The sequence below is a fragment of the Chryseobacterium sp. HNCC26DJ240 genome (assembly GCF_057180485.1).
The window spans coordinates 460,681-576,023 of sequence record NZ_JBXUGK010000001.1 but is presented as its reverse complement, the minus strand read 5'-3'; the positions used below and the strand labels follow the sequence as shown (position 1 = coordinate 576,023).

General features: G+C 35.5%; 99 protein-coding genes and 3 tRNA genes (2 of these 102 only partly in view). 19 read left to right on the top strand and 83 right to left on the bottom strand.

The genetic code is table 11. The annotated features are described in order from the left end of the window. Positions 1 to 44 carry the 5' end (the start) of a zinc-dependent alcohol dehydrogenase family protein gene (locus tag AC2A1G_RS02635; RefSeq protein WP_484045402.1) on the bottom strand. The gene continues 967 nt to the left of window position 1, outside the view, so 44 of the gene's 1,011 nt are visible here — the first part of the coding sequence; the start codon lies at positions 42 to 44; its stop codon lies off the left edge, out of view. A gap of 221 nt (positions 45 to 265) precedes the next feature. Between AC2A1G_RS02635 and AC2A1G_RS02630 the strand changes: the two genes are divergently transcribed. Further along, positions 266 to 1,675: an aminotransferase-like domain-containing protein gene (locus AC2A1G_RS02630; RefSeq protein ID WP_484045401.1), complete on the top strand. Its 1,410-nt coding sequence runs from the start codon at positions 266 to 268 to the stop codon at positions 1,673 to 1,675. A 132-nt stretch (positions 1,676 to 1,807) separates the two neighbouring features. On the opposite strand, the gene AC2A1G_RS02625 is transcribed toward AC2A1G_RS02630, so the two are convergent. Next, positions 1,808 to 2,731: a nucleoside recognition domain-containing protein gene (locus AC2A1G_RS02625; RefSeq protein WP_484045400.1), complete on the bottom strand. Its 924-nt coding sequence runs from the start codon at positions 2,729 to 2,731 to the stop codon at positions 1,808 to 1,810. Position 2,732: 1 nt separating this feature from the next. Beyond that, positions 2,733 to 3,668: an MBL fold metallo-hydrolase gene (locus tag AC2A1G_RS02620; RefSeq protein ID WP_484045399.1), complete on the bottom strand. Its 936-nt coding sequence runs from the start codon at positions 3,666 to 3,668 to the stop codon at positions 2,733 to 2,735. A gap of 294 nt (positions 3,669 to 3,962) precedes the next feature. On the opposite strand from AC2A1G_RS02620, the gene AC2A1G_RS02615 reads away from it, so the two are divergent. The 3 genes from AC2A1G_RS02615 to AC2A1G_RS02605 all read left to right on the top strand — a co-directional run bounded on the left by AC2A1G_RS02615 (position 3,963) and on the right by AC2A1G_RS02605 (position 6,142). Continuing rightward, positions 3,963 to 4,721 (top strand): LLM class flavin-dependent oxidoreductase, encoded by a 759-nt coding sequence (locus tag AC2A1G_RS02615; protein ID WP_484045398.1) that lies wholly within the window; start codon positions 3,963 to 3,965, stop codon positions 4,719 to 4,721. Between the two features lie 28 nt (positions 4,722 to 4,749). After that, positions 4,750 to 4,911, top strand: a complete 162-nt coding sequence (locus tag AC2A1G_RS02610) for a hypothetical protein (RefSeq protein ID WP_484045397.1) — start codon at positions 4,750 to 4,752, stop codon at positions 4,909 to 4,911. Between the two features lie 220 nt (positions 4,912 to 5,131). Further along, on the top strand, positions 5,132 to 6,142 hold the full coding sequence (locus tag AC2A1G_RS02605) for an LLM class flavin-dependent oxidoreductase (RefSeq protein ID WP_484045396.1): 1,011 nt from the start codon (positions 5,132 to 5,134) through the stop codon (positions 6,140 to 6,142). A gap of 160 nt (positions 6,143 to 6,302) precedes the next feature. Here the strand turns inward: AC2A1G_RS02605 and AC2A1G_RS02600 are convergent, their stop codons facing one another. The 39 genes from AC2A1G_RS02600 to AC2A1G_RS02410 form a co-directional block, all read right to left on the bottom strand. Next, complete coding sequence (locus tag AC2A1G_RS02600; protein ID WP_484045395.1) at positions 6,303 to 7,544, bottom strand: site-specific integrase; 1,242 nt, start codon at positions 7,542 to 7,544, stop codon at positions 6,303 to 6,305. 374 nt (positions 7,545 to 7,918) lie between these two features. Next, positions 7,919 to 7,992: transfer RNA gene (locus AC2A1G_RS02595), tRNA-Asp, on the bottom strand. A 37-nt stretch (positions 7,993 to 8,029) separates the two neighbouring features. Continuing rightward, positions 8,030 to 8,103: transfer RNA gene (locus AC2A1G_RS02590), tRNA-Asp, on the bottom strand. 199 nt (positions 8,104 to 8,302) lie between these two features. Next, positions 8,303 to 9,319 carry a bestrophin family protein gene (locus AC2A1G_RS02585; protein ID WP_484045394.1) on the bottom strand — a complete coding sequence of 339 codons (1,017 nt, stop codon included), beginning with the start codon at positions 9,317 to 9,319 and terminating at the stop codon, positions 8,303 to 8,305. A 13-nt stretch (positions 9,320 to 9,332) separates the two neighbouring features. Then, on the bottom strand, positions 9,333 to 10,943 hold the full coding sequence (locus AC2A1G_RS02580) for a Na+/H+ antiporter (protein ID WP_484045393.1): 1,611 nt from the start codon (positions 10,941 to 10,943) through the stop codon (positions 9,333 to 9,335). Positions 10,944 to 11,067: 124 nt separating this feature from the next. Then, entirely contained in the window at positions 11,068 to 12,162 is a 1,095-nt protein-coding gene (locus AC2A1G_RS02575; protein ID WP_484045392.1) for a porin, read from the bottom strand. 16 nt (positions 12,163 to 12,178) lie between these two features. After that, on the bottom strand, positions 12,179 to 12,874 hold the full coding sequence (locus tag AC2A1G_RS02570; protein WP_484045391.1) for a hypothetical protein: 696 nt from the start codon (positions 12,872 to 12,874) through the stop codon (positions 12,179 to 12,181). A gap of 36 nt (positions 12,875 to 12,910) precedes the next feature. Next, positions 12,911 to 13,447, bottom strand: a complete 537-nt coding sequence (locus AC2A1G_RS02565) for a hypothetical protein (protein ID WP_484045390.1) — start codon at positions 13,445 to 13,447, stop codon at positions 12,911 to 12,913. Positions 13,448 to 13,471: 24 nt separating this feature from the next. Beyond that, the gene (locus tag AC2A1G_RS02560) at positions 13,472 to 14,848 is read right to left on the bottom strand and encodes an aldehyde dehydrogenase family protein (RefSeq protein WP_484045389.1); all 1,377 of its coding nucleotides are present in this window, start codon (positions 14,846 to 14,848) and stop codon (positions 13,472 to 13,474) included. Between the two features lie 54 nt (positions 14,849 to 14,902). Then, positions 14,903 to 15,520 (bottom strand): TMEM175 family protein, encoded by a 618-nt coding sequence (locus tag AC2A1G_RS02555; protein WP_484045388.1) that lies wholly within the window; start codon positions 15,518 to 15,520, stop codon positions 14,903 to 14,905. Positions 15,521 to 15,706: 186 nt separating this feature from the next. Continuing rightward, positions 15,707 to 16,171 carry a hypothetical protein gene (locus AC2A1G_RS02550; protein ID WP_484045387.1) on the bottom strand — a complete coding sequence of 155 codons (465 nt, stop codon included), beginning with the start codon at positions 16,169 to 16,171 and terminating at the stop codon, positions 15,707 to 15,709. 21 nt (positions 16,172 to 16,192) lie between these two features. After that, positions 16,193 to 16,543, bottom strand: coding sequence for a DoxX family protein (locus AC2A1G_RS02545; protein ID WP_484045386.1), 351 nt, complete (start codon positions 16,541 to 16,543; stop codon positions 16,193 to 16,195). A 9-nt stretch (positions 16,544 to 16,552) separates the two neighbouring features. Beyond that, on the bottom strand, positions 16,553 to 17,068 hold the full coding sequence (locus AC2A1G_RS02540; protein ID WP_484045385.1) for a class I SAM-dependent methyltransferase: 516 nt from the start codon (positions 17,066 to 17,068) through the stop codon (positions 16,553 to 16,555). 65 nt (positions 17,069 to 17,133) lie between these two features. Next, a complete protein-coding gene (locus tag AC2A1G_RS02535) occupies positions 17,134 to 17,889 on the bottom strand; it encodes an SDR family oxidoreductase (RefSeq protein ID WP_484045384.1) in 756 nt (251 codons plus the stop codon). A 475-nt stretch (positions 17,890 to 18,364) separates the two neighbouring features. Then, positions 18,365 to 18,438 (bottom strand) — tRNA-Asp (locus tag AC2A1G_RS02530). 132 nt (positions 18,439 to 18,570) lie between these two features. Further along, positions 18,571 to 18,885, bottom strand: a complete 315-nt coding sequence (gene trxA / locus AC2A1G_RS02525; protein WP_056077266.1) for a thioredoxin — start codon at positions 18,883 to 18,885, stop codon at positions 18,571 to 18,573. A gap of 70 nt (positions 18,886 to 18,955) precedes the next feature. Next, entirely contained in the window at positions 18,956 to 20,134 is a 1,179-nt protein-coding gene (locus tag AC2A1G_RS02520) for a cysteine desulfurase family protein (RefSeq protein WP_484045383.1), read from the bottom strand. Continuing rightward, on the bottom strand, positions 20,134 to 20,589 hold the full coding sequence (locus AC2A1G_RS02515; RefSeq protein WP_484045382.1) for a hypothetical protein: 456 nt from the start codon (positions 20,587 to 20,589) through the stop codon (positions 20,134 to 20,136). The genes AC2A1G_RS02520 and AC2A1G_RS02515 overlap by 1 nt, the downstream gene beginning before the upstream one ends. A 25-nt stretch (positions 20,590 to 20,614) precedes the next feature. Further along, positions 20,615 to 21,202, bottom strand: a complete 588-nt coding sequence (locus AC2A1G_RS02510) for an HAD-IB family hydrolase (protein ID WP_484045381.1) — start codon at positions 21,200 to 21,202, stop codon at positions 20,615 to 20,617. 102 nt (positions 21,203 to 21,304) lie between these two features. Next, positions 21,305 to 22,030, bottom strand: a complete 726-nt coding sequence (locus tag AC2A1G_RS02505) for an SDR family NAD(P)-dependent oxidoreductase (RefSeq protein WP_484045380.1) — start codon at positions 22,028 to 22,030, stop codon at positions 21,305 to 21,307. Beyond that, on the bottom strand, positions 22,027 to 23,349 hold the full coding sequence (locus AC2A1G_RS02500) for an FAD-binding oxidoreductase (RefSeq protein ID WP_484045379.1): 1,323 nt from the start codon (positions 23,347 to 23,349) through the stop codon (positions 22,027 to 22,029). Before AC2A1G_RS02500 ends, AC2A1G_RS02505 begins: the two co-directional genes overlap by 4 nt. Further along, entirely contained in the window at positions 23,346 to 24,233 is an 888-nt protein-coding gene (locus AC2A1G_RS02495) for a decaprenyl-phosphate phosphoribosyltransferase (protein ID WP_484045378.1), read from the bottom strand. The genes AC2A1G_RS02500 and AC2A1G_RS02495 overlap by 4 nt, the downstream gene beginning before the upstream one ends. 88 nt (positions 24,234 to 24,321) lie before the next feature. After that, a complete protein-coding gene (locus AC2A1G_RS02490; RefSeq protein ID WP_484045377.1) occupies positions 24,322 to 25,011 on the bottom strand; it encodes a YiaD family glycine zipper/OmpA-like lipoprotein in 690 nt (229 codons plus the stop codon). Between the two features lie 24 nt (positions 25,012 to 25,035). Next, positions 25,036 to 25,530: a hypothetical protein gene (locus AC2A1G_RS02485; protein ID WP_484045376.1), complete on the bottom strand. Its 495-nt coding sequence runs from the start codon at positions 25,528 to 25,530 to the stop codon at positions 25,036 to 25,038. A gap of 117 nt (positions 25,531 to 25,647) precedes the next feature. Then, complete coding sequence (locus AC2A1G_RS02480) at positions 25,648 to 27,327, bottom strand: S8 family serine peptidase (RefSeq protein ID WP_484045375.1); 1,680 nt, start codon at positions 27,325 to 27,327, stop codon at positions 25,648 to 25,650. A 93-nt stretch (positions 27,328 to 27,420) separates the two neighbouring features. Next, positions 27,421 to 28,032: a WbqC family protein gene (locus AC2A1G_RS02475; RefSeq protein WP_484045374.1), complete on the bottom strand. Its 612-nt coding sequence runs from the start codon at positions 28,030 to 28,032 to the stop codon at positions 27,421 to 27,423. A gap of 64 nt (positions 28,033 to 28,096) precedes the next feature. Next, positions 28,097 to 29,734 carry a signal peptidase I gene (lepB, locus tag AC2A1G_RS02470; RefSeq protein ID WP_484045373.1) on the bottom strand — a complete coding sequence of 546 codons (1,638 nt, stop codon included), beginning with the start codon at positions 29,732 to 29,734 and terminating at the stop codon, positions 28,097 to 28,099. A 157-nt stretch (positions 29,735 to 29,891) separates the two neighbouring features. Continuing rightward, entirely contained in the window at positions 29,892 to 30,593 is a 702-nt protein-coding gene (dapB, locus tag AC2A1G_RS02465; RefSeq protein WP_484045372.1) for a 4-hydroxy-tetrahydrodipicolinate reductase, read from the bottom strand. Positions 30,594 to 30,676: 83 nt separating this feature from the next. Further along, a complete protein-coding gene (locus tag AC2A1G_RS02460; protein WP_484045371.1) occupies positions 30,677 to 31,321 on the bottom strand; it encodes a DUF5683 domain-containing protein in 645 nt (214 codons plus the stop codon). Then, on the bottom strand, positions 31,322 to 32,212 hold the full coding sequence (locus AC2A1G_RS02455; protein WP_484045370.1) for a ParB/RepB/Spo0J family partition protein: 891 nt from the start codon (positions 32,210 to 32,212) through the stop codon (positions 31,322 to 31,324). Between the two features lie 57 nt (positions 32,213 to 32,269). Further along, a complete protein-coding gene (locus tag AC2A1G_RS02450; RefSeq protein ID WP_484045369.1) occupies positions 32,270 to 33,043 on the bottom strand; it encodes a ParA family protein in 774 nt (257 codons plus the stop codon). A gap of 164 nt (positions 33,044 to 33,207) precedes the next feature. Further along, positions 33,208 to 34,062: an energy transducer TonB gene (locus tag AC2A1G_RS02445; RefSeq protein WP_484045368.1), complete on the bottom strand. Its 855-nt coding sequence runs from the start codon at positions 34,060 to 34,062 to the stop codon at positions 33,208 to 33,210. Between the two features lie 218 nt (positions 34,063 to 34,280). Next, complete coding sequence (locus tag AC2A1G_RS02440; RefSeq protein ID WP_484045367.1) at positions 34,281 to 36,203, bottom strand: M1 family metallopeptidase; 1,923 nt, start codon at positions 36,201 to 36,203, stop codon at positions 34,281 to 34,283. A gap of 87 nt (positions 36,204 to 36,290) precedes the next feature. Further along, positions 36,291 to 37,757 carry a D-alanyl-D-alanine carboxypeptidase/D-alanyl-D-alanine endopeptidase gene (dacB, locus tag AC2A1G_RS02435; protein ID WP_484045366.1) on the bottom strand — a complete coding sequence of 489 codons (1,467 nt, stop codon included), beginning with the start codon at positions 37,755 to 37,757 and terminating at the stop codon, positions 36,291 to 36,293. Positions 37,758 to 37,915: 158 nt separating this feature from the next. Continuing rightward, positions 37,916 to 40,363 carry a replication restart helicase PriA gene (priA, locus tag AC2A1G_RS02430; protein ID WP_484045365.1) on the bottom strand — a complete coding sequence of 816 codons (2,448 nt, stop codon included), beginning with the start codon at positions 40,361 to 40,363 and terminating at the stop codon, positions 37,916 to 37,918. Positions 40,364 to 40,570: 207 nt separating this feature from the next. After that, positions 40,571 to 43,051, bottom strand: a complete 2,481-nt coding sequence (locus AC2A1G_RS02425) for a beta-mannosidase (RefSeq protein WP_484045364.1) — start codon at positions 43,049 to 43,051, stop codon at positions 40,571 to 40,573. A gap of 214 nt (positions 43,052 to 43,265) precedes the next feature. Beyond that, entirely contained in the window at positions 43,266 to 43,928 is a 663-nt protein-coding gene (locus tag AC2A1G_RS02420) for a copper homeostasis protein CutC (RefSeq protein ID WP_484045363.1), read from the bottom strand. Between the two features lie 90 nt (positions 43,929 to 44,018). Continuing rightward, positions 44,019 to 45,014: an isoaspartyl peptidase/L-asparaginase family protein gene (locus AC2A1G_RS02415; RefSeq protein WP_484045362.1), complete on the bottom strand. Its 996-nt coding sequence runs from the start codon at positions 45,012 to 45,014 to the stop codon at positions 44,019 to 44,021. Positions 45,015 to 45,059: 45 nt separating this feature from the next. Continuing rightward, positions 45,060 to 47,330, bottom strand: a complete 2,271-nt coding sequence (locus AC2A1G_RS02410) for a glycoside hydrolase family 20 protein (protein WP_484045361.1) — start codon at positions 47,328 to 47,330, stop codon at positions 45,060 to 45,062. 106 nt (positions 47,331 to 47,436) lie between these two features. On the opposite strand from AC2A1G_RS02410, the gene AC2A1G_RS02405 reads away from it, so the two are divergent. After that, positions 47,437 to 48,243, top strand: coding sequence for a DUF4197 domain-containing protein (locus tag AC2A1G_RS02405; protein ID WP_484045360.1), 807 nt, complete (start codon positions 47,437 to 47,439; stop codon positions 48,241 to 48,243). Positions 48,244 to 48,637: 394 nt separating this feature from the next. On the opposite strand, the gene AC2A1G_RS02400 is transcribed toward AC2A1G_RS02405, so the two are convergent. The 3 genes from AC2A1G_RS02400 to AC2A1G_RS02390 form a co-directional block, all read right to left on the bottom strand. Next, positions 48,638 to 50,632: a S9 family peptidase gene (locus AC2A1G_RS02400; protein WP_484045359.1), complete on the bottom strand. Its 1,995-nt coding sequence runs from the start codon at positions 50,630 to 50,632 to the stop codon at positions 48,638 to 48,640. A gap of 234 nt (positions 50,633 to 50,866) precedes the next feature. Next, positions 50,867 to 51,211 (bottom strand): phage holin family protein, encoded by a 345-nt coding sequence (locus AC2A1G_RS02395; protein WP_484045358.1) that lies wholly within the window; start codon positions 51,209 to 51,211, stop codon positions 50,867 to 50,869. Positions 51,212 to 51,403: 192 nt separating this feature from the next. Beyond that, the gene (locus AC2A1G_RS02390) at positions 51,404 to 51,877 is read right to left on the bottom strand and encodes a PaaI family thioesterase (RefSeq protein WP_484045357.1); all 474 of its coding nucleotides are present in this window, start codon (positions 51,875 to 51,877) and stop codon (positions 51,404 to 51,406) included. A gap of 81 nt (positions 51,878 to 51,958) precedes the next feature. Between AC2A1G_RS02390 and AC2A1G_RS02385 the strand changes: the two genes are divergently transcribed. The 3 genes from AC2A1G_RS02385 to AC2A1G_RS02375 all read left to right on the top strand — a co-directional run bounded on the left by AC2A1G_RS02385 (position 51,959) and on the right by AC2A1G_RS02375 (position 53,965). Beyond that, complete coding sequence (locus AC2A1G_RS02385; RefSeq protein ID WP_484045356.1) at positions 51,959 to 52,207, top strand: hypothetical protein; 249 nt, start codon at positions 51,959 to 51,961, stop codon at positions 52,205 to 52,207. A 16-nt stretch (positions 52,208 to 52,223) separates the two neighbouring features. After that, the gene (locus tag AC2A1G_RS02380) at positions 52,224 to 52,538 is read left to right on the top strand and encodes a hypothetical protein (protein WP_484045355.1); all 315 of its coding nucleotides are present in this window, start codon (positions 52,224 to 52,226) and stop codon (positions 52,536 to 52,538) included. Positions 52,539 to 52,657: 119 nt separating this feature from the next. Continuing rightward, on the top strand, positions 52,658 to 53,965 hold the full coding sequence (locus tag AC2A1G_RS02375; protein WP_484045354.1) for a DEAD/DEAH box helicase: 1,308 nt from the start codon (positions 52,658 to 52,660) through the stop codon (positions 53,963 to 53,965). Positions 53,966 to 54,216: 251 nt separating this feature from the next. On the opposite strand, the gene AC2A1G_RS02370 is transcribed toward AC2A1G_RS02375, so the two are convergent. Continuing rightward, on the bottom strand, positions 54,217 to 55,767 hold the full coding sequence (locus AC2A1G_RS02370; protein ID WP_484045353.1) for a GMC family oxidoreductase: 1,551 nt from the start codon (positions 55,765 to 55,767) through the stop codon (positions 54,217 to 54,219). Between the two features lie 73 nt (positions 55,768 to 55,840). Then, positions 55,841 to 57,238, bottom strand: coding sequence for an aldehyde dehydrogenase family protein (locus AC2A1G_RS02365; RefSeq protein WP_484045352.1), 1,398 nt, complete (start codon positions 57,236 to 57,238; stop codon positions 55,841 to 55,843). Between the two features lie 112 nt (positions 57,239 to 57,350). Here AC2A1G_RS02365 and AC2A1G_RS02360 point away from each other — a divergent pair, with 112 nt between their 5' ends. After that, complete coding sequence (locus AC2A1G_RS02360; RefSeq protein ID WP_484045351.1) at positions 57,351 to 58,220, top strand: helix-turn-helix domain-containing protein; 870 nt, start codon at positions 57,351 to 57,353, stop codon at positions 58,218 to 58,220. Positions 58,221 to 58,311: 91 nt separating this feature from the next. Here the strand turns inward: AC2A1G_RS02360 and AC2A1G_RS02355 are convergent, their stop codons facing one another. Further along, a complete protein-coding gene (locus AC2A1G_RS02355) occupies positions 58,312 to 59,205 on the bottom strand; it encodes an SMP-30/gluconolactonase/LRE family protein (protein WP_484045350.1) in 894 nt (297 codons plus the stop codon). Positions 59,206 to 59,287: 82 nt separating this feature from the next. On the opposite strand from AC2A1G_RS02355, the gene AC2A1G_RS02350 reads away from it, so the two are divergent. Then, entirely contained in the window at positions 59,288 to 59,632 is a 345-nt protein-coding gene (locus AC2A1G_RS02350; protein ID WP_484045349.1) for a MerR family transcriptional regulator, read from the top strand. 249 nt (positions 59,633 to 59,881) lie between these two features. Here AC2A1G_RS02350 and AC2A1G_RS02345 read toward each other — a convergent pair whose 3' ends face one another. Beyond that, positions 59,882 to 60,715, bottom strand: a complete 834-nt coding sequence (locus AC2A1G_RS02345; protein ID WP_484045348.1) for a tyrosine-type recombinase/integrase — start codon at positions 60,713 to 60,715, stop codon at positions 59,882 to 59,884. Positions 60,716 to 60,904: 189 nt separating this feature from the next. Between AC2A1G_RS02345 and AC2A1G_RS02340 the strand changes: the two genes are divergently transcribed. Then, positions 60,905 to 61,201, top strand: a complete 297-nt coding sequence (locus AC2A1G_RS02340) for a hypothetical protein (RefSeq protein ID WP_484045347.1) — start codon at positions 60,905 to 60,907, stop codon at positions 61,199 to 61,201. Beyond that, the gene (locus tag AC2A1G_RS02335) at positions 61,191 to 61,580 is read left to right on the top strand and encodes a hypothetical protein (RefSeq protein ID WP_484045346.1); all 390 of its coding nucleotides are present in this window, start codon (positions 61,191 to 61,193) and stop codon (positions 61,578 to 61,580) included. Before AC2A1G_RS02340 ends, AC2A1G_RS02335 begins: the two co-directional genes overlap by 11 nt. A gap of 249 nt (positions 61,581 to 61,829) precedes the next feature. On the opposite strand, the gene AC2A1G_RS02330 is transcribed toward AC2A1G_RS02335, so the two are convergent. Beyond that, on the bottom strand, positions 61,830 to 62,699 hold the full coding sequence (locus AC2A1G_RS02330; RefSeq protein WP_484045345.1) for a DMT family transporter: 870 nt from the start codon (positions 62,697 to 62,699) through the stop codon (positions 61,830 to 61,832). Positions 62,700 to 62,954: 255 nt separating this feature from the next. Further along, positions 62,955 to 63,932 carry an IS110 family RNA-guided transposase gene (locus AC2A1G_RS02325; RefSeq protein ID WP_484045344.1) on the bottom strand — a complete coding sequence of 326 codons (978 nt, stop codon included), beginning with the start codon at positions 63,930 to 63,932 and terminating at the stop codon, positions 62,955 to 62,957. A 378-nt stretch (positions 63,933 to 64,310) separates the two neighbouring features. Here AC2A1G_RS02325 and AC2A1G_RS02320 point away from each other — a divergent pair, with 378 nt between their 5' ends. The 3 genes from AC2A1G_RS02320 to ade all read left to right on the top strand — a co-directional run bounded on the left by AC2A1G_RS02320 (position 64,311) and on the right by ade (position 68,352). Beyond that, entirely contained in the window at positions 64,311 to 64,934 is a 624-nt protein-coding gene (locus AC2A1G_RS02320) for a hypothetical protein (protein ID WP_484045343.1), read from the top strand. 444 nt (positions 64,935 to 65,378) lie between these two features. Continuing rightward, positions 65,379 to 66,668 carry a helix-hairpin-helix domain-containing protein gene (locus tag AC2A1G_RS02315; protein ID WP_484045342.1) on the top strand — a complete coding sequence of 430 codons (1,290 nt, stop codon included), beginning with the start codon at positions 65,379 to 65,381 and terminating at the stop codon, positions 66,666 to 66,668. A gap of 55 nt (positions 66,669 to 66,723) precedes the next feature. Then, the gene (gene ade / locus AC2A1G_RS02310) at positions 66,724 to 68,352 is read left to right on the top strand and encodes an adenine deaminase (protein ID WP_484045341.1); all 1,629 of its coding nucleotides are present in this window, start codon (positions 66,724 to 66,726) and stop codon (positions 68,350 to 68,352) included. A gap of 227 nt (positions 68,353 to 68,579) precedes the next feature. Here the strand turns inward: ade and AC2A1G_RS02305 are convergent, their stop codons facing one another. The 21 genes from AC2A1G_RS02305 to AC2A1G_RS02205 all read right to left on the bottom strand — a co-directional run bounded on the left by AC2A1G_RS02305 (position 68,580) and on the right by AC2A1G_RS02205 (position 98,853). Then, positions 68,580 to 69,194 carry a PH domain-containing protein gene (locus AC2A1G_RS02305; protein ID WP_484045340.1) on the bottom strand — a complete coding sequence of 205 codons (615 nt, stop codon included), beginning with the start codon at positions 69,192 to 69,194 and terminating at the stop codon, positions 68,580 to 68,582. Positions 69,195 to 69,461: 267 nt separating this feature from the next. Then, positions 69,462 to 70,850 carry a dihydrolipoyl dehydrogenase gene (gene lpdA / locus AC2A1G_RS02300; RefSeq protein WP_484045339.1) on the bottom strand — a complete coding sequence of 463 codons (1,389 nt, stop codon included), beginning with the start codon at positions 70,848 to 70,850 and terminating at the stop codon, positions 69,462 to 69,464. Between the two features lie 158 nt (positions 70,851 to 71,008). Further along, positions 71,009 to 71,281, bottom strand: a complete 273-nt coding sequence (locus AC2A1G_RS02295) for a hypothetical protein (RefSeq protein WP_484045338.1) — start codon at positions 71,279 to 71,281, stop codon at positions 71,009 to 71,011. 131 nt (positions 71,282 to 71,412) lie between these two features. Next, positions 71,413 to 72,723 carry a PQQ-dependent sugar dehydrogenase gene (locus tag AC2A1G_RS02290; RefSeq protein ID WP_484045337.1) on the bottom strand — a complete coding sequence of 437 codons (1,311 nt, stop codon included), beginning with the start codon at positions 72,721 to 72,723 and terminating at the stop codon, positions 71,413 to 71,415. A gap of 245 nt (positions 72,724 to 72,968) precedes the next feature. After that, positions 72,969 to 75,626 carry a glycoside hydrolase family 3 N-terminal domain-containing protein gene (locus tag AC2A1G_RS02285; protein WP_484045336.1) on the bottom strand — a complete coding sequence of 886 codons (2,658 nt, stop codon included), beginning with the start codon at positions 75,624 to 75,626 and terminating at the stop codon, positions 72,969 to 72,971. Next, positions 75,626 to 77,068 (bottom strand): alpha-L-fucosidase, encoded by a 1,443-nt coding sequence (locus AC2A1G_RS02280; RefSeq protein ID WP_484045335.1) that lies wholly within the window; start codon positions 77,066 to 77,068, stop codon positions 75,626 to 75,628. The genes AC2A1G_RS02285 and AC2A1G_RS02280 overlap by 1 nt, the downstream gene beginning before the upstream one ends. 441 nt (positions 77,069 to 77,509) lie before the next feature. Then, positions 77,510 to 78,406, bottom strand: a complete 897-nt coding sequence (locus tag AC2A1G_RS02275; RefSeq protein ID WP_484045334.1) for a TIGR01777 family oxidoreductase — start codon at positions 78,404 to 78,406, stop codon at positions 77,510 to 77,512. A 99-nt stretch (positions 78,407 to 78,505) separates the two neighbouring features. Then, positions 78,506 to 79,225 (bottom strand): YqjF family protein, encoded by a 720-nt coding sequence (locus AC2A1G_RS02270; RefSeq protein ID WP_484045333.1) that lies wholly within the window; start codon positions 79,223 to 79,225, stop codon positions 78,506 to 78,508. 34 nt (positions 79,226 to 79,259) lie between these two features. Then, entirely contained in the window at positions 79,260 to 79,718 is a 459-nt protein-coding gene (locus AC2A1G_RS02265; protein WP_484045332.1) for an SRPBCC family protein, read from the bottom strand. Position 79,719: 1 nt separating this feature from the next. Beyond that, positions 79,720 to 80,502: a fatty acid desaturase family protein gene (locus tag AC2A1G_RS02260; RefSeq protein ID WP_484045331.1), complete on the bottom strand. Its 783-nt coding sequence runs from the start codon at positions 80,500 to 80,502 to the stop codon at positions 79,720 to 79,722. 536 nt (positions 80,503 to 81,038) lie between these two features. Further along, positions 81,039 to 81,443, bottom strand: a complete 405-nt coding sequence (locus AC2A1G_RS02255) for a hypothetical protein (protein WP_267265130.1) — start codon at positions 81,441 to 81,443, stop codon at positions 81,039 to 81,041. A gap of 7 nt (positions 81,444 to 81,450) precedes the next feature. Further along, complete coding sequence (locus tag AC2A1G_RS02250) at positions 81,451 to 81,795, bottom strand: hypothetical protein (protein WP_484045330.1); 345 nt, start codon at positions 81,793 to 81,795, stop codon at positions 81,451 to 81,453. 70 nt (positions 81,796 to 81,865) lie between these two features. Then, entirely contained in the window at positions 81,866 to 82,369 is a 504-nt protein-coding gene (locus tag AC2A1G_RS02245) for a GbsR/MarR family transcriptional regulator (RefSeq protein WP_262152314.1), read from the bottom strand. A 116-nt stretch (positions 82,370 to 82,485) separates the two neighbouring features. After that, positions 82,486 to 84,081: a vWA domain-containing protein gene (locus AC2A1G_RS02240; RefSeq protein ID WP_484045329.1), complete on the bottom strand. Its 1,596-nt coding sequence runs from the start codon at positions 84,079 to 84,081 to the stop codon at positions 82,486 to 82,488. Positions 84,082 to 84,149: 68 nt separating this feature from the next. Beyond that, a complete protein-coding gene (locus AC2A1G_RS02235) occupies positions 84,150 to 88,673 on the bottom strand; it encodes a TonB-dependent receptor plug domain-containing protein (RefSeq protein ID WP_484045328.1) in 4,524 nt (1,507 codons plus the stop codon). Positions 88,674 to 88,676: 3 nt separating this feature from the next. Next, a complete protein-coding gene (locus tag AC2A1G_RS02230) occupies positions 88,677 to 91,442 on the bottom strand; it encodes a TonB-dependent receptor (protein WP_484045327.1) in 2,766 nt (921 codons plus the stop codon). Positions 91,443 to 91,511: 69 nt separating this feature from the next. Beyond that, complete coding sequence (locus tag AC2A1G_RS02225) at positions 91,512 to 94,061, bottom strand: vWA domain-containing protein (RefSeq protein WP_484045326.1); 2,550 nt, start codon at positions 94,059 to 94,061, stop codon at positions 91,512 to 91,514. Positions 94,062 to 94,071: 10 nt separating this feature from the next. Further along, positions 94,072 to 94,590 (bottom strand): RNA polymerase sigma factor, encoded by a 519-nt coding sequence (locus AC2A1G_RS02220; RefSeq protein WP_484045325.1) that lies wholly within the window; start codon positions 94,588 to 94,590, stop codon positions 94,072 to 94,074. Between the two features lie 242 nt (positions 94,591 to 94,832). Further along, positions 94,833 to 95,642 carry a DUF4249 domain-containing protein gene (locus tag AC2A1G_RS02215; protein ID WP_484045324.1) on the bottom strand — a complete coding sequence of 270 codons (810 nt, stop codon included), beginning with the start codon at positions 95,640 to 95,642 and terminating at the stop codon, positions 94,833 to 94,835. Positions 95,643 to 95,645: 3 nt separating this feature from the next. Then, entirely contained in the window at positions 95,646 to 97,979 is a 2,334-nt protein-coding gene (locus AC2A1G_RS02210; protein ID WP_484045323.1) for a TonB-dependent receptor, read from the bottom strand. 220 nt (positions 97,980 to 98,199) lie between these two features. Then, complete coding sequence (locus AC2A1G_RS02205) at positions 98,200 to 98,853, bottom strand: CoA transferase subunit B (RefSeq protein ID WP_484045322.1); 654 nt, start codon at positions 98,851 to 98,853, stop codon at positions 98,200 to 98,202. Between the two features lie 121 nt (positions 98,854 to 98,974). Between AC2A1G_RS02205 and AC2A1G_RS02200 the strand changes: the two genes are divergently transcribed. Beyond that, positions 98,975 to 100,774 (top strand): ABC transporter ATP-binding protein, encoded by a 1,800-nt coding sequence (locus AC2A1G_RS02200; RefSeq protein ID WP_484045321.1) that lies wholly within the window; start codon positions 98,975 to 98,977, stop codon positions 100,772 to 100,774. 275 nt (positions 100,775 to 101,049) lie between these two features. Further along, the gene (locus AC2A1G_RS02195) at positions 101,050 to 101,730 is read left to right on the top strand and encodes a DUF3575 domain-containing protein (protein ID WP_484045320.1); all 681 of its coding nucleotides are present in this window, start codon (positions 101,050 to 101,052) and stop codon (positions 101,728 to 101,730) included. A 139-nt stretch (positions 101,731 to 101,869) separates the two neighbouring features. Here the strand turns inward: AC2A1G_RS02195 and AC2A1G_RS02190 are convergent, their stop codons facing one another. Further along, on the bottom strand, positions 101,870 to 102,571 hold the full coding sequence (locus tag AC2A1G_RS02190) for a CoA transferase subunit A (protein WP_484045319.1): 702 nt from the start codon (positions 102,569 to 102,571) through the stop codon (positions 101,870 to 101,872). 327 nt (positions 102,572 to 102,898) lie between these two features. On the opposite strand from AC2A1G_RS02190, the gene AC2A1G_RS02185 reads away from it, so the two are divergent. Together AC2A1G_RS02185 and rplS are read left to right on the top strand one after the other, a co-directional pair. Further along, positions 102,899 to 103,027, top strand: a complete 129-nt coding sequence (locus AC2A1G_RS02185) for a hypothetical protein (protein WP_484045318.1) — start codon at positions 102,899 to 102,901, stop codon at positions 103,025 to 103,027. Positions 103,028 to 103,254: 227 nt separating this feature from the next. Continuing rightward, positions 103,255 to 103,611 carry a 50S ribosomal protein L19 gene (rplS, locus tag AC2A1G_RS02180; RefSeq protein ID WP_062696960.1) on the top strand — a complete coding sequence of 119 codons (357 nt, stop codon included), beginning with the start codon at positions 103,255 to 103,257 and terminating at the stop codon, positions 103,609 to 103,611. Positions 103,612 to 103,907: 296 nt separating this feature from the next. Here the strand turns inward: rplS and AC2A1G_RS02175 are convergent, their stop codons facing one another. The 10 genes from AC2A1G_RS02175 to truB form a co-directional block, all read right to left on the bottom strand. Then, entirely contained in the window at positions 103,908 to 104,903 is a 996-nt protein-coding gene (locus AC2A1G_RS02175) for an alpha/beta fold hydrolase (RefSeq protein ID WP_484045317.1), read from the bottom strand. A 224-nt stretch (positions 104,904 to 105,127) separates the two neighbouring features. Then, positions 105,128 to 106,111: an EamA family transporter gene (locus AC2A1G_RS02170; RefSeq protein ID WP_484045316.1), complete on the bottom strand. Its 984-nt coding sequence runs from the start codon at positions 106,109 to 106,111 to the stop codon at positions 105,128 to 105,130. 119 nt (positions 106,112 to 106,230) lie between these two features. Further along, positions 106,231 to 108,834 (bottom strand): T9SS-dependent M36 family metallopeptidase, encoded by a 2,604-nt coding sequence (locus AC2A1G_RS02165; protein ID WP_484045494.1) that lies wholly within the window; start codon positions 108,832 to 108,834, stop codon positions 106,231 to 106,233. 199 nt (positions 108,835 to 109,033) lie between these two features. Next, the gene (gene rpsA, locus AC2A1G_RS02160) at positions 109,034 to 110,839 is read right to left on the bottom strand and encodes a 30S ribosomal protein S1 (protein ID WP_484045315.1); all 1,806 of its coding nucleotides are present in this window, start codon (positions 110,837 to 110,839) and stop codon (positions 109,034 to 109,036) included. A 250-nt stretch (positions 110,840 to 111,089) separates the two neighbouring features. Continuing rightward, positions 111,090 to 111,926 carry a hypothetical protein gene (locus AC2A1G_RS02155; RefSeq protein ID WP_484045314.1) on the bottom strand — a complete coding sequence of 279 codons (837 nt, stop codon included), beginning with the start codon at positions 111,924 to 111,926 and terminating at the stop codon, positions 111,090 to 111,092. 9 nt (positions 111,927 to 111,935) lie between these two features. Beyond that, positions 111,936 to 112,766 (bottom strand): hypothetical protein, encoded by an 831-nt coding sequence (locus AC2A1G_RS02150; protein ID WP_484045313.1) that lies wholly within the window; start codon positions 112,764 to 112,766, stop codon positions 111,936 to 111,938. A gap of 10 nt (positions 112,767 to 112,776) precedes the next feature. Then, positions 112,777 to 113,586 carry a hypothetical protein gene (locus tag AC2A1G_RS02145; protein WP_484045312.1) on the bottom strand — a complete coding sequence of 270 codons (810 nt, stop codon included), beginning with the start codon at positions 113,584 to 113,586 and terminating at the stop codon, positions 112,777 to 112,779. Between the two features lie 151 nt (positions 113,587 to 113,737). Continuing rightward, entirely contained in the window at positions 113,738 to 114,460 is a 723-nt protein-coding gene (gene rluF, locus AC2A1G_RS02140) for a 23S rRNA pseudouridine(2604) synthase RluF (RefSeq protein ID WP_484045311.1), read from the bottom strand. Between the two features lie 5 nt (positions 114,461 to 114,465). Beyond that, the gene (locus AC2A1G_RS02135) at positions 114,466 to 115,026 is read right to left on the bottom strand and encodes a hypothetical protein (protein ID WP_484045310.1); all 561 of its coding nucleotides are present in this window, start codon (positions 115,024 to 115,026) and stop codon (positions 114,466 to 114,468) included. Beyond that, positions 115,019 to 115,343: the final stretch of a tRNA pseudouridine(55) synthase TruB gene (gene truB, locus AC2A1G_RS02130; protein WP_484045309.1), read on the bottom strand. Its footprint extends 377 nt past the window's final position; 325 of the gene's 702 nt are visible here — the last part of the coding sequence; its start codon lies beyond the right edge, outside the window — the gene reads right to left on this strand; the stop codon is at positions 115,019 to 115,021. Before truB ends, AC2A1G_RS02135 begins: the two co-directional genes overlap by 8 nt.

The window sequence follows — 115,343 nt, the reverse complement described above, 5'->3', positions numbered from 1 at the left end:
TTTAAATTTTCAAGACCGAAAGCTTCTAACTGCCAAGCCTTCATTGTGTGATTTTCTTGTGACATTTCATTTATTTTATAAAGCAAATGTCCAAAATTATTCTACGCAAAAACAGCATCAGATGTGTATAAAAAAAAGAGATCAGATGATAAACTCGTCAAATTTTCTTTTCTTTGTAATAGGTATAAACAAGAATATTTAATCTTGCAACGGTTATAAGTAGTGATTATTGCATTCTTGTTTTATAAGGATTTAAAATCAAATTATGGCGGGTAAAAGTTTTTTATACGAGCAGGTAGCTGGTAAGATTGAAAATACGATCTCAAAACTCAATTTGAAAGCAGGGGAGAAAATCCCATCGGTACGTACGGTCAGTAAAGAGATGGAAGTCAGCATGAACACTGTTTTTCAGGCATACTCAATTTTGGAAGCGAAAGGATTGATCATCTCAAGACCAAGGTCAGGATATATTATAAATACTGTTTCCGATTCGATCCGAACCTCAAACAAAAACTCTAAATCGACTCCGCCTGCCACTGTTGAAATTACTGCAATGGCGACCGCGATGATGAAAAATGCCAAAGAGAATGGTATTGTTAATTTTTCAATATTGGCCCCGGTCAATGAACATCTTCCACTAACCAAATTAAATAAAGCAGTCAACGCATCATTAACCTTACTTAGCAGTGATAACTTTCAATATCCTTTAGTTGATGGACATCCACGCTTATTAAAACAAATAGCAAGACGAACTATGGAATGGCAAATGCCACTTTCAGTAGATGATATCGTTGTTACAAATGGATGCATGGAGGCAATCAACCTATGTTTAGATGCAGTCACGAAGCCTGGTGACGTTGTTGCCATAGAATCACCAACCTATCATGGAATTCTTCAAAGTCTTGAAAGCAGAGGATTAAAAGCATTGGAAATCACGACCGACCCTGTAACCGGTTTGTCTGTTGAGCATTTAAAGGAATCTTTGTCCCTCCATAAGATTGCCGCATGTGTTTTTATGCCCACATGTCATAATCCAACAGGTGCTTGTATGCCTGATGCCGACAAAATAGAATTGGTCAAAATTTTAGGTGAACAAAATATTCCTTTGATTGAAGACGATTCTTTAGGAGAACTGAACTTTAAAACGCCGAGGTCATTACCTGCCAAAGCTTTTGACACATATAATAATGTGATGTACTGTTCTTCGTTCTCCAAGACTCTTGCTCCTGGTTTTAGAATAGGCTGGGTATCTGCCGGAAATTATCAGTCCCAGCTTGAAAAATTGAAATTCGGATCGAATATTTCTACCAATCCGGTTCTTCAGGATGCAATAGGTCGATATTTGGAGAGTGGGCATTATGATAGCCATATCCGTAAATTGAGAATTGAACTGCAGGGGCAGATGATCAAATATGTCAGTGCTGTTTCAGAACACTTTCCAAAAGATATCCGTTTGTCAGTTCCACAGGGAGGACTTAGCATCTGGATAGAACTTCCTGAAAACAAGGATGCCTTTGCTCTTCAGCAGGATGCGTTGGGCAAGGGGATCGGAATTTGCCCCGGACATATTTTTTCCACATTGGATTTTTATCACCATTACATCAGGATAAACTATTGTCCACTCTGGAATAGCAAAACAGAGAATGCGATAAGTACTATAGGAAAACTGATATAGTAAATATAACTGTATCATACATTACCATAACGACAAAAATAAGAGCCCCAATTAGCTAAAAAGGACCCTTATTTATATTAAAATTAGATTTATCGATTGTAATTCAAAGATCTTGACCTTTGAATGGAACGCTTAATTTAGTAATATCGTCAATATCCCACGAACGATAATTCCCAGCACTGCTCCGCCAATCGCCGGAAGCAACGTACTTGCCAAACGAGAACCGCCTGAACTTAAAATAGCTATACCTGGAAGATCGAGCGGATGGATCAAAAATCCGGCGCCTTTCCACAAAAGCTTTAGGTCAAAGCCAGCTTGTTTTGATGATTCAAAGATCAATCCTACAAAGGCAGTGTTGCCAGCAAAGTATTTTGTAAAAGCAGGCAGGATGAATATCTTATCAAGACCTACGAAATTTAGTGCCGGACCTATTTCATTTGCGAACCAATCGATTGCGCCATATGACTGAAGACTAAATACTACAACAAGGGATAACATCAGCATAGGAATGATACCGACGATCGAATTGATCGCTTCTTTTCCACCAACGTTTATCAATTCCATTAGTGACGGACGTCTTAAATCTGTTATATTTTCCTGATCAGACCTGTAACTCTCGGATGAAAGCCTACGACCAAAAATATAAAAGGTACTTAATGAAGCAATCAGCCCACCAGCAATCGATGAGATTATGGTGAAAAGTAATGGCAGTCCCAGTGTTGCTAAAGGAAATGTTGCATTGGCTGGTGCAATTGCAAGCACACCTGCGAGAGTTGCTCCCAGATATCTTGTGGACACTCCACGCATCTCCATTAACTTCATTGTGGGCAGAGGTGCGATAAAACTGATCAATGTCCCCTGTAATATTGCCAGCGCTCCAAGACCTGGCAATCCAAAAGGTTTAGCCAAAGGAGCCAGCCATTTTACCAGTTTCTGAAGTATGCCATATGCTTCAAGGATACGCATGATGATCATCAATACGACCATTATCGGTAGCAGGCTGTAGAGCGCTACATCTAGCGCACTACGGCCTGCATGGAGAATTATCTTGATCATCTTAGTTTAGACCTACACGACCATACTCTGCGGCCACCCATGCGTAACCGTCACCATCTTCTCTCACCCGTCCGATTCCAGGGAATGGCAAATGTGCTGCCCCAACCACATACTGACCTTTGGCCGTATCTGCAAGAACTCTTCTTCTTGATGCTATTGCCATATCTGGATATATGTCAAGCTCAATAGTTGCACCGGGATGTGGTAATTGGATCGATGGCAAATGTGAAATATCCCCCCAAAATAACATTTGTTCATTTCCTGAAGTGACCATAAAGGCGGTATGTCCCGGAGTATGTCCTGGAGCCTCCACAATTGTTACCAGACCTGAAACAAGCTCATCATCGGGTAGAAATGTCTTAAATCTATCTGTTGCAATGTAAGGTGCTGCTGCTTCTTGAGCAACTGTAACAAATACACGTTGGTCTTCAGGTAGGTTATTGAACGTTTCATCGTCCAGCCAAAAATCTGCATCTGCCTTAGCAGCCCAAATCGTGGCGTTAGGGTACAATGCCTCACCTTTATCGTTTGTAATGCCGCCTATGTGATCTGGATGCATGTGTGTGAGTAAAATAGTATCAATATCATCAGGTGAATATCCTGATGCTTTGATATTGTCAATAAGTTGACCCATTGTAGGACCTGCAAAATGTGCTGAACCAGCATCGACCATGATAAGTCGATCTCCATCGTGGATCAGAAATGCATTAACTGAAGTATCCAAGGCACCACTACTTGCAAGCATCTGTTTGGCAAGGTCGTCTTTTCGTTCAACATCTGTAACACCTGATAGAGATAGTGGATCAAGGCTTACAGTACCATCATAGATCGCTGTTACTACCAATTCACCTAACGCATATCTGAAGAAGCCAGGAGCCTGGTTACGATTGATTGCTAAAGGAGTTCTTTTTTCTGCGGATTTTGTTTTTAATTCCATTTTGAATTTGTTTAAATTTTGTTTGGCAAAGATAAAATGACCTATAAAACAAAAACAGATTCAGATTTGTTTCAAAAAAAGGTATCAGATTTTCAGAGATACACAAAAGATAAACTTGTGCGGTATTACACGATTGTAAATTGATTCCAAACTGATCTGTATTTTTTGTTGACAACTGGTTCCAATTATTTTAGTTAGAAACCTGTTACTTTGCTACATAAAAGTTGAAATTTGAGAAAACGCGAGATAATATTTATTTCCGCCTATTGCTAATTTCATTATATAATATTGATTATGATACAAGATAATTTAGTAAACAATCCATTACAAAGACATCCAGGGTACAATAAGTTATTTCAGCCAAATAAGCTAACTTTTGGTCTAATTGCGCCAATGGAGGGCTATCCAGATCAGCCAGTTCCAGACACAAAAAACTTTGAAAGATTAATTAGATTGGCTGACGAATCGGGAATAGATTCGATATGGCTAAGAGATGTTCCATTTTTTGATCCTTCTTTTGGTGATGCTGCTCAGGTCTTTGATGTGATGAGTTATGCCGGATGGATCGCAGGTATAACAAAAAACATAATTATTGGGACAGCAGGTGTTGTTATACCTTTACGAGACCCTATCATAGTAGCAAAACAAGCCTCTACTATCGATCAGCTCTCTGGTGGGAGAATGATCTTGGGACTAGCTTCAGGTGACAGGGTCAGCGAATATCCAGCATTTGGTTATAATTTTCAAAACCGAGCAGAACGATATAGAGAGGCAAGGGAACTTATCAAAATATTAACTGAGCAGGAGTTTCCACGATTCACTTCAAGTAACTACGGACATTTGGACGGTTCTCTTAATATGGTTCCCAAACCATATAGCAATATATTACCAACTCTTGCTATTGGCCGTGCAGGGCAAAGTATTGACTGGATATCTGAAAATATGGACGGTTGGATACCAGGAACAAAATCTGTTTCACATTTACACGAAAATCTTAAAGCTGGAGATATCGTTTTGACAGATGAAGAATTTCAGACTCTTTCAGCACAATAATTTCCTATTAATCTAATTTCTTAAAAAAATGGAGAATACAATAAATAAAGAAGGTCAAGAGCCAAAAGATAATCGTTTAACTATAGTCAGACAGTCAAAAGCTTATTGGAAAATTATAATTGATAATCCACCAATGAACCTCTTTGATCCGAAAATGTTTGCAGAACTCAATGTGCTATTCGATGCGTAGAATTTTTGTTAAAGATATAATTTATACTTCATCCGAAAGTAAAAGCTTCTATGAATTATTGTAAATTGAGACTTTGAAAATTCAAATTTGATGCTCTATTGGATTCAATCTACTCTGTTTAGAGACATGGCTCATAGAACATGATTTAGCATATGGCTTTTACATTAATAATTAACACCATATAGATTTGAAACAGTTCGGTCAATCAAATACAATATCTATGAAAAAGCATATATCCTACTCTGTTTTAGAACTTGCAATCGTTTCGCAAGGTAGTTCTTTTAAACAGACACTAAATAATTCTTTAGCACTAGCAAAAGTGGCTGAGGACAATAACTATATGCGATATTGGTTTGCAGAACATCATAATTCAGACTCAGTCGGAAGCAGTGCCACTTCAATCCTTATTGGATATGTTGCTGAAAATACTGAATCGATAAGAGTGGGTTCTGGTGGAATTATGTTGCCCAATCATTCTCCCTTAATTATTGCAGAGCAGTTCGGGACTTTGGCTCATCTCTATCCAGGACGAATTGATCTTGGCCTGGGAAGGGCTCCTGGCACAGACACACTAACAGCTCAAGCTATTCGAATTGACTTTATGAAGGCAGCACATTCATTTCCTGCCGAAGTTGAAAAGATTGAAAAATATTTCGCAGAAGAGAATAAAATCTCTAAAGTGAGAGCGGCAATTGCTGAAGGTACAAACGTACCGATCTACATATTAGGATCAAGCACGGACAGCGCACATTTAGCAGCTAGTAAAGGTCTTCCTTATGCTTTCGCCAGTCATTTTGCATCCACTCATTTGTTGAATGCGTTAAACATTTACAGGGAAGAATTTCAGCCTTCTAAATTTCTGAAAGAATCATACACCATTGCAGGGGTTAATATAGTAATAGCAGACACTGAAGATGAGGCAGAACGAATATTCACCTCATTAATCAGAATGTTTTATGGCGTTTTAACCGGTAATTCTCAGCCATTGCATCCACCCACAGCAATGACCGATGATCTCAAAAATGTTATGGAACATCCAAGTTTGTATCAAATGTTGAAATACTCATTTATTGGAACCAAAAAAAAGGTAAAGCTGCAACTCCAGTCATTCCTTTACGAGACACAGGTCAATGAACTTATTATGGTATCAACTATTTATTCTATTGAAGACAGAATAAAATCTGCTCAATTATTTGCCGAAGTTATGAATGAAATAAATGCAGAAAATTAATTACAGATAGATTATTCAGGTAGAAACAAAATCTGTCTCAAAGATATTTTGAGACAGATTTTTGTTTAATTACCAAATTTAGCTAAAGCCTTATAAACACAAGGTGCTCTTACAATCTCCTTTTTAACTAATATTAATCCTATTCCTAAATGTAAGGTGTCTAATCGACTTGTTTTCTTTGCATCTCTTTGTCTTGCAATACACTTTTCAAAGCCATCATGTCTTCACTTACTTTTTTATCAACTACTTTTGCATAATGTTGTGTTGTCTTAATACTCTTGTGACCTAACATTTTACTAACACTTTCAATGGAAACCCCATTAGACAAAGTGATTGTTGTTGCAAAAGTATGTCGTGCGATATGGTAGGTCAATTCTTTACTAATTCCGCACAAGTCTGCAATCTCTTTAAGATAAGCATTCATTTTTTGATTACTAAGGATAGGAAGCAGTTTTCCAGAATTAATACATACAGGGTGATTTTTGTATTTTTGAATGATTTTCTCTGTTTGAGAAAGCAAAGGAATATTAGAAGTGGTTTTAGTTTTTTGACGTTTGGTATAAATCCATTGAGAGCCATCAAGTCCTAAATTGATATTCTGATAGGTTAGCTTTTGAGTATCAATGTACGCCAATCCGGTGAAACAGCTGAACAGAAAAATATCTCTTACCAAAGACAATCTCTCATTTTTAAAATCTTTAGCAAAAAGCAATTCTATTTCATTTTCATTGAGGAACATTCTTGTCACTTCATTAAACTTAGAATGATAGTTCATAAAAGGGTCTCGCTCCATCCATCCATTTGCAAGACAGATACGAATGATTTTACCAAAATTCTTGATATACTTTACAGCAGAATTATTGTTACAGGATCTTTCGGTTCTTAAAAAAAATTCAAAATCGTTTAGAAAAGCATAATCGATTTTTGTAATTTCAATGTCGGTAACATTGTATTTCCATTTCAAAAAATCTTTGGTATGTTTCAAACAGGTCTTATAACGGTTTAATGTTCCTATTGCAAATTCTTTTTCTATCAGTTTCTCCATCCGCTCATTATGATCTTGAAAAACCGGAATGAGTGTTCTGGTCAATCGATCTCTACCCACTAACTTATTTTTAAGAGACTCACAATTTACTGTTTCCTTATCTCTGATTAATTCGTGATACGTATCATAAACTTTCTGCTCAAATGTTTTCAAATAAAAATTAAGTGATCTGCATTCTTCTGAAGAGCCACTAACCTTCTGCATCGCAGAGTTCCATTTTGAAGATTTTATTGAACGCTTTGTACTAATCTCCGTTATTTTACCATCAATGGTAATACGTAAGTAAATTGGTACATCTCCAGCACCATTGATCTTGGATTTTTTCACATAGAAAAGTAGATTAAATGTCTTGTTCATTTATTTGAGTTTAAGAGTTTAAAATTAACTTCAGTAAAAAACATTAACAAGATATTCACTTTTTGAATAGGCTTCCTACAGGCGCTTTTCAAATATTTAGTGACCCATTGAACCAACTAATTTAGGTCACTATTATAGGTCACTTTAAATTAAAGCATTTCAAAGAATATTCAACTTATTAGACTTTCAATTTTAAGAATTATCTTATTGAATATTCAATTGTATCAGTGACCTCCATAACTGAATTCCTAAGGTCACTGAATAGAACACTATCAGATTATGCTTATTTATCTCTTTTTAGAACAGACATAAAACGAAAAACGCTTTAAAACATACGTTTTAAAGCGTTTTGTACTATTATGATTTAATAGTTGCGATCCGGACGGGACTCGAACCCGCGACCTCCGCCGTGACAGGGCGGCATTCTAACCAGCTGAACTACCGGATCAATTTTCTTTTAAAGTTAAAATTGTAAAAACTTTTTGCGATCCGGACGGGACTCGAACCCGCGACCTCCGCCGTGACAGGGCGGCATTCTAACCAGCTGAACTACCGGATCTTTTCCCACAATTTCCAGAAGTATTACCCTCTTTTATTGTGGTTGCAAATATATAGCTTTTTTCATTACCTGCAAACTTTACGTATGAATTTTATTCAATTTAAATATAAATTACAGATTATCAATTGCATTAATTTAAATAAATTTCTTCAGTTTTGATTAACAATTATGAATTAAATCTAAAACTCAGAACTGTCAATTACATTAAAATATTATTTACAGGCTGCAATGCAGGCGGAAGATTGGTTTCACCAAGCATTTCCTTAAGATCAATCTCAATATTTCTGGTAATTTGTGTAATCGGAACATCATTCGGATTTCCTTCAAAAGGATTTTCTGTACTTTCACCAATCTGTTCCAAAACAAGGAAAACCCAACCCAATAAAACACTAAATGGAATAGCCAGCCAAATAATATTCTCCCCAAACTTCTCAATCATCTTTGAGAACTCTCCTAAAAAACCTAAAGGCAACAAGAAACACAACATATTGGTAAAATACAAATTGATGCTTGTAAACTGTCTCGGATAAGGAAAATTCTTGATTCTTTCACATTTCCCCTGTTGGTCGTACAAATCTTTCAGTTGATTTTCTAGCGCTACATAATTGTAATCTGAAATAAAATTTTCTTCGTTAAGTTTTCTCAAATGTTCAGATTGAGTCGCCAAAATCTGTGTCGCTCTGTTTTTAGTTGATAAAATATAATTAAACTCTTTTTCAGACAGAAAAGGTTTAAGCTCATCAGAAATGGTACTCTCCCACTCCGGAACTTTGTAATACTGTAAATATTCTCTGTAATAGCTTCTGGTTTTAACGTTTTCCCAGCTTTTTATTTCTCTCAACTGAAATCTCATTGCAGTTAACCATGCGAAATGACGGTAAATAATTTCTTTGTGAAGCCTAGATTCTTCAGTCTTATCGTTTGTTCTCACAAAATCTTTCACCATTATTCCAAAAGCGCGACTGCTGTTGATAATGGCTCCATAAATTTGCCTCGCTTCCCAAGTTCGATTGTAAGTTTGTGTATTTTTAAATCCGGAAATGAAAGCAGTTGCTGTTCCCAACAAAGCCACCGGAACCCACGGAATCGCAAGCCAAGTCCATCCTAAAAAGTAAAAAAGAAGCGTAGGAATAATACTTAAAATCAACATTTTGTAGATTTTAGCACGTGTCCAAGGAATAAAATGTTTTAATTTATAATGGGAATTTGTATTCATAGTTTAGCTAAAATTAATGTCCTGCTCCGGTTATTTTCAATTCATTTAAATCTAACTGTAATTCAGCTTTACGAATTTCTTCGTCTGAAAACAGTTTTTCTTTTCTCATTTTGAATAATTCTTTCCGTTGAATCGAATAAATATCCAATAAAACATGATGGTATTTTTCAATTTCCTGATGCTCCGTTTCATCACATTCTAAAGATTCGAGACGTTTATTGGCTAAATTAATATCAGATTCCAAATTAGATTTATAGAAAGTAATCAACTCATTATCATTTAGATCAGACGAATATTTTTCATTAACTAATTGTAATGCCGTATTATCCAAGATCAATTGAATTCCTGTCTGTTGCTCTTCTTCGGGAACCAAATTATCAATTTCTTTAAGCTTAATTAATTTAATGATAAAAGGTAAAGTCAATCCCTGAAAAACCAACGTAATGAAAATCACAACAAAAGTTATAAAAATAATGAGGTTACGCTCCGGAAAAACGGTTCCTTTTTCGTCCATATATAACGGAATTGAAAGCGCTGTAGCCAAAGAAACAACTCCTCTCATTCCTGCCCAACTGATGACCAAAGGACCCTTCCAACCCGGAGAAGGATCTTGTCTGGCTTTTGCGCTAAACCATCTCGGAATATGTGCTGAAGGGAAAACCCATAAAAACCTCAGTATAATAACAATTAAGCTTACAATTGCTCCATATTTTATGCCTTGCCAAACGGAATATTTTCCTAAAGCCGCAACAATTTCAGGAAGTTCTAATCCAATTAAGACGAAAACAAGCGCATTCATTACGAAAATAAGTGTCGTCCAAACTCCAAGCATATTTAATCTTGTGCTTCCTGTTTGGAAAATCTCATGAGAACGCCAGGAAATGAACAGTCCGCCTGTAACGACTGCCATTACTCCCGAAAAATGAAACTGCTCTGCCGCAAGAAATAAAATATAGGGAGTCATTACCGTTAAAGCCGCATCAATTGCTGGAGTTGTGGGTAAAAAACGATGGATAAAATATACAATATGAGCTCCTACAAGGCCAACTACAATTCCCATTCCTGCAACCAAGAAAAACTGTCCCGTTGCTTCCTGCATTGAAAAAGTTCCGGTAATTACTGCTAATAAAGCAAATTTAAATACAATTAATGAAGACGCATCGTTAACCAAACTCTCTCCTTCCAAAATGGTCATTAATCTTTTCGGAACTCCCATTCCTTTCAGAACGGTCGCTGCTGCAACTGCATCCGGTGGTGAAACAATTCCGCCTAAAAGAAATCCTAAAGCAATGGTAAATCCCGGGATAAATGATGAGGTAAAATACGCCACGATTGTCGAGGTGAAAAACACCAAACCAAATGCTAATAAAGCGATTGGACGTTTCCATTTCCAAAAATCTGTCCATGAAGTATACCAAGCCGCTTCATATAATAATGGTGGTAAAAATATTAGAAATATTATTTCCGGATCTAAGCTCACGTGCGGAACACCGGGAACAAAACTGATTCCCAAACCTGCAATGACAAGGAAAATAGGATAAGCAATTTTGATTCGCTGAGCCAACATAACCAATAAGAAAACGGAAAATAAAAGTCCTAAAATAAGGAGTAAAGAATGATGCATGTATTTTTTTTCTATTTGTGAAAACTTCGACGAATATATTATTTAAAATATTAATTTTCAAATCTGTTTATACTTTTTTAGCCATAATTTTTATTAATTAAAACTAAAACAATGTGGTATCCTTTTAAAAACTCACAGATAAGGATGTAGTTCCTGTAAAACTATTTGCTTCCAAGTTTTTATTTCGATTGAGAAAAACAGCGTCTTTATTATTGAGATTTCTAATTTCCGTTCTCCAAAGCAGATTGGGAAGAATCTGATAATCAAAATTCAAAGAGTAACCGAGCGTCTGAAATCCATTTTCAGTTCCGGTTGTTATTTTTGCCTCATTTTTGTCGTGATAATATTCTCCTCGAGCAGCAATGCTAATTTTTTCAGTCGGAGAATATTTCGCAATAAAAACCGGTACATACCAAATATTGTAAGAATCACTTCCTTTAAATTTCTGTTCTGCTCCCAAATCAAAACCTGCTTTCACAGACCAATGATTATTAATTTTATAAATTCCATATAAATTATGAAAGTACCGCATTTGTCGGATGCTGTCCGGTTTATCATTACCGATAAATGAACTGCTGTTGATTGTCAATTTTTCGTTCGGAGTATAGCTCAATTGATGTCCAAAAGACGGTATACTATTACCATCAACTTGTTGGATTCTCTGCCATCCATTAACAATCAAACCGCTCATTAACCATTTTCCATTATCTGTCGTGTAAGAGATTTTTCCTCCTGTTTCAAAATAGGGCGAATTTTCTGCGGCGATACTTCTTGTTAAAGTCCAATTGTCTTTTACAACCGCACTTTCAAAACCAATATGAGAAGGGAAAATTCCGGCATCAATCCAGATATTTTTATTTTTTGAAATTTTAAAACCAATATTCGCTTCATAAATATTTTTCAAAACACCTTGTTCTTCAGAATAATTCGCATTCATATAAGTCCCTGTTGCCAAAGCGAGATTGACACGCAGATTTTCGGTTTCATAATTGGCTTTAATGAAGGCTAAATTGATATTGATTTCATTATTCCGATGATGGCTATAAATAAAACCCGGACGTGAATTACTTTCCGGGTTGTTAGAATCATATTGATAAAAAACTTCTGCAAATCCGCTTATTTTAAGCGAAATTTCTTTAGATTCCTGCGCAGAAAATCTCATTAAACTAAGCAATAATATAGGAAATAATAAAACTTTTCGGATTATCATTTTAATCATCAACTTTATCATTGAATTATAATGTAACTCTCAAGAATGGTCCGAAATTTCGTTTTTCTCTTTTCGTTGCACCATAATAATCATAATTTACTGCCGCTCCAATCGTAAATTGTTTATAAGAAACTCCCAATCTTCCAAAATATTGACTTCTGGAATGTACATCATTTTTAAAATCATAAATGTAAAGAGCCTGAAATCTTGTGTATAATCTCCACTTATGATCTTTGGAAATTTCAGGGAAATATTCTGCAACCAAGACATTATTTGTATTGGTGTTTTTATTAATACTGATTGCCGGATTAAAAATTACAGACCAAGAAGGTTTTCTCCACCCGAACTGAAATCCTACACTCGGAATCCATCCCAATCCTGCAACATTTGCGGCAGATGGCCCTACTCCAATATGTTTTCCTAATTTATAACTGACAATATTTACTGACGTAAAGTCATTATCACGGGCATTTTCATTCTTATATTCCGTAGCATAATTGGTTACAGAAATAAATCTAAGTTTCCCTTTCGTCTCCGGAATATCTCTTGAAATAATTGCCTGAAAATAAAATCTGTCCGAACCTGGTACAAATTCAATCGGTATCGCCGGTTGTGGAGCTGCCATTGATGTTGGCAAAGTTTTCACCTGTTCTATTTCTTTTTGTTCTTGTGCATGCAATACACCAAAAAGCATTGAAAAAATAAGTATAGTTTTTTTCATTTGTTGTTGATTTTTTTAATGAGGGTCTGAAAATTATTAAACCAAATATTTATACAATCTTTTGGTTAAAAATGGCATTACGACAAAGCTCACAATGGCAACCAGTGTCGCTACATTTAGAAAAATAATTAACAATGGCGGTGTTCCGAGAAATTTACCCAAAGGCATTAAAACATATTGTGCAAGCGTACTGATTAAAGTAAAAATCACACAGACAGCTAAAATATACACCTTCAGTCGGTTCGGATGCTTTTGTTCTGCTGGACTACTTTCCTGATAAACTCCGAATTCTTCGAAAAGCGGAGCGTTATTAATATCCGCTAAATGATCAGTTGCCCACAACATCTGCTCTTTTCGGAAAGTATTGTTTTCCCAAACTGAAAGGTTTTCTTTGGTATCAAATTGAAGAATGGTTAAAAATTCTTTTTCAGCAGCCCGACGATTGGTTTCAACAATTTCGGTTTTAATATACCCTTGCATTTCAGCTGCTTTCATTGCCATTTTTTGCATCCAATCCAGTGTTGCATCTTCTTTATCGCTGAAAGGTTTGATTCTTATTACGTTAGTTATCATAGTTGAATTTTAATTGAATTTTATTTAAGAGCTAAATAAACTTAAAGATTTACCAATATCTTTTCCGGCATAAGGTGGAAAAACATCGAGTTCTAAATCGGGATTGCCCACCAACATTGCTTTTGTATTGCTTAATGCATCAAAACCTGCTTTACCATAATATTTTCCCATTCCTGCATAACCAACCCCGCCAAACGGAAGACTATCTATCCAGCAATGCAGATTGGTTTGATTAATACAACCGCCGCCAAACGAAACCGAATTAAGGAAATAATCAATATTTTCTTGATTTTTACTGAAAATATAGCCTGCCAAAGATTTTGGTTTTCTCTTAATAATATTCGCAACTTCTTTCAAATCAGAATAAACCAGCACAGGCAAAACCGGTCCGAAAATTTCCTGCTGCAAGGCCGGATCATCCCAAGTACTCGGATATAAAACGGTTGGTTCCACATATCTCGCTGAAACATCATATCTTCCACCAATCACAACTTTTTCAGGAATGATGTAAGAAGCAACCCTTTCCGCATCATGTTCACTAATCATTCTTGCCAAATCCGGACTTTCCTGTGGATTATCTCCGTACATTTTTCGGATGGATGCCTTCAGTTTTTCAATGAATATTTCAGCAATACTTTCGTGTACATAAACATAACCCGGCGCAATGCACCATTGACCGGAAATTGCATTATGTCCCCATGCAATTCTGTCAACAGCAATATCGAGATTGGCTGTTTCATCTACAATTGTTGGATTTTGACCGCCTAATTCAAGAATAATCGGAGTCAGATTTTCTGCTGCTGCACGCATTACAACTTTTCCTACATTTGAGCTTCCGGTAAAGAAAATAAAATCAAAAGGAAGCTTCAGAAGTTCGGTAATTTCTTCTCTTCCGCCCGTTACAATATTTACAGCTTCCGGTTCAAAATATTTTGGAATCAATTCCCGAAAAAGCTCTGCAACAGTCGGTGTTGTATTGGCAGGTTTTAAAATCACAGGATTTCCGGCTGCCAAAGCCGCAATTGCGGGGTCAAGCAACAATAAAACGGGAGCATTGAAAGGTCCGATAACCAAAGTTGAACCAAACGGTTCTTTATAAATTACACCTCTGTTTCCGGTTTCTTCCAAACCTTTTGGAATCTTAACCTGTTCAGGTTTCATCAATTGTTTCAGGTTTTCTTTGTAATATTTTACATTTCCGAGTGGAACCGTTATTTCAAATAACTGCTCAAATGGAGGTTTCCGAAAATCTTTGTAGAGAGCCTGACAAAATTCGTCTTGATTTTCTGTCAGAAACTTTTCCATGCGATTAAGTTGGTCCATTCGCCACTCGTAGGTTTTGGTGGCATCGGTATAAAAAAACTCTTTCTGAGTATCTAGTAAAGTCTGAAATTTATTCATAATTTGAAGTTTTTCAATTAGTGAATATGGAAGTAAATGATTAGTTGAACTGTCTTAATTTTGCTTTCCTTTAAAAAATGCAAATGCATAATTTAGCTGAATGGCGATGATTACAGCTATTGCTAAATAAGAATTAACAAAACAAAGTAAAGCCCCAAGGAAATAAAGTGATTGCGAAACAATAATACGCCTTTTGATAGCTCCAGAAACTTCTTCTTCAACTTCTTTTTCAACAAAACCGTGCTTTGTAGAGTAATTCCAGCTGATGTAAAGCATTAATCCTAATAAAAATATATTGAGCCAATAGATTGCAATTCCAAAATTATGATCGATATAATCTCCCAAAAAGGCAGTTGTAAACGGAAGAAGCGATACAAAGAGAAGAAACAGAAGATTAATCCAAATCAGATTCCTGTCGCTTTTTTTGATATGTTCAAACTGAGAAGCCTGTCCCATCCAAAAAATTCCGGCTGTCATAAAACTGAGGAAATAAACTAAAAATTTGGGCATCAACTTTAAAAAAGTCATTGCTAATTCTTTATCATCACCTTCAATTTCCGGAAACTTTATTTCTAAAACCAAAAGCGTCATTGCAACTCCAAAAACGGCGTCACTAATGGCAATTATACGACCAATATCGTGACCAGCGATTTTATTATAACTGTTTTTCATACTGTTAAAAATTAAAATGATACAATTTCATCAATAATATTATCTGAAAAATAGGAGTAGAATATTACATCAAAAAAACAGAAGTTATTTTGGGAGATTAAGAATACTAATTAACATTTCACTTTTTAGTAAAAGCAAAATATTATAGACCAATTCTTATTTTCAGATAAAAAATTAATTAAGAAATTAGTGAGCCTGGCCGATATCTAGGCGATCAAATTTACCCTCAGAATTTTGATGAAATTTGAAAAAAACTTTAAAAGTTCCCCATTTTCCTGCTTTGAAATTTCCTGTAATATCTTTTCCATCATTTTCAACAGAATCTATAGTAAGGAATTTTTCTTCACCACAAGCTTCTTTTACAAAACCTTGAAAACCTTTTGGATTACCATCGTCAGTCATTGTCGGATTGTCTGTAAAATAGGATAAAAATGTTTTGCTGTCGCCATTTTGCCAAGCTGTCATTGCAGCATTCACTGTCGGGTTTGTGATTTTTGATAAATCCATAGTTTTTTGTGTTTTTTTATTTGTTAAATTTTTATTCTCGGTTGTTACCTTTATCTTCTCAGTATCTTTATTCTGCGCACAAGCTGTTACAGAAAAACAGAAAACTAAAGCAGATAATTTTGAAAATAATAATATTTTTTTCATCATTTCTGTTTTTAAAATTTATTAAACGCTTTTCAAAGGATGCTGAAGATAGATGATTAGCAGATTGAGCAACAGAAAAGGAATTTCGATGGCAACACCTTTTAAATCTTTATCTAAAAGATGAAAACATATAATTAGCAAAATGCCTGCTGCCATTAAGAAATTTCCCCAAACAAAAGTTTTAGGAAAAAGAATTAATATCGCAGCAAGAATAGTGACTGCTCCATTAATCATTAAACCTGTTTTGCCAAATCCCCACTTTCCGAACATTTCCATCATTTCAGGTTTTCCGGAAAACATTGCATATCCTTGTTTGAATCCCATAAAAACGGAAACCAAAATCAGAACAGTGTTTATTATTTTAAGTATCATAGTGTTTTTTTAAGTTTTAGTAATGAAAGCTGAATACATTGTTCCGCCAAAAACAGATTTTCTCTCACCTATCTTTTCAATTTTTGAATAGCCTAATTGCTTAAACAAAGATTTTAATTCATCAAAAGTGATCGGAAAAGTTTCCCATTGATTGGGAATTGAATTATCATATTCTATAATGATCCATTTTTCATTTCCTTTCTCAAAGTATTCTTCAAGTTTTCGAATCAACTTTGTTTTATCTTTTACAAAATGTAAAGCATTTGCTAAAAGAATTCCATCTAAAGGTGAAATATTTAAATCTTCATTTTCAAAATCAGTCTGAATATAATCAATCATTATTTCATGATGCTGTTCAGAAAGATTTTGTCTTTGCCTGTCTATTGCAAATATTTTACTTTTATTTTCTAATTTTTCAGCCAAAGCATAAGTAAAAGTTCCGTTTCCGCAACCTAAATCTGCCCATATTTCAGGTTTAATTAAGGATAATTTTGGTAATAATAATTTAGCTTCGTTGATTTCCATAAAATAAAAGTTGGGAATTGAAGCTTTTTCAATTCCCAACTTTGAAAGAGCTTATGAATACTCTATTACCTCGTCGTGTATCCGCCGTTAGCAAAGATAGTCTGACCTGTAATCCACCATCCTTCAGTAACTAAAAATTCTACCAATGGTGCAATATCAGCAATATCAGTTAGTCCTCCTAATGCTGCTGCAGATTTGTGATAAGCTACCGCATCTTCAGCTTCCTGTCCGTAGAAAAATGGAGTATCCATTGGCCCGGGAGCAACTGCTGTTACAGAAATACCTCTTTCGCCAAATTCTTTAGACGCAGCTCTTGTAAAATGCTCTACAGGAGCTTTCATACCTGCATAAGTAGAATAAAGACCTGTATAAGCTGCAAGAAGCGAAGTTACAATTGTACAGATTTTACCGTTATCAGCTACTTTTTTTCCAGCTTCCTGCAAGAAGAAATAAGCCACTTTAGAGTTGATATCAGACATTGTATCATACTCCTTTTCTGTAGTTTCAGTAAATGGTTTTTTCAATACCATTCCAACTGTGTTGATTGCGATATCAATAGTTCCGAATTTACTGATTGTCTCATCAAAGAACTTCGTAATATTTTCAACCTTAGTAAGGTCTGCCTGAAATAAAAAAGCTTCTGCTCCCAAAGCATGAACTTCTGCTAAAGTTTTTTCACTTTCTTCTCTTGAACTTTCGCTGTTATAATGAATAGCAAGCTTTGCTCCTTTCGCTGCAAAATCTGTACTTAAAAGTCCTCCTAAGTTTTTACCTCCTCCAGCAATTAAAACTACTTTACCTTTCACATCGTGTTTTGACATAATATTTTTTTTAATGAGTTAACAATACAAATATGAAAAATTACAGAGCTTAAAATATGGTTAACTTTTCGGATGTTGGAAGAATTTCAGAAATTATTGTTTAAACAAAATCATCAAAATGAATTTAAGAAACTGAAATTCAAGTAAATAAATTTAAACTATTTTAAATCTAAAAATAAATTTAATTACACAGGTAAATGCGAACAGGCAACAAGAATATGTTAAATCGGACAACTTTAAAGAAAATTATATTTAAAAACTAAAATTATTCTTATTCGTTTTTTTACTAAAACTTTAAAAATAGTTCAAAACTTACTCATTAACCTTTCGATTAAAGCATAACTAAATTTCCGCCTAACCCAAAGATTTGATATTGATATCCTTAAAAACTCCACATCTGTACCATTACCTAAAACGAAAAAAGCTTTAAAACATACGTTTTAAAGCTTTTTGTACTACTTTGATATTGTAGTTGCGATCCGGACGGGACTCGAACCCGCGACCTCCGCCGTGACAGGGCGGCATTCTAACCAGCTGAACTACCGGATCTTTTGCCATAACTAAGGTTATTACCTTTCGTTATTGTGGTTGCAAAAATACAACATTTCAGCAAACCTGCAAATATTTAGACAAAAAAAATGCTCTCCAAATAGGAAAGCATTCATTATCAAACTTATTATTTTACAAATGAGCGCTCAGTTTTTCTGCGATCACTTCTTTTGGTGCTACACCAACTAATTTATCTACAACCTCACCGTTCTTGAAAATAAGAACTGTAGGAATATTTCTGATGCCATACTGCATAGAAATATCTTGGTTATTATCTACATCTACCTTACCTACGATTGCTTTACCTTCAAAATCGGCAGCAACTTCTTCAATGATTGGTCCCAAGGTTCTGCACGGCCCGCACCATACTGCCCAAAAGTCTACCAATACAGGTTTGTCTGATTTAAGTACTTCCTGGAACGAACTGTCTGTAATTTCTAAAGCCATTTTTTTATTTTTTAATTAATATATTTTCTTTTATTTCTGAGATCAAAATTACCTCTTTTATCCGAAAAGCCTATCTATGCTCAACATTTGTTTTTTCTATAACCAAATAATCTGCCGAAATTTCTGCAAGAGCTGCAACAAATGCATCGATATCTTCTTTAGTCGTCATATGGCTGAATGAAATACGCAGCGGAGTGCAATTATCCATCTCATCTTCGGAAAGCACCATCATCATTACCATTGAAGGCTTTGAAGCCCCGGAAGAACAAGCACTGCCCTGAGAAATGGCAATTCCTTTCATATCCAACTGTAAACCAATCAGAGGATTTTTGTAAGGCAACAAGGCACTTAAAACAGTATATAAACTATTTTCTTTTTCCGCACTTCTTCCATTGAATTTGATACCTGGAATTGCTTCTGAAAGTTTTTCTTTTGCATAATCTTTAATCGTCTGCATGTGAGTTGAAAACTCTTCCATTTTATTTAAAGAAATTTCCAAAGCTTTACCTAAACCTACAATTCCCGCAACATTTTCAGTTCCTGCTCTCAAACTTCTTTCTTGTGGACCTCCTGTAATAATACCTTTAAGACCACTTGATTTTCTGATAAAAGCAAAACCAACACCTTTTGGACCGTGGAATTTATGTGCACTGCATGAAGCAAAATCTACTTTAATATCTTCAAAATTCAGAGGCATATGAGCCATCGTCTGAACCGTATCTGAATGGAAAAGCGCATTATTCTCCCTGCAAAGTTCAGCCACCTTTTTGATGTCAATTAAATTTCCGATTTCGTTGTTGGCGTGCATTAAACTTACCAGAGTTTTCTTATCTGAAGATTTTAGAAGTTCTTCCAGTTTTGCTAAATCAATATCACCTTTTTCATTTGGACGGATGTAATTCACTTCCACTCCTTTTCGGGATTTCATATCCAAAATACTTTCGGAAACACATTTGTGCTCCATCGGCGAACTGATAATTCTTTCAACACCCAAATGCGAAACAGCAGATTTAATAATCATATTGTTGGATTCTGTACCGCAAGAAGTGAAAATAATCTCGGCCGGACTTACATGAAGATAATCTGCAACCTGCCTTCTCACATTTTCAATCAAAATTTTAGCTTCCTGACCAAAACTGTGTGTGGATGAAGGATTTCCGAAATTGATTTTCATTGTGCTTACCATTGCGTCAATCACCTCTTCTGTAAGCGGTGTGGTGGCAGCGTTATCTAAATATATTTTACTCATTATAATTTGGAATATGTAAGTTTAACTGAGGTAAAGGGTTTATCTGAAGGCACAGAAACAAGCATCCACGGATTTGAGATCATCATCATTTCCATTCCGCCTGATTTGTATTCGGGAACTTCAAGGGTTAAAACATTATTTTCAACTGAAGCTTTTTTAATTTCAGTAATTCTGTGATCACCGGAGCTGAAACTTCCCAAATCGTAAATAATGATTTTGTTTTTATCTGAAATTGCTGGATAGCCAGGCTTATCTCCGTCTTCTACTGTGTTTCGTTTTGCGACCTCTGCCAGTAATTGCTGTTGGTCTTTAAGAATGACAAACCCTTCAGTTTCTGCACCGCCTTGCGAGGATGTAGTTAAAATTCTTGGTTTTAAATCCTGAGAAGATTTATCAGAAACAGTAGTTTTACAGCTTAAAATGAAAGCCAGGCATAAAAAAAGCAACTTGTTCATTGATTCGGTTTTTAATGACTCAAAATTAATGAAAAAATTGGTAATGACCTTCATTTGCCCAATTCAGCATCGGACGATCACCGGAAGTATCTCCAAAAGCTATGATTTTATCGAACTTTTCGTCTGAAATTTCTTTTTTGATGCGCTCCAGTTTTTCTTTTTTATTGCAGTTTTTGCCGATAAAATTTCCCGTGAAAACACCGTCTTTAAACTCTGCTTTTGTAGAAATCAATTTCATTTTGAAAGCTTCAGCAAATGGCTGTGCCCAAATATCGAGAGAAGCTGTTACCAAAAAACTTTCTGTGGTTTCTTTGTCGATATTTTTAATGAAATCCAACGCATTTTCCCTAACGATTTTCGGATAATGAGCCTCAAAAAACTGCTTGGATTTTTCTTTAATTTTAGCTTCATTCTGACCTTTCAAAATCGATCCTATGAAACTTTTTTTCACCTTTTCGGTATCAGCAAGCTTCAGTTTAAGCAAAACAAAAAGCGGAATATGTTTTAAAAACTGTACACGAAATTTAGCAGAATCATAGAATTTGAGATACATAAACATTGTATCTTTATAAGTAAGCGTTCCGTCGAAATCGAAACAATACAGTTTTTTCATGGGATGCCAGGTGTTGGATGATGGATGTAAAAATCTATTCAATTAAAACTTTGTCAAAGCAAAATTATTGTGTTGTAAAACTTTGAAAAAGTAAGAATATTTTTACAATTTTAATTTTTTAAATATAAACTCAGGAATGTTTCTGATAATTAACATGATAATGCCCCAAACCGGCAAAACATATATTGAATTTTTTTGCTTTTTAAATCCTTTATAAATACATTCTGCAGCCTGTTTTGGAGTAGCTGTCAACGCAGGATTTAATGGAAGTCCTTCTGTCATTTTTGTATCCATAAAACCTGGTTTTACCGTTATCACATGAACTTTCTTCTCGAAAAGATAGTTTCTGAGACCGCTCAGATAGGCTGTAAAAGCTGCTTTTGCACTTCCGTAGATAAAATTACTTTGACGCCCACGATCACCTGCTACAGATGATAACCCGATGATTGTTCCTGATCTTCTACTTTCAAATTTCTGTGCAAAAAAGTTAATCAACGGAACTAATTTTGAATAGTTAATATCAATAATTCTTGCTGTATTTTTATCGTCATAAAGTCCTTCCTCAGAACCTTCACCTAAAAAACCCGTCGCACAAAATAATAGATTTGAACTGATGTGCTCCAATTTTGAATAATTGATTTCCTTTGTAAGATCAATTTCAATAATTTCAGATTGCTGAAAAAATTTCACGTCAATATGCTTTGCAAATCTCTCTGAAGCTTCCCTGCTGGAGGTGAGAAGATAGATTTTTTCAAATTTTTCACCTTCCTGAAGTGCCTTTTCCACAAATGCCTGTGCTACTTCTGAAGTACTTCCAAGAACGATCATATTGTATTATTGTTTAAAATTCTTTTATGCTGAAGCGAAATGAACTTCGGATTTTCAACATTTTTAAGATAATTGGTCAGTGAAGAACGGCTCATGCTGTCTTTTGTCAAATAAATTTTTCCGTTGTATTCCTCAACAATTGAATCCAGCTGATCAATAAGTTTTTTTAAATTTTTATCTACTTTAAAGTCTAAAGCCAGAGAATATCCTTCAAAAGGAAATGAGTTGTAAGCTTCCGGATTTTCCTTTCCATACAGTTTTAAAACCGCTAAAAAAGAACCGCTACCCGACTTTGCAATCGTCTCCAGAATTCTCTGCATTCCCTCTCTGCATTTATCTTTGGGAATCATCATCTGGTATTGGATGAAACCTTTTTTTCCGTAAATTTTATTCCAGTCGTTTACAAAATCAAGCGGATAGAAAAATGTATCGTAATCGGTAAAATTTTTCAACTCCTTTTTTGCCTGCTTTTTATAGTAGAGATAATTAAAAATTTTTACTGTCAAAGAATTCAGCGCAAATCCCGGAAAGTAAAAAGGGACAGTCGGCGAAAATTTCTTTTTCAGCCGTAGAGGATTATTCTTCAGTTTTTCAGGAAGTTCATGAGGAAAAGCGTGTTCGCCACGCATCATAATACTTCTTCCAAGATCTTTTCCCTTTTGCAAACAGTCTATCCACGCAACGGTGTACGTCCAGCTTTCGCTTTCTTCAAAAAGACGGAAAATTTCGTCCAGATTTTCAGCTTTTATACTTTCCTGACGAATGTATGCTGACTCAATATTTTTTAATTTAAATTTAACTGAAAGAATTATTCCTGTGAGACCCATTCCTCCGATGGTAGCCCAGAATTTATCAGAATTTTCTTCCCTTGAGCAGGTGATAATTTCACCTTTTTCATTCATCAGCTTAAAATCAATCACGTATTCAGAAAAACAGCCTTCAGCATGGTGATTTTTACCGTGAACATCACTCGCCAAAGCGCCTCCAACAGAGATAAATTTAGTTCCAGGTGTTACATAAAGAAAATATCCCTGCGGAACCGAAATTTCCAGAACTTCAGAAAGAAGAACGCCTGATTCACATTCGATAATTCCGTTTAAACGGTCGAAACTGATGAATTTATTTAATTTTTTTGTGGAAAAAATGCTTTCCGCCAATGAAGAATCGCCGTAGCAACGACCATTTCCTCTGGCAATAATCTCGTTGTGATTTAAAACAAAATCCTTTATTTTAGAATACTGATCTTCCGAACGCATCTCTTTTTCAACCACTGGAAAATTTCCCCAGTTGGTTACTTTTTTAACAAAATTCGGTTTCATTCTTTAAAATAAATTTGAATTAAAAATGCGATTACCCATAGAAAAAGAGTAACCTGAATGTATCGATCTCTGTAGACAATTTTTGTTGGAGATTCTGTTCGGTTGTAGACCAACGTTTGTTGAAGATACCTTAAAAAGGCAAAAACTACAAAAATCACAGTATAAAATACTCTGGGATGAAATCTCTGCTGCACTTCAGGTGAAAGGGTAAACATCAGATAGCAAATAATGGCCAACGTCACTGAAATCGATAGGGCAATATCTGCAAACTGAACATTATAGCCATCTAAAGCTTTTCTGGTTTTTCCTGAAACCTGAGCATTGATGAGTTCTCCACGTCTTTTCCCGATGGCAAGAACCAATGCCAGAACAAACGTAAGTAGCACAGCCCATTGAGAAATATTGATTCCGGTGATGGAACCGCCCGCCTGAACTCTTAAAACAAATCCTGTTGCAATGATAAAAATATCGATAATTGGAACGTGTTTTAATTTAAAAGTATAAGCCAGATTCATCACAAAATAGGTCAGAATGATAAGTGCAAATTTCCAGATACTGTCTTGAAAATACATTTGAGAGCCCACTGTAAAACAAATATTGACTGCCACAAGAACAGCTAAAATAATCAAAGCTCTCTTCTTGGAAATTGCCCCACTGGCCAAAGGTCTACGGCGCTTTTCGGGATGCTTTCTATCAGCCTCAATATCGTTGTAGTCATTTAAGATATAAACAACGCTTGCTGCTAAAGAAAATACAATAAAAGCAACAATACTTTTGAGAAGAAGATCTGTATGCGTAAACTTACCCGCAAAAAAAAGTGGAACAAAGACAAAAAGGTTTTTTACCCATTGCTCTACGCGAAGCAGCTTTAAATATTGTTTCATTAATGTGTAATCAAATGCAAAAATAATGATTTTGCACAAAAAAACCGCTATAAAAGCGGTTTAGATATTTTAATAAATCAATAATAAATTACTGGCCCTGTGCAGCATCGTTGATCATTTTTTCGTTTGCAGTAATTGCAAATTCAACTCTACGGTTTTGTGCTCTACCTGCGTCTGTATCGTTGGTCGCTACAGGGTTTGATTCACCTTCACCCAATGCAAAAAGTCTTGAAGTTGCAATACCTTTTCCATTTAAATATGCCTTAACAGAATTTGCACGTCTTTCAGAAAGTTTCTGATTGTAATCATCTGATCCTACGCTATCTGTATGACCATAGATATTAATGTTTGTATCAGGATTGTTTACCAAAACCTGCGTTAATTTATCTAAGTTAGCTTTCGCTGTTGAAGTAAGATCTGAAGAGTTAAAAGCAAAAGTTACAATACTTTCGTTAAGGGTAATTTTAATACCGTCTCCTACTCTTTCTACTTCTGCACCAGGTAAAGTTTCTTTAATTTCCTTAGCCTGCTTATCCATTTTATTACCGATCACGTTTCCGGCAACACCACCTATTACAGCTCCTAAAACCGCACCTAAAGCAGCATTTTTACCTTTCCCTACATTATTTCCTAAAACCCCACCGATTACAGCACCCGAAGCGACTCCTACAGCAGTACCTCTTTGCTGGTGATTAGAATTCTGCACGGCTTCACAACTTGTAAGCAATAATGCTGATGATAAAAATAAGCCTGTGATATATGTTTTTGTAAATTTCATCTCAAATAAGTTTTAAAAAATTGATTATTTCATTCCTGTTCTTTCGAAGTTGTAAATAACTTTCACGTTTTCGCCGTCAAAAGGAATATTTTGTTCTAAGGAGAATTGGTCTGTTGCTTGTTTTACGAGCGTTAAAGTGTAGCCAGCCGTATTTTGTTTAGCTTTGGTACCGTCGGCAATCTTTTTAAAATTAAATGTAGTTCCGTTCACCACTTCAATTTTAATAGGTTGTGTAAATCCTCCGCCACAGTTTCCACCACCATTAATGGTATAAGCTCCTGTATAATTATTAGGGATAAGCCTCCAGTGACTTCCTACAAAACACTGTGCATCGATGCCATCGTCGAAAGGTTTTATTTTGAACTGTTTGTCGTAGTCGATACTCACAATATCATAATCTCCTTTCATTTTGAGAAATTCAGATCTGTTTTGCTGTGCATCTCCCGCTTTCTTTACTCCTGAGCAGGATAGGTTGAAAAGTGAAACACTTATTAAACCTGTTAAAACTAGCTTTTTCATAATTTCTGTTTAATTATTTAATAAAATTAAAGATATAAAAAACTGTGCCAATATACCACAAATCAAAAAAAAGTCCGCAAAATTGCGGACTCTGAATAATATTGTTTTGCTGAAAAACTATTTTCTTGTAGCCTTTCTTGCTGGTTTTGAAGCTTTTTTCACTTTACCGGAGTTTCCTTTATAGAAATTGGTAAAAGCATATTCTGCAGCTTTTTTAAGATCAATAACACCTCCGGCTTGAGAGAAGTCTGTAAATCCGTCTGCTGTACTTGCATTGCTGGATTTAGTGAGAGATTCAATAATTTGAGCAGGAGTAAGATTTGGCATGTAAGCTAACAATACTGCTGCAGCTCCTGCAACTACTGGAGAAGCCATTGATGTTCCCTGTAAATACTGGTATTCATTTTTCGGTGTTGTAGAATAAATTTCCTGCCCCGGTGCGAAAACATTAACCATTTTTTTATTGTAATTAGAGAATCCAGCTCTCAAAGATGCGCTGTCGTCTGTACTTGCTCCCACTACCAAAACATTGCTTACAAAAGGTGCTGCGTCTGTAGCATTTTTAAAATTGGTAGGGTATGCTGTGTGCTCCGCAACATCCTGATTTTCGTTTCCTGCTGCTTTTACCAAAAGAACTCCTTTGTCTTCAGCATATTTGAATGCATCCCAAACAACATTCTTTCCTGGAGACACTGGCTTTCCGAAAGACATATTCAAAACTTTTGCTCCGTTGTCTACAGCGTATCTGATTGCGTTTGCGACGTCTTTATCTCTTTCATCACCATTTGGAACTGTTCTCACTGTCATTATTTTAGCAACTTTAGAAGCTACACCATACTGAACTTCTTTTCCCTGAGGAAGACCTGCTATGATTCCGGCAACGTGAGTTCCGTGCGTTGCATCAGGACCTTCGTAATGGTTGTTTCCATATTTTTTCTCAGAATAATCGTCGTAATTATCTCCTACAATTTCTTTTCTTGGATCAAAATTGATGTCGTACTGCTGAGCCATCGGTGTAAAATGATCAAGAGCTTCTTTCATCTGTTCCTGCATTGTTTTTTCAAACTCAACAGAAGATTTTCCTGCAAATTCCGGATTGTTTACGATTTGGTTCATTACCTGCAATGCTCTCGCTTCATTTTGGTCTGCAGGTTTAATAGCTTTAACTGTTTCAGCTGTAAAAGCTTTACCATTAAGCATTTTTACCATAGTTGGAATTGATTGCTGAATTCCGGTATAAACCTGTACGCTTTGTTTACCTTCTAAGCTTTTTTTGCTGTACATTTCTTTAGATTTCATGTACATTGCAAATTCTTCCGGCATTTTTGCCTGGTTTGCTTTATTTTTTGCAGAATCGTCTCCTTCGAAAACAGGTTTGTATTTAGCAACAACACGTGTTACTTCCATATTATCTACATCGATGTCACCATTTTTCCCACCAATAAAACTCCATCCGTGGATATCGTCAATATAGCCATTTTCGTCGTCATCTTTACCATTGTTTGGAACCTCATTAGGGTTTGTCCACATATTTTTCACCAATCCTGGATGATCTACCTGAACACCACTGTCTAAAACTCCTACCAAAACAGTTTTCGGCTTTAAACCTTTAGATTCTAAAAATTTATAAGCGTTTTCTGTGTTTACACCATATACCTTGGTAGTAGAAAAATCTTTGTGGTACCAAGTCATTAAATCTTTATCCGACTTCGGATCTGCCGCTTTCGCTGAAGTTTCCTGTGCGTAAGACATTGTGAAACCTGTAAGAAAAACAGCTGCTAAGAATAATTTTTTCATAAGTTGATAATTACATTTTTAAAATCAGATGAAATTGCTTTGGTTTAAAAGAATACTTTTGAAATTCGGATAAACAATAATTTAATCTGAAAATTATTTTTTTACATTTTTAATATAAGTAGCCGATTCCGGGCCTTTGTTACAAAGAAGATCAATTATGGATAAATCTTTGATAAAGCCGAGCTTATCTGAAAATGTCTGATAATACTCTTCCAGCTCATATTCAGACTCATTTTTTGCTGAAAATTTTTCTCTGAAATTCAATGCTTCCGGATTTTTGATGTATTCTGTATTCAAAGAATATGCCTTTTCTGATTTTAGAATCTGCTGAATGGTTTCAAGACTTTTAATATTTAAATCTAAAAGAAATTTTTCCTTTGTCTCAAAAATCTTCACCAACTTATCTTCATAATATTCAAAATACGGCGAACTCTGGTAAGCGGTTTTAATAGATTTCCAGTGAAGATTCTGCCAGTTTTCACGGTAAGACATTTCGATATCTTTAAACTCTCTTGCACCGTTATGATTGATTGGGATGATCAGCGAAAGCTTCCCATTGGCTCCGAAAATATTACATCGGTTTCTGTAGGTCTGTTTCGGAAAGCTTTCAAATTGTTCAAAACTGATATTGCTTTCATCATTTAAAAATTCTGAAAACCATGAAATCGGTGGTAAATAAAATACCGGTAATAGTATATTCTGCATCTTATATATTGCAAAAATGAAGTACTTTTTCAAATACTTCATTTTTTATTGATTTAAATTTTAATTATTCTTCAGATTTATCTTTCTTAAATAACTTCATAAAATATTCCCATCCGAAGAAAAGAATAAGAATCATAGCGGCAATCCACCAGTAAGAAGTTTTGTTAGCTTCGCCTGTGTTGGTTGCTTTAAACATTCTGTCCCAACGGATTTTAAACGGAGCCTCGTAAGAACTGTCTCCGGAGAATGCACCTTGCAAACTCATCCATGTGAACATTGGTTTTCCTACAATGTTTTCTTCAGGAACAAAACCAAAGAATCTTGCATCCAATGAAGCATCTCTGTTGTCTCCAACCATCATGTAGTAATCCTGCTTGATTGTATAGTTCGTTGCAGGCTGATTGTTGATTAAAATTTGTCCGTTTTTTTCTGCAACGCTGTTGTGTTCATATTCAGAAATAATCCAACGATACATTGGTAAAGTTTCTTTATTGATGGCAACCACGTCTCCTTTTTTTGGAATTCTTACAGGACCGTACCAATCTTGGTTCCAAGCTTTATTGATAGGAAATATTGATTGTGTTGTGTCAATTTTAGATTTATTTTCTCCTCTGTAAGCAATCGCAGCCTCGCCCTTTGGAAGAATATCTTCCTTCATCTCAATTATTTGTGGAAGCTTCATGATTTCATTTGCAGTTTTGTCTGTAAGACCTTGGAAAGCATAGATAAATCCGCTTCCGTCCGGAATTTCCTGTACCGGTAAAAATCCGTAAATCTCGTATAATGCAGGAATATCAAGTTGACTTCCAGTCTTGGCTATAAATCTGTGTTGTCTTTCCTGATCTCCCAAAACAATCTCGGGTTTTCCATTCACAAAAAGTCTTCCTCCACGCATTTCAAATGTTTCACCTGCAACAGCTACACATCTCTTTACGTAAGGATCTTTTCTGTCGATTGCCGTATGAACTGAATCCTGCGGATAATTAAAAACAACGATATCGTTTCTCTGAGGTTTATTGAACTGAAGAATTCTTTCGTAAGGCAACTTCACACCGTCAACATAAGATTTTCCGTCATTTTTAGGATTTCCGTCTTTTTGAAAATCATAAATAGTTCCCTGTAAGAAAGGTATTGCCAAAGGACGCATCGGCATTCTGTAACCGTAGCTCCATTTGTTGACGAAAAGGAAATCACCAACAAGCAAAGTTCTTTCCATAGAACCTGTTGGAATTCCGAAGGGCTGAGTTACAAAAACGTGAATAATGGTTGCGAAAACCACCGCAAAAGTAATAGATCCCATAAATGAATCTTTCTTCTTCAATGATTTTTCTTCGTCTGTCAAAAACATATTTTTTGCCTCTTCATCTTCAATCTCTGCATCTTTTGAATAGTTAACTGAAGCCATGTAGATAAACGGCAAAATCACGGTAAGAATCTGATGCTGAACCAAACTCTTCCCAAATTTTTTCATTAAATAAATATGAAAAACAGACATCATGATTGGCCCTACAATTGGAAGATAAGACAGAATAGCCCACCATTTTGGATGTTTGGTTTCCTTTAAAATAATAAAGTAATTGTAAAAAGGAATAAATGCAAAAGCAGGATTGTATCCCATTTTTTTAAACAGTTTCCAATTTGAAAGTCCCATCAATACAGATAAAATGAGAACGTAAACTGCGTAGGTTAAAAAGTAATTCATATATTTTTTTGAATATGATTTATTGTTTAAAATTGGTTCTTTAAGTGAGCATCTGTTCTACTTTGACAAATTTTTAGCGCCTTGTTTTTACTTTGTCAAAGTTTTGCCACCCACATTTCAATATCATTAGTCTGAGATTTAAAAATTTGTTACAGAATTAAAGTCCTAAAACGTCATTCATAGTAAAAATTCCTTTTTTATCTTTAATAAATTCTGCAGCGACTACAGCTCCCAGTGCAAAACCGTTTCTGTTGAATGCTGTATGTTTTATTTCAATTTCATCCACTTCACTTCTGTAGAAAACACTGTGAGTTCCCGGAACTTCATCTTCACGGATCGCAAAAATACCCAATTGGTTATCTTTGGTTTCCTCTAATTTCCATCCATCAAATTTTGAATTATGTTTGAAAATTCCTTCGGCAATTGAAATAGCCGTACCGCTGGGTGCATCTTTCTTGTGAATGTGATGAATTTCTTCTAACTGACAATTGTATTCATCAACATTTTTCATTAAATCTGCTAATTTTTCGTTTAAAGCAAAGAAAAGATTTACTCCTAAACTGAAATTGGATCCGTACAAAAATGCTGTTCCGTTTTCCAAAGCAATATTGTCGATTTCTGTTCTTTTTTCAAGCCAGCCAGTCGTTCCCGAGATTACAGGAACTTTGTTTTCAAGACATGCTTTTATATTGCTGAAAGCGGCTTCGGGAACAGAAAATTCAATGACCACATCAGGATTATTAAGATTTTCTGCAGTTGGCGTTTCCTTTAAACGGGCTACAATCTCATGACCTCTCTTCTGAGCGATTTCTTCGATTATTTTCCCCATTTTTCCGTATCCAACTAATGCTATTTTCATGTGTGAAGTTTATTGTGTGTAAAAATACCAAATCGCCGAATGAAAATCAATTGATTCCAAAGGCGATTTATAAATTATTTTGTTTAAAATCTAAAATTTAGAGCCAAACCTGTTTTCGGAGGCTCAGTCCTGAAATTATCATAGATAACTGCAGGTGCAAAGGTAAGATCGGGGTCTTTCCTACCTTCGTATAAATGTGCATCAACCACAGCGTCAACGATATTCAGAATATAAATTAATCCTGTGATTGCAATGGCATAATCACGCTGTCTTTTGATTCTGTCCTGAGCATTTCCTAATGCTATTTTATCCAAATGCGGTCTTGCATCTACAAATTCATTGGGAGTTCCGTTGAGTTTAGCGATGTAATACTCTCTGTATTTTAAATATTGATTTTGATTCCAGATGGCGATTCCTGCACCGGCTCCCACTGCTCCCAGAACAATCGGAACTTTCCAGTATTTTTTGTTGTAAACCTGACCAAGCCCCGGCAGAACCGCAGAATACAAACCTGCTACTGTTGGATTCAGTTTTTTAACCGCAGCTTTTTTTGCAGGAGCATTTACTTTTTCAATTTCAGAAACCACATTAGCCGCATTTTGGGGTTTAGCAGCAGGAATACTGTCTTTAGCGTAATGATCGAGTCGTAAAGAATCTGTCGGGGTACCAATCTGAGCAAAACTCAGACTGAAAATCAATATAAAAAAAGTGACGAGTAATTTTTTCATTTATTTAATATGAGATAAAATGTACTCCAGCTCATCCTCATTTTTAAAATCAAGAATTAATTTACCTTTTTTTCCCGTTCCGGTTGTTTTTATTTCAACCTTCACATCCAAAATATCGGAAATGGTTTTCTGAGCTCTTTTGTAGTTATTAGAAAGCTCTGCTTTTGCTCTTTTTGCAGCAGGAGATTTCGGGTTTTTAATTGCAGTAGCAGCTTGCTCTGCCTGTCTTACATTGAGTTTTTCTTTAATAATTAAATCAAATAAAATCTGCTGATGCTCTTCAGTTTCAAGGCTAATGATGGCACGACCGTGACCTGCAGAAATCTCTCCGCTTCTGATGGCGTTCTGAATATCCGGACTCAGTCTTAAAAGCCTGATCGAATTGGTAATCGTACTTCTGTCTTTCCCAACTCTCTGGCTCAGATTTTCCTGAGTAAGACCAATTTCATCCATTAGTCTTTCGTAAGTCAAAGCAATCTCTATCGCATCAAGATCTTCTCTTTGAATGTTTTCAACAAGAGCCATTTCCAAAAGCTCCTGATCGTTTACCAAACGAATATATGCCGGAATTGAAGTAAGACCTGCAATTTTACTCGCACGGAAACGTCTTTCTCCTGAAATAATTTCAAACTTTTCGCCATCTTTTCTCAAAGTCACAGGTTGAATAACCCCTAAATTTGTGATAGACTGCGCAAGTTCGTTTAATGCTTTTTCGTCAAAATAGGTTCTTGGCTGGGTAGGATTCGGATAAATATCTTCAAGAGCAACCTCTACGATATTTCCTACAAATTTATCTGCACCTTCATCGGTAGCAGAGTTGATTGTTGCTTTGGATTCTGCACTCAAAATAGCACCTAACCCTCTACCCATTGCTCTTTTTCTGTCTTTCATTCTTTAAAAATGATGATTGATGTATGATAAATGATAACTAAAAGCTATACTATTATTTTAATTTTTTACTAATTTTTCGTTTTTCAGCAAAACCTCTTCTGCAAGTTGAATGTATTGAATTGCACCTTTACTTTCTGCATCGTAATTCAAAATACTTTCTCCAAAACTCGGTGCCTCACTCAATCTTACATTTCTGCTGATGATGGTTTCAAAAACCATCTCCGGGAAATGAGAATTTACTTCTTCCACCACCTGATTAGAAAGTCTCAAACGGCTGTCGTACATCGTAAGCAGCAAACCTTCAATATCAAGATCTTTATTGTGAATTTTCTGTACGTTTTTGATTGTGTTCAAAAGTTTACCTAAACCTTCTAAGGCAAAATACTCACATTGAATAGGAATGATAACAGAATCTGCAGCCGTAAGAGCATTTACGGTAATTAAACCTAAACTCGGTGCACAGTCGATAATGATGTAATCGTAGTCATCTTTCACGCTTTGCAGCGCTTTTTTCATCATATATTCTCTGTTGTCTTTGTCTACAAGCTCAATTTCAGCTGCAACCAAATCAATATGAGAAGGTACAATATCAAGATTTGGTGTGGAAGTTTGCTTGATGCAGTTTCTTGTTTCAACACTGTGTTCCAACAAATTATAGGTAGAATACTGCACATCATCAACGCCCAATCCCGAAGTTGCATTGGCCTGAGGATCAGCATCGATAATTAAAATTTTCTTTTCTAAAACACCCAATGCAGCTGCAAGGTTTACAGCAGTAGTTGTTTTTCCGACGCCTCCCTTCTGATTAGCGATTCCTATGATTTTACCCATTATTAGAACTTTAAGCCTCAAAAATACACATTTTTCTCTGCTTTGTGCGAACCGCTAAAAACAAAATTCAGTTAAAGTATTGTTAACAAATGATTTAAGCTAAAAAAAAATTATCCACAAAAAAAATTCTTTGTGGATAAGTATATTTAATTAATTGCTAAAATTTATTGGTTGAATATCATTTTTACAGGAAATTTGAAATAACTTCTTACCGCCTGACCGAATTTATCTTTTCCAGGAGACCATTTTCCTTTCACATTCATAATTGTTCTGATAGCTTCTTTATTGAAATCGGCATTTTTACCGTCCGCTTTTAAACCAGAAATTGTTCCGTCTTTTTCAACTACGAATGTTACAACTGTTGACAGCATGCCTTCGTTTTCAAACTCTGCCGTATCAAATTTATCAATCACTTTATTTCTGAAAGCATCTATTCCTCCTATAAAATTAGCAGCTACAGACAATTCTCCCGTTCCCAAAATTTCATTACCTGCTGGTTTAATGATTACAGGATCTTTAATTGGTAGTTTTCCTGTTCCGTTATCAGTAGGAACTCTGTCTGTCTGAGGATTTTGAGTTGTAGCAACTTCACCATCAAAATTATTTTTTGTTCCAGATACCGCATCATCAGGAATTTTCTGTAAAAGCTGAGAATCATTTGCATTAGCTGTTGGCGTAAGCTCACGATCATCATAGGTTTTAATATCTTTTGCCGGTGGCGGTGTAACCTGAGTTTCAGGCTTAATTACTTCTGGTTCTACCGGTTTATCAGGAGCCTGATAAATATAATCCATATCAACTACTACACCTTCACCTATAGAAGAAACAGTTTTATCTTTTGGTGAAGCAATAACCGCTGTCAATGAAATTCCTGCAATCACAGCCAAACTTAAAAATAAAGATTTCGCTAAAATTCTGTTGGACTCTGTTCTGAGATCGTACGCTCCGTATTCTTTGTTACGATGCTCAAAAACAATTTGATTAAAACTAAATTCCGGATCTGAGAAAAAATGTTTCATAATGTAATGCATTAAAGGATTTTTAAAATAACTAATTTTCAGAGTATCATCTGATATTCAAAAATCGTATCAAAATTTTTGCCAAATAATTAATAATTTCACAAACTAATATGCAAAACATTGATAAAATTAAATTTTAACTATTCGAAATTTAATTTTATTAATAAGTAGAACGGTTTTAAGCAAAAAAATCTGCTCCTAAAAGCAGATTTTCAATATTATTCTTTTACAAATTTTAAATTCTTGTCGTGAATCTGGAAGAGATAAACTCCTGGAGAAAGATTTGAAATATTAATTGGTTTCGTAGGATGATAAACTCCATTTTTCACCAAACGGGCATCGGCAGAATAGATTTTAAAATCTGTGGACTTTTTAACGCCTTTCAGATAAATTTCGTTCTTCGCAGGATTAGGGTACAATCCAAAATTTTCTAAATCAATTTCTTCAATTCCTAAAGTATTGTCCTGAGCCACAGTAGAATTTTTTTCTATTATCTGATATTCGTAATTAAACTGAATACTCGCTACCGGAAAACCTATTGTTTCAGTAAAATATTGGTTATTTGAAGTATTATTTAAAGCAAAATAAGCAACCTGACCTCCGGTTCCGTTTACTTTAATAGGCAAAGGCATGTCGAAGAAATTTACAGAAGTATGACTTTGAGTTTGCGCCGCTCTAAAAGTTAAAATATTTCCCGTTTGCCTCCAGCGAATGTCGTAGGTTGGATAACCCTGACCATAAATCCAGTCATTAAAAAATTCTGTGAAATCTTTACCGGTAGATGTTAAAACAGAACCTTTAAAATCATTTGTCACTGCGTAGTTATAAGCAATATTTGGTCTTGCATGATAGTCTTTTAACATATTGTAAAAAGCAGTTTCGCCCAAAATCCACTTCATCATTCTGAGAACATAGGCACCTTTAGAATAAGAAAGTCTTCCACTGAAAATGGCTCCTACACTTCCCAAATTGGCATCAGCGACATAAACACTTCCACCGGGCTGACCTGTGATATAGTCGATCTCCCCGATAAGGTAATTCATAAACTGAGCATTCGTCATCAACAGTTTTTCATAGGCTAGATGTTGACCAAAAGTCGCAAAACCTTCGTTAAGCCAGATATCATTCCAGGCACCGCAGGTTACTTTGTCACCAAACCACTGGTGGGCAAGCTCGTGGGCAATTAATCCTCTTTCCCAGCTTCCCATTGAGGACATTGTCTGATGTTCCATTCCGCCTCCATACATAAACTGCATGTGACCGTATTTTTCATTTCTGAAAGGATAAGGACCAAAATAAGTTTCAAAAGTATTCATTACGGTTTTCGTCCAGTCGATATCTGCCATGCTTGTTGCATTGGAAGCCGTTGAGGGATAAACATAATTAATAAATGGAAACGGAGGATTTCCAATGGTATCTGTAAGTTTTGTAAAATTGGTGATTGAAAATGCAATAAGATACGCTGCAGTAGGATATTGTGTACGCCAGAACGTTCTTTTTAAGTTTCCTGGAAGTGTAGTTTCAGACATCAGCAATCCGTTTGACGCCACATTATATTGAGAAGGTGTGGTTATTTTAATATCAAATCTTTCGATTTTATCATTTAAACTTTGCTTTGTCGGAAACCAATCCTGCGCTCCATAAGGCTCACTTAGAGTAGACATTACCGGTGTTCCTGACTGAGTGGTTGTTGTAAATGCGTTGAGTGCTGTTGACGGAGCACCTCCATAATTGATGGTAAGAGAATCTAAAACATTGGCAGAAATCGGGGTTTGAAAATCAATTTTTATTTCTTTAGATGCCAGTTGCTGAAAAGTAAGATTTACACCATGATATTGAACTGAAGAAACAGTAAGTGTATTGGAAAGATCAAAATAAATACTGTTCATTGCCAGATTCGGCTTGAAATGCGAGGTTACCGATCCTGAAACATTGTAATTTGCGGGATTCAAAGTCAGATCCATTCTTTGATATTGCAGATCGTAGTTGAGCGTGTTAGGATTTGTGCTTCCCGCATTCATCTTGGCAGCGAAAGACTTCATTTCTTTACTTCTCAATCCTTTCATATCAATATTTTGGTCTTGAGCCGAAAATATCTGAAGTGCAAAATTCACGAGAACAAGAATATATATTTTTTTCATTAAATCATTATTAATATTGCGTCAAAGATAAAAAAAACCTCTTAATCAGCGATTAAAAGGTTTTAAAGTTTATTTTAAATTAGATTTTTATAAATCTAATGTTGGCTCAATCAATTGCTCCATTCTTTTCTTAACTGCATCTACAGAACCTGCATAATTATTTACCAATAGAGAGAAAACCAAAGTTTTTCCTGTATTCGTTTTTATATAACCCGCTAAAGTTTTTACCTTGTTTAAAGTTCCTGTTTTTGCAAAAACCTGTCCGTTTCCTGTTTCCAGAAACATTCTTTTTAAAGTTCCGGATTGTCCGCCAATTGGAAGAGAATTAAAATAGGTCTGATAATATTTTGTTCCCATCAAAGAAGTCAGATATTTCACCTGAGAAATTGGCGTTACTTTATTGCTTCTCGAAAGACCGCTTCCATCCATGTAAGTTAACCCTTCCAAATCAAAAGCGATATCTTTCAAATGTTCTGTTACCACTTCTCTACCCGCATCCGGAGTTTGATTTCCTCTTTTGAAGTAACCCACTGTTTTAAGCAAAGCTTCAGCAAGTGAATTATCACTTCTTTGGTTTGTATAATAAACAATATCTGCCAAAGTTGGAGATTTGTAGACACTTAATGTTTTTCTTACTTCCGGCTGAGCGTCAGTCGTTTTAGTCTGAACTTTACCAGTCACAGCTAAACCATTTTTTACCAGACTAGCTCTGAAAGAATTGGCAAGGTAAGCCGGTGCATCCGGTAATTTAGTAGTTAAAATACCATCACCATCATATTTTTCAGCATAAACCATCTGATTGGTGTATGGAGAAACATAAAAATATTTTTTATCGCTGGTGAGTGCTGTATTCTTTTTAACAATCAGTTTCTCATTCATCGGATTGATTTCCTGAGTAGTACCTGCCGGCAAGTAGTAATTATTGTTTTCCAACCATACAACATTTTCCGGAAGTCTCGTAATGTTACCTTTGAAAAGCGCTGTCTGAATGACAATATCACCGTTTACCTTTTTTATACCTTCTCTTGAAAGACCCTCTGTGAAATCTGTAATAATCTCTTTGTAAGACCACGCACCTGCTTTATTGGTCCCCAAAGACGGGTCGCCACTGCCTACAATATAAAGATTTCCGTTTAAAACTCCATTCTCGTCAACCGTTCCTGAATACTCAAGCTGTGTCATCCAACGGTAGTTTTCACCCAAAAGATTCAAAGCAGTTTCTGTAGTGAGCAATTTTGTTGTGGACGCCGGTACCAAAGGTGTATTTTCATTATAAGATGAAATTATCTTCTTTGTTTTCGGATCATAGATTACAAATCCCCAGGTTGCATTTTTCAGCACCGGATCTGTAATTAAAGTATTCACGTTAATATCTACAAGTTCTTTCGGAGACAGAATAGTCTTCTCAATCGCCGCAATGGGAGAAGGAAGATTGAAAGGTCTTTGACTGTCTGAACTGGGATTGAATAGAACTGCAGAAACGGTAGATTGAGCGAGGAATAAACCAGAAGCCAATACCGAAATACCTGAAATATATTTTCTGAAATTTACCATCTAATTTTTCTTTTTGTATGTTTTTGATTGAATCACAAATACTAAGTTAAGCACAATTTTGCAATTCAAACATATAAGCAACGGTCAAAAGTAGAAATTATTGTTATTAATCAGCACATTAGACTGTTATAAAACCAATTAAAGTTTGTTAAAGTTTGTTAAAAATCTATTAAAAGGTGTTTTTTGATGCTGTGGTAGGCTGTGATTTCATCAAACTCTTCGATGCTTTTTAAAACTAATTTTTTAAACGAAGCATATTTGTTTCCTCTGGGAAGTTTAATCAAAATCTGAAACTGAAACATGTTGTTAATTTTAAAAACCGGAGATTTTTCGGGACCTAAAACACATTCTTCAGGTAAATATTTTCGTAAAACAGAACCCATAAACTGAGATGCCCTCGTGATTTTGTCCTCTTTTCTGTGGCTCAACTGCAACATAATCATTTTTGTATAAGGCGGATAATGAAATTTCTTTCTCTCCGCTAAAAAATAATCATACGTTTTTGCGGCATCATTCATTTTAATCAACTGAAAAACAGAATGATCCGGATTATAGGTCTGGATTAAAATCTTACCATTCCCAGAAGCACGGCCTGCTCTCCCAGAAACCTGCATAATCAATTGATAAGCACGCTCTTCTGCTCTGAAATCCTGAACATACAGCATCGAATCTGCTTTTGGAATTGCCACCAATTCGATATGATCAAAGTCTAAACCTTTGGAAATCATCTGCGTTCCGACAACAATATCGGTTTCTCCTTCTTCAATTTTTTCGTAGAGCTTCTCGTAGGCAAATTTTTTCCGCATCGAATCCACATCCATTCTGTCAACTTCGTTGTCCGGAAATAATTTTGAGACTTCCTCGTGAATTTGTTCAACACCAACGCCTCTTTCGTTAAGGTTTTCTGAAAAGCATTTCGGGCAGGCCTTTGGTTTTGAAGCCCGCTGTCCGCAGTAATGACACTTCATCTCGTTGGCAGATTTGTGATACGTCATTACCACATCGCAATTTGAGCAGTAATTGACGTAACCGCACGATTCACATTCAACAACATTGGCGTAACCACGGCGGTTGTGAAGAATAATGCCCTGATTATTTTCGTCTACAGTCTTTTTTAGCTCCTCCAACATTCTGAAAGAAAAATTACCGTTAACATGTTTGGAATCCTGAGCTTCCTTGAAATTGATAAGTTCAAAAACAGGTAACTCAACTTCGCCAAATCTTTTATCTAAAAAAACATATCTTAAACGGTCTTTCTGACCTAAATAATAAGATTCTACCGACGGCGTTGCCGAACCTAAAATGACATTTGCATCATAGAGAGTTCCCAGAACCAAAGCCACATCCCTCGCATTGAAATAGGGCGAAACATCTTTCTGTCGATACGCAGAATCGTGCTCTTCGTCAACAATAATCAAACCTAAATTTTCGTAGGGAAGAAATAAAGCATTTCGGGTTCCTATGAGGATTTTGATGTGATTTTGGCTGATTCTCTTCCAGACCTCTACCCTTTCAAAATCGGTCAGTTTCTGGTGGTAAAATCCGATCTGGCTGCCGTATTTTTTTTCTAAACGCTGCGTAATCTGTTTGGTTAAAGAAATTTCCGGCAATAAAAAAAGTACATTTTTGCCCTCAGCAATACATTCTTCAATTTTTTCTAAATAAATATGGGTTTTCCCTGAAGAAGTTACACCGTGAAGCAAAACGTTTTTACCTTCATTAAAAGCGACATCAATTTCTTCTTTTGCAATCTTTTGAATATCCGAAAGTTCTTCAATCTCTTCTATTTCTCCGCTGTAACTTTCTATCCTGTCTTTCTGTCTGAAATATTCTTCGATAAAACCTTTATCTGCCAAAGCTTTAAAATGAGAAGATGAAAAATAGCCATCTTCAAAAAGCTCTGATTTTTTTAAAGGCTGATCAGGATTTTCAGTCTGTTTCTCAAGAATATGAAGAAATAATTCTTTCTGCTTTCTGGCTTTTGTTAAACCTAAAAGAATTCCGGTAAGACTCTCATTTTTCAAAACCTCATCGTTGATTTTCACATAAGCGACTTCTTTGGCTTTGTATTTTTCAGCAACTTTTTCATCAATCTCGATATATTGAAGATCAATCAGAGAATTAATGGTTTTAATGATTTCTTTTTTCGGAATAAAAGCTTCAATATCAGTCAGATTAATCAACTGACGAACCTCAAGCGCCTGAATTAGATACATTTCGTTGACATCCAAAATCTCAAAATTAATGACTGCGTTGGGTTTTAATTTTAAATAGGTTTCGCTTTCCAATTTTAAAGAAGACGGAAATGCGAAACGGTAAATCTCGCCCAAACTGCACAGATAATAGTCTGAAAGCCAGTTCCAGAATTTAATCTGCTCTTCAGGAACGATAGGTTTGCTGTCTAAAATACTGATAACTTCCTTGGCAACAAAATTTTCCGGAGCCTGGTCGTGAAGCTCAAAAACAATTCCTGTATAGATTTTTTTTCCTCCAAAAGGAACGAGAACTCTCATTCCACATTGAATCTGTTCAATAATTTCTTCAGGAACTTTGTAGGTGAAAGATCCTTTGAGGTTGAGCGGTAAAATAATCTGGGCGTAGTGCAAGAGAGAAATTTAAAAGTGTAAAATTAATTGTTTCTGAAGAGAAGTGCAATTTTTTGTGAGGTCAAGGTTAAGGTTAAGGTTAAGGTTAAGGTTATGTTCGAAAATAGAATATCCACTTTCAACCCTGCCAGCGTTTGAAACGCTGGCAGGGTTTATTGTTGAAAAAAACCTTCAAGGTTTCCGAAACCTTGAAGGTTTAATCCAGCTCTAATACATCGTATCCCACAATGTCATCACCTCAACTTTTTCCAAAGGTTTTGAAAGCTTAACTCTTTTTGAAGTTTTTGGAAGCAAATCAAAAAAGTTGTCAGAAAAATGATGATCGCCCATTAAATAGACATCTTTCGCCAGAATATCGGTAGAAATTTCAATTTCTGTGGAAGATATTTTCCTGATTTTAATATTGGGTTTTGTGAGTTTCAAATCTTTTGGTTTTGCGAAGAAATACGTGTTTTCGGCAATGATTTTCTGATTAACATCTTTTAAAGTCAGTTTCAAAAAGATTTCATTTTTGTTGGAATATTTGATTAAATTTTTAATTTCGATTTTCTCAATCTTTGCAACTCCATCCAAAGTTTTGCCTTTCTGAACAGTTGTTATATCATTTAAAATTTTCCCGTTAAAATCAACAACCTGAATTTCTACTTTGATGTCTTCATACTTTTTTAATTCATCATTTACGGCGTAAAAATTCAAAAAACCGTCAATTTCTTCCGTTAAAATCACCTGATTTTCAAAACTTCTTTTCACCTGATAATGCAACGCTTTCCAGTTACCCAAATAATCAATTGATGACCACGAAATAACTGGCCAGCAATCATTCAGTTGCCAATACAAAGTTCCCATATTATAAGGTTTTGCACGGCGGTGAGCTTCAATCGCAATCTGCATTCCACGTGCCTGAAGCAATTGAGACACATAATTGTATTTCACAAAATCTTTAGGAACGACATAATCACGTACCATGTATTTCTGAATAATTTCGAATCCTCTTGCGTTTTTTTCGTGCGCTTTGATAGTTGGATTTTCTAAACTCAATTCCGGTTGGCCAGAAAACATAGATTTTACTGCTTCCAGAGTTGGCATTCCCTGAAAACCGTACTCAGAAGCAAATCTCGGAACTTTTTCATTGTAAATTTCAAACGGAAATTCGCCCCACCAGACGCCCCAATAATGAGAATCGCCTTCGGTTAAGCTTTCTTTGTGTCCCCACCCAATCGACGGTGACGTGGGCCAGTAAATGTTCTTTTCTGATGTTAAATTTTCTTTCAAAACATTCGGAATAACTTCGTGGAAAACCTTTTTATAATCTTTCCAGACCTGCAGCGAATCTTCTTTTGAATATTTAAACTGCTTCTGATAACCCCAGTTGACGATGGCTTCATCAATTTCATTATTTCCGCACCACAAAGCGATTGACGGATGATTCTGAAGTCGGTTGACCTGATCTCTGACCTCTTCTTTTACATTGTTTAAAAAATCTTCGTCTGACGGATAAAAGCTTCCGGCAAACATAAAATCCTGCCAAACGAGAATTCCGTTTTCGTCGCAGGCTTTGTAGAATTCATCATCTTCGTAAATTCCGCCGCCCCAGACGCGAATCATATTCATGTTGGCATCTTTGCAGTCTTTGATGAGTTTTTGGTATTTTTCTTTGGTAATTCTCGGCGTAAAACTGTCGGAAGGAATCCAGTTGGTACCTTTTGCGTACATCGGATTTCCGTTGACTTTAAAATAGAATGATTTTCCTTTTTCGTCTTTTTCCTGAATTAGTTCGATGGTTCTGAAACCGATTTTCAAGTTTTTAGTTTGAATATACTCTTGATTTTTCGCCAATCCAATTTCAAAGCCATAAAGGTTTGCATCTCCCCATCCGTTGGGTTGCCACAGTTTTGGATTTTTAATTTCGTACGGAAACTCAATTTTATTGTTACCCTTTTTAAGAGAAATCATTTTACTCAAATCATTGATTTTCAAATAATATGTTCCCGAATCCTGAGCATCAATTTCAATTTCAAAGTTTACTTTTGCTTTATTTTCAATAATAGTTTGAGCGGTTTTAACATTTTTAATGATTGCAGAATTCCAGAAGTTTAATTTTACATCTTTCCAGATTCCTGCAGTAACCAGCCTTGGTCCCCAATCCCAGCCAAACTGATACTGCGCTTTTCTGACAAAACTGCGAGGCGATTCTGGCATTGTAAACGGAACTTTTTTAGCTAAATCTTTCCCGATATTGACAGAAGATTTAAATTTAATCTGTAAAGTATTGTCACCAATTTTTAAATTTTGATTAATAGGAATCGTCCATGTTCTGAACATATTATCGGTTTTTTTCAAAAGTTTTCCGTTTAAATAAATTTCAGTAAACGTATCCAATCCATGAAAAACCAATTCAGCATTTTGATTTTGTAATTCTTTAGCTGAAATTTTAAAAACCGTCTGATAATCCCAGTCTTCATTTTCTACCCACTGTACTTTTTTCTCGTTTTCATCTTTGTAAGGATCGGGAATAATTTTATGATCCATCAAATCTAAATGAACGGTTCCCGGAACCGCGGCCGGAAGCCATTTTTGTTCTTTTGTATTTTTGAAATACCATTTTTCTGCCGACAGATTCCGCTCGGAAAATTGAGCAAAAATGAAGGCCTGTATTAGAAAAAAAGTAATAAGTAAAAGCTTATTCATATCAATTTAGTTAATAGAAAGACTGTACACATAGTTTGTCATCCTGAAACCTTTAAGTTTCGACGAAGACAAAGGATATCAACGGCAAAAAGATCAGAATGATTTTTCAAGTTCATTAATGCTTAAATAATATAAGAATCTGACGCTAAAGCTTTGCTTAGATCCTTTCAGGATGACAAACTCGACGTATATCTGATTGAAAAGAATTTTAATTTTACAAATTAACCTTCAACCTTTTAATCTCCTCAGCATTGGCAAACGATTCATAAGACAACACCGCCGAAGAGTGAAAATATTTTCCACCCGTCACATTTTTAAGCTCTGAAATATTATTCGAACGGACGCCGCCGCCGATTAAAATTTTAGTATCATCACCACAATTTTCAATGAGTTTTTTTAAATTTTCTTTTCCTTCCATCGCAGAATTTTCTCCACCGGAAGTGAGAATTTCCCTGAAACCCAATTCGATCAGTTTTTCTGCAGATTCAAAAATGTTTTTGGTTCTGTCGATGGCTCTGTGAAAAACGCATGGTTTCCCGTTGGCAAGATCAACCAACAGTCTGTTTTTTTCGTAATCAATTTCCTGATTTTCATCTAAAATTCCGAAGACAAAACCATCAGCTTTGGCTTTCGAAAATTCAATGATATCCCGCTGCATCCGCATAAATTCTGAATCGCTGTACATAAAACCGCCACCAACAGGACGAATCATCACATGAATCGGTTTCGAATATTTATCTTTTAAATATCTCAGTTCTTCCAGGTCGGGAGTGACTCCGCCCGAATTGATATCGGCGCAAAATTCAATTCTGTCAGCAACAGAATTCAAGGCTATCTCAGCGGAAGTGATATCGAAGGTGGCTATTTCTAAAAACATAGGTTGATTTGAGGTTTGAGGTTCGAGGTTAGGGATTTATGACTAAAATCCTGCACTTGGCTCTTTTTACTTTTTTCTTGGCTCTTTCCCTTACTTTAAAGCAAATCCAGGCTTCTCCAGACGGTTTCCTTTTTGGTCGTAAACGGCGAAATTGAATCCGTCCTGAATACAGTAGGAGCCATATTCTCCTTTTTTATTGATGGCAATGAAGCCTACCTGAATATCTTTTAAATTTTTATTTCTTTTCTTTGTAATATTCACAATCCTTTCTACGGCCTCTCTACAAGCCTGCTGAGGATTTCTCCCTTGTCGCATCAGTTCGACTACAAGATGAGTTCCAACCGTTCTGATGACTTCTTCGCCATGTCCTGTTGCCGTGGCTGCACCAACTTCATTATCAACGAACAAACCCGCACCAATAATGGGCGAATCACCTACCCTGCCGTGCATTTTGAAAGCCATTCCGCTGGTGGTACAAGCTCCTGAAAGATTTCCCTGAGCATCCAAAGCAATCATTCCAATGGTATCATGGTTTTCTATATTGGCAACTGGTCTATACTCACTGGTTTTAAGCCATTCTTTCCATTCTTTTTCGGATTCTGCAGTGAGCAAATTTTCTTTTTTAAAACCTTGAGAAACCGCAAACTGAAAAGCTCCGTCGCCTACCAACATCACGTGTGGCGTTTTTTCCATCACGGCTCTCGCAACAGAAATTGGATTTTTAATATTTTCTAAAGCCGCAACCGAACCGATATTATAGTTTTCATCCATAATACAGGCATCCAGAGTTACTATTCCATCTCTGTCTGGGCGACCACCATAACCAACACTTCTTTCAGTCGGGTCATTTTCTACTAATCGAACGCCTTTTTCCACCGCATCCAAGGCACGACCGCCTTTTCCAAGAATAGTCCATGCTTCTTCATTAGCTTTTAAACCAAAATTCCATGTGGAAAGAACGATTGGTTTATTTACAAACCTATCTTCGTTTTCCGGAACTTCTTTAGCAATTAAATCTAAAGGGTTCAGTAGCAGGGCAGATGATAAAATCCCTGTGGTTTTTAAAAATTTCCTTCTTGAATTCATATTTTAGGTTGAGGTTAAGGTTAATCTTAAATTTTAAATCTTGAATTAATTCGCTCCAATTTCATCGACGAAAAGCCATGCTTTGGAATCTGCGCCTGGATTTCCTGGGGGAATAATTCCTGCGTTTTCTATTTTAATTTTAATAAATTTAGCATTTTGATTTCCGACTTTTAGACTGATTTTTCCTTTGGCTGAAAGAATCTCCTCTTTTCCAATTTCTTTTATTGTTTTAAAATTTTTGCCATCATCAGAAATGGAAACCGTGGCAGATTTTGCCAGATGAATCCAGCTTCCTTTGTTGTCTAATGTATTGAAATAAACTTCTGAGAAACTTGTTTTTTCGCCTAAATCGATTGTTGCAACAACATCTTTTCCCTGAAAACCAAGCCAGGTTTTCCCTAACTGTTTTACATTTCCAACAATTCCGTCAACCAAGGTAAAAGCGCCGCCGAAGGAATAATTTTCGCCAGGCTGATGTTCTAAAGTAATCGTTTTTCCTGTCGTTTTTGAGGTGGTGAAATTTTGAGAAGAAACGGCAGATTTCAATTGTCCATTTTCAAAATAAGCAGATTTTACAGTCATTTCTTTTGAAACAGCAATCGGATTCTGATACATCGTAGAATTGGCTTTTGGCTCGTTGCCGTCAACTGTAAATTTAATTCCGTTTGGATTTTGAGACGTTGAAAGTTCATAAGAAACACCGTTTTTATTTGGAATTACTTTTCCGGAAATATTGTAGATACTTTTAGCATAGTTGATGTTCATTTTATCTAAAATCTTAAAATGCTCCACCACTCTGTTTTCAAATTCCTTGTAATTTTCAGGCTTTGAAGTTCCCCAACCGACTTCTGAAAGTGCGAATAATCTTGGGAAAATCATATACTGAACTTGTTTAAAATCCAGAATATATTCCGTCCATAAATTTGCCTGAACTCCTAAAATGTATTTCGACTGCTCTGCATTCAGTTCAGCAGGAATCGGGTTGTATGAATAGACTTTATCCAAAGGCGTGAAACCTCCGAACGCATTCGGCTCGGTCTGAGGATCGCCCTGATAATGGTCAAAATAACAATATGCTCCGGGCGTCATCACGGCAAAATGATTGGTTTTTGCGGCTTCAATTCCACCTTTGATGCCCGTCCAGCTCATTACTGCGGCATTAGGAGCCAATCCACCTTCTAAAATTTCGTCCCAACCGATAATTTTACAGCCTTTTTTGTTGACATATTTTTCAATTCTCTGGATAAAATAACTTTGTAATCCGTGCTCATCTTTCAGATTATGTTTTTTGATTAAAGCCTGACAGTGAACACATTCTTTCCATCTTGTTTTCGGGCATTCATCGCCACCGATATGGATGTATTGCGAAGGAAAAAGTTGAATGATTTCATCCAAAACATTTTCTAAAAAAGTAAACGTTTCATCTTTCGGACAGAATACATCATCAAAAACGCCCCATTTTGTCGCCGCTTCGAAAGGTCCTTTCGTGCAAGCCAATTCCGGATAGGCAGAAAGGGCAGCCAAAGCATGACCAGGCATTTCAATTTCGGGAACAACCGTAATATGTCTGTCCTGAGCGTATTTAACAACTTCCTTAATTTGGTCTTGGGTGTAAAAAAACGGCCCATAAGGTTTCCCGTCATAAGTATCATCCACGTAAGCTCCAATCATGGATTCTTTACGTTTTGAACCGATTTGAGTAAGCTTTGGATATTTTTTTATTTCAATTCTCCAGCCCTGATCGTCGGTTAAGTGCCAGTGAAAAGTATTGAGTTTGTACATTGCTAAATAATCGATATACTGTTTCACTTCTTCAACGGGGAAAAAATGACGGCAAACATCGAGATGCATTCCGCGCCAAGCGAATTTAGGCTCATCTGTAATAACCATTGCAGGAATTTTACCTTTACTTTTATATTGGTCGAATAACTGAATTAAAGTTTGTATTGCTAAAAAATATCCTTGCTTTGTCCTTGTCATAATAGTAATACGTTCTGAAGAAATAATAATTGAATACTTTTCTTTACTTTCTTTTTCATCAAAAGGTATACGACTTAACTCTGATAACAAGGCTGATTGTAAATGAGATTCCTCATGTCTTTTTTGATCAATAAAATTATATTCTTTATCAAAATGCTTTTTAAAATATTCTGTTTCCTGTTTTGGAAGGTTTTTATTTAATACAAATTTTTTAGGAATAACAAATTCTCCTTCTTTTATTATCACTTTCTGTGGATAAGGAATTAAATTTAATTTATCCTGAGAAAAAAAGAAACCCGAAATGAGTAAAGAAAAAGCCAAAAGAAAACGCTTCATTTTTGGTGGAATTAGATTTTAGCGAATATAATTATTTTCTGAAAAATTCAGTCTATCATTTAACTATTTCATCTTCAAAACATCTAATTTTGTATAAAAATAAACGATGAAAAAAACTTTTCTTTTAGCAGCCGTATTATTATTCTCGGTTTCTGCACAAGCACAAATTTTAGATATCATTAAATCTACGGTCAAAAATCAAACGGGTGTTGATCTCAACAATCCTAAAACGACACCAACTACTTCCACTACAAGTACTCAAACTCCAACAAAAAATACTTCTTCAGTTAATTTAGGAAGTCTTACTTCAAATCAAATCTCATCAGGTTTGAAAGAAGCTTTGAATTTGGGCGTTACTGAAGGTGTGAAAAAACTCGGCGTAACCGACGGTTTCCTTAAAAATGAAGCGGTAAAAATTTTAATGCCCGAAAAATTAAGAGTAATCGACACCAAACTTCGTGCTTTCGGATTGGGAAGTCTGGCTGATCAGGGTGTAAAATTGTTAAACAGAGCCGCAGAAGATGCCGTAACGGAAGCTGCCCCGATTTTCACAAAAGCCATCACCACAATGACGATTACCGATGCGAAAAATATTTTGTTGGGAAATGACAATTCTGCAACCAATTATTTACAAAGCAAAACTCAGGCTCAACTGTTCACTGCTTTTCAGCCAAAAGTAAAGGCTTCGTTAGGAAAAGTAGGTGCCGATAAAGTCTGGAATAATTTAATTTCAAAATACAACACACTGACTGGACAAGCCGTTTCTACAGATTTAAATGAATACGTGACCAATGAAACGATTAACGGTGTTTTCAAAATGGTGGCTGAAAAAGAAAGCGGGATAAGAAATAATTCGGTGATGAGAACGACGAGTATTTTGCAAAAGGTTTTCGGGGCACAGGATGGTAAATAGCTCTTTTGTCTTGAAATCGAAGATTCGACGAAGTCAAACAAAAGAACCAATCCCGAAGGTTCGGGACAAGACTTGAAAACTCGGCTAAAATTTTAAAATATTTCCTAAAATCTCCAAAATTGACTCCTTTTAGTCGTCGAACCTAAAGGTTTCGGGCGGTAATCTAATTCTATCATTGAATACCTAATTTTGCCGCCACTCAGACAGTGGAGATTTCTTAACGGAAATTTTTCAAAATTTTTTAACGCCTCCGTTTCCTAAGTCGTATGAAGAATTGAAAAAGTAAAAACCTTGTCGGGTTGACAAGGTTTTTGGTTTATTAGAAGGTCATTTCGGAAATTTCTCCGTCAATAAATAATTTTTTAAAGATTTTTATGATTAGAAAAACTTAAAACTACAATGTCTCTTTCAACCAGTCAAAAAATTCTCTCTGCCACACCAAACCGTTTTGCGGATGAAGTACCCAGTGATTTTCGTTCGGGAAATAGACGAATTTTGATTTTAAACCTTTCAGTTTAGCAGCCTGAAAAGCTTCCTGCCCTTGTTCGTAACCAACTCTGAAATCAATACCACCCTGGAAAATCATGATAGGTCTGTTCCATTTATCAACAAAATTACTCGGATTAAATTCTGTGTAAGCTTTTGGAAGCGGTTTTTCCCAAGGAGAACCCAAATCCCAATTGGCAAACCAAAGTTCTTCTGTGGTTAAGTACCATGATTTCATATCAAATAATCCGTCGTGAGCAATGAATGTTTTAAATCGGTTATTATGAACTCCTGCCAACATAAAAACGCTGTAACCACCGTAACTCGCGCCAACTGCCGCTACTCTTTCACCGTCAACATACGGTAACGTTTTGGCAAAATCTGTTGCTGATAAATAATCTCTGATCGGTTGTCCCCCCCAGTCTCTGGAGATTTCTTCGTTCCATTTTGTACCCCACCCCGGCATTCCGCGACGGTTTGGTGCTACCACGATGTATCCGTTGGCTGCCATTAATGCAAAATTCCATCTGGTGCTGAAGAATTGCGTTAATGCAGACTGCGGTCCGCCCTGACAATACACTAAAGTTGGATATTTTTTGTTTGGATCAAAATTCGGCGGGTAATGAAACCATACGCCCATTTCTTTTCCGTCTGTGGTTTTCACCATTTTCAGTTCAGATTTTCCCTGTGCTAATTTTGCATAAGTATCTTTATTGGCGTCGGTAATCTGCTTTAATTCTCCGTTTTTAATGTTTACCGAGAAAATTTCTGACGCGTGATTGATGTCTGTTTTAGAAACTAAAAGCGAACTTTTCAGGTCTGCAAAAATTTCATTTACGTCAAAATCACCTTTTGTAATCTGCTGAATTTTAGCATCTTTAGGATTTAAAGAAAACAACTGCTTCGTACCTCTGAAAGCTGCTGTAAAATAAATCGATTTCGAATCTCCACTCCAGAAAACATCGCCGGAAACAGATTCATCCCATGCTTTCGTTAAGTTTGAAGTCTTGCCGGATTTCCAGTCCATCAGTTTGATGTCGTTTTTGTCGGCTTCATAACCGTCTCTTTCCATACTCTGCCAAACCAAAGATTTTCCGTCAGGACTGAATTTTGGGTTGACGTCGTAACCTTTATTTGTTTCAGTTAAATTTTTAGTTGTTCCTGAAGCCAAATCGTATGCAAAAATATCGGTGTTGGTGCTGGTAGAATAATCCTTACCACTTTTTGGTTTCGTTACATATAAAAGCTGCGTAGAATCCGGACTGAAAAGAAAATCTTCCGCTCCACCGAAGGGTCTTTGCGGAGAATCCCAGGTTTTTCCTTCCAGCAAATCTTTTGCAGAATCTACATTTGCTGAAGTATTCACTACAAAAACATGATTGTATTTTCCTTCATTGAAATAATCCCAATGTCTGTGATTTAAATCAGTATAAACCTGCGCAGTCGTTTTTGGAGTATCGGAATATTTATCCTTTCCCATTAATTTTTCTACCAAAACCTGTTTGCTGAAGGCAATTTTCTTTCCGTCCGGAGAAATGACAACATTGTCCACCTCGCCGATGGTGTAAAATTCTGTCCATGTTTTTCCGCTGTCTTTTGAAAGGAAAATTTTGTCGCCTTCCTGCGCGTACAAACCGTTTTTATCCCACTGAACGAGTGCTTTTTTTCCTAAATCAATTTTAGAAGCCTGATTATTGACAGCATTTAAAAAATAGTTTTCGCTTTTTGTTTTTTCAGTTTTTAAATCGACCTGTCCGACTTTATAAATCAGTGAATTGTGGTCGGGAGAGACTGCCTGAACTCCAACTTTCTTTAAAGTCCAGAGAATTTCAGGAGTCATTACCTGTTGTGCATTCATTAAAAGAGGTGCTGCCAAAGCAAGCAGACTGTGTTTTAATTTCATAAAAGAATCATTTTAAAAGAATTTCAGGATTTTCATTCATCAATTCATATTAATTTCAGAGAATGCCAAAGTTAATATTTAAAATAAAATTGAGCGAGGAAATTGTGGATTTAGTTTGATTTCAACATTAATTTCAACTAACCATATTTGCAAATATCATAAGCAAATTTAAAACCCTGCCAGCATTTTGAACGCTGGCAGGGTTGCATCATATTAGAAATGTATTTAAATTATTTAATCTTTGTCAGCAAACATCGAATTTGCCAAAGATGTAATGATAGAAAGCAAAATACTGAAAATAAATGCCCACCAAAAGCCATCGACTTTCATGGAATCAATAAAATAATCAGCAACTAAAATAATGATTGCATTGATGACTAAAGCGAAGAATCCTAAAGTAATAATCGTCAACGGAAGCCCGAATAGTTTCAAAATTGGTTTTAGAATTAAATTTAAAACGCCTAAAACGACAGCGAAAATTACAGCTCCGGTAAAACCGTCGAAATGCACACCTGAAAGCACTTTTGTCAGTAGAAATGCTACGATTGCGGTGATGAAAAGTCGGATAAGTATGTTCATATTTTTATGTTTAAATTTATTTTTCAGTTAGCCAAAATTTCATCAAAATTAATCACCCCAACCCTAAAGGAAGTTATTTTGATGAAATTTTTCAAGATATTTTTCCACCCTTTAGGGTTGGGGTAAAGAAAAATTTGTTAAAGATTTTTTTGACAGTCTTTACAAGATTTATTCCAATAGTCTGCTCTAATTTTATTTAATTTTCATCATCGTAACCAAAGAAGTTGCGACATGGCTTTCAGTAGAATGATCTTCATTCACGGTATAAATTTCTGTTCGGATGACGCTTATTTTAGCTCCACCTTTTACGACATACGATTTTGAAACCAACGCATCGCCTATTGCGGGACGAAGATAATTTACTTTCAACTCCACCGTCACCACATAACAATCTTCTTCATAATGGCTTACCGCAGCATAACCTGAAGAAACATCCACCAAAGAAGCAATCATTGCACCGTTGAACATACCTGCTTTTCTGGTCATGAGCTCCATTTTTGGAATTTTAATGGAAATAAAATCGGTTTCCAGTTCAAGAAGTTCGGCATTGTAGAATTTCAACGTTACGGAGCGGTTGAAACTGTCGGTCATGAGTTTTGTTTTCTCAGGAGTCATAGGATAATAGTTGATGGCTTTGCAAATTTCTTCAAAATATTTGAATTCCACTATACTCACTTTTTTATTTCGACATCAATGAATATTTAATTATCTTTAAATCGCTTAAATTTTAAAGATTTCAATAGCAAAATGAAAGATATTTTTCACAGTGAAAATTTTGAAATTAACGGAATTCGAATCCCCGAATTTGAACTCAAATGCGGGAATTTAATCAGAATATACATTCCAAATTTTAATCATGAAAATAAACCCTTAGGTTTCGATTTAACCATAGAATTAATCAAACGATTCCAAAATCAAAAAGCTGATCTGCCTTGGGCAAAAAAACTATCAGCAAAATTATTTTTTATCAGTTCTCAATCCATTGACAGTCCATAAGTTTCTGATTAATAAAATGAAAATTGATAAAGTAAACTCAGAAAAGATTATTGACGAACTAAAACTGAATCCAAATGAGAAATATGAGCATTTAAGTTTTAACAAAAAAAAAGCTCTTGTTATAAAAGCACTATTCAAAAAAAACGATATTATTCTTTTAGATTATCACGGTGTTTCCGCAGTTGGGATTGCAGTGTTAGAAGAGATAGTGAATGAAGAAATAATTAAAGGTAAATCTGCTATTGCTTTTGATAATTTACAATTCGCACATGAAAAAGAACCCTACGAAAATATCAAACCCATAAAAATTTTATTATCCAAAATTGACTAATTCAATATTGATAAAGTTCCAAACTATTTTTTTGCTCATAGTTTCAAACATTATTCTAAAAATAAAACCAACATTTTTTTAAAATAGGTTCAATTTCTAAAATCCCCTACCTTTGCAAAATGGAATTAGAATCTATTTACAAAAAACTGCAGATTCAGGATATGAATCAGATGCAGAAATCTACATACAAAACTACTGAAAACAATACAGACGTTGTTCTTCTTTCGCCTACGGGTTCAGGAAAAACACTGGCTTTTCTTTTTCCGGTTCTTAGAAATTTAAAGAAAGAGGCAACTGGAATTCAGGCTGTCATTTTGGTTCCGGCAAGAGAACTGGCTTTGCAGATTGAGCAGGTTTTCAAATCAATGGGAACTGATTATAAAGTAACGGTTTGCTACGGCGGTCACGATAAAAAGATTGAAATGAACAATCTTAAAGAAGCTCCTGCTGTATTAATAGGAACTCCCGGTAGAGTTGCATATCATCTTAAAAATAAAAATATTGAGGTAAAAACCATTAGAAATCTGGTTTTAGACGAATTCGACAAGGCTTTGGAATTGGGCTTTCATGAGGATATGGAATACATTATCGAAAATATGTACAATCTTTACCAAAGAATTCTGACTTCGGCAACGTCAATGGATGAAATTCCGAAGTTTACAGGTTTAAAAGATGAAAAAATCGTTGATTTCTTAAAATTAGGAGAAAATAAACCTGATATTCAGCTGAGAAAAGTAATGACGATTTCTGAAGAAAAACTCGATACTTTATTTCATTTGATCTGTAAAATAGGGAATAAAAGAACGCTGATTTTCTGTAATCACCGTGAAGCTGTTGACCGTATTTCCGAGCTTTTGCGTGAAAAAGGAATCGACAGAGAAACCTTCCACGGCGGTATGGAACAGGACGAAAGAGAACGTGCTTTGCTGAAATTCAGAAATGATACAGCGAGAGTTTTAATCACGACAGATTTGGCTGCTCGAGGTTTAGATGTTCCTGAAGTTGAATCAATCGTTCATTATCAGTTGCCGACAACTGAAGATGCTTTTATTCACAGAAATGGAAGAACAGCAAGAATGAATGCTAAAGGTTCTGTTTATTTAATTATGACTGAAGACGAAAAATTTGCATTCATTAAAAAAGATACTCCGGAAGAGTCGGTAAAAGAATTCTCTAAAGTTCCGGCTAATTCTCCTTTCCAGACTGTTTACATCAGCGCCGGAAAAAAAGATAAAGTAAACAAAGTGGACATTGTAGGTTATCTGATGAAAAAAGGTGAGCTTCAAAAAGAAGATGTCGGTTTAATTGAGGTAAAAGACAACACTTCTTACGTGGCCGTTTCAAGAAGCAAAGTAAGAGAGTTACTGAAAAAATTAAGTACTGAAAAACTGAAAGGCAAGAAAGTGAAGATGGAGGTTGCTTATTAGGTTTAGGCTAAGGTTTAGGCTAAAAAAAAATACAAAGTCGTTTCAGAATTTGAAACGACTTTGTTATTTAAGTCTCTCGCCCATTTCACAAATGATGATGCATAGCAATTTGTAAAAGAGTACTTTTAGGCATCTTTTTGTCATTCTGAAAGAATATCAACACAGTAAAATAACAGCTTAGATTCCTACAGAATGACAATATACCACTTGTTTTCAAGCTGTTAAGATAAACTTATAAATAAATTCTAATTTCAAGCTAATGATAATTTTTCAGCGTGAACTTCAGTTTGCAAACTATGATCTTCTTTAATCATATCGGCAGCTTTTTCCCCAATCATGATTGTCGGTGCATTGGTATTTCCTGAAACTACATCGGGCATAATCGAAGCATCAGCAACACGTAATCCTTTAACTCCGTAAACTTTCAGTCTTGGATCAACAACAGAACTGCTGTCGATTCCCATCTTGCAGGTTCCCGTCATGTGATGATAGGTGGAGCATGATTTTTTAATATAATCAATGACTTCTTCTTTGGTTTTTCCTTCTCCCGGATAAATTTCGCCATCGTTCCACTCTTTCATGGCTTCGGTTTTCCCCATTTCACGGCAGATTTCAACACATTTATATAATGCTTCCAAATCAGATTCTTCACCTAAATAATTTGGATTGATTTCTAAATTGTCATTCGGATTAGAGGAAGTCAGTTTAATATAACCGCGGCTTGCAGGTCTGATAAATCCGGCACAAAAAGTAAATGCTTCAGCTGGTCCCGTAAAACCCGGACTGTAATATGGCAATCCCATGAACAAAGGCTGTAAATCCGGGAAGACCATTTCCTCTTTACTTTTCCAGAATAATTGGGCTTCCAATAAATTGGCTTCCGGAGCAGGAATTTCTTTTTTAGCTTTAAAAATAACACTCGTTAAAAGATGATCCTGAAGATTTCTACCGACACCTTTTAAATCTTTCACTACAGAAATCCCTACAGATTCCAGTTCATTTTTATCGCCGATTCCAGAAAGCATAAGAAGTTTAGCCGATTCAATTGTTCCGGCAGAAACAATCACTTCTTTTTCAGCTCTGGCTTCAACCAATTCTCCATTTTTTAAATATAAAACTCCTACACATTGATCTCCTTCAAAAATTAACTTTTGTGCTAAAGCATTGGTTTGAATTTCCAGATTTTCTCTTGATTTTATTGGATCTAAAAATGCTTTTGCCGTAGAACATCTCGTTCCGTCTTTACCAACCGAAAGATGATTTAGACCTGAACCCCAAATTTCTTTATTGAAATCATCAGTCTCAGGAAAACCTAATTCTGTACAGGCTTTCAAAGCACTTATGGAAATCGGATTTGGTTTTTTAATTCGACTCACAAAAAGAGGTCCATCTCCACCGTGAGTTTCATCTGCACCCTCTTCATGCGTTTCAGATTTTTTGAAATAAGGCAAAACACTTTGCCAATCCCAGCCAACACAACCATTGTAAGCCCAATGATCATAATCTTGTCTGTGACCTCTTATATAAATCATTCCGTTGATAGAACTTGATCCACCTAAAGTTTTTCCTCTTGGCCAATATCTTGTATTCCCTCCTGCATTTTCCTGAGCTACGGTGTGATACGCCCAATCTCTTTCGGTATTCCAGATTGCAGGCCAACCCGCTTGTGCATGAATTTCAGGAACATTATCTTCTGAACCCGCTTCCAAAAGAAGAACATTAATATTTGAATTTTCGCTTAATCTATTCGCAATTACTGCGCCTGCCGAACCAGATCCGACAATGATAAAATCGTATTTCATAAGTTTTTTATTTTTCTGTTTTGCTGACTATTTTTTAAACTAATTATTTTGAAGACTTTCTCTTCTGACTCTATTATTTTTTGATGCTGATTACTTTAGGAACAGTAACAGCTTTCAAACCTTCAATCCCGAATTCTACACCGTAACCGGATTGTTTTGCTCCTCCAAAAGGCACAAAAGGATTGATTGCGCCATGCTGATTAATCCAAACTGTTCCGGCTTCTAACTGAGCGGCAACTTTTTCGGCTTCTTCCAAATTATCACTCCAAACTGAAGCTCCCAAACCATTTTCTGACTCGTTTGCTTTTTCAATCGCTTCTTCAATCGTTGTATACTTAATAATTGGTAGAACAGGACCAAATTGCTCTTCATCCACGATCCTGTTTCCGTTATCGACATTTCCGACAAGTGTTATAGGAATAAAATATCCTCCCAAATCAGGCTTATTTCCTTTAAATCTAAAATCTGCTCCATTACTTTCAGCATCTTGAATTAAATCCTGAATTTTATCGAACTGCATTTTATTCTGGATTGGCCCTAAAACATTCGCTTCATTCGCACCATCGCCCATCGGAATATTAGAAGAATAATCAGATAAAGCCTGAACCACTTTTTCGTAATCATCTTCATGAACGTATAATCTTTTCAGACAAGCGCAAGTTTGTCCCATATTCAGGAATGCGCCCCAAAAAATATTTTCTATATGTTTTGCTACATCAAGCCCGGGTAGAATAATACCGGCATCATTTCCACCACATTCCAGAGTTAAACGAGCCATATTTTTAGAAGAAGCCTCAATTACTTTTTTCCCTGTAGCGATAGAACCTGTGAACATGATTTTCCCAATATCGGAATGCTCCGTAAGATATGATCCTACTTCTCCTCTACCTGTAACAACTTGTAAAACGTCTTCGGGAAGCACAGAATTAATCACTTTTATCATTTCTAAAGTTGAAAATGTCGTGTATTCTGAAGGCTTTAAAATAACCGTATTTCCCATTCTCAAAGACGGGATAATCTGCCAGATTGCAATCATTAAAGGCCAGTTCCACGGAGCAATTGCAGCAACAACGCCGATTGGTTTTCTGTATAAAACGTCTTTTCTCGTTTCGTCTTCAAAAACGATTTCTTCATTTAAATCTAAGGATGCGGGAACCTGAGTCCAGCCTACACAAGCCTGCATTTCAAAGTTGGAACCCGGACCGCTTAAAGGTTTTCCCTGTTCGCGCGTAATCCATTCTGCTAAATGCTTTGAATTTTGTTCTAAAGCTTCAGCAACCTTCATTAAAATCTCTTTTCTTTCCGAATCTGGTCTTGCTGACCATAGTTTTTGGGCAATTTTAGACTTCTTTATTTTCGTATCTATTTCCTCTTTCGATGTATTCACCACTTCACCAATAACCTCTAAGGTTGAGGGATTTAGAGATAAAAATGAGTCTGTTACTGTTTTACTTTCTTTTACTAATGACATATTTTCCATAGTTTGAAATTATTTTGTATTTTCCATAGCTCGAAAATGACGAAAACATGATATAAATCATTTACTTATTCTCTATTTTTTTTAACCTAAACTCTAAGCCATAATGGAAAAGATTGAAGAAAGAACCGTTTTTAGCATTCCTTTCGGTGAATTGAATGTATTTGAGACAAATGTAGTATGCCACGATTTTCCTTTCTTTTTTGAAAAACCTGTAGTCACTCTCATGTTGAGTGGAAACAAAATTATCAGAAATGAAGATGAAGTGTTTGAATTTAATGAAAGAAGCGTTTTCATTCCACCTTGTAATAAAGAACTGAGCATTGATATTCACCCAAATTTCCATGAACCTACAAAATGTCTGGTTTTGGATATCGAACAGGAATATGTAGACACTGTTTTCTCGGAAGTTATTGAAAACTGGCATCCAGACTGGGAAAAAACAGGAATTATGATGCAGGAAAATACGGTGAAGAAATTTGTAAGTTCTGACGAATCACTTTGGAAAAGCCTGACGAATCTTTATAATAGAAGAATTGACGAAAAATTATACGGAACATCCGATTTTCTTTTAAGTTTAAGCCTAAAAGAGCTCATCTACGAATTGCTAAAAACAAACGCAAAACATCTTTTACTTCATACAAATCCAACGGAAACTATACAAAACGGATTACAGGAAGTTGTACATTTTATAAAGAACAATTATCGTGAACCGATTACCATAAAAAAACTCGCTACGATTGCGGGAATGAGCGAGGCAAATTTATTTAAGAAATTTAAAAATACGTACAATTGTACTCCGGTTGAATATATTATAGAGTTACGCATTGAGCATGCCAAACAATTGCTTATCAATAATCCTGAAATTGACATTAAGAATATCTGTTTTGAATCAGGATTTAATACACTGGAATATTTTTACAGGAAGTTTACGCAACTGACAGGGAAATCCCCGAAGAAATTCAAAGTGAGTTGATATTAGGTTGAGGCAAAGGCTTAGGTTTAGACTGAAAAAAAATCGCAACCTTAACCTTAACCTTAACCTTAACCTTAACCTTAACCTTAACCTACTTAATCCCAGTAGTTTTCGTCGGCAATGTATAAACTGATTTTGAAGCAGTAATAAACAGAATATTATTTTTATCGCCTCCGAAAGTCACGTTGGAAGTCCAGTCTTCTGCAATTTTGATGTGATGGATTTTTTCGCCTTTCGAATTAAAAACGGTTACGCCATCACCTGTAATGTAAAGATTTCCTTCTTTATCTAAAGTCATTCCGTCTGAACCCATCTCGCAAAAAAGTTTTTTCTTAGAAAGTTTTCCTTCACCTAAAATATCATAAACATAGGTTTTCTTAGCATCAATATCTGAAACATAGAGTTTCTTTAGTTTAACACTCCCAATAATTCCGTTGGGTTGTATGAAGGTTTCGAGTTTTGATATTTGTCCGGATTTGTTTCTGTAGTACAGGTTTTTTTCAAAAATTTCCTGCTTAAAATTCGTCCAGTAATCTCTTTCATACAAAGGATCGGTAAAATACATTCCACCCAAATCATCAATCCACAAATCGTTGGGACCGTTTAATCTTTTTCCTTCAAAACCTTTAGATAAAACTTCTACAGATTTGTTTTTTGAGATTTTCCAAATTTCTCCCTGATCATCAGAACATGTAATCAGATTGTCGTTTTTATCGAAATATGTTCCGTTGGCGCGGCCTGTTTTGTCTAAAAACATTTCTACTTTATCGGTTTTTGCATCCCAAAAGTAGATTTTATCGTTGGGTTGATCGGTAAAGTAAACATTTCCTGCTTTGTCGGCTGCAGGACCTTCTGTAAAAGAGAATTGTTTTGAAATTAATTTCGGTTCGGTGCCTTCATCAAACATATTAGAATAATTTACTGATTTACAGCTTACTAATACCAAAACCAAACCAAGAAGACCCAGACTCCATTTATTTTTCATTCTGCTCATTTTAAAGTTTACAATTTACGACTTGTAGCGTAGTTTAAAAAATAATTATCTTTGAAAATTCAGTTTTACAGCAATGAAGATCAATTTACCAGACAAACTCTATTATTCTATTGGCGAAGTAGCCAAAGCTTTCGACGTAAACGCTTCATTGATTAGATATTGGGAGCAGGAATTCCCGATTATCAAACCTAAAAAAAATAAAAAGGGAAACCGCTATTTCACTCCTGAAGATATTAAAAACCTACAGATCATTTATCATTTGGTAAAAGAAAAAGGTTACACGCTCGACGGAGCAAAAATTGCCTTAACCACCAACTCAAAAATTTCAGAAACCGTTACCTTGATTGACCGTCTGGAGTTTGTAAAAGCTGAACTGCTGAAGCTTAAGGATTCGCTTGCAGATAGGCCTGAAGATTAGGTTTCTACACTACTGTATCTTTCACAATTTTTTTGTCTTTAACTTCAACCAAGTTTTGATTTTGGATTGGTTTTGTTTGCTGTTTCTTCGTTTTAGTTAAACCCAAACTACAATTATATTCTATAGTTCTTCCATAGCAAGTCCTATATTTTTATGGAATTACTATGGAGTTGTTATGGACTTAGATACTTCGAGATTGTAAGAATAGTTAATTGTGAGATGAACAAAAATACCATTACAAACTGAAATCTACAAAAAATCCAGCGGGCTTTTCACACGCAGTTTACTGACATCAGTGATGTGAGTATAAATTTCGGTGGTTTTAATATTGTTATGCCCCAACAATTCTTTTATAATTCTGATATCGGTTCCATTTTCCAGAAGATGGGTTGCGTAAGAATGTCTCAAAGTATGTACAGATGCGGGTGAGTATATGTTTGCTTTTTTAAGTGAATTTTTAAGAATTTGCTGAACACTTCTTGGTGAGTATTGCTCTCCTGCCTGTCCTTCAAACAGGAACTGTTTGGGTTTGTATTCTCTGTAATATTCTCTTAAAATATCTACAAGTTTTTCTGACAGCGGAACAACTCTGTCTTTGTTTCCTTTGCTTTGTCTTATAAGCAGAAGGTTTTCTTTTGATTTTACATCAGAAATCTGAACAGCTACGGCTTCGCTGAGTCTTAAACCGCAAGAGTAAATAGTAGTAAGAATGGTTTTATGCTTTAGATTTTCGGTAGCATCCAGAATTCTTTTCACTTCATCTTTGGAAAGAAATTTTGGCAATTTATACTCTTTTCTTTTAGGATACAAATGCCTAAGATCAATCTTTCTGTGCAAGATATCACCATAGAATTTAGTAATAGTTGCCATCATAGTCTTTTGATGAGACTGGCCTATTTTCTTTTTGTCTACAAGCCAGATAATAAAATCTTCCAGCTGTTTTTGTGAAATTTCTTCAGGCTCAAATTTGGAGGAAACTTTAAGAAAGTAATTTAGATTTGAAACATAATTTCTGATGCTGTTTTCAGAATATCGCTGCATAGTAAGAACGGTTTTAAACCTTTCTGAATAATTTTTTTCCATTGTAAAATATTTCTCAGTTGCGCATAACCAAAAGTAACAAAAAAATAATAAAATGATAATCAGTATATTAAAAAAAATCAAAAAAAGGATTGACGCAACTGTATATATTTTATTTTGGCGCAATGCGTATATTTGGTTGTTAGCGGCAAGGCTAAACAGACCTTACTTAAATTAGTACACGAGCTTAAAATGAACAATTCAAGACTGTATGTAGACTTTAACGAACTTATCGAAAACGATTTAGTTCTGCTTTCTCAACAAGACATTAAACTGGACTATGAAGGAAAAGAAGTTTTACTTTTTCAAGGCAAACAAGTTGACATTTATATGGACGATACTGACGAAAATGGTATTAATGACAATTTAGTTGCTACCGGAACTGTAGAGTTAAACAAAACAGGATTATTTCCAATTTGCAAATGGAATTGTAGAATAAATGCAAATGGAATTCAACACGAAAGTGAATTGACAGATAATGAAAAATAAGTTGAGAAAAATAACTATTGAAGATTTAGTGTACTTGTATTCTGTTACAGACAAATATCATTTAGGAACTGAAACAAATACGCTGACTGTAAAAGTATTTTTAGACGGACTAAAACAGACACCATTAATAATAGAATTTCTAACGATTGACCACTATTATATGGGACAAATCTTAAAATCAGGCGTAAAATTGACAAACATAATAAAGAATACAGATGATAATGTTAATATTAATGAACCAAAATATATTAAAGAATTGATTTTGCAAGGACGAAAAAACGGATGGACAGGAACAAACAAAATAGAAAAACAAAATGGATTGAAATATTTGAAGAAATTAGGCTATGAAACAGACATTTTGTTGCCGAATAAAAAATGAACAACACATTTGAAAAACATACCTACAAAAGCCCAGCCGCTAACAAGGGTTTTGCAATAGTGGGGCGAAACTGCAAAGTTCAACGGTAGTTGTTCGGTTCAACTTTTGTACAAAATTTAAGATTTGCGCTTCGATTGCCCCACCATCGCAAAGCCCCAAAACGTTACCTGCCATTTTACTGAAAACCCCACAAAAAAAAGGACACAAGAAAAATACTTATGTCCCTTTAATTCTAAAATTTCAATTAGCTTATTTTGATTTCCTCGTAGAGATTAGTGATTGTAAAATCACTGATAACATAATAAAGAATAATCCTACATAAAACGAAAAACTAACTTCCTTGCCTTCGTTGAAGAACAAAAAAGCAATAATTATAGCATAAACGGGTTCAAGATTAAATGATAAATTGACCGTGAATGCAGATATTTTCTTCAGAACTTCTGTAACGGTTACATACAATCCAACTGTACAGAAAACAGATAGCACAATCAAATACAAAAAGTCTTTCCAACTGGGTAAAACCATTTCTGCCGGAAAAAAATGTAAATAAATAGGAAGCAATAATCCTAAACCAACCGTACCACCAATCATCTGGTAATAATTAATAACCTTACTATCATAGCGACTTACGAGCTTCTCACTATAAATCGTATATAGTGAAGCAAAAGCGGATGATACAATCCCTAAGACAATCCCTAATTGATAAGAACTATCAAAATGAAACATCAGGCTTATACCTAATAATGTTAAACTACTTAGAATAATCTCGGTAAAAACAAACTTATTTTTGTCAATCAAAGGTTTGAAAAGTGCCGTAAAAAAACTCGTCAAACTATAACAAATCACACCAATCGAAATATTTGAGTATTTGATGCTCGCATAGAAAAATACCCAATGAATGGTTATGAGCATTCCTACTTTTGCCATTCTCCACTTTTCCTCATTGCTTATTTGATGATTAATTTTGAACAATTTCAAAATAATAAACAGAAATATCGCAGAGAACAATACTCTGTACCACGTTAACAAACCTTCATTGAGAGAAATTAGCTTACCAAAAATGCCTGTAAACCCAGCTAATATTACAGCAATGTGTAATAATATATATGATTTTTTCATAAAATTTGTCTTGCTTGTTCATTTTAGAACAAGACTACTTAGTATTAATATTTATTTGAATTTGGAGTACAGAAAAACAACCGTTAAACAAAACGGTACAGCTTGCACTCCTTTTATAAAAAAGAAATATTAAACAGTTGGAGGAGGAAGACAACTTTTACGGTTCATACTTTTGAATATTTGAATGACAAAGATAACAAAACAATCGAATAAAAAAACGGCAGCTAACATGAACTGTGTAAAAAACCAAACATTTTAAGCACTTTTTACAATAAAATTATCCTGGTACGCTGTTTTGTTTTTTACTACCCCAAATACAATCTTGAGCAGCTTGTTGCACACTGCAATTACAGCTGCTTTTTTGTTTTTTCCTTTCGCTACCAGTCGGTCAAAAAGGGTCTTACATTGAGCATTGGTTTTCTTCGCATTTAGGGCACACATGTACAGAATATGGCGCAGCTGTTTTCCGCCCTGTTTGCAGATACGGACCCGTCCACGGATGCTGCTTCCGCTCAGGTATTCTGTGGGACTCAGGTCTGCATAAGAGATCAGTTGTTTATACGAATTCATATCTTTAAAACCTTGGGTATAGATGATCAGCTCTGCTGCTGCTCTTCTTCCAATACCTTTTACGCTGGTAACAAATTTCAACATTTCTTCTTCCCAGGCAACCAGTTTCTGTTGCAGAATTATCTCTAAATTCTGCTTCTCTTCTCGAAGTTTTTTGATGATTTTCTCAAAGCTTTTTTCAATCGTTTTTGTATCAAAAGGACACTTTTTAATGCTGTGAATCTGATTGCTGAACTTGGTAATTTCTTTCGTCAGATCATGGATCGCATTATTTAAAGAACGGCACTCAAAGTACTGTGTATCGGGCATTGCGTAAATTTCCGGTCGGCGTTCAACACCATATTCATAGATTCGTTTTGCATCTTTTCTGTCTGATTTATTGCGTTCCAAATGCATCTGGATGTAGCGCTTGATCTGCAGCGCATTCACAACACTGAAAGCAATATTCTGTTCCTTCAAAAAGAAAATCAAATGCAGGTGATAAACTCCCGTAGCTTCCATAACAAAGTGAGTTTCCTGGCCTGCTAATCGGATCATTTTCCGAAATCCGGTAACCGTATTTGTGACCTGTAAATGTTGAAAAATTCCTTCTTTATTTTTAAAATAAAGATCTAACGTCTCGCTGGAAACATCAATACCGCAGTAGTTGTTTTTTTCTTCCATTTTTTATACTTTTATTCTTTCTTGAGAGAACAATTCTTGAATGCAACCAAAGATCCTAACACGAACTTTATGTTCAAATAAACTGTACGGATTCGAGCAAGAAAATGAGCAGGGATAATCATGTTAGTGAAGCTTAAATGCTTAAAGGGTTTGCCTATCTTATTCTGCTCATTTGTTCTTTCTTTTTTTTAGTTTAATATTTAATAAATTTAAGGAATTGCAAACATAGGAAGGGTTTTGCAACAGTGGGGCGAAACTGCAAAGTTCAAAGGTATTTCTTCGATTGAACTTTTGTGCAAAATTGAAGATTTGCGCTTCGATTGCCCCACCATCGCAAAGCCCCAAAACGTTTAGCACTCATTTTAAAACCGACACGATATGACAAACAGTTTCATAGCTATTAAGGGAAACTTCTTTGGCAGAACAAACGAAATTTTTACTGCATTCAAATACACCGACAGTAAACAAGACAAACAATTTGACGACTGGCAGAGTTTCAACGACTATTTATTTCACAATTATTTTGAGTTTGCAAATAACGAAGTTGCAATAAGAGGAATTTGGACAGACAATGACTGGACAATAATTAATGACCCAGAAATGGTTGACACTATTGACGAAGAAGCACTACTTCAATTGTCAACGACTCTGAATACAGACATCGTAACATTCATCATTCAGACGACATCAAACTCATTTGGATTTACTGTATACAATAATACAATAAAGAGACACTTCTTTGTATCGGACGGTGAAATTATCGACAATTTATATAAGCCATTAGAACAAGAGAACGGTTTGAATATTAACGAAAACATATTTTCTGACGACATTTTAAAATTAGGTGAGAAATTAGGAATTGATTTAGAAGGAAAAAGTAATCGAACATATACCGTTAAACAACTTGCTTATAGTGACGAAATGAAAAGTGAACTCGAACAATTTAGACAACAACAAACCCAAGTCAATACGGATAAAAAACCTTGGTGGAAAATATGGTAGAAAGAAAAACGAGTGCTAACAAGGTATTGCCAAAAGCGGTGCTGAATGGCTTCGATTGGACTTTTGTGCAAGGTTCAGCTTTCATTCTTCGATTGGACTTTTGTGCTAAAAATCCCCGCCTTCGGCAATACCCCGAAACGTTAATGAGAACCGTAAATGCTTTGCCATGATTAATGAATTGAATCGACTCGGAAACAAAAATGCGACTTTAATTTCAACCCAAAATAAGGGATACAGGAAACCAGACAACAGAAAACATCCGCATTCCTAAAGCATTGTGGATAGTTATGGATTAATACATTGGCTACTGAACCAAAAGTAAAAGGCACTCTTAGGTTTTCGACCAAAAAAAATTTCATCTTAATAGGTTTTTGAATTAAAATAATTCATAACTTTAGGTAGCACCAAATATTCAATATTTACGAATCTGAATATTACAAAATGATGAAAAAATCGTACTACCAAAAGATGGCGTTTCTTGGGGTGCTCCTTCTGACGCTTTTGGCTTTTCAAAAATATACTTATAAAAGCCACGAAAAATTTCCTGAACTCACTTTTATCTCTGAAAACGAATCAGCTACTCCACTTTCGGAATTTGATCCCAATGAAATTTCGGCAGATCAGTGGCAGAAACTGGGATTTTCTGAAAAACAAACAGCTACCATTCTGAAATATAAAGAAATCGTTGGTGGAGCATTTGCTTCTAAAGAGCAGCTCAAAAAATGCTACTCTATTTCTGAGGAAAAATTTAACGAGATTGAACCTTTCCTTCTGCTTCCGGAAACCAGTACAGAAGCTAAGGGATTTAATTTTTCACATGGAAACTTTAATAAAAAGGCACTGACTGTTTCGAAAAAATTCAATCCGGATTCTTATACCCAGAACGACTGGGAAAAGATGGGTTTTTCTGAAAAACAGGCTTCGGCAATTTTAAAATATAAAAGCTATCTCGGCGGAAGTTTTGTAAGCAAAGAGAAATTCAAAGAATGTTTTATCATCAATGATGAAAATTATCAGAAGCTTGAACCTTACTTAATTCTTCCGGCAAAAACTCCTGAAAATTTTGCTAAAAACAGATATAAAAGAGATACAATCCGGGAGAAAATCAATTATAAAACATTTGACCCAAATCTATTGGATAAAGAAGGTTGGGAGAAATTAGGTTTCTCTGAAAAACAGGCAAACGTCATTGTAAATTACCGTGACAGAAACCTGAAAGGAAGTTTTAAAAATTTAGAAGATATCAAAAACTGTTTCGTCATCAACGAAGATAAATTCAATGAGATGAAACCTTACATCAAGCTTTCACAGATGAAAAACGATTCAAAATCTGAAAATTTTAAAGAAACCGATTTTTCAAAAACAGATTTAAATTCTATTACATTTAAACAGCTTATCGAGTTTGGTTTTGATGAAAAAGCCGCTGGTTCGATGGTAGGTTTCAGAAAAAAATTAGGCGGATTTGTCACCAAAGAACAGATTTTAGAAACGTATAATATCGATAAAGATTTAACCCAAAAATTAGTAAATCTTGCACCGCTTGATATTTCAAAAGTTCAGAAATATTCTTTGGTGGAAGCTCCCGAAGAATGGCTTAAAAATCATCCTTACTTTAAATATTCTGCCGATAAAATCATTTATTACAGAATTACGAATCCAGACGACAGAAAGATTTGGAAATTCATAAAAGTAAAACCAGAATACGAAGCGAGGATGAGGCTTTATGTGAAATAAAATCAGATTATAATTCCTAATTTTACCAATAGGAATTTTTATTTAAGAAGAAAAAATGACATTTACTATAAAGGCCAACCTGATTGATATTTTTGCGAGAAAAACCTTTCCTGCTGAAGTTGTGGTTGAAAATCAGAAAATTGCTTCTGTTAAAAGGATTGAGGAAGAATTACAGACCTATATTCTTCCCGGTTTTATCGATGCGCATGTACATATTGAAAGCAGCATGCTTGTACCCTCTGAATTTGCAAAAATTGCTGTAAAACACGGAACTGTGGGAACCATTTCTGATCCTCACGAAATTGCCAATGTTTTGGGAATTGAAGGTGTAAATTATATGATTGAAAATGCCCAAAAAGTGCCTTTTCATTTTTATTTTGGTGCTCCATCCTGTGTTCCTGCAACCAATTTTGAAACAGCAGGAGCTGTAATTGACGCAGAAGACATCAACGAACTTTTAAGCCGAAAAGAAATTGTTTATCTGGCTGAAATGATGAATTTTCCGGGTGTGATTTACAAAGATGAGGAAGTTTTAAAGAAAATTGAATACGCTAAAAAGCACAGAAAACCCATCGACGGACATGCTCCCGGATTAATGGGCGAAGGAATGAAAATGTATTTCGATGCAGGAATTACTACCGATCACGAGTGTTTTGGTCATACCGAAGCTTTGGAAAAACTAAAACATGGCGTGAAAATCATGATCAGAGAAGGAAGTGCCGCGAAAAATTTTGATACATTAATTCCGTTATTAAAGGATTTTCCGGATCAAATCATGTTTTGCTGTGACGATAAACATCCTGATAATTTGATTGAATCTCACATCAACGACCATGTAAAACGTGCTTTAAAATTGGGCCACGATTTGTACAATGTTTTGAGAGCTTCTTCTTTAAATGTCGTAAAACATTACAATTTACCCATCGGATTATTGCAAACCAGCGACGCTGCAGATTTTATAGAAATTGATAATCCTGAGGATTTTAATATTCTCAAAACGTATATCAAAGGTGAATTGGTTTCTGAAAACGGAAATTCATTTATTGAGTCTGTAGAATCTGACATCGTTAATAATTTTAACTGCAGTTTAAAACAACCTTCAGATTTTAAAATTAAAGCGGAAAGTGACACCATTCGACTAATTGAAGCCTTAGATGGACAGTTGATTACGCATGAAATACATGCAAAAACTTTAGAAATTGATGGTTTTGCAGAATCTAATACCGAAGAAGATATTCTGAAAATCGCTGTGGTAAACCGTTATCAGGACGCTCCGATTGCTACGGCTTTCATTAAAAATATTGGTTTAAAAAAAGGAGCTATTGCCTCATGTGTGGCTCATGACTGTCATAATATCGTTGTTGTAGGAACTAATGATGAAGACATTTGTAAAGCTGTTAACGCCATCATCAAAGCTAAAGGCGGAATTTCTCTGGCAACAGAAAGCGAAGAAATGGTTTTAGAATTGCCTATTGCAGGAATTATGACTAATTTTTCTGCAGAGAAAGTTGCCGAATTATACGTAAAACTTGATCAGCGAGCCAAAGAATTGGGAAGTCAATTGAGAGCTCCTTACATGAGTTTGTCTTTCATGGCTTTATTGGTAATTCCGGAACTAAAACTGAGTGATAAAGGTTTGTTTAACGGAAAGAGTTTTGAATTTGCGGATGTTTTTGTGAAGTGAAAAATTTGAACCATTAAGATATATTAAGTTGTTAAGACAAATTATCTCTAATACTTTTAAGTTACCGAGGTAAATCATTAAGCCAGACACTTAAATCAATTTTATTGATTCTTAATAGAATTTAAAAGTTTAATTCCCTTAATGTTTTAAAATTATAATACCATTTAATCACATAGAAAACCACGAACAATGTCCGTGGTTTAGTTTTATAATATAAAATCGAAATCCTAGTTATTAATATATTTCTCAAAAATTTTAGAAAAATCTTTTTGATTGTATCTGTCGAAACTGTTGGTGTTCCAAGCGAAAATATATTCGTTGATTGCCTTTAATTCCTGACTTTTTGCAACGCTTTCCTGTTTTCCGGAGGCAACACTTCCAATCGCTTTCAAAATACTGTCATTTGAAAAATTCAACAATGAATGATTGTGATGAACTTCCTGCTGAATCGCCAGCAATGCTTTGTATAAATCTTTTAACTGATCGATTTGACCTTTCGCAACACTGATCATTAAAGGAACATTTCCGATGTTGAATGCAATTTCTGCATCTAAATCGATGGTTCCTGCAGTTTGCAAAGTTACGTTTGAAAAGGGAAATTGGTAGTACTCATACCTTCTCAAAATTCTTTTTCTGTCGATTGCACTGGCACCGTCAATGTGAATTAAAGCCCGGTTGGTAAAACAATATTCGTCTCTTCTGGATTTAATCAAAAAGAAAATCTTTTCATTGTCTTCCGATAAAATATAATCGTCAGAGTCTACTTTGTCATAATCCTGAGCAGGAATAATCTTACCGATGTCTCCTAATCCTAAAGCTTCTGCAGCTAATTTTTTAAACATAATTTATTCTAATTTGTAGTTTATTTGAGAGATAAAATTAAGAAAATATTTTAAATCTCATTTTTGTTATGATGTTAAATTTTAACACAAAGGCCACAAAGTTTTTTCACCCACTAACCGCTTTTGAGGCTCACAAAGGCGTTGAAACTTTACCAACACCACTGAGATTTTGTGATGACGAATATTAAACATTGTAGAAAAATCATTTCAAAACAAAAAACCACAGACAAATCTGTGGTTTTGATATTTAAAATAAATGATTTCAAATTAAATGTGAATCACTTCACCGTAAGCAGCAGCAGCAGCTTCCATAATAGCTTCAGAAACAGTTGGATGCGGGTGGATAGATTTGATAATTTCGTGACCAGTCGTTTCCAGTTTTCTTGCAACAACAGCTTCAGCAACCATATCGGTAACGCCTTCACCAATCATATGGCAACCTAACCATTCACCATATTTAGCATCGAAAATCACTTTGATGAAACCATCAGTATTTCCGTTTGCAGTAGCTTTTCCACTTGCAGAAAGAGGGAATTTACCAACTTTGATTTCGTAACCTTTTTCTTTAGCTTGTTTCTCTGTAAGACCAACAGAAGCAACTTCTGGGTGACAGTAAGTACATCCAGGAATATTGCCATAGTCGATTTTCTCAACGTGCATTCCTTTGATTTTTTCTACACAAGTGATTCCTTCAGCAGAAGCAACGTGTGCCAAAGCTTGAGTCGGGATGATATCTCCAATTGCATAGTATCCAGGAACTGAAGTTTCGTACCATTCGTTCACCAAAACTCTTCCTTTATCTGTCTGGATGCCCACTTCTTCAAGACCAATATTCTCGATGTTTGCAGCGATTCCAACAGCAGATAACAGGATGTCAGCTTCAAGAGTGATATTTCCTTTTGCTGTTTTCACAGTTGCTACCACACCGTTTCCGCTTGTGTCTACGCTTTCTACAGAAGCGTTGGTCATAATTTCTATACCTGTCTTTTTCAAAGATTTCTCTAAGTGTTTTGAGATTTCTTCGTCTTCCACAGGAACAATGTTTGGTAAAAATTCAACAACAGTTACTTTCGTTCCCATTGTGTTATAAAAATCAGCAAACTCAACTCCGATAGCTCCAGAACCTACAACGATCATAGATTTTGGTTGCTCAGGAAGAGATAATGCCTGTCTGTATCCGATTACTTTTTTACCGTCTTGTGGCAAGTTTGGCAATTCTCTAGAACGTGCTCCTGTAGCCAAAATAATGTTGGTTCCAGAATATTCAGTTACTTTTCCGTCTTTATCTGTAACAGAAACTTTTTTACCTTTCTGTACTTTTGCAGTTCCTAAAATAACGTCGATTTTATTCTTTTTCATCAAGAATTCAATCCCTTTGCTCATTTTAGAAGCAACACCACGGCTTCTCTGAATAACGTTTGGAAACTCAAAACTTGCTTCTACTTTATTCAAACCATAGTCTTCTGCATGATTAATATAATGAAAAACCTGAGCCGACTTCAACAAAGCTTTCGTTGGTATACATCCCCAGTTAAGGCAGATTCCTCCTAAATTTTCTTTCTCGATAATTGCAGTTTTAAAACCCAATTGTGCCGCTCTGATTGCAGTAACATATCCACCAGGACCACTCCCGATAACAATAATATCGTAATTCATTAGTTTAAAATTTTATGCGAATTTAAGGAAAATATATTGAAATTTTAGGTTTCTGAAAACAGTTCTTACAATGCTTCCTTATTATGATTTTAATTTTATTTAAATAAAAAAGAGAACACAATTGCATTCTCCTTTTTCTATTTTTAAATTTAATAAAATTATCTTGCCACTCTCAGCAATTTTTTCTCATTTTGATATCTCAGATTTAAAGCTCTTATTTGCTCGGCTTTCATCTTCTTAGTTGCAATCGGATGATTCATAATCAACCTTTTTTCATTTCTGTAACGTTTATCCAATTCGCTCGCTTTGCTATTTGCCAATTGGGTTTTTGAAGGATGTGGTGGTGGCGTAGGACGTGGTGGATGTTTCTGTGCTAAAGCTGTGGTAGATAATCCTACAATTAAAACTGCTGATATTAAATACTTTTTCATGACTTTAAATTTTAATAATTGAATTTCTTTTAAGCAAAATCAATAATATGTAAAGCAAGTATTACATATTTCATACCACATTTAATTCATACGTCTTACTGTTTCAAACTAAACTGAAAATTATGGCAGACCTACTTCTTGTTATATGCAACTCTCCAGACAATACCACTTACATCATCCGCAACCAGCAATGATCCGTCTGCAATTTGCAAAACTCCAACAGGTCTTCCGTAAACATCTCCTTTTTCTTCATTGGCAATAAAACCTGTTAAAAATGGCTGATACGACCCTGAAGCTTTACCATTGGCAAAAGGCACAAAAGCGACCTGATAACCCACTAATGATGAGCGGTTCCAGGAGCCATGCTGCCCGATGAAAGCACCATTTTTATATTGTTCAGGAAACTGATTTCCCGTGTAAAAAGTTAAACCTAAAGATGCTGTGTGCGAACCTAACTGAACATCCGGAACAATTGTTTTTGCCACTAAATCAGGTTTTTCACCCTTTCTTCGCGGATCTTCATTTTTACCGAAATAGGCATAAGGCCAACCGTAAAATTGATTCTGCTTAACGCTTGTCAGATAATCCGGAACGAGTTCATCGCCCAATTCATCTCTTTCGTTTACGACCGTCCAAAGTTCTCCGGTAGAAGGGTTCCAGCTCATTCCGACAGGATTTCGAAGACCTGCTCCATAAATTTTTTCTCCACTTCCATCAGGATTGACCTCCAGAATATTGGCTCTTCTCACCTCATATTCCATCCCGTTTTCGCCAACATTACTTCCGGAACCTACGGAAATATAGATTTTAGACTGATCTTTATTGGCAATTAAATTTCTCGTCCAGTGATTGTTATAACCTCCAGCGGGAAGTTCTACAATTTTCTTACCCTGCCCTGTAATTTTAGTTTCGCCTTCTTTGTAAGGATAAACCCAAAGTCCATCGGTGTTGGCGACGTAAAATTTATCTTTAATGATCAACATTCCGTACGGTTGATTTAAATTATCAAGGAAAACGGAAGATGATTCTGCAACGCCGTCTTTATTGGCATCTCTGTACAGAATAATTCTGTTGGCAGATTTTCCGCCGACTTCAGCATCACTTTTTCCGCTGATGTCATTTTTAATTTTTTCTGTTTTTGTACGTTCAGAATTTGAAAGAACTACGAAAATATCACCATTTGAGGCTTGAATCATGTTTCTCGGGCTTTTGATATTTTCCGCAAAACGGGTAACTGTAAATCCTTCAGGAGCTGTCGGAGTTTTTCCTGCAGACCATCCAATAACGTTGCTGAATTTGTTTTTCGCACCTTTCTCGTCGGGTTCGGGAAGTTTTAAAGTATCTGTTTTGGTCACCACTTCGGTTTCTGAAGTATTCTGATTTTTATTTTCCTTACAACTGAAAAACAGCACTGCGACTGCCGGTAGAAGATATTTTTTCATAAAATAATGGTATGATTTGTTAGAAATATTTTGCCTCAAAAGTTGCAAAAACCGTTCCCTAAAAGAAAACGGTTGCACACTGTTGAATTAGAATTTTATATAATTTTTAATTTAACGCAAAGTCAGACAAAGAATTTTAAAAATATGCAGCTTTTAAGATATACAAAGACGTAAACTTCATCAGGAAATACAAGATTTTAAATGATAATACGTTTTGAATAATCATCCTACCAATGTTAAGCCCTTTATTCCAGCTCAATATTCTGTTTTAGAGGAAGGTTTTTTGATGAATTGCCAACCATGATTCTGTACGTTCCTTTTTCTACGATCCAGTTCATTTTTTCGTCTAAAAACTGAAGTTCTTTTACCGGAATTTCGATTGAAATTTCTTTCATTTCACCGGATTTGAGATATACTTTTTGAAAACCTTTCAATTCCAGAATCGGTCTTGAAACTGATGCCAGCAAATCTTTCAAATACAATTGTACCACTTCGCTTCCGGCTTTTGAACCTGTGTTTTTAACTTTGACCTTAGCAATAATTGTTTCGTTTTCTTTAAATTTTGATTTATTTAAATGTAAATCAGAAATTTCAAATGTCGTATAACTCATTCCAAAACCAAACGGGTAAAAAGGCTCGCCACTCAAGTCGTGGTAATCATTTCCCCGACCGGTCGGATGATGATTGTAGGTCAAAGGCAACTGCCCTTCCTCAACCGGAAACGTAATCGGTAATTTTCCTGAAGGATTATCTGCTCCGAAAAGGACTTTTGCAACAGCATTTCCACCTTCTTCTCCCGGATACCAGACATCTAAAATGGCTCCTACTTTATCTTTCCAATTCGTCGTTTTTATTGCTGAACCGCCTACCAAAACCACGGTTGTCGGCTTATTTAATTTTGAAACTTTATGTATAAATTCTTCCTGATTTCCCGGCAGACTCAACGAAGAACGGTCTTGAAATTCACCTTCATGAATTCCTGCTGTCACGATAATGTAATCTGCATTTTGAGCTAATTTTAACGCTTCATCAAAATACTTTTGGTAATTGTTTAATCCATAATTCCAGATCAATTCAATATTTGCTTCGCCTCTGTTTTCATGAAACTCAACGACGATATCATAGTTCTGACCTTTAACAAAATCAATATCAACAGTTTTTGTCGAATAACTCAGCTTTTCCCAATTGTCAATCAACAATTTTCCATTTATATATAATCTGAAGCCATCATTTCCTCTTAAACCCAACTGATATTTTCCTGAATTTGGAGCTTCCAGTTTTCCCGTCCAACGAACGCTGTAATTGTCGGGTTGCAGCTTTTCAGGATTTGGGGAATATAAAGTCCATTTAAAATTCACTTGTTCATTCTGTTTTTCAAACGCAGGATTTCCTTTTAAATCAGAATTTGAAAAGTAAGTTCCCTTCAAACCTTTCTGATTTTCTGAAGATAAAAACTCAGTCGGAACCGTTACAAATTGTTTCAAATTCCAATCGATTCCTTTTGAATAATTGATTTCAACGTTTTTATTTTTGACGAAATTTTTAATTCCATCCAAAATGCTCATCTTTTTATTTCCAGGTCCTGAATAACCGCCCAATCTAGCATCAACAGCATCGGTTCCAACTACCAAAATCTTTTTTATGTTATCCGAAATCGGAAGCGTTTGATGATTATTTTGAAGCAAAACAAAAGATTCAATCGCTGTTTTTTCGACTAATGGTTTATGATTTATTTTTTTTAATTCCGAAATAGATGCATCTGAAACGTAGGGATTTTCAAACAATCCGAGTTCAAATTTCGCTCTTAAAACTCTTGCTACTGCATCATCAATTCTCTCCTTCGAAATTCTTCCATCCAAAAACGGTGGCATAAATAATTTATAATGTTGATATTCGGTCTGGAAAATCACATCAAGTCCTGCATTGATTGCCTGCGCAGAAGCATCGTCGTAATCTTTTGCCGTAAAATGTAAAACGTTTGCACCACCAACTGCACTTGCATCACTAATGACAAAACCTTTAAAATTCCAATCTTTTTTTAATTTTTCGGTTAGTAGCCAATGATTTGCCGTCGAAGGTCTTCCGTCAAGCAAATTATAAGAAGTCATTACAGATCGACTTTTACCTTCATTAAAAGCTTTTTGAAACGGAACCAAATGCATTTCCTCCAAATATCTTTTGCTCCAATGAATTGGATATGAATCTCTTCCACCTTCTCCGACATTCGCTAAAAAATGTTTTGGAGTGGTAATAATTCCCTGATTTTCAAATGAACTGACAAAATTTACACCCATCACGGAAGTCAAAAACGGATCTTCACCGTATGTCTCTTCGGTTCTTCCCCACCGTACATCGCTCGCTAAATTGACAACAGGAGTCAAAATCTGACGGATTCCTCTTAATCTCGATTCTTTTGCAATCGCTGTTGAAACATCTTTCATCAACTCAGGATTGAAAGTTGCCGACAAACCAATCGCCTGCGGAAAAGCAGTTGCTCCTTCACGCATCAATCCGTGCAAAGCCTCATCAAAAGGGATAATCGGAATTCCCAATCGGGATTCTTCCACAAAGTATTTCTGAATGGCATTGATTTTTTTCGCCAGTCTTTCCGCATCTTCATTGGCGTTGTATTTCAACAATTGTCCGGCAACTCCGCCGCCCTGATTTCCTGCGCTCACCTGCAATCCGAAAATTCCGTGAGCATATTGACCTTTCGGAACGTTATCCAAATCTCCGGGAATCATGAAGCATTGCCAGAATTTCTCTTCGGGCGTCATGCGTTTCAGCAAATCCTGAACTCTGGCTTCTACAGATTGTTTTGGGTCTTTATATAATGGTTTTTGAGCTGATATAAAAACAGAACTTAACAATGAGATTCCAATTAATTTTAATCTAAATTTCATTATTGCGTTATTTGAATTACAGTTGAATATTTCAATTGTGCTCTTTCATTCGGTAAAGTAAGCTCTATTGAATTACCAGACTTTTTCCATTGAATTTTATGTTTTAAACCTAAAACTTTTAATGATTTTGGTTTGAAATTTTCAGGAATTGTAAATTTTAAAGTTGATGGAGCCTGATAATTCGTTTTTTCATCCAAATGAAAAACATTCACCGTTTTACCATCTTTGCTTTCTGTATAATAAAAATTCCCGTCGTGATAAGGTGCGATTGCTCTTGTTGCAAAAACAGCCGATTGATTATCATCCATCCAACCGGAAATTTCTTTCAATCTTTCATAAACAATCGGATCGTAATCCCCAGTCGGTCCGGGAGCAATATTCATCAGATAATTTCCACCTCTTGAAATGATTTTGACCAAAGTTTCAATAATCTTCTGAGACGATTTATAATTATCATTCGGAACATACGAAAACGAATCTCCCATCGTGATACAGCTCTCCCAAGGAATTGGAAGTGCTTTTTCAGGAACGGCCTGTTCGGGTGTCACATAATTTTCCCATTTTCCGGGAACGGTGCGGTCAACAACTATTATACCTGGTTGATTTTTGCGAGCCATTGTTCCTATTTTATCCATGTCGATGTCCTGTTCGACCTTAATGGTTCTTTGCCATTCTACACTTTGATCGATGGTGTGAAACGGACGAACCCAGCCTCCATCCAACCAAAGAATATCGATTTTACCGTAATTGGAAGTGATTTCGTTGAGTTGATTGAATGTGAAATATTTAAAATTGCTCCATCTTTCAGGATATTTTTTTGGATCGTAGTTTACATTTCGGTCTTTTGGCGGAAAATAAGACCACCAATAATCATCAGAATGCCAATCGGGTTTTGAGAAATAGGCTCCGATTTTAAAACCGTCTTTTCTGAAGGTATTGAAAATTTCCTTCGTCACATCTGCTTTCGGATTTTTTGAAAAAGGTGTTTTTGAAGAAGTAATTCTATAATCAGACTGTTTCGTATCAAACATCGCAAAACCGTCGTGATGTTTTGTAGTGAAAACCACATATTTCATTCCAGCTTTTTTTGTTGCATCTGCCCATTTTTGTGGATTGAATTGTGTCGGATTGAACGTTTTCTGCAGATTTTCATAGTTTTCTACATATTCGTTGTAAGATTTTCCATGCTCAGGCTTTCTTTTCGTCCAGTCTTCATCTTCCGGACAAAGGCTCCAACTTTCGACAATTCCCCACTGACTGTAGGTTCCCCAATGCATGAAGAGCCCGAATTTTAAATCCTGCCAGTTTTCAAGGTTTTGAATAACAAGTGGATCTGTCGGTTTTTGATAACCTTCTGAAACGTTATGTGCCTGTGAAAAAAAAGTGGAGGAAAGTAATAATGATGAAAGAAAAAGAGTTTTCGTTTTTGGCTTGGTGAACATTAAGTTTAGTTTTTGCTAAAATAATATTTAACCGGAAATTTTCTACCACAAAAGGCACAAAAGTTTTTTGACACATGAGTCACATTAGTATTAGGTTTAAATGATTGAGAATATTCAGAGCACATAAGATTGAAAATCAAATATTTTCTGTGCGAAGGCAAAAAAGTGTGTTGTAATTCAAACAGAAATATTTTTAAATACAAACAACCTTATTTTGATTAAAAAAGTTTTGTGTCAGAGTCCAAACACCAGTGTTTATACTTTATGTAAAATGACTTTTAATAAAAACACCCTTGTTTCAATTAAATGTAGATTGATTTTGAATACAAACACCCCTGTTTGGACTTAATGTAAGTTTTATCTGACTATAAACATATCTGTTTGTACATAATGTAAAACGACTGTAAGCTAAAATACACCTGATTTAATTCAATGTATAATTTATTTAATCAAGTTTTGAAAAGCGGTATCAACTGTTGAATAATTGAATTGGAATTTGTTTTTAATGAGTTTTTCTATGTAAACATTTCTGCTTTTTAAGAGTAATTCGGTTTCGGTTCCTAAGAAAATTGAAGCGATTTCCAATTGCCATACTGCTGCGTTGAGGCCAAAAGGAATTTTCATTTCTTTTCTCAGTTTCCGCATAAATTCTTCGTTAGATAAAGGGTTTGGTGCGGTGACATTGATTTTTCCTGAAAGATTTTCGTTTTCAATAATATATTCAATAGCTCTGCAGAAATCTTCGATATGAATCCAGCTTATATTTTGGTTACCTCTACCCTGTTTTCCGCCTAAACCGAGTTTTGTAATCATCTTTAATTTGGTGAAAGCACCACCGTTATTTCCTAAAACGATTGAAGTTCGTAATGCTACTTTTCTGACGTTAGCATTTTCTGTTTTAAAAAATTCCTGCTCCCAGCTCTTACAGATATTCATGGAGAAATCGTCTCCAATTACACCGTCACTTTCTGTATTTAAATGCGTTTCAGAATGGGTATAAATAGTTGCCGAGCTGGAATTAAGCCATACTTTTGGTTGGCTGATACATTGATCAACGGCCTCCTGAAGAACTTTTGTACTGTTGATTCTTGATGTTAGAATTTCTTTTTTATTTTCTTCTGTATAACGGCAATCAACAGATTTTCCCGCAAGATTGATGAGGACATCAGCATTTTCAAGGAATTTTTTCCAGTCGCCTAATGTTTTTGCATCCCAGTGAATTTCGTTTTTTCGTTTTGGATTTCGGGTTAAAATATAGACTTCATTTCCTTTGTCTATAAAGTATTTTTCAAGGTTTTGTCCGAGAAATCCGGTTCCGGCAGCGATGATTATTTTCATTTGGGTTGTTGGTGTTTAGTTGATGGTTGTTGGTTTTAAATATTAAGATACTTCGACAAGCTCAGCATGACATTGTGAACAAAATTTCACCTGATTCTTTTAACTTTTTACTTGGTTCTTAAGATACTTCTTCATTCTCACTTCAATTTCAGAACCTTCTGCAAGCATTACAGAGAGAGGTTTTTGATGATTTAAGCATTCGAAATCTTTTCCGTAGACTTGTTTGAAATCTATTTCGAGTTGATGACTTTTTACCGGATACCAATCCCACTTTGGATGACAGACTTCGTATTCTGAAGTTTTGTCTCTGCGTTTTGTGAAGCCCCAGTAATGTTCTGTGATGAACTCAAATTCAGATTTGTTTTCCATTTTCTGAGATTGACTTTCAGCGGTGATTTGTATGGAATTCCAATGGTCTTCTTTCCAAGAATACTTTACAATCAGGTCATCTTCACTGTAATGCATTTCGTTTTTCATTTTCCGGGTTTTATAATTTTCCTGATAAACGGAGTTGGCAACGATACTCAGTGCATATTTAGGTACAATTTCTTTGATGAAAACCACACCTCTTTTCCATTCATTTCCCTCTTTTTTCTTGACGTAAAACCTGAGATTTACTTCTTCAAAGTTTCTGTGGAAAGGAATTGGCAATCCGAGAAGTTTGGTATTTAAAAACATAAAACCTACCAGACTCACATAGCATTTGTCTTTATAAAAATCGATTTCAGTTCCAGCAGGAAGGTATTTCTTTAGAATTTCGGGATTGATTTCGTAGTTGATAATAGCGAGCTTGCGCCATTCGGCTTGCAGGAATTTCATTTTATTTTGGATGTTAAATGTTAGCTTATGGGTTTTACTGTGAAACTATTTCAGCGGTGGTTTTGATAACTTTATTGCGTTCCAAGAGAAAGTTTTTCATATAATTTTTAAGAAAAAATCTGTTGAAAAGCTTTCCGATAATTCCGAAAGGTGATTCAAATTCTAAAATATCAATCATTATTGTGTTTTTACCTTCTTGTTTAAAAATATGCTGATGTTTAAATGATTTAAATCTACCTTTCAACATCTCATCTGTGAAATGGAAAGGTTTTTCCATCTGTGTAATTACGGATTGATGGGTTTGAAAAAATCCTAAATGTTTGCCGCGCCAAGTTACTGTTTCATCTTTTTCAATTAATCCTGATATTCGTCCGGCGATTGCCTTCTCACGGGTTTTTGAAACTGATTTTTGGTGCAGATCAATATCTCTTGACAAATCGAAAACGGCTTGAATATTGGCGTCGATAAATGTTTCTAAATAAATTTTTGACATCTTAAAAAGTTTGTTTTTTGTTTAATTCCGGGAGAACTTTATCAATTCTTTCTGCAAGTTCGGGTAATTTTATGGTTGGAACGGCAGGAAAAAGATGATGTTCCATGTGATAAAACATACTGAAAGTTAATTTATTTTTCCAGAATCCGCGTTGTGTTCTTGCGATATTTGGGTTTTCGTGGGTATCGTGATGAACCGTCCAGACTGCGAAAAATGCCATTAAAAATTCTCCGAAGAACATAATTAAAATATGATAGATGAGAAAATCAATTTTAAAATAAAACGCTACAAATATGAAAACTGAAATTGAAATCAATTCAAAAATCATATTCTTTTTATAATTTTTATTCGCTTTTCTGAAAGTAATCCAATGAATTAGAAACATATGTTTTGGTCCATATAAAATCGCTTCATACCATTTCATTGAGGCAGATTTCCCCTCATAATCTTCCTCAGAAAGACAGTATTTATGATGTCTGATGTGATTGAATTTTACAGCGTGAATTGACGTTATCATTGAAATACTGTTTAAATACATTGATAACCAAGTCAGAAATTTCCCTGTTCCCAATGAATTGTGAAAGCCATTGTGAACCTGTCTCAAAGCTGTCAGAAAATAAAATCCTGAAAACGGCAGTGCAGCCCAATAATATCCTTTGTAAGCCAAAAACAGGGAAATGATAAGCCAAGGTAAACTGATATTGTTTTCAATCAACATTTCCTTTGTTGAAAGAGATTTCAGATCTTTCCATTGTACTTTTTTTATTAATTCAGTATGATTCATTTTTTAGTTTTTAATGGTAGATTCTAAGTTATGTATATGAAATTCAATTTGATAGACTTAAAGCTTCATTTTATAATCTTTAGATTTATCCCGACAGTAAAATATATAGGCAATTGCAAAAAAAGGACTTATAAATAATCCATAAAAAGGAAGTAAACTTATGAGATCAATATTGATATTAAAACTACTTAGTAATAAGGCAAACCAGATTGGTAAAATCATAATTCCATAAATTTTCATAAAAAGATCAGACCAAAATCCTATGAAAAGTTTAATGATATAACTGAATAACTGAAAGCCTCCAACAATGAAATAAAAAAGCATCCACATGTAAAAAAATTTGTCCTCAACTAGGCTATATATAAGACTTACAAGTAGATATCCAACCAACACTATAAGTTGCAAATAATAATCAATTTTTAAAAAAGTTTTCATGGTACTAAAATTTTAAGGAGTTACTCTCTTGGTTTTTCCACCAAAATAAAATATGAGAAATAAATGAATGATTAAATTTTTCATAACAATCAATTTTAAATTTAAGAATTAACTACCTCTTCATTTTGAATTTTATCTTTATTCATTGCGTGTTTACGGCCTTTAAGAAATAAAAGTAAATTCAGAAGCATCATCACACCAAGATAAATTGAAAATCCACCAATCTTTTTACTTAAAGCAACGACCAATCTTTCAACAGTTTCAATTTGGAAAAACTCAATGATACAAAGAGCAAAACCTATATTTAAAAGGTAAAATCCAATTTTGAATAGTGAATTTGTTGCCATTGCAATATCTTCTTTCTGATGAAAAATATCGATCATAAATGTTTTTGAATTTTTAAACAAAAACTGAGAAACAAAAATCGTCAACATGATAACAATCGGTAAATAAATCATGTACGCTGAGAAGTTGTAGGTTGCTGTGGTTAAAATAGTTGCCGTCATAATTGTATTATTTTATGGTTAAATTTTTTCTTAAAAAGTAAAGTGCGAAAATATTCGTGAAATGTAAAAAACAAAGAATCAAAGTGATATACCCAATTTTGATGGCAGTAACAGCCAAAACTTCTTCCATTGTATTTACTTTATTCCAAGTCGACAAACTGATGGCAATGTATCCGAGATTAATCAGATAATAACATCCCAAAAGGATTCTGTTAATCGTCAAGCAGAGGTTTTTGTCATTAAGCAGATATTCCAAATACGTTTTTCCTGCGTTGTAACATCTTCTTCCGACATCAATCGTGATATACGAACTGATCGCAAGAAAAAACAGATATGAAACAAGATTAAACATTTTGTAAATATTATATTTTCAATAATTTTTGAAACTTAAATCGAAATAAAAAAGGATTTTGACGTCCTTTCTATTTCAATAAATTGGTGATCTTTCCGACCAGCCAGTGGTCGTCGCTTTTGATGGCAAGATCCATAATATTGTTGATTTTACTGGTGACGCTGCTGAAATCGTCCATCAGCTTTATGAATTCTTTGGCTTCCGCTGAGTCGTTGTCCTCGATGTTTTTCAGTTCATCCAAAAATGCTACAACCGGCTCAATTTCACGTTTTCTGCGTTCTTTTGTGATTTGTTTAAACAAAAACCAAACGTCTTTTTCGGCAGTAAAATATTCTTTCCGGTCGCCTTTGATGAATTCTTTTTTCACAATTCCCCAGTCCATCAAAGCGCGGAGATTCATGTTGGCGTTTCCTCTCGAAATTTCCAAAAGCTCCATTACTTCATCGGTTGAAAGTGGTTTCCCGTTGGCCAAAAGCAAAGCGTGAACCTGCGCCATCGTCCGGTTGATTCCCCAACTCGTTGCGAATGTTCCCCAAGTCTGGATGTATTTTTCTTTGGCTTCTGAAAGTTTCATTTTGTCTTCTTTAAATTTCTATTACAAATATAATAATAGTTTTTGAATTTTCAATAATATTTGAAAGTTTATTTTTAAATAAAACAGACAATTTTGTAGATGTCTGTTTTATAGAATTATTTTTTTATTGCTTTGTATTTTTGAACCAATTTTATGAATTCTGCTTTGTAACCTTCTTCATCCCCTTTTATTCCTTGTTTTGCCAAAGTTTCAATGTCATCCATTCCTTTTTTATTAATCAGTTTTGAATCTCTTAAAACCAACCCAAACCAAGCGACAGATGCTGCAAATTTGAAATCAGAACCTGCAGCAGATTTTTGTGTAGCTGAATTTTTCACAACATGACTGATTTCTGTACTCTTATCACCATCCGGCTTTTTATATCTGAATTTCACGGTTGCGAGTTCATCGCCTGATGCCACTTTATTTTGATCAGCAGTTTTACTGTATTTTAATTTTTGTTCTTTAGGCAAAAACTCTGAATTTACATCAGCCGGAATAATTTCGTACAAAGCCGTTACCGTGTGACCACTTCCCAATTCTCCCGCATCAATCTGATCATTTACAAAATCTTCATTTTTCAGCATTCTGTTTTCATAACCAATCAGACGGTAAGATTTTACGTATTTGGGATTAAATTCTATCTGAACTTTCACATCTTTTGCAATCGCATAAATATTTCCTGCAAACTCTTTTCCCAGAAATTTATTGGCCTCCTGAATATTGTCTATGTAACCATAATTTCCGTTTCCTTTGTTTGCTAAAGTCTCCAATTTATTGTCTTTGTAATTTCCCATTCCGTAGCCAAGACACGTAAGAAAAATTCCAGATTTCCTCTTTTCCTCAATCAAAGACTGGAGATTGGCTTCAGAAGATGTTCCAACATTAAAATCGCCGTCCGTTGCCAAAACAACTCTGTTATTTCCGCCCTTAATGAAATTTTCTTTTGCCAGTTTGTAGGCCAGTTCAATTCCTTCTCCACCTGCAGTGCTTCCTCCTGCTTCAAGTTTGTCAAAAGCTTCAAGAATTTCACCTTTTTCTGAAGCTGATGTAGAAGGGAGAATGACACCTGCGCTTCCTGCATAAGCAACAATTCCGACTTTATCTTTAGAACTCAATTGGTTTAAAAGTATTTTTAAAGACTCTTTCAACAACGGTAATTTGTTATCATCACTCATCGAACCCGAAGTATCGATTAGGAAAATAATATTAGAAGGTGGCAAATTATTAATTGGTACATTTTTACCCTGGAGCCCGATTTTCAACAATTTATGCTTAGGATTCCAAGGCGAATCGCTGTATTCTGTATTGATAGAAAATGGATGCTGAGCTTGTGGTTGCGGATAATTGTACTTAAAATAATTGATCATTTCTTCGATTCTCACGGCATTTTTATCTACTTTTTGACCTTCATTAATCATTCTTCTGATGTTGGAATATGATGCATTATCCACGTCAATAGAGAATGTAGAAACAGGTTGACTTTTTGTGAGTTCAAAAGGATTTTCAACCAGAGAAGCATACTCCTCATCATTCTGATTTGTTTCAATATTTTTTTCCTGGCCATCTGTAACTTCTTCGAATTTCATATCTTTAACATCTGCAGATTCTTCCAACAATACCTCCATTGGAGACATGTTCACCTTTTCTTCCTTTTTTCCGCAACTTCCCATTATTACTACTGTCAGAATTGCTAAACTTACTTTTTTCATAATTTTTTATTGTGAATTGATTTATAAATAAATAATTGTGTGCTTAAAGCTTATGTTAATCGTAATTTCTAAGGCTCAATTATAGCTTTAATTCCCTCATTCCAAAACCTGGCTTCCGGCATATAATAAAGATAAACATTACTTGCTTTCCCTGTGTATTCTCCGGCAAATTCTACTTTTAAATCTAAATTTATAGTCTTCGATTCATTCGCATCCAAGTGTTCCCAATACAAAACCAGATAGTTATCAAATATTTCGTAGTAAGAAACCTGCTTTTTATCGACCATATCTTTCAATAAAGCATTTTGCAAAGTCAAGCCTGCAGGAATTCCAATTTTTGCTGTGGTCATCGGTAACTGTCCGTTGATTTTATTTTTGACGGTTACTGTCATTCGGTTGGTTTCTCCTACTTTTGAAGTTTGAGATTTCAGTTTTGTTTCTAATGTGACAGGAATATCAACGCTTTTCGGCGGTTCTAAAGTATAATATTGATAATCCAATTTAAAAGGCAGACCTTTTTTACCTGGATATTCCACTTTCAAATCATTATCTCCTTTTCTGAATGCCGATGAAAAGCTAATATTTTTGTCTGAAACAACAGCACCATTTACTTTAATCACCGGTTTTTCAGTTCCAAATAATTTTTCATTTTTGGCAAAAAAACCTGAAAGTGATTCCAAGGCCAAAGCGGTTGCCTGTGTAGAGCCAAATCCGTAATAACCATTATAATCAATTAATTCATCGGCAACTTCAGCGATTTTTAATTGATTCGCAGATTCATTTTTCTGTAAAGCCATCAGGTAAAGCGAAAGCGTTTCGGCATTGGCAGAAATCCCTCCCGAACCAGTGAACGTTGTTTTGGTTTTTACATTTTTGGCTGCATACTGTTCGTTCAGGATTGTAAGTAAATTGCTGTAATCTTCAGTTTTATCTAAATTTTTCGCCGTATTTGCCATCAATGCCAATTGGTAAGAATCTTTTGTTGCCAGAACTCTTTTCAGGCTGTAGTCATAGTTTTGAAGCAGTTCATTTTTATAACCAAGTTTAGACAAAGCGTACAGAACATACATATTTCTCGACCATGAATATTCTGAATAAGAAGTTTTCATTTCGTAGCTTTTTCTCACTTCAAAAAGTCCGTTTGTACCTTTTTTAGACAAAATAAATGAGGCGAGATTTTGCGTTAATTTCGCATCAACATTCACATATTTTTTCAAATCTCTGAATTCCAGCAAAGCAAAGGCAGAAAGTGCAACATCAGAATCCGTCGACCCAAAATAAGAGAAACCGCCATCTCTATTTTTATAAGAAAGCATTTTGTGATACCCTTTTTTTAAGTTTCTGATCACTTTAGATTCAGTATCAGCATCAATTTTTTTGATTGATTTTAAATAATCGAGAATAAAAATATTCGGATAAACCGTTGAAGAAAGCTGTTCAAAACAGCCGTGAGGTTCTCTTTTAAGTCTTTCCAGATCTTCAAACATCTGCAAAGCCGAATTTTGATACACATAATATGAAGACATAAAACTTCCGTTCACATATTCCGGAACATCAATTTTGTAGGTTTCGTTTTTATTGTTGATGATTGAAAAATAATGTGGAAACCCTTTTTCTTCAACATTCACAGGCAAAATCACCGTTTCTCTGAAATCACCGGATTTTACAGTAAACTGAATATTGGAATGAATCAGTTTATCGTTTTGCATCGTAACAAACAACCTCCCTGATTCCAAAGGTTTTAACGTGATCAAACTGTCTGTTTTCATCACATTGATATGATTCGGAACAATGACGTTCATCGTTAATGTTCTCGTTTCAGACGAATTATTTTTAATCACAACCGGAATCGTCATTTGATCTGTCCGCGTCAGATATTGCGGAATTTTGGCATCAATTGAAATCAAACTTTGCGCTGAATATGTTGTTTCATCTCTTCCAATCAAACCTTTTGCGGAAATTCCTTCGGTCATAATTCTGAACGCTGAATTTGCATCAGACTGATAAAATTCTATCTGAGCTTTCCCGTTTTTGTCGGTTTCTACGATGGGATTCCAGTATAAAGCTTCACGATAATCGTGGCGGTAGGCTGTAGTCGTTGTCTTGTATTCGGGATAGGCAAAATTTCGGCTGTAGGCGTAATTTGTGAGGCTATCTCGCGGCACATTTTTGAGAGCATACTGAGAAATTGGGGTAATATCAAACTTCAAAAGCGCATTCTGATATTTTTTTGAGTTGATAATCACCACTCCAGACATTCCGCTGCTTCCATACACAGAAGTCGCTGCAGCATCTTTCAATATTGAAATATCGCTGATATTTTTTGGGTTCAAAGCTTTTAACTCAGCCGAATTTGAGATTACACCGTCAATAATGTAAAGAGGTTCATTTTGACTTCCAATTGTTGCAGCTCCACGAATCACAACAGCATTACCTGAAAGACCTGGTGCCACTGTCTGAGTAACCATTACCCCTGAAACCTTTCCACTTAAGGCATTGAGAGCTGTCGGAGTATCAATTTCATATGAAACGATTGTCTGCACGGCAGAAGTTAAATCAGATTTTCTATTCATTGCGCCAATATAAACCACCTCCCGAATATCTTGAGTTTTAATAGTATCTGCTTTTGAATTTACGTACGCTTTATTTTTGACTAATCCTTCAATTCCCTGACTGGCATTTTGAGGTTTTTCCTTGATCTCTGCCTCTTTTATAATCTCCTCAACGTCAATATTTTTCAGAATTTGTTTTTCCAAAGGATTAATCTGAAGTTTATAAGACAAAAGTCTTATTTTGACTTCTTTTTTTGGTTTCAAAGCTTTTGCAATCACTCTGTTTCCCTCACCGGCATTAAGGTCTGAGAAGTAAAACAATCCATTCTCTGAGGTGATTTGTTTTTTCAGAGAATTTCCGTTGAAAAGATAAACTTCAGCGGCAACAGGCTTTTTATTTTCGTCTTCTACAATTCCGTAGATTGGGTTTTTCTTTTCGGGAAGATATTTGTATTTGTCTGACTTTTCCACTTCGGGAATGATTTCAAAATATCGGTAACCATTCGTCAGCATTACCAAATCTAAACTTTTCGTTGCTTTCTCTTCTTTTTTATCGAAATAAAACTGCGGTCTTTCAATTTTACCTTTCAGTTCAGAATCCATCAAAAGCCATGACTGAATGTGATTTTGCTTATCATCAGCATACGTCCATAATTTATCGTCAACAACGCTTACAGCGAGGTTTGCAGGAATGGGTTGGTTATTTTCGTCAGTCGTTTCAATATTGACTACAGCTTTTTCCCTCGGTAAATAATTTTTCTTTACAGGTGTTACTTTCACCTTCATCTGCTTGTTTTCATTGGCAAAAACAATTCTTTCTGCAATCGGAAAATTATTTTCTGAAACCGTAAATCTGCAGATCCCAATCGGAAGTTCTTTTTCTGAAATTTCAATTTTATTTAAACCTTTTTTTAAACTTAAATTTTTAGAATAAATCTCCTTTTCACGGAAGTTTCCTGAGATTAAAACGTTTCTTTCTGACGTGGAATTGATGTTTAAACTGATGATCTGATATTCTTTTTTAAGATTTAAAACAATTCCATCATTTTTCGCTGTTGGTAAATGATATATTTGATTAATATTTTCTGGCTTTAAAACCTTTGCATAATATGTTTCGCCATTTTTTGGATTTAAATAAAAGCTTCCCATTCCAAAATTATAGGCAGAAACTTCCGATATTTTCTGATGATTCTGATTGTAAATTCCCAAAACGGCATCCACAGGTTTTTCAAATTCATCCAAAACTTTAAAAGCAATATTCTGCTCGATTCCGTTGATGAAAGTTCCGCCTTCAGGCATAAATTTCAAGTCCAGATTGTTCAAAACAATCGGAATATTTCTTGAAATAGATTCAGTAAAACCATCAAAGTCTACTTTAATATTCAACAAAGCATCAGAAGATTTTAGAACTGCCGGAAGCTTAAATTTTAGTAAATATTTCCCTTCTTTATCGGTAATCAAAGTGCCTTCATTAATTTTTTCACCCTGATGCATTACCGTAAAAGCCGCTTCATAAAAAGGAATCGGAAGATTGCTCAGACTTCGCATTGAGAAATCAGCCAGAACCTCATCGCCTGCGCCATACCCTTTTTTAGGAAAATCAAGTTTCATTAAAATTCTCGGTGAAACGATTTTCTGGAGTGTAATTTCTTTCTCAAATACATTTTTTCCGTTTTCATTCTGCATCCAATCGGTGTACGCTCTCAGTTTGTAAATGCCACCTTTCATATCATTTCCAAAATAAAAATATCCTTCAGCGTGGCCGTTTGTAATTTCGTATTTGTCTTTCTTAACCACCGTTCCGCCTGGATCTGTCATTTCAAAATTCACCACCTTGGACTGATTTGCCGGAAGCTGATTTTCTGCCTGAACGACATAAATTTTAAAATACATTTCCTCACCAGGTTTGTAAAAAACATGATTGGTCTGGATGTATGTTTTTTCTTTTTTGAAATCGCTGAATTTCTGCTGGGCTTTTAATTGAAAGCTCATTAAAAAGAGTATCAGACAGGAAATATGAATTGTAAATCTGTTTTTCATAATTTAAAATTGAAATGAAACCATGCATCCAAAACTTTTGTAAGACGGAAGATTGAAGAAATCCAAGCCACGACCGCTATCCAGATCGTAAAAATTCTGGCTTGGATCTGCACCGGAATTGGCCTGCCAAAGCATGATATTGTTCACAAACAAAGAAACTCCAAGACTTCTTCTGAAACTTCCGACATCGAACTTTGCTCCCAGAGAAACTGAATTGATTCTTACATAATCTGCATTTTGTACATAGTTTTCGGCAACTCCTGTGTAGCCATATCTCGTCCAGCGGTTTTCAAAAACAGATTGATTCGGGTCGTAAAAATCAACCTGAGTCTGATTAACATTTCCGTTCGCATGAACTCCCGAGAATACATAATTTTTAAGATTTCTGTCATCGCCCGAAGTTTTGGATCGTCCGTAATAATCAAGTGCAGCTTGGGTTCCGTTCCAGAGTTGTCCGCCTTTTTTCCATTCCCAGTTGATATCGAGCGTAAACATTTTATAGTAGAAAGTATGCGTAAATTTCATCACAAAATCCGGCGTGGGATCTGCAATTATTTTTTTATTGTTTGATGCTACCGGAAATCCAAAATCATCGATAAGGGTTTGTCCGGCAGCATTCGTTTCATAGTAATTTCCGACTATTGCGCCCAAAACCTCGCTTTCGGATAATGTTTTGTAAACATCCTGAAAGCCTGCAACAGCAAGATTATTGTATTCAGACGCAACTTTATCAACGACATCCCGATATTTATAAAATGAAGCACGGTTCGTCATTGTAAAATCTTGTGCGATCCTGAAATTCTCGTAGGAAGCATTCAGTTCAAATCCGCTGTACGTATGATCTGCAAGATTCTTCAGCAACAAACTGTTATTTTCAAACACCGGAAATATATCGTTTATAATCTTTCTTGAAAAGTATTCACCACCGAAATTGAATCGGCTGTAAATATTAAAGTTAAATCCTGCCTTGGTTTCTGCAATATCGACGGTTGAGAGATTTTTAAAACTTTCAACCTCACGTATTGGAAAATACTGACTTGCGTTCTGAGCCAGAAACTGCGTGGTCGAATATGACGAAAACGAATTGGTAATGTCAGGTTCTGAACTCTGATGTGTATATGCTCCAAAAAATTTCAGGCGTGTGCCTCTCCAATCGAAAATATCGTTGAACTGAACGTACCCATTGGCTTTGGGGAGCCAGAATTTATTATTCAGAGAAGTGTTTGAGACGTAAAATGAGTTTCCAAGATTAGCACCAAATTCAAAATCACCGTCATCAAATTTCAGATCATAATTAAAAATATAATCCTGTGAACTTCTTTGATACAAATATTTTTGGTTCTGCGAACTGTGAAAAACATCAGATTTTCTTTCATTTAAAATAAAATTCAGATTGAATGTACTTCTAAAATCATAGTCGCCAAAAGAATAATTGGCAGAGACATTGGCATTGTAAAGGCTGTAGTTTTGAAGTCTTTCATTGATCAAACCACTTGGAAAGCCGTTGGTAGTGGGTTTATAAATATCTGAATTACTGAATTTGTCATTTTCGTACGTTTGACTGATGTTGAAATTAAAATCATCAAATGTTCTGGAAATATTAAAGCTGTATTTTTTCTGATTGGAAAGAAAATTATACCTGTTGTCCTGCGCAAAGAGAAATTCCGGATTATCACCCAACTGACTGTAACTTCTTTGCTGACCATTGGTAAGAAATCCTCCCTGATTATTTGAAAACGAAACCGGTGTAAGCAAAGATTCCTGATAAGCACGGTTGAAAAGTGCCGCACGATTGGTATTTGTCGCTTTCGTTTCATCCAAATCAAACAGTGCCTGAATTTTAAATTTCAAAACATACGCATTGAGTTTTGCCTTAAAAGTATTGTTGATGTCGTACTGATTGATGAAGTAGGTTTGGTTTTTATGCTGACCTAAATCCAGTGAAAGCCGAACCTTTTCGTTGTAACCATCTCCTTTTATAAATGTATTGATCTGCAGCTGATTATGAAATCCTACAGTCGTAGAAAACAAAGAATTATCATACGGTTTCGCAGAATTCATTCCTCCTGAAACAGGAATCAACTGACCGTTGACATCATAATCATAAGGTTGAAAATTGTAGGCTAAAGTTGAAATATCAGGCCCATAACTGAAAATTTCATTGGTCTCCGGACCGCGCCAGATAAGATTTCCGCTCTGAGATCTTCCCTGCACATATCGGTTTTGGGTTTGCGGAATTGAATTTCGGTTTCTGACCTCAAAAGATGTATTGAAACTTCCGTTGATGATGAGTTTGTTGGGTTCCTGCCTTTTTATTTTTACCGTATCGCCCTTCTTCTGTTTCAGCTTTCTGATTTTGTCGAAATAAGAATCTGAGTTTTTTGAAAGATAATAATCCGGCTTTGAAATACTGTATTCATCTGACTTTGGTTTTGTAATCAGACTGTCGTAATCTTTAGATTTTATAGCTTCAACTGATTTTCTGGGAACACGGTTTTCCAGAATATATTTCAATTCCTGAACGCCATACACAACCTGCGTATTTTTACCGTTGTTCCAGATTAATGTGTCATAAACCTGTGCAGGAATAATGGCAAAGCCCTCTTCATCAGTTTCCTCGTAAACGCCCGTATTTTTATTATAAACTTTAAGAAAGGCTTTTGGTTTTTTGTCTTTAGCTAAAAATATTCCGGAATAATACTGCTGCGAACTCTGAGCAAACAAAAACTGAGTCGCTAAAAAAGGAAGAAACAAGTAGATTTTTTTCATCATGGATAATATGTCTAAAAATAGAGAAAAAAACAGAAATCTCCGAAGAAATTTCTGTTTTTGGTTTATTTATTTGTTTAAATTTCTGTAAGCTTCAACGAGCCTCACAAACTCAGCTCTGTAGCCGTCTTCATCATTACCTCTGCCCTTTTTCGCAAGCTTTTCGACTTCCTTTAAATCTTTATTTTTAATTAAATCTGAATTTCTCAAAACCAAACCAAACCACGCGACAGCAGAAGCAAATTTGAAATCATCACTCGCCGACGAAAAGCTTTGATTAGAATTTTTCACGACCTGAACAATCTCCAAACTCGTATTGCCATCCGGCTTTTTGTATCTGAATTTTACGGTTGCCAGCTCATCACTGAAATTTCCATCATTTGTGTTTTTGGTGTATTTTAAATCAGATTCTTTCGGCAAAAACTCAGATTTTACATCGGTTGGAATGACTTCGTACAAAGCTGTCACCGTGTGACCGCTTCCTAATTCTCCTGCATCAATTTTATCATTGGTAAAATCTTCATTCTTTAATTTTCGGTTTTCGTAACCGATCAAACGATAAGAGTTCACATATTTCGGATTAAATTCAATCTGAATTTTCACATCTTTAGCAATTGCGTACATATTTCCGGCAAACTCTTTTCCGAGAAACTTATTGGCTTCCTGCAGATTATCAATGTAAGCATAGTTTCCGTTGCCTTTGTTGGCTAAAGTTTCCATGCGGTTGTCTTTAAAATTTCCCATTCCGAAACCTAAACAGGTCAGAAAAACGCCCGATTTTCTTTTATCTTCAATCAAAGTCTGAAGGTCTCCTGTGGAAGAAGTTCCCACGTTGAAATCTCCATCTGTGGCGATAATCACACGGTTGTTTCCACCTTTAATGAAATTTTCCTGAGCGAGTTTATAAGCCAACTCAATTCCTGCACCGCCTGCTGTACTTCCGCCTGCTTCGAGTTGATCCAAAGCTTCGATGATTTTATTTTTTTCTTTGGCCGAAGTAGGTGGTAAAACCATTCCTGCATTTCCCGCATAGACAACAATTCCGACTTTATCCGTTGGTCTTAACTGATCCAAAAGCACTTTGAAAGACGATTTCAATAAAGGCAATTTATTAGCAGCATTCATCGAACCTGAAACATCAATCAGAAAGACGAAATTTGAATTCGGCAGTTTCTCCATCTGTAAATCTTTGCCTTGAAGTCCTATTTTTAATAATTTATGCTGAGAGTTCCAGGGTGAAGCGTTGTATTCTGTGTTGATTGAAAAAGGCTGATTATTTTTCGGTTGCGGATAATCATATTTAAAATAATTAATCATTTCCTCAATTCTCACTGCGTTTTTATTCACATATTCGCCATTGTTAATCATCCGTCGGATGTTGGAATACGCAGCCTTATCCACATCAATAGAAAATGTAGAAACAGACTGATTTTTTGTCAGTTCAAATGGATTTTCAACGAACGCATCGTATTCTTCAGAATTCTGTTGCTGAATCTGCCTTACACGGTTGATGCTGTCCTGAACTTTCTGCAGTTTTTTAAAAGCTTTTTTCTCTTTTCTGGAAAGCTTTTTAGTGGTCACCACTACTACTCCATTCGCTGCACGGCTTCCGTACAGAGCTGTTGCAGAAGCATCTTTTAAAATCTGAATGCTCTCAATGCTTTTAGGATCGATTTTGCTTAAAAAATTTACACTTTGAGGAACACCGTTTACAACATATAAAGGTTGATTATCTCCTGATACAGATTTTGCACCACGAATGGTAATATTTGGGCTTGCTCCCGGCTGAACTAGAACTCCGGAAACTGAAGCCCGAAGCGAATTTAATGCATTATTATTGTAAGGAGTACCGTCGAAAAATCCTTTATCGTTTCCTGCGATATAAATTGAGGCAGGACCATCAATAACTAGTGTTTTTGATTTTCCTTTTTTTAGTTTTATCTGGGAAGTTAAAAGATGATAATCTCCTATTTCTTCAAATTTATACGAGTCGGTTTTAAAGACATTATTATTATTAATCCTTTCATTTTCATTAACAGATTTGTTCGCAGCGATAATTCTGTTTTGATTTGCAAAACCTTTCAAAACTGCTTCTTCATTGACATTCCGAGCTTCGCTTTGATTTTCTGTCACAATATTAGCATTAACGGGTGCCTCAGCAATCTTTTCATATGCAAGATCAGAACTGTGTCGTGGTAATTCAGGAGGGCTGAGAACAGGAATTGGTGCTGGTAAGGCATTTTCGTACGCTACAACTTCAGGTTTCTGAATATTGTTTTGAGAACTCAATTCATTTTGAACATTAGATTTTACAGTACTGTCAACTTTCTCAACATTTAAATTGTTTTTAGGAGAAACTGTATTTCGAACAATTGCAGGTCTCTCAATTTGAGATTTTTCATTTTTTTCAATAAAATAAAAAGCTCCCAACCCAATAATTAAACTCGCCGCAATTCCGTAAGGAAACCAAATTGGTACAATTCGCTTTCTGTCTTCTTTTTTATCTAATTTCTCTTCAACTTTAGCCCAGACTTTATCAAAACCGGCAAAAGTTGCAGGTTCTTCCAGAGATTGAGAAGCCTCGTTGAATTTTTTATCTATATCGTGATTGTTTTCCATTGTAAAAGTTTTAAATGTTGTGATTAACCAAGAGTTCCTGCAGTTTTTTTCTTGCGAAATTGAGCTGGGATTTTGAAGTGCCTTCACTGATCGAAAGCATGGTCGCAATCTCTTTGTGAGGATAACCTTCAATAGCAAACAGATTGAAAATCGCTCTGCAACCTTCAGGGAGAAAATTGAGCAACTTGAGAATATCTTTTTCAAATGAAAGACTTTCTGTTTTGGAATCATTAGCCTCCACAAAATTTTCATCTAAAGAAATATGAAGCGTCTTCATACTTCTCAGCTTCTGAAGACATTCATTTACAGCAATTTTCTTCGCCCATGCTTCAAAAATTTCAGGATTTTGAAGCTGGCTGAGTTTCGTGAAAATTTTGTAGAATGTATCGGCCAAAACTTCCTCAATATCTTCGTCGTTTTTCAGGTAACGCTTGCAGACTGAATAAAGTTTGCCCGCCATTTTCTCGTAAATCTTCCGCTGGGCATTGCGGTCGTTCCGCTGGCATTCTATCAGTAATTGATGTTCCATAGTGTGGCTTTATACCTTTATAGATGCAGGAAATTGGACTGAGGTTGGAAACATGTAAAACTTTTTTTAAATATAATGTATTTTAGATTTAGGGAAGTAATTTTAAATCAAACTTTAATGATTTCTAATGCAGATTGAGCAGTTTTTTAGGTCGAATAAAAACTCATCAAATTTCAAAAAAAATATTGCACAAAAAAGAGCTTCTGTTTTTACAAAAGCTCTTTTTTTAGTTTTTTTAAAATTTAATTGATTACAATACTTTTAGTTCGCACGGTGTGTGCCGAAAAATAGCCCAATGCTCCGTTGCTGATATTGCTTGGAGGATTGGCAGGCGTAATACCACCACCGGGGCCGCCACCGGAAAGTTGGAGCAATGCAGAATAGAACATATAGACTTTATCATCGATGCACTGCATTTCTACGTGAATAGTATCACCGATTTTCACTTTCACATTATCAGGTTCGTCACCATCGTCATTGGGCAGAATCAAAGGTCTCTGATTGAGCAAACCGTTATTAACATTGTCTGAAAACTCCGAAAAGTATTTTTTTGGATCATTATTGACTGTGTAAATGAAAAGATATCGGTTCCCTAAAGCCTGCGGATCTAAAAAAACCGGCAACAGCGTGTAGCTCGTTTCGCCACCCACAATAAAAGAGTCCTGCTCCAAATCATCAAACGGAACTGGCTGAGGCATCGTGCTCGTAGAAATGTACTCTTTTCCTTCAGCCTGAATTTTCAAAGTGTAAGTTCTTCCAGACTGTCCAACAAAAGTTGATGTCTGATATGTTCCATTCCCTGTGTACTGAAGAGTTTCGGTTTGTCCGGTGTTGTCGCTTAAAATGACCTGTGCATTTTCAACCGCTGGATATTGATTAGCCTGAGTGAAAGCTACAGATTTTGTAATTTTCACGGTATATGGACCTACCTGATCTGTAACATTAGCTTCAATCACAATCTGTCCGCTTTGATCTTCCAAATCTAAATCTATTTCCTTCTCACAAGAGATTACTAAAAACAGCGTTAATATGATTAAAAATATATTTTTCATAGATTAGAATTTGAAATTATAAGTGATGTTTGGAACCCATTTGAATAGCGAAGTCTGCATAGCTCTCGTCGTTCCCGGATTATTTGGATTGTCTTCAAACGTAATGGTGTAGGCATTTTCTCTTCCGTAAACATTATAAACACCGAATGACCACGAGCCTTTCCAACGTTTATTTGAGGTCGGTTCATACGTTGCGCTTAAATCCATTCTGTGGTAAGCCGGCATTCTGTCTGCATTTCTGCTGCTGTACTGGAAAATGGTTTGTCCGTTCAGTTCATATTTTCCGGTTGGGAAAGTCACTGCATTTCCTGTGCTGTAAAGAAATAATCCTGAGAAAGACCATTTTGGATTCAGCTGATACGTTGCAACAACAGAGAGGTCGTGCGTTTTATCCTGTCTTGCATCGTACCATTCGTTATCGTTGATGCCGTTGATCTGTCTTTCGGTTTTAGATAAAGTGTAGGAAATCCATCCGGTGAGTTTTCCGCTTTTCTTTTTGGCGATGAGTTCCAGTCCGTAAGCCCTTCCCTTTCCGAATAACAGTTCACTTTCTACATCCGCAGCGGTGTCGAATGAGATTTGTGCTCCGTTTTTATAATCGATTTGGTTCTGCATAGATTTGTAATAAATCTCAGCATTCAATTCATAATTATTGTTGTTGAAATTCCGGCTGTAGCCTGCACTGATCTGATCGGCGATTTCAGGTTTTACGGTGTAGCTGCTTCCAATCCACTGGTCGGTAGGGTTTCCGCTTCCGCTGTTGCTCAGTAAATGTAAATTCTGAGTATTTCTTGAATAACCACCCTTAATGCTGCTGACTTCGTTGATTCTGTAATTTGCCGTGATCCTCGGTTCAAGATTTACATACGTTTTACCAAATTTCCCTTTTTCTAAATATTCAGAATCGGTTAAAACTCCGTTTTGATAAGTATTAAAAGTATCTCCACCCAAAACCGAGAACATTGCCAGTCTGGCTCCGTAATTGATCGTCAGTTTATCCGTTGCTTTAAAATCATCATTGATATACACTGCATTTTCCCAAGAATATCTTGGATTTCTAGGGAAACTGCTTACACTCGTTCCCGATGCACTGCTCGGTGTAATGGTGTGATAGATGGACTGCAAACCAAATTTCACAGAGTGTTTATTTCCTGCAAACCATGAGAAATCCTGCTTCAGATTCCAGTCTTCAATTTCAGAATCAAGCCCGAAGGTATTGTTGTTACTGCTCAGAGCAACATTATAATTGTAATTGCTGTAAATAAATGAGGTGTTGGAAAACAATTTGCTGCTGATAATACTGTTCCAGCGCAAAGTTGCTGTGGTATTTCCCCAATCCGTTGAAAAAGTATCGCCTAAACCTAAGACATCTCTCCCGAAATATCCCGATAGATACAGACGGTTATTGTCGTTGATCTGGTAATTGGCTTTTAAATTTAAATCATAGAAATAAAGTTTGCTGTCTTTAAAATCATCGGTTGCTTTTAAAAACACATCAGCATAAGTACGTCTTCCTGACACAATAAATGAAGATTTTTCTTTCTGAATCGGACCTTCTACGCTCAGTCGGCTGCTGATCAAACCAATACCACCGTTCACGTTGTAATCTTTGTTGTTTCCGTCTTTCATTTTAACGTCTAAAACAGACGAAAGTCTACCTCCATATTGAGCAGGGCTGTTTCCTTTGATGATGCTCACATCTTTTAAAGCATCGCTATTAAAAGTACTGAAGAATCCAAGCAAGTGTGATGCATTGTAAACTGCAGCCTCATCTAAAAGAATTAAATTCTGATCAGTTGCTCCACCTCTTACGGAAAAGCCACTGCTTCCCTCACCATTACTTTTAATTCCCGGCAAAAGCTGAATGGTTTTCATCACATCTTTTTCACCAAACAGAACAGGAAGTTTGTCGATTTGTTTAATGCTCAAAGTTTCGGTTCCCATTTGTGCTGACGAAAGATTTTTATCTTTCTTCACTGCTGAAATAACAACCTCATCAATATTGGATGTTTTTTCGCTAGTCTCCTGCTCCATTTCAACATTCTGTTTCAAATCAGCGTCAAGATTAATTGGTAGTTGGAGGTCTTTAAAACCCGGACCGGAAATAACCAAAGTGTAATAACCTTTTGGAAGTGACATAGAATAAAAACCATATTCGTTGGCAACCACTGAAATAGTGGGATCTTCGGCGACTTTTATAATGGCTCCAAGAAGGAGCTCTCCATTTTTCTTTTCTTTTACCGTTCCGCTTACAGAATAGTTCTGCTGTGCAAAAACGACTGTACTGAAACAAACTGCGGCTATGGAAGTCGCAATTTTAAAGGATGATATCTGCATTAAAATGATTTACGCCGTAAAGATATTAATTAAAAATCTTCGCAAAGGGCTAGTTCTCGTTAATTTGAGTTAAATTATTCAGTTTACATTGTGAAACTAATTTAAATTTTCTTAACACTTTTGTTTTCTAAATCCTTTTTATTTTCAATAAAAAAACCTTGTCGATAACAAGGTTTTATGTTTTAAAGCTAATCGCAAAAAGTCAATACCTGAGAGCAACTTAAAACTGCATTTCAGGAATTTCACCGTCAATGATTAAATCTGCTTCTGTCGATTTTATAATATGTTCCACAGAAACTCCGGGAGCTCTTTCTACCAGTTTGAATCCGGCTGGCGTAACGTCTAAAACTGCCAGTTCGGTAACCACTTTTTTCACACAGTTGATTCCCGTCAAAGGAAGTGAACATTTTTTCAGAATTTTGCTTTCTCCAGCTTTGTTCACGTGCATCATTGCTACGATAATGTTTTCTGCTGAAGCCACCAAATCCATCGCACCGCCCATTCCTTTTACCATTTTCCCTGGGATTTTCCAGTTGGCGATGTCGCCGTTTTCTGAAACTTCCATAGCACCTAAAATTGTTAAATCTACTTTTTGGCTTCTGATCATTCCAAAACTGAATGCAGAATCGAAAAATGAACCACCTTCCAAAATTGTGATGGTCTGCTTTCCGGCGTTGATGATGTCTGCATCTTCCTCACCTTCAAAAGGAAATGGTCCCATTCCCAAAACTCCGTTTTCACTCTGGAATTCTACCGAAAGATTATCGGGAACGTAATTCGCCACCAATGTTGGGATTCCGATTCCTAAGTTTACATAATAACCGTCTTTTACTTCTTTTGAAATTCTTTGTGCAATTTGTTCTTTCGTTAGCATAGCATAATCTTATCCTGCCAAATTAGCCATTTTTTCAGAATTACGAAATTTTTTCTTTCTTATCCTATGATAAATTTTGACACTTAAATTGTCGTAAATTTGGAGGCTTTTAATTTTACTAATGAAAATTCTATTAAATTATTTAAAACCATATAAATGGCTCATCATCGCTTCATTGCTGTTAGCCTCGATCAATCAGGTATTTTCACTTTTCGCTCCGGCGATTACGGGAAATATTCTGGATAAAATGGTCAACCAACCGAATCACTTTGATAAGGAAAAATTAATCCCAAGAAACCTCAATGAATATCTTTACGGAACCGATATTTACCACGGTGTTTTCTACTTTTTAGGGCTTTTAATAGGAACTGCAATGATCAGCCGTATCGCAAAAGCATTTCAGGATTACGTTGTGAGTGTGATTATTCAGAAATTTGGGGCTAAGATTTTCACTGATGGTTTGCAGCATTCCATGAGATTGCCTTTTCAGGAATTTGAGGACCAGCGAAGTGGCGAAACACTTTCAATTTTGACAAAGGTTCGTGAAGATTCTGTGAAGTTCATCAACAATTTCATTAATATCTTTTTCGGAATTCTGGTGAGCATTATCTTCGTTTCGATATATGCCATCCGTTTGCACTGGTCGATTATGCCGGTGTATGTTTTGGGTATTATTTTTATTGCAGTAATTACCAATCTTTTAAGCAAAAGAATTAAAAACATCCAGAAAAATATCGTTTCAGAAACAACAACTTTGGCAGGAAGCACCACTGAAAGCCTCAGAAACATTGAAATTGTAAAAAGTTTAGGTTTAACCAATCAGGAAGTTGAACGTTTAAACAACAACACCTACAAAATTCTGAATCTTGAATTAAGAAAAGTAAAAAGCATCCGCTCGCTGAGCTTTGTACAGGGAACTTTGGTCAATTTTTTACAGCAGGTCATCACGTTTACTTTGCTTTTACTGATTTTTAAAAATATTGTAACTCCCGGGCAGTATTTATCGCTTGTATTTTACGGATTCTTTATTTTCGGACCGATGCAGGAAATTGGAAACATTATTATTTCCTACCGCGAAGCCGAAGCGTCTCTTCAAAACTTTGACAGAGTGATGAAAAAAGAGGTTGAGCCAAAACCTTTACATCCGAAAAAAATCGGTGCGATTGAAGATTTAAAATTTGATAAAGTTTCTTTCCAACACCAGTCAGCTCATTATAAAGCTTTAAATTCCATTTCATTTGATGTGAAAAATGGAGAAACGATTGCTTTCGTGGGGCCAAGTGGTTCAGGGAAAAGTACATTGGTGAAATTGCTTGTTGGACTGTACAGACCAAAAGAAGGAACTATTTTTTACAATAATATCGACGGAAAAGAATTTGATTTTGATGAACTGAGAAATCAGATTGGCTTTGTGACGCAGGATACGCAACTTTTTTCGGGAACTATCAGAGAAAATCTGTTGTTTGTGAATCCTGCTGCAACTGAGGAAGATTTACAGTTGGCTTTAAAGAAATCAAGCTGTACTGGACTTTTGGAACGTGCTGAAAAAGGAATTGAAACGGTGATTGGTGAAGGTGGATTAAAATTAAGTGGTGGCGAAAAACAGAGAATTGCCATTGCCAGAGCTTTGCTGAGAAAACCACATCTGTTGATTTTTGATGAAGCAACTTCTGCTTTAGACAGCATCACGGAAGAAGAAATCACGACTACAATCAAAGAAATTTCAAAGGATAAAGAACAGATTACGGTTTTGATTGCGCACAGATTGAGTACGATTATGCATGCCGACAGAATTTTTGTTCTGGAGCGCGGACAGGTTATTGAAACAGGTTCTCACCTGAAACTTATTGAAGAAAAAGGTTTGTACTACGCGATGTGGAGACAGCAGATTGGTGAACGGAAGACTGCAACCCAGATTTAAATAGGGATGTTTTGACACATAAGTCACATTAGTTTTAAGTTATTACATTGAGGATATCTTAGAGCACATTAGTTTGAAAATCAAAGATTTTCGGAGAGAGTGATATTTTACTTGATTTTCACCTCAAAAGCTTTTCATATTTTTAAGTTGAAAAACGTTTGCGTTAAAGTTCAAATAATGTTTGGAAAAAAAATATTACCTCTACTTTTTTATTTTCATAACGGAGTGATTTTTTTCAGTATTTTTAAATCGTTTTAAACCTAAAATTTATTTGAATGAAAAAAACTCTATCCTTTCTCATAATATTCGTCTCAACTTTGATTTTTGCTCAGGAAGCAAAAGAAAGCAAATGGATTTTAAAACTGAATGCAACGCAGTTGGTAGATGTTGTATCTTATCCGACTTTACAAATTTCTGCTGAAAGAAAAATAAATTCATATTTCAGTATCAATGCCGAAGCTGGATATCAGCTTTATGAATTCAGCAAAGCAGATAATCCCGTTTTAAAATCACGGGGTTTCAAAACCAATCTTGAAGGTCGGATTTACTTATTTAAGATGCTCAATTCAAGAATTGAATCTAATCACAATGAATTTTATGTCGGATTACAATTTTTTTACCGTGAAAATCAAAGTACAGATATTGTAGATTATTCTCTTTTAAATAATGCTGATGTAAAATATTCAGATAATTTCGGATTTAAAAGAAAGGCAAAAGGTTTTAATGTAATGTTTGGAAATCAAATTTCAGTGTCTAAAAAAATTGTTTTGGAACCTTATATCGGTTTGGGATTGATGAACAGAAAATTAGAAAATACACCTATGAACTATGATGAATCTAAACATGAAATCGTAGGGACAGGATTGAAACCATTTTTCCAAAAGCTGAATCTCGAGGAAAGTTCAGGAAATGTATTTAACTTTTGCTTTGGATTGAGAGTTGGACTTAGGTTGTAAGAGATGGAAGAGGGAAGAGGGAAGAGGGGTGCGAGAAGTTTACATCATTGCGTATAAAAGAATTCTCCAGTATTATTTGGACAAAAAAATACCCCAAAAGTTGATTTTCGGAGTATTTTTCATAAAAGTTGGCTGAAAATTAATCTTTCTTTCTAACCGTTCTCTGTTCAATTCTTTTTTCAAATTTTTCACCCTGAAAAATTCTCTGGATCATAATTCCTGGAATATGAATTTGGTTTGGATCCAATTCTCCCGGCGCTACCAGTTCTTCGACTTCTGCGATGGTAATTTTACCGGCACCGGCCATTGGATGATTGAAATTTCGGGCGGAACCTTTAAAAATCAGGTTTCCTGCGTAATCGCCTTTCCATGCTTTTACGATGGAGTAATCGGCGTCGTAAGCGTGCTCTAAAATGTGAGGTTTTCCGTTGAAATCTTTTACTTCTTTGCCTTCTGCCACTTCAGTTCCGAAACCTGCAGGCGTATAAAATGCGGGAATTCCGGCCTGTGCGGCTCTGCATTTTTCTGCCAAAGTTCCCTGCGGAGTCAGTTCAACTTCCAGTTCGCCCGAAAGCATCTGTCTTTCAAATTCTGCATTTTCGCCAACATAAGAAGAAATCATTTTTTTGATTTGTCTTTTGTGAAGCAGCAATCCCAATCCGAAATCGTCTACTCCGGCGTTGTTTGAAATGCAGGTTAAATCTTTTACATCGCTTTCTACCAATGCGTTAATGGAATTTTCAGGGATTCCACACAATCCGAAACCGCCTAACATTAAGGTCATTCCGTCCTGAATTCCTGCAATCGCTTCCTGTGCATTTTTTACTCTTTTATCGATCATTTTTTGAATTAAATTTTGGAGGTCTTAAATTAGTATTTTTCTGCGAAACTGGAAAAGTTTTTATTTCGCACAAATCACACGGATTTACACAGATTTTTGTTTAAATAAAAATTACTCATGCTGAAACGCAATCTTGTCATGCTGAAAGCATCTCAACATAGATTGAGGTTAAGACTTTTTTGTTAAATTTCCCACAGATTACACTGATTTGCACAGATCTGGAACTGAGTGAGTTTACATAATTTTTCACTCAGTTTGTCATGCTGAAAGCATCTCAACATAGATTCAGTCGGAAAAAATATTAGATTGCCTTTGAAAAAATGAAGATTGAGAAGAAAAACTACATTTGTTTTGCGTGAGGGATGGAAGCGGCATCCTTTTTTGGGTTGCAGGGGAAAAGCTTTGGCAACCCAAAAAAGATACAGCGGACAGCCCGACCCGAGTGAGGAAATGTAGCGAAGCGGAATGAACGAGGGAGGGGCACGCCCAACTTATGAATAATGGGTGATGGGTAATGATTGATGATTGATGGACAGCGGATGTTTTTGGGTACGATTTTTTGGGAAATATTTTTTATAAAGTGTTGGTGGACAGAAAAATTTGTTTTATTTTTGCAGTCTGTTATTCAACCTCTAGCGATGGACGTGCAAGTTGATTAGCTTAAACAATTTTTATTATTAATAATGGATTTATTAAAGTACGTACAAGACCAGTACATTACAAAAAAAGATTTCCCTGAATTTAAGGCAGGAGACACAATTACAGTGTATTACGAAATTAAGGAAGGTCAAAAAACAAGAACTCAGTTCTTCAAAGGAACTGTAATTCAGTTGAGAGGAACTGGAGCTACTAAAACTTTCACGATCAGAAAAATGTCTGGTGATGTAGGTGTAGAAAGAGTTTTCCCTATCAACATGCCAGCTTTACAGAAGATTGAAGTTGACAGAAGAGGTAAAGTTAGAAGATCTAGAATCTACTACTTTAGAGATCTTAGAGGTAAGAAAGCGAGAATTAAGGACGCTGCTTACAAAAAGAAGTAATTCAGACAACAACACATACGAAAAGAGACTGCTATTTTTTAGCGGTCTCTTTTTATTTTGGGGTAAATTATTTGACGTTTTTGATAGGATTTTATCCTATTCTTTGGTCGGTCGTCCCGCTGGGCCTTTATGAAAGTTTTCTTAGTTTTGACCACCCCGTCAAAAATTTCTTTGAAATTTTCGCCACCCCTCCAGCGGAGGGGAATTTTGAGAGTGTATAATCAACATTTTTGTTCACATTTAGAATTTTGTTTTCAATATTTTAAACTTCCAACATCAAGCTTCCAGCTTCCATCCTATTTAATAAAATCATACAGAGCTTTCCAGAATTGATCATAGACTTCAATGTGGGGAAGATGGCCTACATTTTCCAATTCTACAAGCTTTGAACCTGCTATTTGCTGCTGTGTCTTCTTTCCTAATTCCTGATATTGTCCCATGGTTGGCTGAATTTCTTTGGGGGCACGGTCTTTACCGATGGCTGTGCGGTCACGGGTTCCGATGATCAGTAAAGTTGGGGTTTTGATATTTTTAAATTCGTAAACGACGGGTTGATTGAAAATAATATCACTCGTCAAAGCGGCATTCCATGCTACTTGCGGATAATCTTTGTGTAAAGTCCAACCTGCAATGAGGTCGAGCCATGGTTGATATTCGGACTTCCATTTGTTGTCGTAGTAGAATTTGAGCTGGTAATTTTTGTAGGATTCTGCGGTGTTTTTTAATTCGGACTGATACGCTTCGTCGACAGTCTGATATTTGGCCAAAGTTTTATAATCTTCCAGCCCGATGGAATTTTCAAGAATTAGTTTTTCTACTGTTTCTGGATACATCAACGTAAATCTTGTGGCAACCATTCCGCCCATTGAATGTCCGAGAACAATGATTTTTTGAATTTTCAAATCGTCTAAAACCGCTTTGGTATTGCTTGCTAACTGCGCAAATGAAAACTGATAGCTCTGAGGTTTTGAAGATTTCCCGAAACCAATCTGATCCGGAATTATGACTCTGAAACCTTGAGCTGATAAATCTTTTGCCGTTTTTTCCCAATAGGCTCCGTTGAAATTTTTGCCATGAAGAAGCATGATGGTTTTTCCGTTGGAATTTTGAGGTTTTACATCCATATAAGCCATTTTAAGGTTTTGTTTTTGAGAATTTAAATCTTTGAAATGTACTTCAAAAGGATATTGATAATTGGAAAGTGTAGCATCCAAAGGTTTTATCTGTGAGAAAGCTAGAGCTGATGTAATTGTTATTGAAATTCCGGTAAGAATATTTTTGAAATGGTTCATGAAAATTGAATTTAAGTATAAATTTAAAAAAACCGCTTCAAAGGAAACGGTTTTGGGTGTTATTTATAATTTAATTATGATTACTTAGTATTGATTTTTAATGCAGAGTTCGCAAAGGTTTTATTAAAATGATACTGAATATTTTTTCGTTTGCAAAGGCGTTTCACTCAGCTAAGTGTAGATTTTTAATGAAATTTTCGAAATAACTAAACTGTGGTATTAGTTTATAAAATGGTTTCTGAAATAAGTTTTTCTTTCCTGGATGGCAAATTCATCAGGACAATTGCCAATAAAATTAATATAATTCCAATCCATTGAATGAGGATGACTTTTTCGTTTAATAAAACAAAAGCCATTGTTACCGACACCGGAAGTTCTAAAGATGAAATAATACTCCCTAAACCTAAACCTGTATTTGGAAATCCCAAATTGAACAATACCGGTGGAATAATGGTTCCGAAAAGCGCCAAAATAAAGCCGTATGTCCAGAAAATGGAATAATTAAAAGGTCTGATGTGTTCGGTATTTTCGGTAAAATTTAGATAAAATGATTTTAAATTTTCAGAATACAACGGTCCGATTTGAGCAAAGAATAAAAATGTTGCTACAATGACTGAGCCACCGGTCAACATAATCATGCTTTTTCTCAGCACTGGTAAATGGGTTGCCAAAGTATTTGAGGTAAACATCGTCATGGTAAATGAAGCTGCGGCTAACAATCCCCAAAAGATTCCGTGCCAATCTAATTTCACTTCTAAATTGATCAAATTTGTGGCTAAAACCGTTCCAAGCAAAACAATTATTGTTGCCACAACTTTCTTAGTATTCGGAAATTTTTTAGTAATGAAACTCTCGACGACAACACTGAACCATACGGATTGCATCAATAATACAATCGCAATAGAGACCGCGATATACTGTACTGAAATGTAATAAAACAAACTTGTACAACCTAATGAAGTTCCGGCCATCAGAAGCATTTTAACTTCTTTGCGGCTTGGGGATGATAATTTCTTTTTTGAAGTAATCGTTTGAATAAAATTCAGAATTAAGAGTCCGACCAGACCCAGTGCAAACTGAGCAGTGGTCACTTCGGAGGTTGTAAAACCTTCTTTGTAAGACATTTTTACGAAAGTGGCAAGCATTCCGTAAATACTCGCCCCAAAACCGACAAATAATACTCCTTTTAAAATATTTTTCTTCTTCATAACCTTTTTTACAGCCGACAAAGGTACGATATAAGATTTCAAAAATTCAGCAAACAATACTAACAAAAATCACCTCAGAAAACTCTGAGGTGATATATTTGAAAAATAAATATTACTAATTATTTTTTGATCAAAAGCTTTGAAGAAGTATCAATTCCTAAACCTTTTACTTTAACAATGTAAGTTCCATTAATTAAAGATGAAGTATTGATCGCTTTTTTCTCGTCAGCAGAAACTTTGTATTCTGAAGCTACCAACTTTCCGCTCATATCAAAGATTTCAACATTTACTTTGCCCATAGTATTTTTAGGGAAGTTGATGAAGAATTCATTTTTAGCAGGGTTTGGATAGATTGAAATAGCGTTTGCTTTTACATCTTTTACTTCGTCTGTAGATAATACACAATCTCCAGGAACTGAGAAATCTGGTGTTTGGTCATTAATACTAGTACCGCTGCCTGAATCTGCATTTACACCAAGACCTCTTGCAGCGAAAGTTCTCCAAATCATACATCTATCAACCCCTTGTGTAGTTGCAAGCTCAGCCGCTAGTATAGCATCTCTGCCCGTTACAAAATCCGGATTACATGGCTGTAGTTTCAGTGCATCAGTAACTAACTGTAAAACTCTAGAGCTACCATTTGTTGTATTAGCTGTCACATCGGCAGAATATCCGTACTTTTCTACATACTTCCAGTGAAGATCCCAAAGCATTGTTGCCCAGACAAAACCAATCGAGTGAACGTTTGGGACAACAAAACCGCTTGCGTTTGTATATTCCATACCATTTGTATAACCGTAAGAATATCCATTAACTGAGAAATCAGGTGAGTACTTAGCAGGTCTTATTCCTCCATCATAAATTCCAGCACCAGAAGCGTAGGTGCCCATACCGCGAGGAACAGAAGCATTATCTCCTGGTCTGTTGGTAAGCATTAAAGCAAAAAAATCAGACCAACCCTCTCCCATTTGCTCCTTGCTTTGAGAAGACGATAAACATGAAAATCCATTACCAGTAAGACGGTTCGATATTCCATGACCATATTCATGTATTATGATACCATTATCAAAGCTCCCATCAGGTGTTACAGAAGATGTAGGATCATTTTTGAGAGTTACATTTACCGTTGTACTAGCTGCAAGATGTGTTTTTATGTATTCGCCTTCAGTATTACTAATCATCACGGAGGGGATTGTAATAGTTGAATCCGTCCCCGACATATTTCCAATTTGATTTGATGTAGATGCATTATATATTATAACACCAATTGCACCAGCGTTTTGAGCATTTTTTACTTTAATTGTAAAGTCACAGTTTCCTCTTTGAATTAATCCAATTTTGCCTGCAAACGTACCTGCAGGTAGAGCTGTACAACCTTCCAAAACAGGCGATAATTGTACATTTCCCGTAACACCAGCAGCGGTAAGTGCAGGTCCAAATTGGGCAACCCCTGCTGACGGCTGCCTGGGCACAGCTATACCAGGAGCATTATAGTAAAAAAGTCTGTTGGATGTAGACCAAAGATACATTTGCATACGTGGTTTAGACCCATCTTGAGGTGTTGCAAAGCTTGCATTATTTGTACTTCCTCCATCCTGAGCTTCTGCATTTACATAATCGTTACCTGCTCCTCCCAGCCCAAAATTAGTCTGCTGAAAATTTCTTGAAATTTCAGTAAAACCAAATTTATAGAAGATGTCGTGCACTTTATTATTTATATAGAAAAGATTTGTTGTTGCGGCATCGCGCTGCGTTGATGGAGCAGCATTTATATTGAATGGAAAATCGAAATTTCGGGATGCCCCACCATTTGGGGAAGCCCCAATGACATTATTTCCGGCAATGTCTAAATATGCATATACATTATTTCCTCGTGTATTTGTGTAATGTGTTGCTCCATCATAATGCCAACCTTCAGGGGAAGATGAGGAAATCCAAGGGTTTGAGACAACAGATCTGTTTCCGAATGTTGGAGCTTCAATTGGTAAAGGAAATACATTATAAGATGCCGGATCAGGAATTAACATATTAAATGTATTTTCTGCTGCTGATCCCTGAACAGGTCCTACGAAATTTTCATGTGATGAATGATCATGGCTATATGCATCGTGATAAAAATTACATAATAAATTTAAATTTTCCTTAAAAAGAATATTTCCTGAATGAGCATCAATTACAAAATTCCATAAACTTGGAGAGTTTGGCTGCTGGACAGTCATTTGATATGCCAACTTCAAATTGTTTTCAAAAGTAAAGAAAACTAATTTTTGTTTTACAAATTTTCCATTTTCTAAATCAATATCGGAAGAGTTAAGTATGTTAAAATTTTCAATCGAAGAATTATTAAGATGAGAGGCTATTGTTGAAATAGCAGTCCTTGCAGAAATTGTAGGAGTATTTGATGTTGAAATATCATAGTTTTTTACAAATGTATCATTAAAATAAACTACTTTATCATCCTTTACCAATGCAGTCCCTACAGCGTTTAAAACAGGATAACCTTTGTATATTTGCTGGAACTTTACAACATCTCCATTCATTGATGAGGAATAATCTACGATATCCACAGTAAATCCATTAAGATCTGCTTTTTTATAATCACGGACTGTATTTTGTGAAATATAATCGCTTACAAGCTGTTTGTAATCTTGTCCATATAAATCAGATACTGAACTTAGCGATAATGTAACAGCAAATAAAAGAGGTAAAGTTAGCTTTTTCATATTGATCATTAAAGCGGCAAATTTACAAATAATAATCAACGTAATATTATTTTTGTTTAACTTTTAATACTCTTTTTTTGATACTTATTATTAAGTAATTAATTCGGGAATTATAGTTTAAAATTATATTAATTTAAATTATTAATAAAAAAAACCACCCATAAAATGAGTGGTTAAATTATAAGAATGTGATCAGAGATTATTTACCTCCTTCCATTTTCTTTTTCAATTCAGCTAATACATCAATATCACCTAAAGTAGATCTTTCTTCGATGTTTGAAGAAGACATGCTATTGTTGTTATTAGATCTGTTGTTTGATGCTTCTCTTGCATTCTTTTTCTCTTCATCTCTGAAGATTCCTGTGTGAGAAACAACTACTCTCTTGAACTCTTTGTTGAACTCGATAACTTTGAACTCAGCAGTTTCTCCTTTCTTGATTTTAGATCCGTCTTCCTTCTCTAATAATCTTGATGGGCAGAATGCTTCCACTTCAGCATCTTCGAATTGTACAGAAGCACCTTTATCGTGAACTTCTACAGCAGATCCTGTGTGTACAGTTCCTTCAGCATATTTAGTTTCAAATTTATCCCATGGGTTTTCTGTTAATTGTTTGTGACCTAGAGATAATCTTCTAGCCTGGATGTCTAGCTCAAGAACTACAACATTCAATTTATCACCTACTGCACAGAATTCTGATGGATGCTTGATTTTCTTAGTCCAAGAAAGATCAGAGATATAGATTAATCCGTCGATACCTTCTTCCAATTCTACGAATACACCGAAGTTTGTAAAGTTTCTTACAGTTCCAACGTGCTCAGAACCTACCGGATATTTAGCTTCGATATTTTCCCATGGATCTTTAGATAACTGTTTCATACCTAAAGAGATTTTTCTGTCTTCTCTGTCTAAAGTAAGTACTTCAGCTTCCACTTCGTCACCTACTTTTACGAAATCTCCTGCACTTCTCAAGTGAGTAGACCAAGACATTTCAGAAACGTGAATTAATCCTTCAACACCTGGAGCGATCTCAACGAATGCACCATAGTCAGCAAGAACTACTACCTTTCCTTTTACTTTATCACCAACTTTCATGTCAGCAGAAAGAGCATCCCAAGGATGAGCCTCTAATTGCTTCATACCCAATTGGATTCTTGTTTTCTCGTCATCAAAGTCAAGGATAACAACTTTCACAGTCTGTCCGTCTTCTAAGATTTCAGATGGATGGTTCACTCTAGACCAAGAAAGGTCTGTAATGTGGATCAATCCATCAACACCACCAAGATCTACGAATACACCGTAAGAAGTAATATTCTTAACAGTACCTTCAAGAACCTGACCTTTTTCAAGCTGCGCGATGATTTCTTTTTTCTGACCTTCGATATCTGCTTCGATCAATGCTTTGTGAGACACTACTACGTTTTTGAACTCAGGGTTGATTTTCACAACTTTGAACTCCATAGTTTTTCCTACAAACTGATCGTAATCTTTAATTGGCTTAACGTCGATTTGAGAACCTGGTAAGAATGCTTCTATACCGTGAACGTCAACGATCATACCTCCTTTAGTTCTAGACTTAACAAAACCGTTAACGATTTCTCCAGTTTCGTGAAGCTCGTTTACTCTATCCCAAGCTTTAAGCGTTCTAGCTTTTTTGTGAGATAACTGTAACTGACCAGTTTTGTCTTCTCTTCTGTCTACCATTACTTCAACCTCGTCACCTACACTTAGGCCTTGGTTGTAACGGAATTCGTTAAGAGAAATCACACCTTCAGATTTGAAGTTGATGTCTACGATAGCTTCTTTATCAGTTAATCTTACTACTCTACCAACCAAAACGTCGTTATCGTTTAGGCTGTTAAGAGATCCGTTGTAGATTTCCTCAAGATCGCTTTTTTCTTTTCTCGCATCTGCATCAAGACCAGATTCGAAAGAATCCCAGTCAAATTGTTCTGGTGCTACGTTTTGGTTAAGAATAACCTCTGCTGAATTTGTCTCTTTTGACATTTTCTAATAAAATTTGTATTCCTTCTTTTTTAATGGTCTTAATAAATGTGGTTTTAAAAAATACGGAAGTAATTAATTTATAATAATTTACCTTTAAAGACCTGTCCACAAAAAGTGACTGCAAAAATACAAAAAATATCAATTACTTTATCTAATGTTTTTAAACTATTTTAAAATTATCAATAACAAAAAAATGGAACCGCCCGTAAGCAGTTCCATTATAATAATAGTGAAAAAAAAAAAAAAAAGATTAGTTTATAGATTCCACAACTGTGGTACTTAGCGATATTTTAGACATAAAATTGCTCATATTATCACACGGAGGATTGCCAGCATTTGAGTTTTGAGCTACACCACCGTAAATAATTTTTTGGTCCGCAGCTGAAGAAGAGGATGATATATTTCTCGCCCTTACACTGATTGTGTGATTTCCGATGGGTAAATTATTAACTACACCATTCAGTACAAATTTATGCCATGAGCAGGTAAAATTCTCATTATGCTTATGATATTTTCTTACAACAGCCAATTTATCATCTACAAAGATTCCGATTGCATACTCGAAATAACTATTGGAAGCCTTGTCAAGCTGAGCCATTCCTTCCACCGTAAATGCAAAAGAATTATTGCTTCTGGTAAAAGTTTTACTATCCTCAATCTGCAAAGGAATCCAGCTTGCAGAAACATTATCTCCGATACTAAAATTTCCAGGAGAATAGCCCGTAATTGCAATATTACCAGGAGAAGAAATTGAACTTACATTTACCAAATCAAGCTTGGTAACTATCTGCTCTTTTGTCAAAAGAGCATTCCATTTTCCTGCGTCAAAGTAAGCGACTGTCTGAGGCAGAGACGCTGTTGATTTTGTATTAAAAACAATAGTTGCATTTTGAGGAGAAGGGACAGTTGTCACATCCAGATTTGAATCCAACGGTATTCTTGGATACAGAACACCTTTGTTATCAGAATCTAATTTTAGAACAGCACTGTTATCAATAGCCGGAACTGACTTATCTGTCATTACAACCTGAGAAAAAAACATTGCAGGTACTGCTGACATTACTAATGTATATATAATTTTTTTCATGATGGTTTCTTAATAAGGTAGAGGTTGATTGATTAAAACGATAGCACTGATTTGTGCTTCATCATTGGTAATATTAGTACATCCGCCGGCTTTTCTGCCGTAGTAAGTAAGTTCACTTCCCACATTCCCCGTACGGTTGGCAACACCGAGGGTAATTTTGTGATTTCCCACTGATAAATCATCCAAAACTCCTGTAATTGTAAATTCCTGAAAAGGACAACTATTATCTCCATTCAAAGAAACTGCTTTTGAGGTAACAAGTTTATTATCAACAAAAATACCCAGTCCATAATTTACGTTAGCGGTCGTTGATGATGTTCCCACTTGAACCATTCCTGTAAATGTGATTACTGTATTATTCTCCGGTCGATCAATCACAATGTCAAAATCCGCTGTTTCCGGCACCTTTACCCAAGGTAAAGCCAAAGCACTGTCATTAGCATAAAGTGTTTCACCAGGATAGCTAAATGAATACGTACCACCAGGATAAATTTTAGAATAATATTTGGTGATACCGAGGAGAAGATTAAGGTTTGCAGAGTTAAAATAGAATATCCATTTACTACCATCCCAATAATACAAGCCTTTTCCACCAGGAAATGATGCATTTGTATTATAAACTAATAATGATGTAGTAGGCGCAGTAGCCATAAAGCTTGCATCTGAAACATTAGAGGCATTAAGCGCAATCTGTGGCAGCATTACACCTTTATTTGTAGCAACCAAATCTAAAATTGCCGCAGAATTTGGTGTTTCTGTACCAATTCCTACAGAACCGGTTTGTGCGTGGTAATTAATTCCCAGTATAATTAACAGGAATCTTAGAAAAAATGTTTTCATCTTTTGTGATTTATGATTTTTCGGTAAGTTTGATATACATATTAATCTTCGTCATATCAGCGTTTAGAGAAGCTGTTCCTACCGGACCGCCAAATCGCCACTGCGATGCAGAAGAATAGTCATTTACTCTTACGGTTACGTAAGTTTTAATAGTGTGATTTCCTACACTTAAGTTTTTTAGAACTGAATTGATAGAAAAATAATCGTATTGATTTATGCTAGAATACCGTGTAGAATAATTTCTTACCCCCGCCAGTTTTCCATCTACAAAAATTCCGACGGCATAAGTAAAAGTGTTAGCGGAGTTTGCTGCGGCATTATTAGCCTGAACCATACCTTCTGTAATCACCACCATACTATTGTTCGTTTGTGTGATTGTAATATCTTTAGAAAGACCTGGCACTTCAGACCAAATAGTCCCTGGCAAGGAATTCTCAGCATAATTTATAGCTCCCTGCGCTGTGTTGATATTTAATGGAGCTGAATTAGAAGTACTGTATGAAACTGTAATACCCAATACAGAATATACATTACGGGTATCTACCAGCTCATTCCATTTTGTACCGTCCCAAAAATTAAAACCTTGTTTTCCGGTTGCTTTATTATACGCCAAAAGACCTAAAGCAGGGTTGGTAACTGGTGCGGCAAGCGAAAGATTAGCAATATTAAGATTAGGGAGCAGAACACCTTTGTTCGGAGAATGAACTTTCAGTAGAAGATTATTTTCAACTGATGTTGTCCCTATTCCAACTTGTGAGAATAGCTTCTGACTGGGCACAACAAAACAACCCAGCACTACTAAGTAGAGCATTTTTTTCATCTTGGTATTTTTTTAAATGTGTTCGATTTGTTGTGTGCACAAATATACTCACATAATACATAACAAGATACATTTTATAGAAAAATTCTATTGAAATTTTTACAAATAAGGTAATTAATTAAGTGCTAAGTAATAAAAAAGTGAAAATTTTTCAGTTATTAGTTTTTTCAGAATCCTTGATTAATGAGTTGATTTCACTTAATTCTGCATCAGTAAAATCTCTCCACTTACCCACCGGAATATCAAGAGAAATATTCATTATTCTAATACGTTTAAGTTTTTTTACCTCGTAGCCCAAATATTCGCACATTCTTCTGATCTGCCTGTTTAAGCCCTGCGTAAGGATAATTCTGAAATGCATATCATCAATTTTTTCTACTTCACATTTTTTTGTTACAGTATCCAAAATTGGAACGCCATTTCTCATTTTATCCAAAAATTTTGGGTTTATTGGCTTGTCTACTCTCACGATATATTCTTTTTCGTGGTTGTTTTTTGAGCGAAGAATTTTGTTGACAATATCTCCGTCACTGGTAAGAAAAATTAACCCTTCACTATCTTTATCAAGTCTCCCAATTGGGAAAATTCTTCTGGGATAATTTATAAAATCAATGATGTTATTCTTTTCACGCTTCGAATCTGTGGTGCAGACAATGCCTCTTGGCTTATTAAAAGCAAGATAAACCGGTTTTTCTTCAGATTCACGAATGGGTTTTCCGTCTACTTCAATATGATCTTCATCCGAAACTTTAGTCCCCAATTCCGGAATCTGACCGTTGATTTTGATTCTTCCTTCCTCCAAAAGCTTGTCTGCAGCTCTCCTTGAGCAATATCCCACTTCAGAAAGGTATTTATTTATGCGTGTTTTTTCCATTGTTCTTAAAGTTTCTTATTTGAGAAGATTGCAATTCCGTATGAAAAACCTACAAAAAACGTACTGTTCCCATCAAAGTTCTGAACCTCAAGATTTACCTGAAATTTATTTCCCAGATTCTTAGTTATGGGTTCGAAAAATCCGAAAGAAAGGCCTATAAGTTTTGCATTTTCAGAAGCTGTTTTATTAATTTGAGTCCCAAAATTTGCAGAAATATAAGTAAATTCTTCATCTTTTGGATTGCTGACAATAAAGAACGGTTGAACCGTCCAGTAGATCACATGAAAATTGGGATCTACATAACTGTATCTTACACCGGTTCCCAATGCAAACCAATTCAAAGGTTGGTATCCCAACTGTGCTGCAAAACCGTAATTAAATTTTCCAGGATCAAGCCTTTGCCTGTCATATTCATTTGTCACCTGACTTTCTTTAATCATGGCAGCGACATCAAAACCGACATTTGCCTCCACAACTCCGAACAGTCCCAACTTATTTGATTTTTCCTGAGAAAATGTTTTCAGCGATAAGATGACAAATAATATTGATAACAAATATTTATTCATTCGTCTCAAATCTGTATTCGTTATTCAAAAATTCTGTAGTTGCATCTTCAACACTGTACTCTCCTATTTTTGTTCTTCTCAGTTGGGTTAGATAAGCCCCAACGGCTAATTCCTGACCGATATCGTGCGCTAAACTTCGGATATAAGTTCCTTTTGAGCACCCTACCATAAAACTGATGAACGGAAACTTAATTTCAACGTCTTTGATGTAATGAATTGTTGTTTTTCTTGATTTCATTTCAACTTCCTCACCTGCTCTTGCCAAATCGTACGCTCTTTTCCCATCAATCTTTAAAGCTGAAAAAACAGGCGGTTTT

Excerpts from the sequence above, each read along its gene's own strand:
- AC2A1G_RS02250 (WP_484045330.1), bottom strand. The coding sequence starts at position 81,795 with ATGTTTAATCTTGTTTCATATCTGTTTTTTCTTGCGATCAGTTCGTAT.
- AC2A1G_RS02500 (WP_484045379.1), bottom strand. The coding sequence starts at position 23,349 with ATGAAACCGAATTTTGTTAAAAAAGTAACCAACTGGGGAAATTTTCCA.
- rluF (WP_484045311.1), bottom strand. The coding sequence starts at position 114,460 with ATGGAAAAAACACGCATAAATAAATACCTTTCTGAAGTGGGATATTGC.
- AC2A1G_RS02285 (WP_484045336.1), bottom strand. The coding sequence starts at position 75,626 with ATGAAATTTAGATTAAAATTAATTGGAATCTCATTGTTAAGTTCTGTT.
- AC2A1G_RS02220 (WP_484045325.1), bottom strand. The coding sequence starts at position 94,590 with ATGGAACATCAATTACTGATAGAATGCCAGCGGAACGACCGCAATGCC.
- AC2A1G_RS02345 (WP_484045348.1), bottom strand. The coding sequence starts at position 60,715 with ATGGAAAAAAATTATTCAGAAAGGTTTAAAACCGTTCTTACTATGCAG.
- AC2A1G_RS02460 (WP_484045371.1), bottom strand. The coding sequence starts at position 31,321 with ATGAAAAAATTACTCGTCACTTTTTTTATATTGATTTTCAGTCTGAGT.
- AC2A1G_RS02560 (WP_484045389.1), bottom strand. The coding sequence starts at position 14,848 with ATGAATAAATTTCAGACTTTACTAGATACTCAGAAAGAGTTTTTTTAT.
- AC2A1G_RS02165 (WP_484045494.1), bottom strand. The coding sequence starts at position 108,834 with ATGAAAAAGCTAACTTTACCTCTTTTATTTGCTGTTACATTATCGCTA.
- AC2A1G_RS02335 (WP_484045346.1), top strand. The coding sequence starts at position 61,191 with ATGAAAAATAAGTTGAGAAAAATAACTATTGAAGATTTAGTGTACTTG.
- AC2A1G_RS02290 (WP_484045337.1), bottom strand. The coding sequence starts at position 72,723 with ATGAAAAAATATCTTCTACCGGCAGTCGCAGTGCTGTTTTTCAGTTGT.
- AC2A1G_RS02235 (WP_484045328.1), bottom strand. The coding sequence starts at position 88,673 with ATGAAAAACAGATTTACAATTCATATTTCCTGTCTGATACTCTTTTTA.
- AC2A1G_RS02395 (WP_484045358.1), bottom strand. The coding sequence starts at position 51,211 with ATGAACATACTTATCCGACTTTTCATCACCGCAATCGTAGCATTTCTA.
- AC2A1G_RS02455 (WP_484045370.1), bottom strand. The coding sequence starts at position 32,212 with ATGAAAGACAGAAAAAGAGCAATGGGTAGAGGGTTAGGTGCTATTTTG.
- AC2A1G_RS02380 (WP_484045355.1), top strand. The coding sequence starts at position 52,224 with ATGAAAATTGATAAAGTAAACTCAGAAAAGATTATTGACGAACTAAAA.
- AC2A1G_RS02385 (WP_484045356.1), top strand. The coding sequence starts at position 51,959 with ATGAAAGATATTTTTCACAGTGAAAATTTTGAAATTAACGGAATTCGA.
- AC2A1G_RS02365 (WP_484045352.1), bottom strand. The coding sequence starts at position 57,238 with ATGTCATTAGTAAAAGAAAGTAAAACAGTAACAGACTCATTTTTATCT.
- AC2A1G_RS02225 (WP_484045326.1), bottom strand. The coding sequence starts at position 94,061 with ATGGAAAACAATCACGATATAGATAAAAAATTCAACGAGGCTTCTCAA.
- AC2A1G_RS02150 (WP_484045313.1), bottom strand. The coding sequence starts at position 112,766 with ATGAAAACATTTTTTCTAAGATTCCTGTTAATTATACTGGGAATTAAT.
- AC2A1G_RS02555 (WP_484045388.1), bottom strand. The coding sequence starts at position 15,520 with ATGAAAAACAGTTATAATAAAATCGCTGGTCACGATATTGGTCGTATA.
- AC2A1G_RS02445 (WP_484045368.1), bottom strand. The coding sequence starts at position 34,062 with ATGAAACATTTTTTCTCAGATCCGGAATTTAGTTTTAATCAAATTGTT.
- AC2A1G_RS02295 (WP_484045338.1), bottom strand. The coding sequence starts at position 71,281 with ATGAAAAAGTATTTAATATCAGCAGTTTTAATTGTAGGATTATCTACC.
- AC2A1G_RS02415 (WP_484045362.1), bottom strand. The coding sequence starts at position 45,014 with ATGAATTCAAGAAGGAAATTTTTAAAAACCACAGGGATTTTATCATCT.
- AC2A1G_RS02505 (WP_484045380.1), bottom strand. The coding sequence starts at position 22,030 with ATGATCGTTCTTGGAAGTACTTCAGAAGTAGCACAGGCATTTGTGGAA.
- AC2A1G_RS02495 (WP_484045378.1), bottom strand. The coding sequence starts at position 24,233 with ATGAAACAATATTTAAAGCTGCTTCGCGTAGAGCAATGGGTAAAAAAC.
- AC2A1G_RS02350 (WP_484045349.1), top strand. The coding sequence starts at position 59,288 with ATGAAGATCAATTTACCAGACAAACTCTATTATTCTATTGGCGAAGTA.
- AC2A1G_RS02540 (WP_484045385.1), bottom strand. The coding sequence starts at position 17,068 with ATGGAAATCAACGAAGCTAAATTATTATTACCAAAATTATCCTTAATT.
- AC2A1G_RS02610 (WP_484045397.1), top strand. The coding sequence starts at position 4,750 with ATGGAGAATACAATAAATAAAGAAGGTCAAGAGCCAAAAGATAATCGT.
- AC2A1G_RS02405 (WP_484045360.1), top strand. The coding sequence starts at position 47,437 with ATGAAAAAAACTTTTCTTTTAGCAGCCGTATTATTATTCTCGGTTTCT.
- AC2A1G_RS02605 (WP_484045396.1), top strand. The coding sequence starts at position 5,132 with ATGAAAAAGCATATATCCTACTCTGTTTTAGAACTTGCAATCGTTTCG.
- ade (WP_484045341.1), top strand. The coding sequence starts at position 66,724 with ATGACATTTACTATAAAGGCCAACCTGATTGATATTTTTGCGAGAAAA.
- AC2A1G_RS02275 (WP_484045334.1), bottom strand. The coding sequence starts at position 78,406 with ATGAAAATAATCATCGCTGCCGGAACCGGATTTCTCGGACAAAACCTT.
- AC2A1G_RS02305 (WP_484045340.1), bottom strand. The coding sequence starts at position 69,194 with ATGTTTAAAAAATTAGCTGCAGAAGCTTTAGGATTAGGAGACATCGGT.
- AC2A1G_RS02255 (WP_267265130.1), bottom strand. The coding sequence starts at position 81,443 with ATGACGGCAACTATTTTAACCACAGCAACCTACAACTTCTCAGCGTAC.
- AC2A1G_RS02155 (WP_484045314.1), bottom strand. The coding sequence starts at position 111,926 with ATGAAAAAAATTATATATACATTAGTAATGTCAGCAGTACCTGCAATG.
- rpsA (WP_484045315.1), bottom strand. The coding sequence starts at position 110,839 with ATGTCAAAAGAGACAAATTCAGCAGAGGTTATTCTTAACCAAAACGTA.
- AC2A1G_RS02370 (WP_484045353.1), bottom strand. The coding sequence starts at position 55,767 with ATGAAATACGATTTTATCATTGTCGGATCTGGTTCGGCAGGCGCAGTA.
- dacB (WP_484045366.1), bottom strand. The coding sequence starts at position 37,757 with ATGGTAAATTTCAGAAAATATATTTCAGGTATTTCGGTATTGGCTTCT.
- AC2A1G_RS02170 (WP_484045316.1), bottom strand. The coding sequence starts at position 106,111 with ATGAAGAAGAAAAATATTTTAAAAGGAGTATTATTTGTCGGTTTTGGG.
- AC2A1G_RS02585 (WP_484045394.1), bottom strand. The coding sequence starts at position 9,319 with ATGAATACAAATTCCCATTATAAATTAAAACATTTTATTCCTTGGACA.
- AC2A1G_RS02575 (WP_484045392.1), bottom strand. The coding sequence starts at position 12,162 with ATGATTAAAATGATAATCCGAAAAGTTTTATTATTTCCTATATTATTG.
- AC2A1G_RS02175 (WP_484045317.1), bottom strand. The coding sequence starts at position 104,903 with ATGAACCATTTCAAAAATATTCTTACCGGAATTTCAATAACAATTACA.
- AC2A1G_RS02320 (WP_484045343.1), top strand. The coding sequence starts at position 64,311 with ATGACAAACAGTTTCATAGCTATTAAGGGAAACTTCTTTGGCAGAACA.
- AC2A1G_RS02145 (WP_484045312.1), bottom strand. The coding sequence starts at position 113,586 with ATGAAAAAAATGCTCTACTTAGTAGTGCTGGGTTGTTTTGTTGTGCCC.
- AC2A1G_RS02410 (WP_484045361.1), bottom strand. The coding sequence starts at position 47,330 with ATGAAGCGTTTTCTTTTGGCTTTTTCTTTACTCATTTCGGGTTTCTTT.
- AC2A1G_RS02400 (WP_484045359.1), bottom strand. The coding sequence starts at position 50,632 with ATGAAATTAAAACACAGTCTGCTTGCTTTGGCAGCACCTCTTTTAATG.
- AC2A1G_RS02420 (WP_484045363.1), bottom strand. The coding sequence starts at position 43,928 with ATGTTTTTAGAAATAGCCACCTTCGATATCACTTCCGCTGAGATAGCC.
- AC2A1G_RS02600 (WP_484045395.1), bottom strand. The coding sequence starts at position 7,544 with ATGAACAAGACATTTAATCTACTTTTCTATGTGAAAAAATCCAAGATC.
- AC2A1G_RS02270 (WP_484045333.1), bottom strand. The coding sequence starts at position 79,225 with ATGAAATTCCTGCAAGCCGAATGGCGCAAGCTCGCTATTATCAACTAC.
- AC2A1G_RS02480 (WP_484045375.1), bottom strand. The coding sequence starts at position 27,327 with ATGAAAAAATTATTCTTAGCAGCTGTTTTTCTTACAGGTTTCACAATG.
- trxA (WP_056077266.1), bottom strand. The coding sequence starts at position 18,885 with ATGGCTTTAGAAATTACAGACAGTTCGTTCCAGGAAGTACTTAAATCA.
- AC2A1G_RS02210 (WP_484045323.1), bottom strand. The coding sequence starts at position 97,979 with ATGCAGATATCATCCTTTAAAATTGCGACTTCCATAGCCGCAGTTTGT.
- AC2A1G_RS02630 (WP_484045401.1), top strand. The coding sequence starts at position 266 with ATGGCGGGTAAAAGTTTTTTATACGAGCAGGTAGCTGGTAAGATTGAA.
- AC2A1G_RS02330 (WP_484045345.1), bottom strand. The coding sequence starts at position 62,699 with ATGAAAAAATCATATATATTATTACACATTGCTGTAATATTAGCTGGG.
- AC2A1G_RS02360 (WP_484045351.1), top strand. The coding sequence starts at position 57,351 with ATGGAAAAGATTGAAGAAAGAACCGTTTTTAGCATTCCTTTCGGTGAA.
- AC2A1G_RS02545 (WP_484045386.1), bottom strand. The coding sequence starts at position 16,543 with ATGATACTTAAAATAATAAACACTGTTCTGATTTTGGTTTCCGTTTTT.
- AC2A1G_RS02340 (WP_484045347.1), top strand. The coding sequence starts at position 60,905 with ATGAACAATTCAAGACTGTATGTAGACTTTAACGAACTTATCGAAAAC.
- AC2A1G_RS02450 (WP_484045369.1), bottom strand. The coding sequence starts at position 33,043 with ATGGGTAAAATCATAGGAATCGCTAATCAGAAGGGAGGCGTCGGAAAA.
- AC2A1G_RS02200 (WP_484045321.1), top strand. The coding sequence starts at position 98,975 with ATGAAAATTCTATTAAATTATTTAAAACCATATAAATGGCTCATCATC.
- AC2A1G_RS02490 (WP_484045377.1), bottom strand. The coding sequence starts at position 25,011 with ATGAAATTTACAAAAACATATATCACAGGCTTATTTTTATCATCAGCA.
- AC2A1G_RS02215 (WP_484045324.1), bottom strand. The coding sequence starts at position 95,642 with ATGAAAAATATATTTTTAATCATATTAACGCTGTTTTTAGTAATCTCT.
- AC2A1G_RS02570 (WP_484045391.1), bottom strand. The coding sequence starts at position 12,874 with ATGAAAAAAACTATACTTATTTTTTCAATGCTTTTTGGTGTATTGCAT.
- AC2A1G_RS02245 (WP_262152314.1), bottom strand. The coding sequence starts at position 82,369 with ATGAAACTTTCAGAAGCCAAAGAAAAATACATCCAGACTTGGGGAACA.
- AC2A1G_RS02615 (WP_484045398.1), top strand. The coding sequence starts at position 3,963 with ATGATACAAGATAATTTAGTAAACAATCCATTACAAAGACATCCAGGG.
- AC2A1G_RS02265 (WP_484045332.1), bottom strand. The coding sequence starts at position 79,718 with ATGTCAAAAATTTATTTAGAAACATTTATCGACGCCAATATTCAAGCC.
- lepB (WP_484045373.1), bottom strand. The coding sequence starts at position 29,734 with ATGAATTACTTTTTAACCTACGCAGTTTACGTTCTCATTTTATCTGTA.
- AC2A1G_RS02475 (WP_484045374.1), bottom strand. The coding sequence starts at position 28,032 with ATGCAGAATATACTATTACCGGTATTTTATTTACCACCGATTTCATGG.
- AC2A1G_RS02375 (WP_484045354.1), top strand. The coding sequence starts at position 52,658 with ATGGAATTAGAATCTATTTACAAAAAACTGCAGATTCAGGATATGAAT.
- rplS (WP_062696960.1), top strand. The coding sequence starts at position 103,255 with ATGGATTTATTAAAGTACGTACAAGACCAGTACATTACAAAAAAAGAT.
- AC2A1G_RS02230 (WP_484045327.1), bottom strand. The coding sequence starts at position 91,442 with ATGAAAAAAATCTACTTGTTTCTTCCTTTTTTAGCGACTCAGTTTTTG.
- AC2A1G_RS02205 (WP_484045322.1), bottom strand. The coding sequence starts at position 98,853 with ATGCTAACGAAAGAACAAATTGCACAAAGAATTTCAAAAGAAGTAAAA.
- AC2A1G_RS02485 (WP_484045376.1), bottom strand. The coding sequence starts at position 25,530 with ATGAAAAAGCTAGTTTTAACAGGTTTAATAAGTGTTTCACTTTTCAAC.
- AC2A1G_RS02620 (WP_484045399.1), bottom strand. The coding sequence starts at position 3,668 with ATGGAATTAAAAACAAAATCCGCAGAAAAAAGAACTCCTTTAGCAATC.
- AC2A1G_RS02580 (WP_484045393.1), bottom strand. The coding sequence starts at position 10,943 with ATGCATCATTCTTTACTCCTTATTTTAGGACTTTTATTTTCCGTTTTC.
- AC2A1G_RS02355 (WP_484045350.1), bottom strand. The coding sequence starts at position 59,205 with ATGAAAAATAAATGGAGTCTGGGTCTTCTTGGTTTGGTTTTGGTATTA.
- AC2A1G_RS02325 (WP_484045344.1), bottom strand. The coding sequence starts at position 63,932 with ATGGAAGAAAAAAACAACTACTGCGGTATTGATGTTTCCAGCGAGACG.
- AC2A1G_RS02260 (WP_484045331.1), bottom strand. The coding sequence starts at position 80,502 with ATGAATCATACTGAATTAATAAAAAAAGTACAATGGAAAGATCTGAAA.
- AC2A1G_RS02515 (WP_484045382.1), bottom strand. The coding sequence starts at position 20,589 with ATGAACAAGTTGCTTTTTTTATGCCTGGCTTTCATTTTAAGCTGTAAA.
- AC2A1G_RS02535 (WP_484045384.1), bottom strand. The coding sequence starts at position 17,889 with ATGTCAAAACACGATGTGAAAGGTAAAGTAGTTTTAATTGCTGGAGGA.
- AC2A1G_RS02195 (WP_484045320.1), top strand. The coding sequence starts at position 101,050 with ATGAAAAAAACTCTATCCTTTCTCATAATATTCGTCTCAACTTTGATT.
- AC2A1G_RS02190 (WP_484045319.1), bottom strand. The coding sequence starts at position 102,571 with ATGATCGATAAAAGAGTAAAAAATGCACAGGAAGCGATTGCAGGAATT.
- AC2A1G_RS02565 (WP_484045390.1), bottom strand. The coding sequence starts at position 13,447 with ATGATAACTAACGTAATAAGAATCAAACCTTTCAGCGATAAAGAAGAT.
- AC2A1G_RS02510 (WP_484045381.1), bottom strand. The coding sequence starts at position 21,202 with ATGAAAAAACTGTATTGTTTCGATTTCGACGGAACGCTTACTTATAAA.
- AC2A1G_RS02240 (WP_484045329.1), bottom strand. The coding sequence starts at position 84,081 with ATGAAAAAAGTAAGTTTAGCAATTCTGACAGTAGTAATAATGGGAAGT.
- AC2A1G_RS02550 (WP_484045387.1), bottom strand. The coding sequence starts at position 16,171 with ATGAAAAAAATATTATTATTTTCAAAATTATCTGCTTTAGTTTTCTGT.
- AC2A1G_RS02425 (WP_484045364.1), bottom strand. The coding sequence starts at position 43,051 with ATGAATAAGCTTTTACTTATTACTTTTTTTCTAATACAGGCCTTCATT.
- AC2A1G_RS02625 (WP_484045400.1), bottom strand. The coding sequence starts at position 2,731 with ATGATCAAGATAATTCTCCATGCAGGCCGTAGTGCGCTAGATGTAGCG.
- AC2A1G_RS02440 (WP_484045367.1), bottom strand. The coding sequence starts at position 36,203 with ATGAAAAAAATATATATTCTTGTTCTCGTGAATTTTGCACTTCAGATA.
- lpdA (WP_484045339.1), bottom strand. The coding sequence starts at position 70,850 with ATGAATTACGATATTATTGTTATCGGGAGTGGTCCTGGTGGATATGTT.
- AC2A1G_RS02280 (WP_484045335.1), bottom strand. The coding sequence starts at position 77,068 with ATGTTCACCAAGCCAAAAACGAAAACTCTTTTTCTTTCATCATTATTA.
- AC2A1G_RS02135 (WP_484045310.1), bottom strand. The coding sequence starts at position 115,026 with ATGAATAAATATTTGTTATCAATATTATTTGTCATCTTATCGCTGAAA.
- AC2A1G_RS02520 (WP_484045383.1), bottom strand. The coding sequence starts at position 20,134 with ATGAGTAAAATATATTTAGATAACGCTGCCACCACACCGCTTACAGAA.
- AC2A1G_RS02315 (WP_484045342.1), top strand. The coding sequence starts at position 65,379 with ATGAAAAAATCGTACTACCAAAAGATGGCGTTTCTTGGGGTGCTCCTT.
- dapB (WP_484045372.1), bottom strand. The coding sequence starts at position 30,593 with ATGAAAATAGCATTAGTTGGATACGGAAAAATGGGGAAAATAATCGAA.